Annotated in this window: 86 protein-coding genes and 1 pseudogene (2 of these 87 running past the window's edge); 25 read left to right on the plus strand and 62 right to left on the minus strand. The window is 46.4% G+C overall.

The features are described 5' to 3' along the window. A protein-coding gene (locus AC6H3C_RS15870; protein WP_497516386.1) for a hypothetical protein crosses the window boundary here: on the minus strand, nt 1-205 show its 5' portion. Its footprint begins 23 nt before the window's first position; the window shows 205 of its 228 coding nt (coding positions 1-205); its start codon is at nt 203-205; the stop codon falls past the left edge of the window. Between the two features lie 61 nt (nt 206-266). Between AC6H3C_RS15870 and AC6H3C_RS15875 the strand changes: the two genes are divergently transcribed. Together AC6H3C_RS15875 and AC6H3C_RS15880 are read left to right on the plus strand one after the other, a co-directional pair. Further along, complete coding sequence (locus AC6H3C_RS15875) at nt 267-656, plus strand: ISAon1 family transposase N-terminal region protein (RefSeq protein WP_497516387.1); 390 nt, start codon at nt 267-269, stop codon at nt 654-656. Next, nucleotides 622-1,605 (plus strand): ISAon1 family transposase, encoded by a 984-nt coding sequence (locus AC6H3C_RS15880; protein WP_497516388.1) that lies wholly within the window; start codon nt 622-624, stop codon nt 1,603-1,605. Before AC6H3C_RS15875 ends, AC6H3C_RS15880 begins: the two co-directional genes overlap by 35 nt. Here the strand turns inward: AC6H3C_RS15880 and AC6H3C_RS15885 are convergent. Beyond that, the gene (locus tag AC6H3C_RS15885) at nt 1,596-2,555 is read right to left on the minus strand and encodes a hypothetical protein (protein ID WP_497516389.1); all 960 of its coding nucleotides are present in this window, start codon (nt 2,553-2,555) and stop codon (nt 1,596-1,598) included. The genes AC6H3C_RS15880 and AC6H3C_RS15885 overlap by 10 nt on opposite strands. Nucleotides 2,556-2,709: 154 nt before the next feature. On the opposite strand from AC6H3C_RS15885, the gene AC6H3C_RS15890 reads away from it, so the two are divergent. Then, nucleotides 2,710-4,191 (plus strand): DUF1080 domain-containing protein, encoded by a 1,482-nt coding sequence (locus AC6H3C_RS15890; protein ID WP_497516390.1) that lies wholly within the window; start codon nt 2,710-2,712, stop codon nt 4,189-4,191. Here the strand turns inward: AC6H3C_RS15890 and AC6H3C_RS15895 are convergent, their stop codons facing one another. After that, on the minus strand, nt 4,192-4,914 hold the full coding sequence (locus AC6H3C_RS15895) for a cytidylate kinase-like family protein (RefSeq protein ID WP_497516391.1): 723 nt from the start codon (nt 4,912-4,914) through the stop codon (nt 4,192-4,194). It abuts the gene before it with no gap. Between the two features lie 185 nt (nt 4,915-5,099). Between AC6H3C_RS15895 and AC6H3C_RS15900 the strand changes: the two genes are divergently transcribed. After that, nucleotides 5,100-6,488, plus strand: coding sequence for an aminopeptidase P family protein (locus tag AC6H3C_RS15900; RefSeq protein ID WP_497516392.1), 1,389 nt, complete (start codon nt 5,100-5,102; stop codon nt 6,486-6,488). A 17-nt stretch (nt 6,489-6,505) separates the two neighbouring features. Here AC6H3C_RS15900 and AC6H3C_RS15905 read toward each other — a convergent pair whose 3' ends face one another. Both AC6H3C_RS15905 and AC6H3C_RS15910 read right to left on the minus strand, forming a co-directional pair. Beyond that, a complete protein-coding gene (locus AC6H3C_RS15905) occupies nt 6,506-6,940 on the minus strand; it encodes an arsenate reductase/protein-tyrosine-phosphatase family protein (RefSeq protein ID WP_497516393.1) in 435 nt (144 codons plus the stop codon). A gap of 108 nt (nt 6,941-7,048) precedes the next feature. Then, nucleotides 7,049-8,341 (minus strand): NAD(P)/FAD-dependent oxidoreductase, encoded by a 1,293-nt coding sequence (locus AC6H3C_RS15910; protein ID WP_497516394.1) that lies wholly within the window; start codon nt 8,339-8,341, stop codon nt 7,049-7,051. Between the two features lie 159 nt (nt 8,342-8,500). Between AC6H3C_RS15910 and AC6H3C_RS15915 the strand changes: the two genes are divergently transcribed. Together AC6H3C_RS15915 and AC6H3C_RS15920 are read left to right on the plus strand one after the other, a co-directional pair. Beyond that, nucleotides 8,501-9,514, plus strand: coding sequence for a GntR family transcriptional regulator (locus AC6H3C_RS15915; protein WP_497516395.1), 1,014 nt, complete (start codon nt 8,501-8,503; stop codon nt 9,512-9,514). Between the two features lie 156 nt (nt 9,515-9,670). Beyond that, nucleotides 9,671-10,111 carry a response regulator gene (locus AC6H3C_RS15920; RefSeq protein ID WP_497516396.1) on the plus strand — a complete coding sequence of 147 codons (441 nt, stop codon included), beginning with the start codon at nt 9,671-9,673 and terminating at the stop codon, nt 10,109-10,111. A 1-nt stretch (nt 10,112) separates the two neighbouring features. Here AC6H3C_RS15920 and AC6H3C_RS15925 read toward each other — a convergent pair whose 3' ends face one another. The 5 genes from AC6H3C_RS15925 to AC6H3C_RS15945 all read right to left on the minus strand — a co-directional run bounded on the left by AC6H3C_RS15925 (nt 10,113) and on the right by AC6H3C_RS15945 (nt 16,185). Next, nucleotides 10,113-10,859 (minus strand): SDR family oxidoreductase, encoded by a 747-nt coding sequence (locus AC6H3C_RS15925; RefSeq protein ID WP_497516397.1) that lies wholly within the window; start codon nt 10,857-10,859, stop codon nt 10,113-10,115. A gap of 32 nt (nt 10,860-10,891) precedes the next feature. Next, entirely contained in the window at nt 10,892-12,895 is a 2,004-nt protein-coding gene (locus AC6H3C_RS15930; RefSeq protein WP_497516398.1) for a protein-disulfide reductase DsbD family protein, read from the minus strand. 103 nt (nt 12,896-12,998) lie between these two features. Continuing rightward, the gene (locus AC6H3C_RS15935; RefSeq protein ID WP_497516399.1) at nt 12,999-14,066 is read right to left on the minus strand and encodes a helix-turn-helix transcriptional regulator; all 1,068 of its coding nucleotides are present in this window, start codon (nt 14,064-14,066) and stop codon (nt 12,999-13,001) included. A 61-nt stretch (nt 14,067-14,127) separates the two neighbouring features. Continuing rightward, a complete protein-coding gene (locus AC6H3C_RS15940) occupies nt 14,128-15,678 on the minus strand; it encodes an Rne/Rng family ribonuclease (RefSeq protein ID WP_497516400.1) in 1,551 nt (516 codons plus the stop codon). 219 nt (nt 15,679-15,897) lie between these two features. Continuing rightward, a complete protein-coding gene (locus AC6H3C_RS15945; protein ID WP_423128319.1) occupies nt 15,898-16,185 on the minus strand; it encodes an HU family DNA-binding protein in 288 nt (95 codons plus the stop codon). Between the two features lie 130 nt (nt 16,186-16,315). On the opposite strand from AC6H3C_RS15945, the gene mutY reads away from it, so the two are divergent. The 10 genes from mutY (at nt 16,316) to AC6H3C_RS15995 (ending at nt 26,902) form a co-directional block, all read left to right on the plus strand. Continuing rightward, complete coding sequence (mutY, locus tag AC6H3C_RS15950) at nt 16,316-17,371, plus strand: A/G-specific adenine glycosylase (protein ID WP_497516401.1); 1,056 nt, start codon at nt 16,316-16,318, stop codon at nt 17,369-17,371. 137 nt (nt 17,372-17,508) lie between these two features. After that, nucleotides 17,509-17,946: a single-stranded DNA-binding protein gene (locus AC6H3C_RS15955; protein WP_497516402.1), complete on the plus strand. Its 438-nt coding sequence runs from the start codon at nt 17,509-17,511 to the stop codon at nt 17,944-17,946. A gap of 19 nt (nt 17,947-17,965) precedes the next feature. Further along, nucleotides 17,966-19,285, plus strand: a complete 1,320-nt coding sequence (gene gldE, locus AC6H3C_RS15960) for a gliding motility-associated protein GldE (protein WP_497516403.1) — start codon at nt 17,966-17,968, stop codon at nt 19,283-19,285. Nucleotides 19,286-19,304: 19 nt separating this feature from the next. Then, entirely contained in the window at nt 19,305-19,904 is a 600-nt protein-coding gene (gene gldD, locus AC6H3C_RS15965) for a gliding motility lipoprotein GldD (RefSeq protein ID WP_497516404.1), read from the plus strand. A 15-nt stretch (nt 19,905-19,919) separates the two neighbouring features. Then, nucleotides 19,920-20,537, plus strand: a complete 618-nt coding sequence (locus tag AC6H3C_RS15970; protein WP_497516405.1) for a 4'-phosphopantetheinyl transferase superfamily protein — start codon at nt 19,920-19,922, stop codon at nt 20,535-20,537. A gap of 69 nt (nt 20,538-20,606) precedes the next feature. Beyond that, nucleotides 20,607-22,115, plus strand: coding sequence for a glucose-6-phosphate dehydrogenase (zwf, locus tag AC6H3C_RS15975; RefSeq protein WP_497516406.1), 1,509 nt, complete (start codon nt 20,607-20,609; stop codon nt 22,113-22,115). Between the two features lie 41 nt (nt 22,116-22,156). Then, the gene (pgl, locus tag AC6H3C_RS15980; RefSeq protein WP_497516407.1) at nt 22,157-22,894 is read left to right on the plus strand and encodes a 6-phosphogluconolactonase; all 738 of its coding nucleotides are present in this window, start codon (nt 22,157-22,159) and stop codon (nt 22,892-22,894) included. A 149-nt stretch (nt 22,895-23,043) separates the two neighbouring features. After that, entirely contained in the window at nt 23,044-24,642 is a 1,599-nt protein-coding gene (locus AC6H3C_RS15985; protein WP_497516408.1) for an Eco57I restriction-modification methylase domain-containing protein, read from the plus strand. Then, nucleotides 24,590-25,525, plus strand: coding sequence for a BsuBI/PstI family type II restriction endonuclease (locus AC6H3C_RS15990; protein WP_497516410.1), 936 nt, complete (start codon nt 24,590-24,592; stop codon nt 25,523-25,525). Before AC6H3C_RS15985 ends, AC6H3C_RS15990 begins: the two co-directional genes overlap by 53 nt. A 120-nt stretch (nt 25,526-25,645) precedes the next feature. Continuing rightward, nucleotides 25,646-26,902 (plus strand): DUF6051 family protein, encoded by a 1,257-nt coding sequence (locus AC6H3C_RS15995; protein WP_497516411.1) that lies wholly within the window; start codon nt 25,646-25,648, stop codon nt 26,900-26,902. Between the two features lie 115 nt (nt 26,903-27,017). On the opposite strand, the gene AC6H3C_RS16000 is transcribed toward AC6H3C_RS15995, so the two are convergent. The 6 genes from AC6H3C_RS16000 to AC6H3C_RS16025 form a co-directional block, all read right to left on the minus strand. After that, nucleotides 27,018-28,496, minus strand: coding sequence for a nucleotide sugar dehydrogenase (locus tag AC6H3C_RS16000; RefSeq protein WP_497516413.1), 1,479 nt, complete (start codon nt 28,494-28,496; stop codon nt 27,018-27,020). Nucleotides 28,497-29,037: 541 nt separating this feature from the next. Then, nucleotides 29,038-31,386 carry a GumC family protein gene (locus AC6H3C_RS16005; protein WP_497516414.1) on the minus strand — a complete coding sequence of 783 codons (2,349 nt, stop codon included), beginning with the start codon at nt 31,384-31,386 and terminating at the stop codon, nt 29,038-29,040. 22 nt (nt 31,387-31,408) lie between these two features. Continuing rightward, the gene (locus AC6H3C_RS16010; protein ID WP_497516415.1) at nt 31,409-32,221 is read right to left on the minus strand and encodes a polysaccharide biosynthesis/export family protein; all 813 of its coding nucleotides are present in this window, start codon (nt 32,219-32,221) and stop codon (nt 31,409-31,411) included. A gap of 90 nt (nt 32,222-32,311) precedes the next feature. Further along, nucleotides 32,312-32,731: a BT0820 family HAD-type phosphatase gene (locus AC6H3C_RS16015; RefSeq protein ID WP_497516416.1), complete on the minus strand. Its 420-nt coding sequence runs from the start codon at nt 32,729-32,731 to the stop codon at nt 32,312-32,314. A 253-nt stretch (nt 32,732-32,984) separates the two neighbouring features. Further along, nucleotides 32,985-33,986, minus strand: a complete 1,002-nt coding sequence (argF, locus tag AC6H3C_RS16020; RefSeq protein ID WP_497516417.1) for an ornithine carbamoyltransferase — start codon at nt 33,984-33,986, stop codon at nt 32,985-32,987. Nucleotides 33,987-34,056: 70 nt separating this feature from the next. Continuing rightward, on the minus strand, nt 34,057-35,010 hold the full coding sequence (locus AC6H3C_RS16025) for a carbamate kinase (protein ID WP_497516418.1): 954 nt from the start codon (nt 35,008-35,010) through the stop codon (nt 34,057-34,059). Between the two features lie 255 nt (nt 35,011-35,265). Here AC6H3C_RS16025 and AC6H3C_RS16030 point away from each other — a divergent pair, with 255 nt between their 5' ends. The 4 genes from AC6H3C_RS16030 to AC6H3C_RS16045 all read left to right on the plus strand — a co-directional run bounded on the left by AC6H3C_RS16030 (nt 35,266) and on the right by AC6H3C_RS16045 (nt 38,334). Further along, entirely contained in the window at nt 35,266-36,195 is a 930-nt protein-coding gene (locus tag AC6H3C_RS16030) for a PAS domain-containing protein (protein ID WP_497516419.1), read from the plus strand. Next, a complete protein-coding gene (locus AC6H3C_RS16035; RefSeq protein WP_497516420.1) occupies nt 36,195-37,376 on the plus strand; it encodes a SpoIIE family protein phosphatase in 1,182 nt (393 codons plus the stop codon). The genes AC6H3C_RS16030 and AC6H3C_RS16035 overlap by 1 nt, the downstream gene beginning before the upstream one ends. A gap of 109 nt (nt 37,377-37,485) precedes the next feature. Then, a complete protein-coding gene (locus AC6H3C_RS16040) occupies nt 37,486-38,076 on the plus strand; it encodes an RNA polymerase sigma factor (protein WP_497516421.1) in 591 nt (196 codons plus the stop codon). A gap of 135 nt (nt 38,077-38,211) precedes the next feature. Then, on the plus strand, nt 38,212-38,334 hold the full coding sequence (locus tag AC6H3C_RS16045; protein WP_497516422.1) for a hypothetical protein: 123 nt from the start codon (nt 38,212-38,214) through the stop codon (nt 38,332-38,334). Nucleotides 38,335-38,386: 52 nt separating this feature from the next. Here the strand turns inward: AC6H3C_RS16045 and tnpA are convergent, their stop codons facing one another. Next, the gene (gene tnpA / locus AC6H3C_RS16050) at nt 38,387-38,809 is read right to left on the minus strand and encodes an IS200/IS605 family transposase (protein ID WP_497516157.1); all 423 of its coding nucleotides are present in this window, start codon (nt 38,807-38,809) and stop codon (nt 38,387-38,389) included. A gap of 245 nt (nt 38,810-39,054) precedes the next feature. Here tnpA and AC6H3C_RS16055 point away from each other — a divergent pair, with 245 nt between their 5' ends. The 5 genes from AC6H3C_RS16055 (at nt 39,055) to AC6H3C_RS16075 (ending at nt 49,313) form a co-directional block, all read left to right on the plus strand. After that, nucleotides 39,055-39,930 (plus strand): FecR family protein, encoded by an 876-nt coding sequence (locus tag AC6H3C_RS16055; protein ID WP_497516423.1) that lies wholly within the window; start codon nt 39,055-39,057, stop codon nt 39,928-39,930. Between the two features lie 172 nt (nt 39,931-40,102). Further along, on the plus strand, nt 40,103-43,384 hold the full coding sequence (locus AC6H3C_RS16060; protein ID WP_497516424.1) for a TonB-dependent receptor: 3,282 nt from the start codon (nt 40,103-40,105) through the stop codon (nt 43,382-43,384). A 19-nt stretch (nt 43,385-43,403) separates the two neighbouring features. Next, the gene (locus AC6H3C_RS16065) at nt 43,404-45,020 is read left to right on the plus strand and encodes a RagB/SusD family nutrient uptake outer membrane protein (protein WP_497516425.1); all 1,617 of its coding nucleotides are present in this window, start codon (nt 43,404-43,406) and stop codon (nt 45,018-45,020) included. A 207-nt stretch (nt 45,021-45,227) separates the two neighbouring features. Continuing rightward, nucleotides 45,228-47,558 carry a GH92 family glycosyl hydrolase gene (locus AC6H3C_RS16070; protein ID WP_497516426.1) on the plus strand — a complete coding sequence of 777 codons (2,331 nt, stop codon included), beginning with the start codon at nt 45,228-45,230 and terminating at the stop codon, nt 47,556-47,558. A gap of 111 nt (nt 47,559-47,669) precedes the next feature. Continuing rightward, on the plus strand, nt 47,670-49,313 hold the full coding sequence (locus AC6H3C_RS16075) for an ABC-F family ATP-binding cassette domain-containing protein (RefSeq protein WP_497516427.1): 1,644 nt from the start codon (nt 47,670-47,672) through the stop codon (nt 49,311-49,313). A gap of 112 nt (nt 49,314-49,425) precedes the next feature. Here AC6H3C_RS16075 and AC6H3C_RS16080 read toward each other — a convergent pair whose 3' ends face one another. From AC6H3C_RS16080 to AC6H3C_RS16300, 45 genes and pseudogenes are all read right to left on the minus strand, one after another. Next, complete coding sequence (locus AC6H3C_RS16080) at nt 49,426-50,232, minus strand: DUF3658 domain-containing protein (RefSeq protein ID WP_497516428.1); 807 nt, start codon at nt 50,230-50,232, stop codon at nt 49,426-49,428. Nucleotides 50,233-50,959: 727 nt separating this feature from the next. Then, a complete protein-coding gene (locus tag AC6H3C_RS16085; protein ID WP_497516429.1) occupies nt 50,960-51,622 on the minus strand; it encodes a lysoplasmalogenase in 663 nt (220 codons plus the stop codon). 95 nt (nt 51,623-51,717) lie between these two features. Then, nucleotides 51,718-54,000 (minus strand): alpha-amylase family protein, encoded by a 2,283-nt coding sequence (locus AC6H3C_RS16090; RefSeq protein ID WP_497516430.1) that lies wholly within the window; start codon nt 53,998-54,000, stop codon nt 51,718-51,720. Between the two features lie 36 nt (nt 54,001-54,036). Next, nucleotides 54,037-55,167, minus strand: a complete 1,131-nt coding sequence (locus tag AC6H3C_RS16095) for an acyltransferase family protein (RefSeq protein WP_497516431.1) — start codon at nt 55,165-55,167, stop codon at nt 54,037-54,039. 11 nt (nt 55,168-55,178) lie between these two features. Continuing rightward, nucleotides 55,179-56,258 (minus strand): amidohydrolase family protein, encoded by a 1,080-nt coding sequence (locus AC6H3C_RS16100; RefSeq protein WP_497516432.1) that lies wholly within the window; start codon nt 56,256-56,258, stop codon nt 55,179-55,181. A 1-nt stretch (nt 56,259) separates the two neighbouring features. Beyond that, complete coding sequence (locus AC6H3C_RS16105; protein WP_497516433.1) at nt 56,260-56,955, minus strand: hypothetical protein; 696 nt, start codon at nt 56,953-56,955, stop codon at nt 56,260-56,262. Beyond that, on the minus strand, nt 56,955-58,292 hold the full coding sequence (locus tag AC6H3C_RS16110; protein ID WP_497516434.1) for a right-handed parallel beta-helix repeat-containing protein: 1,338 nt from the start codon (nt 58,290-58,292) through the stop codon (nt 56,955-56,957). The genes AC6H3C_RS16105 and AC6H3C_RS16110 overlap by 1 nt, the downstream gene beginning before the upstream one ends. Before the next feature lie 46 nt (nt 58,293-58,338). Next, the gene (locus tag AC6H3C_RS16115; RefSeq protein ID WP_497516435.1) at nt 58,339-59,418 is read right to left on the minus strand and encodes a PHP domain-containing protein; all 1,080 of its coding nucleotides are present in this window, start codon (nt 59,416-59,418) and stop codon (nt 58,339-58,341) included. Nucleotides 59,419-59,432: 14 nt separating this feature from the next. Beyond that, nucleotides 59,433-61,898: an alpha-L-rhamnosidase-related protein gene (locus AC6H3C_RS16120; RefSeq protein ID WP_497516436.1), complete on the minus strand. Its 2,466-nt coding sequence runs from the start codon at nt 61,896-61,898 to the stop codon at nt 59,433-59,435. A gap of 73 nt (nt 61,899-61,971) precedes the next feature. Beyond that, nucleotides 61,972-63,588, minus strand: coding sequence for a hypothetical protein (locus AC6H3C_RS16125; protein ID WP_497516437.1), 1,617 nt, complete (start codon nt 63,586-63,588; stop codon nt 61,972-61,974). A 76-nt stretch (nt 63,589-63,664) separates the two neighbouring features. Next, nucleotides 63,665-64,828 (minus strand): alpha/beta hydrolase family protein, encoded by a 1,164-nt coding sequence (locus AC6H3C_RS16130; RefSeq protein WP_497516438.1) that lies wholly within the window; start codon nt 64,826-64,828, stop codon nt 63,665-63,667. 65 nt (nt 64,829-64,893) lie between these two features. Further along, a complete protein-coding gene (locus AC6H3C_RS16135) occupies nt 64,894-66,135 on the minus strand; it encodes a sialidase family protein (protein ID WP_497516439.1) in 1,242 nt (413 codons plus the stop codon). Nucleotides 66,136-66,138: 3 nt separating this feature from the next. Then, nucleotides 66,139-67,845: a hypothetical protein gene (locus AC6H3C_RS16140; protein ID WP_497516440.1), complete on the minus strand. Its 1,707-nt coding sequence runs from the start codon at nt 67,843-67,845 to the stop codon at nt 66,139-66,141. Between the two features lie 10 nt (nt 67,846-67,855). Continuing rightward, nucleotides 67,856-70,075, minus strand: coding sequence for a GH92 family glycosyl hydrolase (locus AC6H3C_RS16145; RefSeq protein ID WP_497516441.1), 2,220 nt, complete (start codon nt 70,073-70,075; stop codon nt 67,856-67,858). Between the two features lie 137 nt (nt 70,076-70,212). After that, nucleotides 70,213-71,058 carry a ComEC/Rec2 family competence protein gene (locus AC6H3C_RS16150; protein ID WP_497516442.1) on the minus strand — a complete coding sequence of 282 codons (846 nt, stop codon included), beginning with the start codon at nt 71,056-71,058 and terminating at the stop codon, nt 70,213-70,215. Between the two features lie 102 nt (nt 71,059-71,160). After that, nucleotides 71,161-72,018 carry a glycerophosphodiester phosphodiesterase gene (locus AC6H3C_RS16155; RefSeq protein ID WP_497516443.1) on the minus strand — a complete coding sequence of 286 codons (858 nt, stop codon included), beginning with the start codon at nt 72,016-72,018 and terminating at the stop codon, nt 71,161-71,163. Then, nucleotides 72,015-73,886, minus strand: coding sequence for a hypothetical protein (locus AC6H3C_RS16160; protein WP_497516444.1), 1,872 nt, complete (start codon nt 73,884-73,886; stop codon nt 72,015-72,017). Before AC6H3C_RS16160 ends, AC6H3C_RS16155 begins: the two co-directional genes overlap by 4 nt. A 19-nt stretch (nt 73,887-73,905) precedes the next feature. After that, nucleotides 73,906-76,167 (minus strand): GH92 family glycosyl hydrolase, encoded by a 2,262-nt coding sequence (locus AC6H3C_RS16165; RefSeq protein WP_497516446.1) that lies wholly within the window; start codon nt 76,165-76,167, stop codon nt 73,906-73,908. Nucleotides 76,168-76,183: 16 nt separating this feature from the next. Then, nucleotides 76,184-78,460, minus strand: a complete 2,277-nt coding sequence (locus AC6H3C_RS16170) for a DUF4091 domain-containing protein (protein WP_497516447.1) — start codon at nt 78,458-78,460, stop codon at nt 76,184-76,186. Nucleotides 78,461-78,470: 10 nt separating this feature from the next. Continuing rightward, complete coding sequence (locus AC6H3C_RS16175; RefSeq protein WP_497516449.1) at nt 78,471-79,391, minus strand: alkaline phosphatase family protein; 921 nt, start codon at nt 79,389-79,391, stop codon at nt 78,471-78,473. 26 nt (nt 79,392-79,417) lie between these two features. Beyond that, a complete protein-coding gene (locus AC6H3C_RS16180; protein ID WP_497516450.1) occupies nt 79,418-81,469 on the minus strand; it encodes a hypothetical protein in 2,052 nt (683 codons plus the stop codon). A 21-nt stretch (nt 81,470-81,490) separates the two neighbouring features. Next, nucleotides 81,491-84,514 (minus strand): glycoside hydrolase family 2 TIM barrel-domain containing protein, encoded by a 3,024-nt coding sequence (locus tag AC6H3C_RS16185; RefSeq protein ID WP_497516451.1) that lies wholly within the window; start codon nt 84,512-84,514, stop codon nt 81,491-81,493. Nucleotides 84,515-84,551: 37 nt separating this feature from the next. Continuing rightward, entirely contained in the window at nt 84,552-86,807 is a 2,256-nt protein-coding gene (locus AC6H3C_RS16190; RefSeq protein WP_497516452.1) for a glycoside hydrolase family 3 N-terminal domain-containing protein, read from the minus strand. An 18-nt stretch (nt 86,808-86,825) separates the two neighbouring features. Next, nucleotides 86,826-88,940 (minus strand): right-handed parallel beta-helix repeat-containing protein, encoded by a 2,115-nt coding sequence (locus tag AC6H3C_RS16195; RefSeq protein ID WP_497516453.1) that lies wholly within the window; start codon nt 88,938-88,940, stop codon nt 86,826-86,828. Between the two features lie 6 nt (nt 88,941-88,946). Beyond that, entirely contained in the window at nt 88,947-90,068 is a 1,122-nt protein-coding gene (locus AC6H3C_RS16200) for a hypothetical protein (protein WP_497516454.1), read from the minus strand. Nucleotides 90,069-90,103: 35 nt separating this feature from the next. Further along, nucleotides 90,104-91,180, minus strand: coding sequence for a glycoside hydrolase family protein (locus AC6H3C_RS16205; protein ID WP_497516455.1), 1,077 nt, complete (start codon nt 91,178-91,180; stop codon nt 90,104-90,106). A 5-nt stretch (nt 91,181-91,185) separates the two neighbouring features. Next, nucleotides 91,186-93,849 carry a family 78 glycoside hydrolase catalytic domain gene (locus AC6H3C_RS16210; RefSeq protein ID WP_497516456.1) on the minus strand — a complete coding sequence of 888 codons (2,664 nt, stop codon included), beginning with the start codon at nt 93,847-93,849 and terminating at the stop codon, nt 91,186-91,188. A gap of 10 nt (nt 93,850-93,859) precedes the next feature. Then, nucleotides 93,860-95,719, minus strand: coding sequence for a metallophosphoesterase (locus AC6H3C_RS16215; protein WP_497516457.1), 1,860 nt, complete (start codon nt 95,717-95,719; stop codon nt 93,860-93,862). A 136-nt stretch (nt 95,720-95,855) separates the two neighbouring features. Continuing rightward, nucleotides 95,856-97,418, minus strand: coding sequence for a SusD/RagB family nutrient-binding outer membrane lipoprotein (locus AC6H3C_RS16220; RefSeq protein ID WP_497516458.1), 1,563 nt, complete (start codon nt 97,416-97,418; stop codon nt 95,856-95,858). 76 nt (nt 97,419-97,494) lie between these two features. Next, nucleotides 97,495-100,833 (minus strand): SusC/RagA family TonB-linked outer membrane protein, encoded by a 3,339-nt coding sequence (locus tag AC6H3C_RS16225; protein WP_497516459.1) that lies wholly within the window; start codon nt 100,831-100,833, stop codon nt 97,495-97,497. A gap of 202 nt (nt 100,834-101,035) precedes the next feature. Then, complete coding sequence (locus AC6H3C_RS16230; RefSeq protein WP_497516460.1) at nt 101,036-102,148, minus strand: FecR family protein; 1,113 nt, start codon at nt 102,146-102,148, stop codon at nt 101,036-101,038. A gap of 94 nt (nt 102,149-102,242) precedes the next feature. Then, nucleotides 102,243-102,800 (minus strand): RNA polymerase sigma-70 factor, encoded by a 558-nt coding sequence (locus tag AC6H3C_RS16235; protein WP_497516461.1) that lies wholly within the window; start codon nt 102,798-102,800, stop codon nt 102,243-102,245. 185 nt (nt 102,801-102,985) lie between these two features. After that, complete coding sequence (locus tag AC6H3C_RS16240; RefSeq protein ID WP_497516462.1) at nt 102,986-104,104, minus strand: ABC transporter permease; 1,119 nt, start codon at nt 104,102-104,104, stop codon at nt 102,986-102,988. A 91-nt stretch (nt 104,105-104,195) separates the two neighbouring features. Further along, on the minus strand, nt 104,196-104,573 hold the full coding sequence (locus AC6H3C_RS16245; RefSeq protein WP_497516463.1) for a four helix bundle protein: 378 nt from the start codon (nt 104,571-104,573) through the stop codon (nt 104,196-104,198). A 41-nt stretch (nt 104,574-104,614) separates the two neighbouring features. Next, nucleotides 104,615-105,721, minus strand: a complete 1,107-nt coding sequence (locus tag AC6H3C_RS16250; protein ID WP_497516464.1) for an ABC transporter permease — start codon at nt 105,719-105,721, stop codon at nt 104,615-104,617. A 48-nt stretch (nt 105,722-105,769) separates the two neighbouring features. Then, nucleotides 105,770-106,126: pseudogene (locus tag AC6H3C_RS16255) on the minus strand (four helix bundle protein). A 57-nt stretch (nt 106,127-106,183) separates the two neighbouring features. Beyond that, a complete protein-coding gene (locus AC6H3C_RS16260) occupies nt 106,184-106,978 on the minus strand; it encodes an ABC transporter ATP-binding protein (protein WP_497516465.1) in 795 nt (264 codons plus the stop codon). A 90-nt stretch (nt 106,979-107,068) separates the two neighbouring features. Next, entirely contained in the window at nt 107,069-107,992 is a 924-nt protein-coding gene (locus AC6H3C_RS16265; protein ID WP_497516466.1) for an ABC transporter ATP-binding protein, read from the minus strand. A gap of 88 nt (nt 107,993-108,080) precedes the next feature. Further along, on the minus strand, nt 108,081-108,980 hold the full coding sequence (locus AC6H3C_RS16270; RefSeq protein ID WP_497516467.1) for an HlyD family secretion protein: 900 nt from the start codon (nt 108,978-108,980) through the stop codon (nt 108,081-108,083). Nucleotides 108,981-108,997: 17 nt separating this feature from the next. Continuing rightward, the gene (locus AC6H3C_RS16275; protein WP_497516468.1) at nt 108,998-110,254 is read right to left on the minus strand and encodes a TolC family protein; all 1,257 of its coding nucleotides are present in this window, start codon (nt 110,252-110,254) and stop codon (nt 108,998-109,000) included. Nucleotides 110,255-110,266: 12 nt separating this feature from the next. Continuing rightward, entirely contained in the window at nt 110,267-110,878 is a 612-nt protein-coding gene (locus AC6H3C_RS16280; RefSeq protein ID WP_497516469.1) for a TetR/AcrR family transcriptional regulator, read from the minus strand. A gap of 163 nt (nt 110,879-111,041) precedes the next feature. Beyond that, nucleotides 111,042-112,457 carry a flotillin family protein gene (locus AC6H3C_RS16285; protein WP_497516470.1) on the minus strand — a complete coding sequence of 472 codons (1,416 nt, stop codon included), beginning with the start codon at nt 112,455-112,457 and terminating at the stop codon, nt 111,042-111,044. Between the two features lie 20 nt (nt 112,458-112,477). After that, on the minus strand, nt 112,478-113,071 hold the full coding sequence (locus tag AC6H3C_RS16290) for a hypothetical protein (protein ID WP_497516471.1): 594 nt from the start codon (nt 113,069-113,071) through the stop codon (nt 112,478-112,480). A 192-nt stretch (nt 113,072-113,263) separates the two neighbouring features. Next, a complete protein-coding gene (locus AC6H3C_RS16295) occupies nt 113,264-114,220 on the minus strand; it encodes a DMT family transporter (RefSeq protein WP_497516472.1) in 957 nt (318 codons plus the stop codon). 188 nt (nt 114,221-114,408) lie between these two features. Further along, on the minus strand, nt 114,409-115,343 hold the 3' end of the coding sequence (locus tag AC6H3C_RS16300; RefSeq protein ID WP_497516473.1) for a glycosyl hydrolase. The gene runs 2,320 nt beyond the window's last position; the window shows 935 of its 3,255 coding nt (coding positions 2,321-3,255); its start codon lies beyond the right edge, outside the window — the gene reads right to left on this strand; the stop codon is at nt 114,409-114,411.

Here is a 115,343-nt window from a genome sequence, read left to right on the forward strand (position 1 = left end):
TCCTGACCAACTTATTCAACTTCTCATTGCTTATGTCCTGCTGTTCCAGGTACTCATAAGCTCTTCGGGCAATAAACCGGTTTTTGTGTTCCAAAAGATCGGCCACCTGAAAAGCAATTTCTTCGGAGGAAACCCCCTGGATGACAAAAAGTCTCAGGACGCGTTCAACAATGCTCACACTCAGATCCGGCAGATGGCGGATCAAATGAACTTTGTAGGGGGAATGTAAAAAATTATAATCTTTGTTCTGCACCAAATATTAACCAATGGCAGAACAAGAATCACGATATCGGGAGTTAATCCGGTTACTATTACCAGAAGAGTTATTCGATTACTTTACTGTGATCAGCATCAAAGTTGAAGATAAAGCAGTGCATGTATACTTGGATGAGATTGATAATAAACCTGAGGCTTACCTCAATGAGAAGCTCACATCAAAAGGATTTCATGCCGAGGTTGTTATCCAAGACTTTCCTATCCGCAAGAAGGCTGTATTTCTGCACGTACGCAGGCGAAAGTGGTTGGTGGAGGCCACTGGAGAACTGGTCAGTAAGTCATGGAACCTGACAGCAGAGGGGACGCGTTACACCAAAAGTTTCGCGGATTTTTTAAAAGGATTATTTGGACAATTACCCAATAAGCAGCAACAGCCTTGAGAAACATTATTATATTGATGGAGACCGGTTTGGCCAGCAGTACAAGGAACATTTGAGCGGGTACAGGGACTGGGATCAAAAGGATCATGCCCGCGAATGGATACTTTACCCCGGAAACCTGGGACCCCACCTGAGCATTGACGAGACTGCCCTTTCAAACGGTGACCTTTACACCGTGGTGACCAATAAAGACGGGAAAGGACGCAAAGGCGCACTTGTGGCAATGATCGAAGGCACAGCATCAGAAAAGGTCATAAGGGTGCTCAACAGTATCCCTAAAAAAGAACGGGAAGTGGTCAGGGAAGTTACACTTGATATGGCCGCATCGATGAACAAGATCGCCAGAAGGTGTTTTCCATGTGCCATAAGGGTAATTGACCGTTTTCATGTACAGAAGCTGGCCAATGATGCGATTCAGGAGATTCGTATAGCACATCGTTGGGATGCAATAAACCAAGAGACCAATGCCAAAGAAAACGCTAAACTTGACGGTAAAAAATATGTCCCTGAGGAGTTGCAGAACGGTGATACAAAAAAACAACTGCTGGCCCGTAGCCGCTACCTGTTGTTCAAATCGGCTGAAAAATGGACGCCAAAACAAAAGGAACGCGCAAAGTTATTATTCGGGCTATATCCCGATATCAAGCAGGCATACTGGTTGGTACATGGATTAAGGATGATCTTTACAAACACTAAAAACAAAGGCGTGGCGTATACCAAAATGGCAAAGTGGTTCAACGATGTAACAGACTCCGGTTTCAAATCTTTCAATACTATATCGGCAACCTTCTACTCTCATTACCCCGAGATATTGAACTATTTTGATAATCGGAGCACAAATGCTTCGGCTGAATCGTTCAATGCAAAAATCAAAGCATTTAGGGCTACCCAAAGAGGTGTCAGAGATATCCCATTTTTCTTGTTCCGATTAGCTAAAATTTATGTGTGAAAATGATTCGCTCCACCAGAAAGTTGAATTGATCCCAGATGGCGGGCAAGTTCGGTCGAAACCTGCGGCGACAACATGGAAACATGGTCCAGTCTTTCCAGAAGGTTTCGCTGGTTCATGTAGCTCAAACCCTTAAAATGACTGGCCAACCCGATCTGAACCGCTTGCTCTTCAAGAATAGAATCAGGCAAAGCCGATAGCGCCAAACCAGCCAGTATATCAGGCATATCGTTGATTTTCAGAACGATAAATGCTTTAAATTCATCCGACCAGCTTAAGTGGGGTCCCATATTTTCCAACACCCAAAGCTTGTCATGATAATCGGTACTATTTAAAATTTGGACAGCCAGCTCATCGGTCAGCCTGTCCGCTGTATAATTCCGGATTTCCTTTTGGGTAGAGCCGTAAACCAGGTTCCAAATCGTATGTGTGGTATACACGGCATCTTCCACCGAGGCCTCTTTGACCGATCGGATGGTTGCTGCCGAAACCGCGTCAACTTCAGGATTTGGTTCGGTGGTTAACTGGTCAATCCGATACGATCCAAGTACAGAATAGGGATTTGCTAAAATGGTCTCCAACTGACGATAGTCTTCCTCCTTAAACGGGATGTGATCCGTTTTACTCAAGAACTCTCCCTCGGGCAATACAAATCCCCAGTAACGCCCGGTAGCAGTCCAATATAAGATCACATTCAATAACCTGCATTCACCGTTAACACAAACGCCGGTATGTATTTTCCGAAAATAGGAATGAATGCGTCCCTGACTATTCTCACAAATAAAAAGGGTGTCGTTGGGGATGGTATCCCTAAAATCAACAATCTCCCACCGGATCCTCAAACTATCTGCTTCGTATGCCGGAGCATCAAAAAAACCAATGACTGCAGTTTTTTCAAGATCGAAAAACAAGCCCACCCACAAAAAAATAATTGTATAAATAATTTTCATCCCTCTTTAAAAACGATTTTAAGACCTGTTTGTTTTAAACATGCCGGTTTTGATCCCTGAATATTCACCGATCTTCATGAAAAACCCGGGCCCGGATAACAAAACTTTCCCCAGGAATTTTATCTTTGTCTTTGTTAACCAACCTGACATCCCGATGAAAAGAATGATCCTGCTGATTCCTATTTTAAGCCTGGTGCTTACTATTTCTTCCTGTATAAATAACAACACGGGGAAATGGGTCGACCTGTTCAACGGCAAGGACCTCTCCGGTTGGATAGCCATGGAACATCCAGCCTCATTTACAGTTGAAAACGGCGCCATTGTATGCAGCGGTCCACGGGCACACCTGTATTATACCGGGAAACTGCAAAACGGCATTTTCAGAAACTTTGAGTTGAAAACCCTTGTCAAAACGACTCCCGGAGCCAATTCAGGCATTTTTTTTCATACGAAAGAACAGGAACACGGGTGGCCACTGAAAGGATATGAAGTTCAGGTAAACAACTCGCACGAAGGTACGGGAGACTACAAAGAATTAAAGAAAACCGGCAGCCTGTACGGAATCCGGAACATTTATTACCAAACGGCATCCGATAACGAATGGTTTGAAATGCACATCAAAGTCGTTGAAAACCAAGTTGAAATACGGGTAAACGGAGCAAAAGTGGTGGATTACATCCAGCCGGATGAACCTTATCGCCCGGATAACGATAAATACAAAATTTTTGACCGGGGAAGAATCGCCTTACAGGCCCACGACGAACACAGCACAACCTATTTTAAAGACATCAAAATCAAACTCCTCCCGGATGGTGAAAAACGGGAGCCGTACGCCGGCAAAGAATGGGATACCAGGATAACCCGGTTACACATGGCCAATTTTCCGGTCATCGATTTTCATGTTCACCTGAAAGGCGGCCTGACGATTGAAGAAGCCTGCGAAAATTCAACAAAACTGGGCATCAATTACGGGATTGCACCAAACTGCGGGCTTAAATTTCCGGTAACCGACGATGAATCGCTCTATGCCTATATGGACACGGTGAAAAAACAGCCCATTTTCAGGGGCATGCAAGCCGAAGGACGCGAATGGATTACCTTATTCTCTCCCGAAGCCGTTGCAGAATTTGATTATGTATTTACCGATGGCATGACCTGGACCGACCAAAAAGGCCGTCGTATGCGCTTATGGATCCCGGAAGAGGTTTTTGTGGATGATGAACAGGCATTTATGGATGAACTGGTTTCAAAAATTGAAGCGATCGTATCGCAGGAACCCATCGATATTCATGTCAACCCAACTTTCCTGCCCGATGCCATTGCCGATAAATACGACGAATTATGGACGGATGAACGGATTGACCGGTTCGTAAAAGTATTGTCGGATAACCAGGTTGCCCTTGAAATTAATTCGAGGTATAAATTACCTTCGGAAAAAATCTTACGAAAAGCCAAAGAAGCAGGCGTGAAATTCTCCTTTGGAACCAATAACACCGCCAATGATTTAGGCCGGTTAGACTACTCGCTGGAAATGGCCGAAAAACTTGGCCTGACCTATAAAGACATGTTCATGCCCCGACCAAAAGGCCGGAAACCTGTTGAACTAAAAGGGTTGCCTGCGCAAATCACCGGTTAATCAGAAAAAAGGAACTTTTTTCTTCATTTTTTCCGTGATCCCTTTTAGGTCAAAAGCCGTTTTAATCAGATTGACAACCTGGCCTGTTGTAAACCTTGACACGTTGATCACCAGGTCGAAGTTATCTTCCTGGCCTTTGCTTTTAACAAAGTAGTTTCTGAAAAGGTCGCGTTCTTTCCCCGTTTCCTGGATGTACTTCAAGGCATCGGCCTTGGAGAGGTTTCTGCTTGCCGAAATGCTTTCGACCCGCCAGGCCAGGGGGGCCGTCAAACGAACATGCATGGCATTTTCAACATCAGCGGCAATGATATGGCCGGCACGACCAAGAATGATGCAGCATCCATCCAATGCAAAGTTTCGGATGACCTCTTTCACGGTTTTAAGTATCACCTTGTTGCTTTTGTAATATTTGTCGGTAAAGGCAGACAAAATCTCCTCGAAAGTAAAATGTTCGTTCGAGGTTAACAAACGCGATACTTTCTCAGGAGCAATTTTCAACTCCTTTGCGCTTTCGCTAAGCACCTCTTTGCTGATGACCTGCCATTGCTTGCAGAACACGCATTTATTCAGTTCTTCAGCAAGGGCTTTACTGATTTTCAGGCCGCCGCACCCCACATCCCTCGAAATGGTAATCACCGGGCCGGCCTCTTTTTCGCCGCGAACCTGCTTCTTCTCAAGTTCGTTAAAGCGTTTGTTCATATAATTCAATAAGGTATTATCCATAACGCCGATTTTTTGGTTTCGATAAAGTTTACGTTATTCTGTCATTTCAGTTATATGTTTGACAGTAATCATTCCCTGCTTCCGTTTTTTATAAACTACAGGCAGGTATTCGTGAAAAATCATAAAAATTTGCCTGATTAATCCATATCTTACAACCGCAATTACGTCAAATTAAAATACCGCTTATGTTTGAGAAAGAAATTTATACCAACCGAAGAAACAAGCTGAAAGAAAAACTTTCAGGAGGAGTTGCCCTTATTTTAGGAAATGTTGATTCGCCGATGAACTACACGGACAACACGTACCATTTCAGGCAGGATAGTTCTTTTCTCTATTTTTTCGGACTTGATTTTCAGCAGCTGGCAGGTATCATCGATGTCGATTCAGGTGAAGAGATCATCTTCGGCAATGATGTGGATATCGCCGACATCATCTGGATGGGCCCCCAGGCAGGTATCCGGGAAAAAGCTGAAAAAGCAGGAGTAAAGCATACCGCCCCTTTCAACCAGTTGTCCGAAACCATAAATACGGCTATTAAACAAGGACGAAAAATTCACTTTCTTCCGCCATACCGTGCCGAAAACAAATTGTTGCTGCACGAGCTACTGGGAATTCACCCTTCAAAACTGGCTCAATATGCCTCGCTCGAACTGATCAAAGCAGTTATTGCATTGCGGTCGGTTAAAGAGGCCTGCGAGATTGAAGAAATCAAAAAGGCCTGTGCAACAGGATATCAGATGCACGTTACTGCCATGAAAATGGCGCAGGCCGGTGTCTGGGAACAAAGTATTGCCGGAACGATTGAAGGCATTTCACTGGCTCATGGCGACATGCCGTCGTTCCCGATCATCCTTTCGCAACACGGCGAAACCCTGCACAATCACGATCATTCAAACTACCTGACAGCCGGTAAGCTGATGCTGGTGGATGCGGGAGCGGAAACAGCGATGCACTATGCCTCCGATTTTACACGTACCAGCCCCGTCGGTGGAAAGTTTACCGCGCAGCAACGTGAAATCTACGAAATTGTACTGGCAGCCAACAACCGGGCCAAAGAGTTAACCCAACCGGGCGTAACCTACCTGTCGGTTCACCTGGAAGCAGCCAGGACAATTGCAAGCGGACTAAAAGAACTGGGGCTTATGAAAGGCGACGTTGACGAAGCGGTTAAAAACGGCGCGCATGCCCTGTTCCTGCCTCACGGACTTGGTCACATGATGGGGCTCGACGTGCACGATATGGAGGACCTCGGACAAATTTACGTTGGTTACGACGAGGAAACCCGCCCGGTTAACCAGTTTGGCACAGCCTACCTGCGCCTCGGAAAAAGGCTTGAACCCGGATTTGTCGTTACCAATGAACCCGGAATTTATTTCATCCCTGCCCTGATGGACAAATGGAAGCAAGAAAAAATTAATGCCGGTTTTATCAATTTCGATCAGCTTGCCCTTTACCAGGACTTCGGCGGAATCCGTTTGGAAGACGACATCCTGGTAACCAGCTCGGGAAGCGAATTACTTGGAAAACGCATCCCGATTACACCCGAAGAAGTTGAAGCAACTGTCAACAGTTGAGCATGAGGAAAGGCCGCTTATGAAGCGGCCTTTCCTTTTAGTATGCGTTGATAAAAATAATCAAGCTCAGTTTTTACCTCTTCAATGAAATGCAGGTAGGCTTCCGTTTCTTTTTGGCTGTCGCCTGTCACTTTTCCGGGATCGGTAAAGCCCAGGTGTAATTTTTTCCTGTAATTGAATGAAAAACTGCCAAACTCTTCCTTTGTTCCTTCACAAACTGTGATGACATAGTCAAACGACATGTCCCCTAACTGTGAGACAGTCCTGATTTGCTGTTTATCCATCGTGAAACCAACTGATTTCATCACCTCAAAAGCCAAGGGATTCAGGTTCGAAACCGGTTCGGTTCCGGCGGCAAAGACCTCCAGATTCTCATCAAACGACTCCAGCACGGTTTTCGCAATGAGGCTCCGGCAGGAACTTGCACCCGAGCAAAGAAACAGGATTTTCATAGGCGGCCTTAATTATTCACATAAATTACTGAATATTCATCACTTAAGAAATAACCTATCTCTGGTTTTTATACTTTTCACCATACAGAACTACTGTTTTTCAACACCTTACAACGGACGTTCTTTGGCTTTTTGCGATGGACGCAGGATCAGGCGCAGCGATTGATCGAAGGTCACATATTTCCACAGCCAGTTAATAAAGATCAGCAAACGGTTTTTCACCCCCACGATCGACATCAGGTGTACAAACATCCAAACCATCCAGGCCAGGGTCCCGCTGAACCGGATAAAAGGCAAATCGACCACGGCCCGGTTGCGGCCAACGGTTGCCATAGAACCTTTATCGCGGTATTCAAACTCGACCATTGGCCTTCCTTCTATCAGGTTGACCAGGTTTCGTGCCAGACAGGAAGCCTGTTGTAAGGCCACCTGGGCCACCTGGGGATGACCGCCTGGATATTTCTCCGTGGTCATCAGGGCGACATCGCCAATGGCAAACAAATCATCGAAACCGGCTACCTGGTTGTAACGGTTTACCATTAACCGGTTTCCCCGGGTAATCGCATTCCGGTCAATCCCCTCGGGCATCTGTCCCTTCACTCCTGCAGCCCATATTAAGGTTTCGGTCAGCAATTTTTTCCCGTTTTCCAGGCTAACTTCCAGCCCGTCGTAGTCGGTCACCTTATGGTCGAGCAAAACGTTTACCCCCATCTTTTCGAGGTATATTCTCGATTTTTCGGCTGAACCGGAGCTCATCCCATGCAGCAGGTGCGGATTGGCCTCAATGAGCGTGATCTGCATCATATCAAAATTGAGATCAGGATAATCTTTGGGCAGCACAAACTTTTTCATCTCGGCCAGCGCGCCACAAACTTCAACCCCGGTCGGACCGCCACCCACCACGACCACATTGAGCAAACGTCTCAGTTTTTCCTCATCGCGCAAAGTTACCGCCTCTTCAAAATTAAGCAAGAGGGTATTTCTCAGGTAAACAGCTTCGGCGACCGATTTCATCGGGATGCTGTGCTTTTCGAACTGCTGCATCCCAAAAAAGTTGGTGGTTGCGCCGGTCGCCAACACCAGATAATCGAACCAAACATGTCCCATTGGCGTTTCAATTTGCTTTTTTTGCGGATCAATGTTCGTGACCCGGGTCACACGCACAAACACGTTTTTTTCTTTTTGAAAAACTTTACGCAGCGGAAATGAAATGGCGCTTGGTTCCAGCCCCGAGGTCGCCACCTGATAAAACAGCGGCTGAAACTGATGATAGTTATTCCGATCAATCAACACCAACTGAAAACCTTTCTTTTTGAGCTTCCGCGCCAGGCGCAATCCGGCAAATCCGGCCCCAACAATCACTACTCTCTTCGCTCCTGTTTCCGGTATATTTATTGGCATAATCTTTTTTTTTCAAAAACAGCCAGGATGAATTAATGTTGAAAGAATTTTCGTTTTTAGGCGTCTGAAAATTTACAGGAGAATAACCAAAATACCTGTTCAGGTTCTTCTTCCTGTTTCTTACTTTTTTTTATAATTTCACCACACAAATCAAAAAGCATGATTGAAAATTCCAGGATCGATTCCGAGTCAGAGATTCCACTCTACAAGCAGGTTGAAGATTTGATTATTGCCGACATTGAATCGGGAATATTTAAGCAGGGGCAACGTATCCCATCCATCAATGAGACCAGCGAAGAATTGTTGCTCTCGCGCGATACGGTTGAGAAGGCTTACGTCAGACTCCGGAAAAAGGGAATTCTGTCATCCGTCAGAGGAAAGGGTTATTACGTCAACCAGACCAATGTAGGTAAAAAACTCAAAATCAGCCTTATTTTCAACAAGCTGAGCAATTACAAACGAAGCCTGTACAACTCGTTTGTACAAACCCTGGGAACGAAGGCCAGTGTCGACGTTTTTATTTACAATTACGACATTAGCGAATTTGAAAGCATTATTGACAATAACCTGACCAACTACGATTACTTTGTCATTCTGCCCCATTTTCGCAATGAAAATGCAGAAGTAGGGCAGGTCATAAAAAAAATACCGGTCGAAAAAGTATTGATCGTTGACCGCTACCTGGAAGAGTTAAAAAATTATCCGGTCGTTTACCAGGAATACGATAAAGATATTCAGGATGCGCTTGAGCAGGCCCTGGATTTACTCAAAAAATACACCCGGTTAAACCTGGTCTTTCCTCAAAACGAGTATTATTCTCCCTATATCCGAAAAGGGTTTATCATTTTTTGTCAATCTCATCAGTTTGAATACCGGGTTATTGACTCCCTGGATGCAACCAACATCTGCAAACAGGAAGCCTATATTGTCATTTCAGACAACGACTTGTACTACCTGATCAAAACCATTAAAGCCAGGGGCTGGGTTCCGGGTAAAAACAGCGGTATTATTTCGTACAACGAGAATCCGGTAAAAGAACTTCTTTGCGACGGCATATCAACCATATCAACAGATCATAACGAAATTGGCAAACGGGCGGCAGAAATGATCCTTCAACAGGATTTTAGAAGGATAAAAAGTCCTTTCGAGTTTATCCGCCGGAATTCGCTTTAAAAAACGAAAACCGCCAATTGCTGATTTTCTGCGGCAACAGAATACAAAATATCAATCCGTTCTTTTTGCAAAAAGAAGTTATCTATTTCAAATTGATGCTTATCTTGCAAACCAGAATTAACCCGGAGCTCATATCAAACTAACTAACACGCCGGTATGCAACAAGAAATGGACACAACAAAAAACCAGGAAAGCTGTTTACATATTCTAATTGTTGAAGACGAAGAGTACAACTATTTGTTCCTTGCCTCTGTATTAAGGGATTACCAGGTAAAAATAACCCGGGCATACAACGGGAAGATGGCCGTTGAACAGTGCCAGGCCGACGGATCGATACATCTCGTCCTGATGGATATCCGCATGCCGGTTATGGATGGCTACGAAGCCACCGGACGGATCAAAAAAATAAGACCGGATCTTCCCGTCATTGCACAAACAGCGTACGCCATGGAAACCGACCGAAAAAAATCCTATGATGCCGGTTGTGACGACTATCTGCCCAAACCCATCCGAAAAGCGGAACTGATCCATGCAATAGCCCGGCATACGCCTCATGATTTTCCCCTGAAAAAAAAGGAAGCGCCAAATCTCCTTTAGCTTATACGTAAATCATCTTTTTTGTCATCCCCCCGTCAATAACAAAGTTTTGGGCGGTAATAAAATCATTTTCAGGACGAAGTAAAAACAACACCATATTGGCAATGTCGCGTGGTTTTCCTACTCTTCCCGCCGGATGCTGCAGGTGGTCCTGTTCCGAAAGTGAAATTTGTTGTGCTGCCGATCGCTTTTTAACCGCCGAAACATCGATCCAGCCCGGGCTGATGGCATTCACCCGGACATCGGGCGCCAGGCTCATTGCCAAAGCATGGGTTAAAGCCAGCAATCCACCTTTCGATGCCGAGTAAGCCTCGGTATCCGGCTCCGACTGCAGCGCCCTTGTAGAACAAATATTAATGACGGCGCCTCTGTTTTTGCGCAATTCGGCTCCGGCGTGTTTGGTACATAAAAACGGCCCGGTGAGGTTAACCTCCAGCACCCGGTTCCATTCGTCAAGCGATAAGTCGGCCAGAGGTTTCCCGGCCTGTACCATCGCGTTGTTGATCAAGCCATCAATCCGTCCAAATTGGCCAACCGCCAGGTTCATGGCTGCCACCACCTGCTTTTCGTCCGCAACATCGGCTAAGCACGCGATTAAATCCGGCGTGTTACATTCCGTTTTAAGTTCATGAAGCGCCTCGGCGTCCACATCCAGGACAGTAAGCCGGTAATCGTTTGCCAGCAATTCGCGGACGATAATCTGACCAATACCCTGGGCGCCGCCGGTCACTACAATATTTCGTTTCATCCTAAGTTTCATTTAATGCTTAAAGATCACGATCATTTATCGTGGAATTTTTTGATAGCTTCATCCAGAAACCGCACAAAGTTATCCGGGTTTAAATCGTAAGCTTTCGGAGCAGCCAGCAATTCTTCATTTGTATCCAATAAAACGTAATATGGCTGGGCATTCACCCCAAAACGGCTGATCTGGAAATCGGCATATTTTTTCCCCAGTGTCTTTTTTACTTTCCCGTCGTATGTTGATGTCACCCATTCTTCTTCGGGCAGTTTTGTTTTGTCGTCGACATACAGGGCAATGATGATAAACTCGTTTTTCAGCCTTTCCAGCACCCGTGGATCTGACCAGACATTGGCCTCCATTTCCCGGCAGTTTACACAACCATGCCCGGTAAAATCAATAAACACCGGCTTATTTGAAGCTTTGGCACAAGCCATGCCCTGTTCGTAATCAAAATAGCCTTCCAGCCCATGCGGTAAGTGCAAAAAATCACTGTATTTTGGAGTCTCGCATAATTCGGACGTTCCGTTGAAGGTGGCAGCGCCGGCAGTGGCATTAACCAGTTTCATTTCGTCGCGGATTATTTTATGCAGATCAAAATCATGGGTGGTTTGCGGTGGAAGATATCCTGAAATTGCTTTCAGCGGCGCGCCAAACATACCCGGCGTCAGGTAAACCACAAAAGCGAATGATGCAATGGCCATCATTAACCGGGGTACCGAAATAAACTTCAGGTCGCTGTCGTGGGCAAACTTCAGCTTTCCCAACAGGTAAAATCCAAGTAAAATGAAAATAACAATCCACAAAGCCAGGTAAACTTCACGGTCGAGAATTCCCCAGTGATAGGTTTGGTCTGCTACACTCAGGAATTTCAAACCTAAAGCCAACTCGAGAAAGCCCAATACCACCTTCACCGAATTTAACCAACCGCCCGATTTGGGCAAATTGCTCAACCAGCCCGGGAACAAGGCAAACAAGGTAAACGGAAGCGCAAAAGCCAGGGCAAAGCCAAACATCCCTATAATTGGTTTTAGCACCGCCCCTCCGGCCGATTCGACCAGGATTGCTCCAACAATGGGACCGGTACACGAAAATGACACCAAAACCAAGGTTAAAGCCATAAAAAATGAACCTACCAGCCCGCCTTTGTCCACCTGCTGATCTGATTTATTGACCAGCCAGCCCGGCAACACAATTTCGAACATGCCGAAAAACGAAAATGCAAACAATACAAAAATGATAAAGAAAAGCACATTCGGCAGCCAATGCGTACTGATAAAGTTTGCGGCATCGGGTCCGAACAGCACAGCCACCAGGGTGCCAACAATCGTATAAATAGCAATAATAGAAAAACCGTATACCACTGCGTGGAATATGGATTTGGCTTTCGATTCCCCGCTCTTCATAAAAAAGGACACGGTCATCGGGATCATGGGAAACACACAGGGAGTCAGGATTGCGGCTAAACCTGCCAGAAAGGAAAAAAAGAAAAACAACCACAGCGTTTCGGTCGAGCCTTCTTTTCCCCTGTCGGTGAGAACCTTTACCGACTCCTTTTGCGCACCCGATCCGATATCGCCTGTTTTTTCTCCTGCATTAAATTCAAATTCAAAATCGGCTTCAGTAGGCGGCAAACAGGTTTCATCGTCGCAACACATAAACTCGACAAATCCGCTAATAACTACCGGATCGTCCGATTTCAGCCGGATGGTTTGAACCAATTCCGCCTCCGTACTGAAATAGCGTAAATCCATCATGAACGTTTCGTCGTACTTTTCAATCGGTTGCGGTATTTTTTTTAGCTCGCCTACAAATTCAAATAAGCTGCTGTCGTTAAAATTAACCGATGTAGGGACCGGACCTCCGTCCGGCAGGTTCGTATCGTACAAATGCCAGGTTTCCTCGATGGTCGCTTTGAAAATCAATTCAACTTCGCGCCCGTTTTGCCGGGAGTCGAATGACCATTTAACCGGTTCCAGAATCTGTGAAAATAATTGAATAGAAAAAAGTAAGAATCCGATAAGTAAACTAAATTGCTTCATTACGTTCTGATTTGTTTTTACAATGAAACAAAATTAATCAGACAAACCGGATATTTTCATAACCGGATGGTGGATTCCCGGACAAAAAAGGTTGAAAAAGGGTCTAGTCCCCCTTTGGGCTTACCTGTTTCAGACTACTATAAAGGCTTATAGCCTCTTTTCTGTTGGCAACACCCAGTCGTTTATACAAATTATTGATGTGTGTTTTTACCGTGCTGATTTCGATATACAGATCGGCTGCAATTTCTTTATTTGCTTTTCCGGCTGCCAGGCTTTGCCAGATCATTCGTTCTTTTTCGGTCAACAAATTTACAAAATCGGTTTCTTCCCGCTTTTGAGGGATATTCCGTTTTCTTTTGAAAAGGAGGAAAACCAATAACACGATCAGTGCAGCTTCTCCCCCAATAACCCAATCGCGCCACGGCTTTGTAATGGAGGGTATGGCGCAAACCAGGTCGCGGTAGCCAACCAGACTATTTAACAGATCGTCGTAAATATGAGCATAATACCGGTAGCTACGCTCGGCCTGTAAGCGATCCTGAAAATTAAAATAAAAGTCGCTGTTCTGCAGAAAATCGGTCTCCCGGTCATCCAGGTGATACAGCGCAAACAAGGCGACCAGCGGGTCAGGGCAATTCTCCGTGAATTCGCGGATATATTTATTCAGGCTCTGACTTTGGAAGTTCCGTTTGGCTGAGGTATTCACACCACTCAATTGTTTGCGCTTTTGAAAGTAGGTTTTCTCAAAATCTGTCAACAAGTTGTTTTTCTGCGAACCGTTAATCTGTACCGACTCAAAAACACGCCCTTCGTCGGCATTTTCAATAAAAATGGTTGTTTGGTTATCCAGGATCAGGTGCATAAAGTTCCGAACCGAATCCGTCATAAATTCAACGCCGAACAAATTATTCCGGACCAGGTAAAGGCGGTAAAACCGGGGATCTTCCGGCAAATCAAATCCTGAAAGCGTAAAATAACCATTCCCGTCGATCAAAGCCTCATCGATTACAAATTCAGGTGAAGCCACAAAGAGGTTATCCGGCGAGTTTACCGAAGCCAGGTAAATTCGGGCTTGCCAGTCTCCGGAAATTTTCAACCGGCCTGTTATCTCGTAGGCAAACACATTCCCGGCAAACAGGAAACAGCATAAAAACAGGACAAATCTGATCATTTCTAAAAATAAAAAACACCCTAAAATAACAAATCCCGGATAAATTCCGGGATTTGTGTTATTAAAGAATAATTTCTTCCATATTCTCGTCGAAAAAATGATATTCGAGAAAACTCATGGCATTCACTTCTTCGACGCTGATATGCCTCATGTATTTTAAAGCCCATTTTCGTCTTCGGGACATAAACCCTTTTGTTAAAAATGCGGCAACGTAAGGATGAACTTTTAAGGTCAGGTTCTTTTTATTCAGATCTTTAAAAATATAATTGACCTTATTGTCCAGTTCATCCGTAAAGAGAATTGTAGGCATCACTTTTCCGGTTCCTTTACACGAAGGACAGACTTCAGCTGTCTCCACGTGTTCCTCCGGACGTACCCGTTGACGTGTAATCTGCATCAAACAAAACTTACTCAGCGGTAAGATATTGTGTTTGGTACGATCAACGGACATGGCCTCTCTCATACAATCATAAACCTTCTGTCGGTTTTCGGCAACATGCATATCGATAAAATCGATAACGATGATGCCCCCCATGTCTCTCAGCCTCAGCTGTCGTGCAATTTCCTCAGCAGCCGCCAGATTAACTTCCAGCGCGTTGGTTTCCTGATCGACACCTACTTTTGAGCGGTTACCGCTGTTCACATCAATGACATGAAACGCTTCGGTGTGTTCAACAATCAGGTAAGCCCCGTTTTTAAACGAAACTGTTTTTCCAAATGACGACTTAATTTGCTTATCGACTCCGTAATGTTCAAATATAGGCTGACCGCCTTTATAACATTTGACCATTTTTTTCTTTTCCGGATCGATGGTTCCAAGATATTCTGCAATATCATCTGCAATTTCAGCATCGTTGACGATGACGCTGTTAAAGGTTGGGCTGTAAATATCTCTCAACAAGGCGGTTGTCCGGTCAATTTCTCCAACAACCAAGGCTGGAGCAGTCGCTTTCTTTAGCTTCTGAAAGATCGTTTCGAACTTGGCAACCAGTTTCTTCAATTCCTGATCCAGTTCAGCAACTCGTTTGCCTTCGGCAACGGTTCGGACAATAACACCATATTTCTTCGGCCTGATACTTTGAATCAATTTCTTCAGCCGGCTTTTTTCTTCGGTGGAGCTGATTTTCTGAGAAACACTCACTTTCTCACTAAACGGCATCAACACCAAGTTTCTTCCCGCAATTGACAGTTCGGAGGTCAATCGTGGCCCTTTCGTCGAAATTGGTTCTTTTGCAATTTGAACCAAAATATTCTGGCCTGCTTTTAAGACCTCCGTAATTTTGCCCTCTTTGTTAATGTCGGGCTCGGAGTGGATTTTAGACAGCGAGGAAATACGGTTTTTTTTAGAACTGGCAATTTTCATAAACTTATTCAAAGTTGAAAATTGCGGACCCATGTCAAGATAATGCAAAAATGCATCTTTTTCATACCCAACGTCGATGAATGCAGCGTTCAAGCTCGGCATTATTTTTTTCACCCTGGCTAAATAAATATCGCCAACAGCAAATTTTGCTCCGCTTTTTTCCCTTGTTAGCTCAACTAAGCGCTTGTTTTCCAATAAGGCAATAACGACTTCCGAGGGAGTGACATCAATAATCAGATCGCTACTCACAACGTTATTTAATTAGAATTAAGTTTTGCGTATTTGTCGACTTATAAAACAGATTAAACCTAAAACACCGGTGTGCTTTAGGTTTAACCAACATAACGCTATAGCTCTACCTTAATTGTAAAACTATTTTTTCTTCTTATGTCTGTTTTTACGTAGTCTCTTTTTACGCTTGTGCGTCGACATCTTGTGCCGTTTTCTTTTCTTTCCGCTTGGCATAATTTACTTTTTAATTTGGTCTTTAACTTGTGAAACAAATGTTTTCGCCGGTTTAAATGACGGAATAAAATGTTCCGGAATAATGATCGTTGTATTTTTTGAGATATTACGTGCTGTTTTCTCTGCTCTTTTCTTCACTATAAAACTTCCAAACCCACGCAAGTAAACATTTCTGCCTTCAGTTAATGAATCTTTTACAGTTTCCATGAAAGCTTCAACTGCTTTTTGTACGGTTACTTTCTCGATTCCGGTGTTCTTGCTGATTTCGTTAACAATATCTGCTTTAGTCATCTCTTAAAATATTTAGTTTTCAATAAATTATAAATACAACTTTATCGGTGTGCAAAAATAAAAATTATTTAAGAACTAAAAACACATGTGTTGAATTATTTTTGCAATTCTTGTAGATTCTAAAGCAGTTATGAAAAATTCGCTCGATTTTGGACCCGATTTATTGCGTTGGTACAAGCAAAACAAAAGGCTTCTCCCCTGGAGGGAAACCCGTGATCCATATCGGGTTTGGCTGTCTGAGATCATGATGCAGCAGACCCGGATCGACCAGGGGCTGGCTTATTACCGGAAGTTTATCGAAAATCTCCCCACCTTAAATGATTTTGTAAAAGCCGACGAAGATACGATCCTGAAACTGTGGCAGGGATTGGGATATTACTCCCGGGCCAGAAATATGCACCATACGGCAAAAACAATCGCCGCAAACCACGGCGGGGCGTTTCCCGACAATTACGCGGCCTTGCTAAAACTAAAAGGCATCGGCGAATATACCGCTGCCGCAATTGCCTCCATCGCCTTTAAACTGCCGCATGCCGCCGTCGACGGAAATGTATACCGGGTGCTGTCGCGCCTGTTCGGAATTGATACTCCGGTTGATTCATCCCGTGGAAAAAAAGAATTCCAGGAACTGGCAACTCACCTGCTCGATAGGCAAAACCCCGGCGACCACAACCAGGCGCTCATGGAATTCGGCGCACTACATTGCACTCCCCGAAATCCTGATTGCCCGGCTTGCCCCTTTAAAAACCGTTGTGTAGCACATCAGTCGGGGCAAACAGCTAAATTTCCGGTAAAAGCCGGAAAACAAAAAATCAGGCAGCGCTATTTTAATTACCTGCTCATCGCCTCGGGCGATAATATCTACCTGAATAAACGAACCGGTAAGGATATCTGGAAAAACCTGTACGAATTTCCGCTGATTGAACACGAACGGAAAACCGAAATCTCCGAACTTCAGCCTCAACTGAATAGTTTATTCGGGTTGCAACAAATCATCATCACAAAAATAACCGGCTGGAAGAAGCAGGTACTAAGCCACCAACATATCCATTACCGCTTTCTGTATATTACTGCCGGAGATAAAAAAATCAAGCTTTCCTCTTTCGTAAAAGTGAATAAAAAAGATATTTTTAACTTTGCTGTTCCAAAACCCGTGGAAAGGGAAATTGAAAATATGAACTTATAGAATAGTTTCGTTCATAGGTATAAATGATACGGTTCGTCAAAAAAACAGAGGTATTCATAAAATAACTGATTATGAATAAGCTGCAAGAATGAAGAATGTCGTAAATTTATTATTGTTAATTTTAAATTTATCAAACTATGTCAGTAAACAAAGTAATTCTAATTGGCAATGTAGGCCAGGAGCCCGAAGTCAGACATCTTGACAAAGACGTAACCGTAGCCAACTTTTCATTGGCAACTTCCGAAAGTTATACCTCCAAGACCGGAGAAAAAGTAACAACAACCGAATGGCACAACATCGTTGTGTGGCGGGGTTTGGCCAAGGTTGTTGAACAATACGTAAAAAAAGGAGATAAATTGTATATTGAAGGCCGGATCAGGACCCGTTCGTGGGACGATAAAGACGGAAACAAACGGTATACAACTGAAATATACGCAGACAACATGGAAATGCTTGGAAGTCCGCGGGGAGGAGATGCTACGGGCAATAACCATGCGGCCCCGGCCAATCAACCGGCAAACAACGTCAACGAACCTGATTTTGAAACATCGGAAGAAGACGATTTGCCATTTTAGTAACTAAAACAACATTTCATTGGAAACGGACCCTTTACCTGATTTTATTACTCTGAGTTGGGATGTTTATTTTCATCCTGTTACAACAACCGCTGTTATCAGCTTAATTTTTATCGTGATTTTACTCATCACGTCTGCGCTTATATCCGGATCCGAAGTGGCTTATTTTTCATTAAGCCCGAAAGACCGGCAAAAGCTGAACAGCAAAAAAGAAAAATACGCTTATTTTATTTTACACAACCTGGAAAACCCGGAAAAGTTGTTGGCTACCATCTTGGTGACCAACAACTTTGTTAATGTGGGAATTGTCATTCTTTCGTCGTACACCACCAACATGTTAATCGACTTCTCGCAGGCCGAAACAGTTGGATACATTTTCAAAGTGGTGGTCATCACCTTCTTTCTGCTGTTGTTTGGCGAAATTATCCCCAAAGTATATGCATCAAGGCACTCGCTGCGGGTAGCCCGGCTGATGGCCTTGCCCTTAAATGTGCTCGAGCAGATCTTCAGCCCGATAAATGCAGTGCTTATTTTCTCAACCTCCTTTGTAAACCGGCGGATGCAAAAGCATTCACAGAATATTTCGGTTGATGAATTATCGAAGGCCCTGGAATTAACCGCCGACAATGAGATATCGGAAGACAAGGACATTCTGGAAGGGATTGTAAAATTCGGCAATAAAAGCGCAGTTGAAATTATGCGCTCCCGGGTGGATGTGGTTGCTGTTGACATCAAAGACTCGTACAACCAGGTCATTAACCTGATCAATGAGTCTGGCTATTCCCGGATTCCCGTTTATTCCGGATCGTTTGACAACATCCGCGGGATTCTTTACATCAAAGACCTTCTGCCCCATCTTCACAAACAGGAAAATTTCCGCTGGCAATCGATCATCAGGCCACCCTTTTATGTGCCCGAAACAAAAAAAATTGACGACCTACTCGAAGAATTTCAGAAGAACAAAGTACACATGGCTGTTGTCGTCGACGAATACGGGGGAAGCTCCGGTATTGTCACCCTGGAAGACATCCTGGAAGAAATTGTCGGAGATATTTCCGATGAATTTGACGATGATGAAATTTATTTCACAAAAATCGCCGAGAATAAGTATCTTTTTGACGGGAAAATCCTGCTGAATGATTTTTACAAAATCACAGGCGCCAGCGACCATATCTTTGACGAATATAAAGGCGACGCAGACACGCTTGCCGGATTAATTTTGGAACTGAAGGGAGAGATTCCGACATTGCATGAAAAGATTATTTGTAAAAATTTCGTTTTTTCAATCGAAGCGGTCGACAATCGCCGGATTAAAAAAATTAAGGTTGAAATTAATTAACTCACAGGAAAGGTACGTCATGAAGAAAGCTTTGTTTGTGATGATTGCACTGCTGATTGCAGTATCGTGTAAAAAGCAGTATACTCCGAAACCACGAGGATATTTCAGAATTGCTTTCCCGGAGAAATCGTACCGACAACTGGATCTGCAGCTTCCTTATACCTTTCAGATCGCGAATTACTCACAAGCCGTGCCCGATGACGAATCCGCCCCTCAATCCGGCTGGATTAATGTGACAACGCAAAAAAACAAAGCCGATATCCACGTCACCTATGTGAAACTCCGCGACGATTTATATCAGCACATCGAAGAATCACGGAAGTTGGCTTACGACCATTCCATAAAAGCCGACGCTATTGAAGAACAGCTTTTTATCAACCCGAAAGAACAGGTTTACGGCACCATTTATTTCATTGAAGGAAATGCTGCTTCTCCGCTTCAATTTTACCTGACTGACAGTTCGAACCATTTTATACGGGGAGCCCTTTACATCCGCGAAATTCCGAACATCGACTCCATCAGTCCGGTGATTGAATTTCTGAAACCGGACGTCATTCATCTGATCGAAACCACCCGGTGGACCCAACCCGAAAGCGGGAATCAGGCGCAACGCCGGTAAATTTGATGAAAGCCCATGCCCTTACTGAAAAAAATACCGGTTAACAACGGCCTGCTGATCCTTTGGAGCATCCGCGAACCACTCGAAGCGCTTGAACAAATGCTCCCCGAAGCCCTGGATATTCCGCAATACCGGGCAATCAGCCATACCAGACGCAAACGGGAATGGCTGGCCGTCAGGTTGTTGATGCGCGAAGTAAACTGCCCGGCCGGGCAGCTCTTTTATGCCGAAAACGGACAGCCGCGACTAAACAATCCAACCTACAAACACATCAGCATCAGTCATTCTGACAGCCTGGCTGGAATTTTTCTTCATCCCTCACAAGCCGTAGGTCTGGATATTGAACAGGCAGATCGTGATTTTTTACGAATCGAACAAAAATACCTCTCGCCGGAAGAAAGGCAACTGGCACATACAATTTCAGGCGGACACGGGTTATTTTGGTGTATCAAAGAAGCTGTTTACAAACTGGCCGACACACCGGGATTACATTTTGCCGGGCAAATCAGGATCTATCTTCAGGAAGATTCAGAACTTGCAGTCGCGCTGATTAACGAGACCACAAAAACGTTCCGGATCCATCATTTTGAAACTGAGGGGCAACTGATTGTTTGTCTGGTTGATGAAAAATAATGAATTTTGATAAACAAGGAGCCCAAACATAAGGGCGGTTAACTTGTTTATTTCTGAAAACTGAAAACAATGAATAGCACAAAACCACAAATACTGGTCATTTTTGGCGCATCGGGCGACCTCACCAAACGAAAACTGGTTCCGGCATTGTTTGAACTGTTCCGGCAACAATTGCTCCCCGGACAGTTTGCCGTTCTGGGTGTCAGCCGCACAGAATATTCTGACGAAGAATTCCGGATTAAAATGACTGAATTTCTGCCCAAAGATGAAAAACAGCAGCCAATTATCGGCAAATTCCTGTCGACCCTTTATTACCAGTCGCTGGCCACAGAAGATAATTACGAATACCCGATTTTAAGAGACCGGCTGACCACCCTATCCAAGCAGAATGACATTCCCGAGAATTATATTTTCTACCTGTCAACCCCTCCGCGTTTGTACGATATTATCCCGGCCAACCTGGCAAGCGTGGGGCTGAACAAGTCGGCCGACGGTTTTAGGCGGTTGATTGTGGAGAAACCCTTCGGCGCCAACCTGGAGCTTGCCAAAGAATTAAACCGCAAATTGCTTGAACACTTTGATGAAGACCAGATTTACCGGATCGATCATTACCTCGGTAAAGAGTCGGTACAAAATATGCTGGTAACCCGTTTTGCCAACGGGATTTTCGAGCCGATCTGGAACCACAATTTCATTCATCATATCGAAATTACCTCGGCCGAAAGCCTGGGAGTGGAAGATCGCGGAGGCTATTACGACCATTCGGGCGCCATGCGCGATATGGTGCAAAACCACCTGATGCAACTGGTCGGGCTGGTTGCGATGGAACCGCCGGTAGTGATTGAAGCCGATGCAATCCGGAACGAGATTCTGAAAGTTTTTCAATCCCTCCGGCCCATGAAAGAGGAAGAAGTTGCAAACCAGGTCATTCGTGGCCAATACATCGAATCACACATCAAAAAAGAACTGGTGAAAGGCTACCGTCAGGAAAAAGGAGTAGACCCGAACAGCCGGACAGAAACCTTCTTTGCCATGAAGTTTTTCATCGATAACTGGCGTTGGAGCGGGGTTCCGTTTTATATCCGTACCGGGAAAAAATTACCTACACGGGTCACCGAAGTGGTCATTCATTTCAAAAAGACGCCACATCACCTGTTTGGAGCCTACACTGATTATCAGCAAAACAACCAGCTGGTCATCCGGATTCAGCCCGACGAAGGTATTCTGCTGAAATTCGGCATGAAAGTGCCGGGGGCCGGTTTTAATGTCCAAACCGTGAACATGGATTTTCATTACGATGATCTGGCCAACGTACATCTGCCATCGGCCTACGAACGGCTGTTGCTTGATTGTATGCAAGGCGATGCCACGCTGTACTCGCGCGGTGACTCGGTGATAAAAGCCTGGGAATATGTCCAGCCAATCCTTGATGCATGGAAAAACAATCCCGACATTCCGGTTTACGGTTATCCCGCCGGCACCTGGGGGCCCGACGGGGCCGATCAACTGGTAGAAGATGGCACCTGGCGTTATCCGTGCAAAAATTTATCGGACGACGGCACTTATTGTGAATTGTAACGCCTTTCGGGCATAATCAAACCCTTAATATCCAAATAGAAATGACCACGATACGGGAGATTAAACGATACGCGAATCCGGCTGCGGTAGCCGAAGCCTTTGCGGCCGAACTGTACCAATGGATAAAGCAGGCTGAGAGGCCGGTCCATATCGCCTTGTCGGGCGGTACAACCCCTGCCCTGTTGTTTGATGTGCTGGCCCGGGATTATGCCACGAAAATGCCCTGGCAAACCATTCATTTCTGGTGGGGGGATGAACGTTGTGTCGCTCCGACTGATGCCGAAAGCAACTACAAGATGACCAATGATCGTTTATTCAGCCGGATACCGGTAAACCCGGAACAAATTCACCGTGTAAAAGGAGAATTGTCACCCGACGCCGCCAACAGCGACTACCGGGATGAAATTGAACAGTTCGTGCCTCAAAAAAATGGTTGGCCGGCTTTCGGACTGATCATCCTGGGCCTGGGCAACGACGGGCACACGGCTTCTATTTTCCCGCACCAGATGGAATTGCTGGAATCGGACGAAATATGTGCAGTGGCTACCCACCCTAACTCGGGACAAAAACGCGTGACCCTGACCGGCAAAGTGATCAACCATGGCGAACGTGTCTTTTTCCTGGTCACCGGAAAGTCAAAAGCAACGCGCATCGCTGAATTGATCAATCAAACAGAGGAGGCCAAACAGCTTCCCGCATATTATATTTTGCCGAAAACTACAAACCCGGTCTTTTACCTGGACCACGACGCGGCCTCGGAACTTGAACCGGAAGATTGATTATCAGCGTTCATCGGTACTTTACAGGAAAAAAGAGAAGCGTCGGCTCAAATTGGCACATTTGTATTCCCTACCCCACAAACTGATACTTTGATTTACAAAAGAGTCATTTTTTTGCCTGCGCACCCAAGATTGTTTACTTTTGCATCATGACGGAGTTAAAAGAAAAATACAAATTACCTTCTGAGTTCGCAGAGTACATCGGACTTGAATATGCTCACTCAACGTCAGATAAGCATAAAAAAGACAATGGACAATTTTTTACTTCTAAACCGATTTCTGATTTCATGGGCAATTTAGCCCGGCCCAAATCTGATAAGATATCCATTCTCGACCCAGGCTGTGGTACTGCAATTTTATCTTGCTCGTTAATTGAAAAACTAATTCAAAAATCACATCTCAGGGTAATTGAGCTAACATTATTTGAAATTGACAAAAACGTATTGGCTGAGACTTTAAAAGTGATTGACTTTTTAACGGTATGGCTGAATGAAAGAAATATTCAACTAAAATTTTCAGTAAACCAGACTGATTTTGTTGTTGAAAATTCCAAGGTATTTCAAGTTAATTCACTCTTTGGACTTGAAAAAATGAAAAAATACGATTATGTAATTTCCAATCCGCCATACTTCAAAATATCCAAAACCGACATAAGAGCGATTGCCGCAAAAGAATTGGTTTACGGACAGCCAAATATTTATTGCTTATTTATGGGAGTTTCGGCCAAGTTATTAAAGCCTGACGGTGAGTTGATTTTCATAACGCCCAGGAGCTTTGCCGCGGGGAATTACTTTAAAGCATTCAGACAGTACTTTTTTAATGATGTAAGTATCTCAAACATACATATATTTGAATCGCGCAACAAGATGTTTAAAAATGATCATGTTCTTCAGGAAAACATCATTATACGGGCAACGAAACAATCAAATCCTGAAATCAAAATAACCGTTTCAGAATGCGATAAAGGCTTGAACAATCCATCGGCACAAATATTCAGAACGGATGATTTGATTGATTTAAAATCAAAAGACAAAGTACTGTTTATTCCCTCAAACGAAAACGAAACAAGCACGATTGAGATCTTCAGAAAGTGGAAAAACACCTTGAATGATTATAATATTCAGATTTCCACAGGCCCGGTTGTGGCTTTTCGATGCACAGAGTATCTGAAACCGGAAGGCATAATTAACGGAGCACTTTCCCCGCTTATCTGGTTGCATAACATTAAAGAAATGGAGTTTATATATCCGCTTCAAAAGGGGAATAAACCAAGATTCATCATTAATTCCGATGAATCAAGAAAAGTGTTGCTTAAAAATAAAAACTACGTCTTTCTGAGACGGTTCAGCGCCAAAGACGACAAGAGCAGATTAGTTTGTTGTCCGTTTTTTTATTCAAATTTCAAGACAGAAATGATTGGCGTCGAAAATCATATTAACTATATTCATCGCCCCAACGGAGATTTGTCTGAAAATGAGATCTGGGGTATTTCAGCGCTCTACAGCAGTAGTTTGTTTGATACTTACTTTAGAACTTTTAACGGCAATACTCAAGTTGGAGCCTCTGAATTAAAACAAATCAAAATGCCTCCGTTAAATGAGATCATCTTAATTGGAAGTAAAATCAAAGAATATAAAAAACCTGAAAAACAGGAAGTAGATAAGGTTGTTTATGAAGTTCTTTTAGAAAAACCATATGTCAAAAATACAGGAAGCACAGGTAATTTTGAGAACATTGGGGTTGCCTGATGCACAACAAAATGAAATCTCGGCTTATACGTTACTTGCTCTGTGCAACGTTAAGGAACAAGATAAATGGTCGAAAGCTTTCAGACAAAGCTACGGTGTTTCAAAAGGGATAATGAATTTTATCTCAGAAAATTATCAAAAGGAATATGCTCCAAATACCCGGGAAACTTTCAGGAGACAAGTCCTTCACCAGTTTGTTCAGGCAGGCATTGCAGATTATAACCCCGATATTCCCGATTTACCGGTAAATAGTCCTCGTGCCCATTATGCCATTTCTGAAATTGCACTTGAAACGGTAAAAACGTACAAAACGAAAAATTGGAAAAAAGCAGTGGAGAATTTCACTTTAAAAGTTGGGGTATTAAAAGAAATGTACAGCAAAAACCGTAAAATGGCGAGGGTACCTTTGAAGCTTTCTGATGGACGGATTTTATTATTATCTCCCGGAAAACACAATGAAGTTCAGGCCGCAGTTGTTGAAGAATTTGCATCACGCTTTGCTCAGGATTCGACCTTGCTTTATGTTGGTGACACCGAAAAAAAGAACTTACATATTGACAAAGAGACTCTTGAAAGAATGGGAATTCCGATGACAGAACACAGTAAATTACCTGATGTTGTCATTTACGACGGATCAAAAAACTGGTTGTATCTCATTGAAGCTGTTACCTCTCACGGGCCAATGTCGCCCAAAAGAATAGTTGAGTTGGAAAACTTATTAAAAGACTGTAACGCTGGAAAAATTTATGTTTCGGCCTTTCCTGATTTCAACGAATTTAAAAAACATACGTGTGAGATTGCCTGGGATACCGAAGTTTGGATAATGGAATTCCCTGAACACATGATTCATTTTAATGGCGATCGGTTTTTAGGATCAAGATAAGTGTAAGCACACACACGAACTTGCTTGAATCCGACATTTTCCATTGTTTTTGCAGCTTTTGTTGCAGCCTCAGATCTCAAAAATTTGCAACTTCCCTGATTATTAAAGGAGAACGGTCTCATGTTATATTTCGATTCCTATCAGCAGTTGAGAGAGGCATTGCAGTCTGACGATGCCGTCATTCCATTTGACGATTTGCACATCCACCGACAGGAATTCCGGTCGACCTCCTATAAACTGTTGCCGGGCGAAGAAGATTATTGTTGTGAACAACACCAGGAGCATTTCAACCTGCAACACAGTTTTTACACCAACATCGGGCACATCAGCAATCAAATTCAAATCCGCGACAATGACATCCGGGAGAACCAGGTATTTTCCTATCACATTTTTATGCCTGCTTCGGTAAAAAAAGCCGAAAGCGCCATTTTCCTTCTTCACGGATTTAACGAGAAGAACTGGGACAAATACCTCCCCTGGGCCCAGTACCTGGCCAGGCACACCGGCAGCGCTGTCATTTTATTCCCCATTGCTTTCCATATGAACCGGACATTGTCGATCTGGAGCGACAAACGAAATATGTTCCGGCTAAGCGAAGAACGAAAAAAAATGTTCCCCGACGTGGTCGATTCGTCGCTCACCAACGTGGCCATCAGCATGCGTTTGCACAGCCGGCCGCAACGATTTATCTGGTCGGGTTTGCAAACCTATTACGATATCATCCGGTTTGTTGAAAGCTGCAAAGACGGGCTAAACAGCCTCATCTCCCCCACTGCCCGTTTTCACTTTATGTCGTACTCCATTGGTTGTTTACTGGCCGAAATCCTGAAACTGACCAATCACAACAATTATTTTAGCGAATCCAGACTGTGTTTGTTCTGTGGCGGGGCTGTTTTTAACCGCCTTTCTCCCGTGTCTAAATATATTTTGGACAGTGAAGCGAACATTGCCCTCTACGCCTACATGATTGAACACATGAAGAAACACATGGACCACGACAGACAACTGAAACATTATATTAACGGCCCCCACCCGGAAGGGTTGGTGTTCTATTCGATGCTCGATTACAAGGAAAAACTCGCGTACCGCGAAAGTTTATTCAACCAGGTTAGCCGTAAACTCATGGCGATCACGCTAAAACAGGACACCATTATTCCTCCCTACGAAATAATCAATACCCTGCAAGGCGCTACCCGGGATATCCCGATACCGGTGACGGTTTACGATTTCCCGTTTCGCTACAACCACGTCAATCCTTTCCCGGCAACCGATAAAAACAAGGAACTGATTGACGAAAAATTCAAGCTCGTATTCGGCCAATTTGCCGCCTTTATAAACGGTGAAAAAACACAGCTGATTCGAGATAAAACGACCTGAGGTTTTGGATGAAACTACGCGTGATTCGGGGTGAAACCACCGGTGTTTTTTGTTGAAATAACAGGTGGTTTCCCTGATGCCAGGTTTTCGTCGGTTTTAAACGGGTTTTGGTTCTCTAACCTTTCCCGATCGATTTTACTTCAAACCCGATTTTCGTCAAGGCACCGCGGTTGAGTAGGTTTCTGCCGTCGAAAACAAAGGCCGGTTTATACATCTGGTCGTAAAGCTTTTGCCAGTCGTAGGTTTTAAATTCATCCCACTCGGTCAGAATGGCTACCGCGTGGGCCTTTTCGCAGGCGGCAAAGGGCGAAGCATGCACCGTTACCAACTGTTTAATCTCTTCGGGCGTCAATTGTGCAAATTTTGGCGAATGACACAGGTTTTCGTCGCGCCGGTGTTTCTGCAGGTATTCCAGGTCGGCGTAAATTTGCCTGGCCGAAACTTTAGGATCATACACATGAATTTCAGCCCGGTCCTGCAACAACTCATCCGCCACATAAATGGCAGCAGATTCGCGGGTATCGTTCGTGTCTTTTTTAAAGGCCCAGCCCAGAAACGCAATTTTTTTACCCGACACGGTATTAAACAAGGTATCGATGATTTGCTTGGCAAAGCGGTGTTTTTGATAATCGTTCAGCAAAACAACCTGTTCCCAGTACCCGGCCACCTCGGGCAGGTTAAAATGATGACAAAGGTAGACCAGGTTTAAAATATCTTTTTGAAAGCAACTCCCGCCAAACCCCACCGATGCCTTCAGGAATTTGGGGCCAATGCGTGAATCCATCCCGATAGCGCGGCCCACTTCATCAACATCGGCGCCTGTCCGTTCGCATAAGGCCGAAATGGCATTGATCGATGAAATACGTTGTGCCAGAAAGGCGTTGGCTGTTAATTTCGACAATTCAGAAGACCAGATACGCGTGGTAATAATCCGTTCGCGCGGAATCCAGTTGGCGTAAATGTCGGCAAGCGCCTGTTCGGCAATTTTACCGGCTTCATTGTCTTCGCTCCCGATCAGCACCCGGTCAGCATGAATCAGATCTGTCACGGCTGTTCCTTCGGCCAGAAACTCGGGATTGGAAAGCACGGCAAATTTTGGGGCCGAAGTAGCGGCAAGGCTGCGGGCGCCATTGGCTGACGACGCGTCAAGTATCGTACGGATCGCCTGCGCCGTGCGAACCGGCAGCGTTGATTTTTCGACAATGATCTTATCGTCAGTCGAAATTTCAGCAATCTGGCGGGCGCAAAGTTCCACGTATTTTAAGTCGGCAGCCATCCCCTTGCCTACGCCATAGGTTTTGGTTGGGGTATTCACCGAGATAAAGATCATTTGAGCCTCGCGGATAGCGCCTTCCACATCGGTCGAAAAGAAAAGGTTCCGTCCGCGGGCTTCAGCGACCACCTCAGGCAGTCCGGGTTCGTATACGGGCAGGCGGGAAAGATCGGCCTCGTTCCAGTCGGCAATTCGCTGCGCGTTAATATCTACTACGGTTACCCGGATATGCGGACACTGCCTGGCAATAACAGCCATCGTCGGTCCACCTACGTACCCTGCACCAATACAGGCAATATTTGTGATTTTTGATGGGATCATGTTTTCCTATTTGTCGTTTTCAGAACTGTTTCATGCTCATCGGGCAGCATGATCATGATTGTGCTTCAAATTTAGTTAATTTAGCTTATTTAACTAAGGAATATTGCGCATTTTAACTACAAAGAAAAGGCATGGAAGAATTTTAAACACGAAGGCGGGGGTTCTACGTGGAGCAGAGGACCGAGAGCGAAAGGCAATTGACGATTAACAAGGACGAAGAAGGGAGACAGGAGACCGGAAATGACCTTGGCACTCAGGCACTCTTCATAACGCAGAGGAAACGCGAGAAGCGTGAAGCTCCGCAGAGATCAAATCCAAAGCCCTTAGCTCCCTGTTCCATGCCCAGGTTCTAACACTCCACCGAACTGACCCTCGTCGGCCAAAAATGTGGTAAGCTTGACAAGGGTGTGTTGTCAACTTGACAAAGGCGTATAGAAGCCTTTACCACGAAACCTTGTCAATGCTACCACGGAACCTTGTCCGGTTCACCATAAACCAACAGATCTGTCAGTTTTCAAACGATGAAGGAACTGGTCTGGATTCAAACTTTGCCGTCCTCGCCATAGTAGGTGTAAGCATGTCTGTATCCAACCTGGTTGAACTTGATGTCGTTGATCACCAATGAAGGATTGTTCATCACCGATTGCAAGGCGATATCATTGATATGCTTTAACTGATCTTTCCGGCTTAGTCCGTAACGGAGAATAAATATATTCAGGTCAGCCAGCCGGCCGGTAATAATCCCGTCGGTCACCATCGATACCGGGGCATTGTCGATAACAATGAAGTCGAATTCGTCCTTTGCCCATTCAAGGAGTTTAGCAAAATGTTCACGTTCGAGTAACTCGGCCGGGTTGGGCGGGATTGGGCCGGAGGGAATCAGCCACAAGTTGTCAGCGTAGGTTTCCTGAACAACTTCCTGTGCGCGGTGATGTCCGATCAGGTATGTACTCAGCCCTTTCAGCTTGTCAAACCCGAAGATCCGGTCGATCCGGGGTTTTCGCAGATCGGCTCCTATCAGCAGGGTCTTTTTGTCGTTCATGGCCAGGATACAGGCCAGGTTCGTCGCGCAGAAGGTTTTTCCTTCGCCGGGAATCATCGAGTGAATCCCGATCACTTTTTGCCCTGCCTGCGTAAACTTGTACTGCAGGTTTGTTCTGATCGCCCGGAAGGATTCGGTAATTGGCGCAGTCGGATTTTCAAAAACAACCAGTTCCGATTTTGACTTGCTATGGAAAACATTGCCAATGATGGTGAGCGGACTAAACCGTTCTACATCCTCTTGTTGATGAATTTTATTGTCAGTCATTTCAACCAGTAAAATAAAAAAGGCCGGAATAATCAAACCAAGCAGAATACCCAGCATGATCAACATTTTAGATGAAATTCCTGTTTGCCGGATCCGTTCCACCCGCGCCGGGTCGATAATTTGAATATCGACCACAGTAGAAGCAAGGCTTATCTCTATTTCGGCACGTTTCTGTAACAGGTAAGTATAAATCTCACTGGTCAGATCGTATTGTCGCCGGATATTGATCAACTCCTGTTCCTGCCCGGGAAGATTATTCAACTGGGCATTCATGGTATGGTAGCGGTCATCCAGGTTCTGAATGGTCAGGCGGGCATTATCAATCAGGTTAACCAAATTTTCGCGAAGCTGTTCGTTTACCTGGCTGATCTCCTTGTTTAACAGCACCAGCGTGGGGTTATTTTCGTAAGCGCTGAATGAAAGCACCTCTCGGCGGCTGTACAGTTCGCTTAATTTCAGCACCAGGGCATTCAGCGACGGATCCTGTATGCCAACAACCGACGGGGTAACAACTTGTTTGATTCCATCCGACTTACCCAAATAAGCCAGCAAGTTGATAAAATATTCCAACTGCATTTGTTGCTGCGACTTATTTTTTTCGATATCGCCCAACTGCGTCATAACCAGTTCGCCCTGCGCACTAAGGTCGATGATCTGATTCCGTGAACGATATTCTGTAAAGGTAGTGCCGGCAACAATAAGCGAATCGGAAATGCCGCTCAGCTGATTGTCGATAAATTGCAACGATCGTTTTTGGGTGGTGGTTTGCTGTTCCAGCTTGAGGTCGAGATGAACCCGGACTAACTCATTCAGGTAACGAATCTCACGCAGCGCTTCCGTTCCCTGAACCGACAAACGGATGACATCGCTCAGCTTATCGGCAGACGCGATGTTTAACCGTTCCTGGTATTCAAGCGTAAGCCGGCTCCTGTTGGTAAAGCGGAACCGGAATCGTTCGCCGGCAACGCGGCTGATGTCGTCTTTCAGATATAAAGTAAAGTTGAAAGATTCATCATGAAATTCCTCTCCGAACTTCCCGTTAGAGCTGCAATTGACATCAAGCTGAGCATTGTTCAGCATACCTGTACCGGAAGCCGAAACCGAATACGTACTGTCGGCTTCAGGCCTGATTTCAACCCAAATATCTTCGATGTTTATCTTGTTATCATGTTCGCGTATCACAAAAGGTTCGTTGGCATACAAACCCTGCCACCCGAATAATTCGCGTTGAAACCAGATGGTACGCCAGTTCAGATTTTCTACCACTCTGTAATTCAGCGTATAGGAACGAAGGAGTTCCACTTCGTTTGAGATTGACATATCGGCCATTCCGGGAAACTGGTTTCCAAACATGGTTTCGAGATTAAACGCCTTATTCTTTTGCGGAATGATGATGCTGGTATCCACCAAAAATGTTTGACTACGATATTTCCCAAAAAGAAAAGCGCCGGAAACAGCCAAAACCAGACAAACCGGAAACCAGTACCATTTGCGTAAGAGGATAAAAAATAAGCGTTTCAGATCGATTTCATCATCGGGTTGATTTGAGCCCCGCTGAGAGATATGGTTTGATTGCATCATTTCGAAAAATTTGAACAATTAACTATTTCAAAACAAAGCCTAAAACGGCCAGTAATACACTCAACGATGAGAAGAAAAGTGAATAGGCCTGGCTGTTTAGCTGAAAGTTTTTGTTTTTGTCGGGCTCCACAAAAATATAATCGTTGGGATGCAGGTAAAATGCACCGGACATCCAAACATCCTTGTCGGATAGGTCGAGGATGGTGGTCTGATTCCCATCGGCCTGCGGACGAACCACCATTACCCGTTTAATATTGGCATAGTCGGTATTCCCGTTAGCCATCGCCAATGCTTCAAACAAAGTAAAATTATTGTTGTAATTGTAATAAACCCCGGGATTTTTCACCTCACCCAGCACCGTAACTTTATAATTCAGCAATTTAACTCTAACGATGGCTTCTTTCAGGTACTGATTGGCCCGTTCCTGCACAACAAGCTCAACCTGAGACTGCGGACGTCCGGCCACGGGAATGTCGCCCAGTACAGGAAGCGTGAGCATGCCTTTGTCATTTACCTCAAAACCGTACAGGTATGCACCCTGCGGACTGATATATTTTTGATAGGAATTATAACTCTGCTGTTCCATATTCGATTCCGGGTTAAACAGGGCATTCACTTCCGCATTCATCGACTTAATACTGACATAGAGGATATCGCCCGGCTTGACGATATATTCAATAGCGCTATCATTCAGCGCTTTGACCAGTTCCTGATTGGACGCATTTTTCAAATACATCAACTCCTCGCTGTTTCGGCACGAAACCAGAGAAATGATTAAAACCACCAGCAACAGGCTTGTGAAGCCAGCTGATGTTACCGTATTCGTTGTTTTCATGTTAAAAGAAAGAATGGAAAAGATGAGAATGGAAAAATTGAAGAGGTAAATATTTTTGCATAAAATCTGATTCTGTTTGATTAAAACTACTTACAAGGCAGCCGATCTCTTAAAAATCCACCACTTGCGGACCGGCTCGTTCATCGCCTCCGTATCATTTATTTCCGGATGAAGCGACCTGAATATTTCAGTCCATGACGGCAACCCGCCCGGAGTCCGGTCGTCCAGATACAGGTCTGCAACAATTTTCCTGCTGGATTCAGGTTTCCATGTTTCTTCCGGATAATTTTTATTGATTGCATAAAATTCCAGCCCCCGTTCCCTGCAAAACAACACGGCCTCTTCTAATTCCCGACCTGCCCTGCAAGTCCAAAGAATAAGCCGATGTCCATTCCGTTGCAACATCTTCAGTGTTTGAATAGCAAAAGGCAATTCTTTTCCAATTTGCGGATATTTGTGTTCAACAATGGTTCCGTCAAAATCTACAGCAATAATCAATCGTTTATACATGCCCCTGTTTTAAAATGAAAATCAGCACAATGCTTCAGATTACCAAGTCGGATCAATGGACGAAAGTAATCTTTTTGAATGTTTTTATCAACGTTTTTTTTTATGAAGGGGACATTTATTATACGTTCCGGATGAAAATGGACAGTTTACACGCAAAGGAAAAGCAGTCAAACGCCATCCTCCCGTGAACGGTTTTCAGGCGCTGCTCATCCCGTATTTTTTACAAATTCGGGCTAATCGATTAAACCTCCGTTTACGAGGCCAGGGTTGCCACCATCACGGCTTTAATGGTGTGCATCCGGTTTTCTGCTTCATCGAATACAATGGAAGCCGGGCTTTCAAAAACCTCGTCGGTCACTTCCAGCGCGTCCATCCCAAATTTCCGGAAGGTCTCTTCGCCAACTTTTGTTTCGCGATTGTGAAATGCCGGTAAGCAGTGCATAAACTTTACACCGGGGTTTCCGGTTAACTTCATCACCCGGCTGTTTACCTGGTATGGTTTCAGCAGTTCGATGCGTTCGGCCCACACCGATTCCGGTTCTCCCATCGATACCCAAACGTCGGTATACAAAAAATCGCAGCCTTTTACTGCATCATTCACCTGATCGGTGATGGTAATTTTTGCGCCGGTTTGTTTTGCAATCTCTTTGCAAACCGCAACCAGACCGGCTGCCGGTTGGCATGCTACAGGAGCAGCAATCCGAAAATCCATGCCCATTTTGGCCGCTCCCACCATCAGCGAATTTCCCATGTTAAAGCGGGCATCGCCGAGGTAACAAAATTTCACCTCCGACAAATCCGTATTCGCATGTTCCTGCATGGTCAGGAAGTCAGCGAGGATTTGGGTCGGGTGAAACTCGTTGGTCAGCCCGTTCCATACCGGGACGCCGGCAAAGAGGGCCAATTCTTCCACGATAGCCTGTCCGTAGCCGCGGTATTCAATCCCGTCGTACATGCGTCCGAGCACGCGGGCGGTGTCTTTCATCGACTCTTTATGACCGATTTGCGAACCCGAAGGGCCAAGATACGTGATGTGTGCTCCCTGGTCGAAAGCCGCTACTTCAAATGCACAACGGGTGCGGGTCGAGGTTTTCTCAAAAATCAGGACTATATTTTTTCCTTTCAAATGCTGTTGTTCGGTACCGTTATATTTTGCTTGCTTCAATTCTGCCGAGCGTTTCAGCAGGTAAGCGATTTCTTCCGAACTAAAATCCAACAGTTTCAAAAAATGCCTGCCTTTTAAGTTGATTTGCATGATATTGATTTTAAGGATTGGTTACTTGCTTAGAGCACGGAGCACGGAGCACGGAACGTGGAGCTTTAACTCATTCATAATGCATCGTTATTTTTGAACCGTACGATTTATCTTCCAGCTTTTTTGCTTCGGTGATGACGCTTTTCTCACCTCCTTTTTCAATAAAGCGCAGGCAAGCTTTTATTTTTGGAGCCATAGTTCCTTCTCCAAAAGTACCGTTTTCAAGATACATTTTCGTATCGGCATAATCTAAAAATTCGAGCTTCTCCTGGCTCGGGAGTCCATAATCTTTATAAATAAAGGACACATCGGTTAAAATGTAAAACTCATTCGCCCCGATTTCCGAGGCCAGTAACGACGAAGTCATATCTTTGTCGATAACCGCATCCAGCGTACGCAAATCGTTCTGAGCATCATAATAAACCGGAATGCCGCCCCCACCGGCGGTAATAACAATATTTCCGGCCCGCGCCATGTCTTCAATCACATCTTTATTCAGGATATCGATCGGTTCGGGCGACGATACGACCCTCCGCCAGCCGTCCCGGTTTTTAACCGACGGTTTAAACAGCCAGCCTTTCGCGTGTTTCAGTTCTTCGGCTTCGGCTTCTGTATAAATTTTCCCAATCCGCTTGGAAGGGTTTTCAAATGCGGGATCAACCGGATCGACGGTAACCATACTGATCACGGAGATAATATGCTTTTTAATACCATGTTTGTTCAGCACATTCCGGAGCATCCGTTCAATCATGTAACCAATGCCTCCCTGCGAATCGGCCACACAGATGTCGAGAGGCATGGGAACAATGCCGTACAATTGCTCGCCTGCATCATTCCGCATCAGGATATTGCCAACCTGAGGCCCGTTTCCATGAGTGATCACGAGATGATAACCTGCTTTAATCAGGTGTACCAGGTTTTCAAGGGTTTCCGTGGTATTGGCCTCCTGCTGTTCGATCGATCCGGTTTCGTCGCCACGCAATAAAGCATTGCCCCCTAACGCAATAACGGCTAATTTTTTCATTGAAAAATGAATTACATCAGATACAAACATAAAAAATCAATACCATTATAAATCTGAATTTTGTTAGATTTTTTCGTCACATTGAATGCTATAAAACACTGATTATTTGAGCCTTTTACGAATTAAAACAAAAAGATTATCCTGAATGACAATTTGAAAACAGGAAGAATAGTTTTCGTATTGGATTAACGATATTGAAGTTTTTTTCGTAATTTTTGTCATCAAATAATCAGGCACACCAAAAATAACCGACCCATGATCTACGACGAAAAATCTTTCCGCCCCGATATGCCGGATAATCCGGAGCTGTATCAGAAAATTATCGACGCCCTGCCCATCCCGATCTTTTTCCGCGATATCAATGGCATTTACCGGTCGACCAACAAGGCTCACGAAATTTTCAGCGGGCGAAGCCGGGAGCAGATCACCGGGAAGACGGTGTTTGACGTACAACCGCCCGAAATTGCCGAGATCTACGCTTTGCGCGATCAGGAATTGTTCGACAGCCCGGGTAACCAGGTCTATGAAACCAAGTTTCGCCAGCCCGACGGATCGTTACATGATGTGGTGTTTAACAAAGCGGTTATTCGCGATGATGCCGGAAATGTGATGGGCATCGTCGGTTCAATTTTCGACATTACCGACCGGAAAAAAGCAGAACGGAAACTGGAAAAAGCAAAAGAAAGCACCGTCATCGCGTCGGCCATGCTCCATAAAATCAAGGCCGGGATTATAATCGTGGATAATGAGCTGAAGGTACTCGATTCGAACCAGGGATTTGCCCGTTTATTTGGCGAAGAAACCGAAGAACTTTATGAAACCATTCCCGGTTTGACCGGCGCCGACCTGAAAGAACTGGTTCCCGAAGTGGTGTATAAAATGTTTTCTTCCATCATGGCTTCGGGCGAAAACATGCTCGAACGCGACCTCAAAATCCAGAATAAGCTGCTGCACGTGTCGGTGGTTACCATCTACAAAAACAGGGTGGTTGGGGCGCTCATCCGCGATATGTCGGCCCCCTCGCTTGTTCGCGAAGAAATCATCAGCCGGGCACAGCGGGTGAACAAGCAAAATCTCGAAACCGTGCAAAAAATCGCCTTTCTTCTTGGCGAAAATGCCTCACTGACAGAAGAATTGCTGAACTCAATTATCGAATCATACAAATACGGGGAGGACGAAAAATAATGCCTGATTTCCATGTTGAAGTTGATGTTCAGCAAAAACAAGCCAAAGGCGAAGTGGTTTGCGGCGACGTATTCCACACCCGGCGTATCAGCGAGGAAGGACGCACCATCCTGGTTTTATCCGATGGCATCGGGCACGGCGTAAAAGCCAACGTATTGGCTACGTTGACGGCTTCCATGGCGTTAAACTACACCTCTTTTCATACCAAACCCGAAATTGCCGCCAATATTTTCATGCGGGTGTTGCCACGCAGCAGCGACGGCAAGGAGAGCTATGCCACCTTCACCATCATTGAAATTGACAATGACGAGCTGGTGCGCATCATCAATTACGATAACCCGCCCACCATCATCCTGCGCAACGGACATCCTTTTGCCCCGCGCGAAATTGAAATGAACATCCGCGGCGAAGAAAACGTGGGCAAAATCCTGCGCATTCGCGAATTTAAACCGCAGAAGGGCGACCGCGTGATTTTTATCACCGATGGTGTAGCCCAGAGCGGGCTGGGCAGCAAAAGGTATCCCGAGGGTTGGGGACAACCGGAAGTATCGTTATTCGCCCAAAAACAAATCGCCCGCGAACCCGAAATATCGGCGACCCGCTTAGCCCGGAAAATACTGAACCAGGCCTCCATGAATGATGACTTTGAGCTAAAAGACGACACCAGCTGCGGCGTAGTTTATTTCAGACAGCCGCGTGAGTTTATGCTGATTACCGGGCCCCCGTTTTACAAGATCAAAGATTACGATTTTGTGAAGCGGGTGCAGGACTTTCCCGGGAAGAAAATTATCTGCGGCGGAACAACGGCCGAGATCATCGCGCGCGAACTCAACCTCGAAGTCAATATTCAGCATCGTTATGCCGATATTGCAATTCCGCCAACCGCCCAAATGGAGGGTTTTGAAATGGTCACCGAGGGCATTCTGACCATGGGAAAAGTGGAAGAAATCCTGGAAACGTATACCAGCGACACCCGGTTAGGAAATTCGCCGCCCGAAGAGGTGGTCAAACTGTTGATGGACCACGACACCATTCTCATTGTTGTCGGAACCCGGATCAACTGGGCCCATCAGGATCCTGACCAACCGGTTGAACTTGAAATCAGAAAGTTTGTTGTAAAACGCATTGTCAAGCTGCTGGAAGAACGTTTTTTCAAACAAGTGAAGGTGGAATTTGTATAAGCAAACAGCTGTAAATAACCGGAGCAGAATCATTTCATCCGGCTTAAACGGGAAAATCGTTCATGTTAAAATTATTTGATAGTTTTATCCGGCAATTTCAAGTCGTGGAATGAAAGAGACGTCAAGCGTGAAAGAAATGAACCTGTTGACCAAAAGAATCAGGCAAGGCGATATCAAAGCCTTTGATCTTTTGTATGCACAATTCAGCGAACGATTGTTTGGCTTTGCCTTTTCCATTCTGAAAAACCACGAAGATTCGAAAGAAGTTGTGCAGGAAACCTTTCTTAAAATCTGGAAAAAACGCGATCAGCTTGATTCGGAACAATCGGTTAAAGCCTTGCTTTTCTCTGTTTCATACCACATCACGATTGATTTACTACGCAAAAGGTTAAAAGAAAACCAATACTTGCAGGATCTGCAAAACTATTTTTCGGATAACGAACCCGCCGCTGATCATTTAGCCAGCTACAACGAACTGGCCAACGAACTGCAAAAAGCCGTATCAACCTTACCCGAACAACGAAAAAAAATTTATCAGTTGAGCCGCGATGAAGGATTAAGCCACAAAGAAATCGCCGGGATCCTGAATATTTCGGTCAAAACAGTTGAAAACCAGATCAATCTCGCGCTGAAAACGATACGAAAAAAACTGGATTCGGGTAATTTACTGAATCTGCTTTTTATCGTCCTGTTCCTCTGAAAAAAAATCCAAATAAAAAAGACGGTTTTGTTTGGGGGGTATCCGTCGCTTTTACGTATTACTTGTAAATATTCAGGAAAAAATATGCTAACCTAAGCATCATCCGGAATATGATTGATCTTAATGTACAATAAAATGACAACGGAAAAAGATACTGCATCCCTGATTCAGAAATACCTGGAGAACAAATGTCATCCGGATGAAGTAAAAATCCACACCCAAAGGATGTGGCTTTGGGATAACCCCTGGAAGGGGTAATTTGCTTTTACCCTCAAAGAAGGTAAAAGTTGTTGTCCCCACAGGTTAATGACTACTTTTCTTCTTCTCGTTTATCTTTCTTTTCCTGATACTTGACGTACCTCTTGATCATCTCCGCATCCAGTCCTACTGTATCCACACAGTAGCCTTTTGACCAGAAATGATTGCCCCAATAGGGGCGGCTCTTCAAGCTCTTATATTTGTTGAACAGCCGAATTGCTGTTCGTCCTTTAAAAATCCCAACCATGTCAGAAATAGAGACTTTCGGCGGAACCATCAAAACCAGATGTACGTGATCTTCCTGTACGTTCAACTCCTCAATAATACAGCCTTTCTGCTCCGAGAAAGCCTTGATGCAGTGTTCCACTTCAATTTTGATTTCTCCCTTCAATATTCTATACCTATATTTAGGGGTCCATACGATATGGTACATGCAATGCCAGATCGCATGCGACAACTTCTTAAAACGACTCATTGTTTTTTCCTTTCTTTGGTTGTGGGGACAACCTTCTAAAGGTAAATATGAGTCGTTTTACAGGCAAACCCGTGGAACGTCTCTGACCACGTTCAGAGAACGTGGGTTTTTAACTTGAACTAAATACGATTATTCATCTGTTCCGGCAAAAAGAACACGAAAAACAAATTCAGGATTTCCTTTTTGAATACTGGAAGAATACGCCGTCGTTCCAACACAAAATTGCACGCGAAGAGCTTAATCAAATGCTTGACTCGATCCACCACCGAATTAACCTGGACGAAACATCAGAAAAAACCCGGGGTCAGAAAATTATTTACTTCGGTATGCGTGCAGCAGCCATCTTATTTATTCCCCTGCTAATCGCCAGCCTCTGGCTGCTTTCGAACAACGGCGCCTATCGTCAGAATCAAGCCTGGATCACCCTTGAAACGCCACCCGGATCGAGGTTGAAAACTACGCTGCCCGACGGAACCGAAGTGTGGCAAAATGCCGGAACCAGCCTGCAATACCCCGCCGAATTTACCAAACGGAACCGGGAGGTGATCCTGACAGGAGAAGCTTATTTCCATGTTTCTTCCGACACGCAAAACCCGTTTTATGTAAAAACAGCTGACGGGACCATCAGAGTCACCGGAACCAGGTTTAACGTTTCGGCATTCCCCGACGACAACTTTTCGTCGGTTGTACTCGAAGAAGGAAAAGTGTCGTACATCCCCGCCGGTACCGAAAAAGAACCGATGGCGCTTTTGCCCGAAGAACAAATAATCTATCTGAAAAATACCGGATCGCTGATCAAACAAAAAACCGATGTGGAAAAATATATTTCATGGACCGAAGGAAAGCTGATTTTCCGTAACGACCCGCTGTCTGAAATCGTCGCCCGCTTGCAGCGCTGGTACAACGCAGAGGTCATCTTGTCCGACCCCAACCGGAAACTGGGAGAGCTCACCTTTACCCTGACCGTCAAAAATGAAACCTTGCCCCAGGTTCTCGAGTACCTCGCTCAGGCTGCCAATCTTTCGTTTGAAACACAACATATCACCAACGAGGCAACCAACGGACCGGAAAAAAAGAAATACATCTTATCGAAAAACGAGAAAAACAAAATGCCTATGTAAAATAATCATACAAAAGGGGAAGATGCGCTAACATCCTCCCCCGGGTTTCTTAAAATAACAATCTTCTCTGTAAAAATTGTCAAACTCAAACCATTTCAAAATTATGGAAAAAATTCGTAAAAGGCTTGACCCGGGAAATTTTTATCCGCAGGTCAGAAAATTTGGAAGAATTATGAAACTAACAATCCTCCTATTCATTTTCGTTATCGGTCAGGCGCTGGCCATCGATTCCTATTCACAAGGCACACGCCTGTCGCTGAATATGAATAATACCACCGTAAAAGAGGTTTTGCTGCATATCGAAAAAAGCAGCGAGTTCTTCTTCATGTACAGCAATAAATATATCGATGTTGACCGGAAGGTGAGCGTGCAACTCACCGACAAAAGAATCGATGAGATCCTGGATGAGATTTTCCGGGGAACAGCTGTTAAGTACGATATTAAAGACCGCCAGATTATCCTCAGCCTGGCACAACAAGGAAGCGCCGCTGTTGGTCAACTGAGTCAGCAACCCGCCCTGGTTCGCGGGACGGTGTTGGATGACAACGGCAGCCCCATACCCGGCGCAACCGTGGTGCAAAAAGGCACTTCAAGGGGAACGATCACCGACTTTGACGGGAAATTCAGCCTCGAAGTCTCGGGAAGCAGTCCCATTTTAGTTTTCTCATTTGTCGGCATGAAAAGTGAAGAAGTTAGCTACACCGGGCAACAAACCATCAACGTAACCCTTAAAGCTGACGTGGTTGGCTTGGAGGAGGTCGTTGCCATCGGTTATGGCCGGAACTCGCGCAAAAACCTGTCGAGCGCTGTTACCTCTGTCAAATCAGACGATCTGAACCGCGGGGCAATCGCCAATGTTGGCCAGTTGTTGCAAGGGAAGGTACCGGGACTGAATATTTCGGCCAGTGGCGACCCGACACGCGGAGCAACCATCATCATGCGTGGTGCTTCGACGATTAACAGTTCTCAAAGCCCGTTTTATGTAATCGACGGCGTGCCCGGAGCGGATATTTCATTAGTGGCTCCGGACGACATTGTATCGGTTGACGTACTGAAGGATGCGGCGGCAACATCAATCTATGGTAACCGAGCCGCCAACGGGGTAATCATGATCACGACAAAAAGAGGCAAAAAAGACCTGGAGCAAATATCCTATAACGGTTACGTAGGTATCGAGACCGTTTCGAACCAACTTGATATGATGGATGCCAATCAATTGCGTTCGTTCCTTTCGAAAAACAACATGTCGTTTGCCCCTGAGGATGATATGGGCGCCAACACCAACTGGCAGGAAGTCATTCAGCGGTCAGCTGCCATCTCAACCAGCCACAATCTGTCGTACAGCGGAGGGAATGAGCGCAGCAATTACATCGCCAGCATTACGTATATCGACAAACAGGGTATTTTGCTCAGCAGCAATCAAAACCGTATTGTTGCGCGCATGGCCATCGAACAGCTGGCATTCAACGACAAGGTGAAGTTTGGACTGAGCGTGACCAATTCCAACATCAAAAACACGAAAGTACCTCAACGAAACTCGGCCTTGTTGCAAGCGGCCAAGTACCTTCCGGTAACCAGCCCGAAAAAAGAAGATGGCACCTACTTCGAAAACTTTAACCACTCTGGTTACTTTAACCCGCTGGCCATTATTGAACAGGCTGATGACGATTCAAAAATCAACACCCTGCTGGGCAATTTCACCACTGAAGTCACCTTGCCTTTTGGGTTCAAGTATAACCTGAATGTAGCCTACCAGAAAAATACTTCGCTGAACGGCGAATATTACAACAGCTACTATGCCACCAACTACAACAGTGCGCAATTTTACAACAATCCCGATCCGCCTGCCGTGCACTCGATCATTAACTTTGGTGACAACGGACTTGCTATCAGAAGTTCCTACCAAAATACCAATGTCATTTTTGAGAATTACCTGACCTGGGCCAAAGAGCTTGGAAAGCACAACATCAATGCAGTTGTGGGGTACTCCTGGCAAGATAATGTTTATGGCGATGGTTTTACTGCAACAAACACGAACTTCCCGGTTGACAATGTAAGTTACAACAACTTGGCGTTGGGTAATTATGCCGCCGTAAACGGTTTCATTGTTAACTTTGGAGATGCCTACGCATATCAGAAAACCCGCCTGATCTCGGATTTTGCCCGTTTAAACTATGGTTTCGACAACAAATATATGTTGCAGGCATCGATTCGTCGCGATGGCAGTTCGGTATTTGGCGATAACAAAGAATGGGGGTATTTCCCATCCATTGGCTTGGCATGGCGGATTGACCAGGAAGGCTTTATGCAGTCGCAAAGCCTGTTCACCGACTTAAAACTGCGCGGTAGCTACGGGGTAACCGGTAACTCATCCGGCTTTAATGCCTACACCGCCCAGTTTATTGTTGGACCACTCGGAACCTATTACGATCAGGGCAACCAGATTTTTGCTTACGGCCCTAACCAGGCAGCCAACCCTGATTTGGGCTGGGAAAAAACCACGACCACCAATCTTGGACTGGACTTCACCGTATTAAATGGAAAATTAAGTGGTTATGTTGAAGTTTACAACAAGAAGACCACGGATATGATCTATACATACGCTGTTAATACCGTATTGGTCCCTGCCGGAGTCATCACCGCCAATGGAGGTGAAATGTCGAACAAAGGGATCGAAATCAGCTTAAATGCAACTCCGGTAAAATCGCGCGATTTTAGCTGGACCAGCAACCTGAACCTGGCACATAATAAAAACGTGATTGAGAAACTGGAAAATGCATTATTCTCAGGCGGCGACTCGATCCGTATCACACAGCCCGATGGAGGTGGCCAAACCGGAAGTACCCTTCAAATTCTGAAGGAAGGAAAACCTATCGGTCAGTTCTTTACGCTCCAGTATGCCGGCAAAAATTCAGAAGGAGTTTCGCAATATATTGCCGCCGACGGAAGCCTGACAACCAATCCGGCAATCGGTGTGGACTATCATTACCTGGGCAGTCCGCAACCCAAATTATTGATGGGCTGGACCAACGACTTCCGGTACAAAAACTTTGACTTAAATATTTTTGTACGCGGGGTGTTCGGGAATAAGGTGTTTAATGCCACCCGGGCCGATTTATTCCGACCCAGTACTGCCCATTCGACAAACATTCTGGTTGATGTGGCCAACGAATCTCCCACGGATCTGAATTCTTACAAGTATTCATCCCGCTTCATCGAAAACGGAAGTTATATCCGACTGGATAATGCAACACTGGGCTATAATTTCAAAAATCTTGGTAAAATGATGCAGAACCTGCGTATCTACACTTCGGTGAATAACCTGTTCACAATCACCAAATACAAAGGCATTGATCCGGAGGTGGAACAAGGAGGTATCGCCCCTGGCGTTGATTCGAATAACTTTTATCCCAAAACCCGGACTGTACTATTTGGCGTAAAAGCGACTTTTTAACAACTAAACATACGTAACTATGAAAAATATAATCAAATACTTTATTCTTCCGGCGCTTGCAGGTTTATTTGTTTCCTGCCATGATATTGATGTGCCGATTACAACGCAGATGACCCCCGATGTGTTTCCGCAAAATGAAGAACAATACGCCCAAACTGCCGGTGCTGTTTATTCAGTGTTTCGCGGCGAATATGCGCACTCTTTTTTCTTCATGAGCACCATCAGCACCGACGAAGGCATTCTTCCTGCCCGAGGTGGCAACTGGTACGATAATCAAGGCTATCTGAAGATGCATTATCATACCTGGGATAAAGACCATGGCGCCACCAATTACCTCTGGTACATGATTGAAAAAACCATTGGGGTGACAAACCAAGCCCATTATATTTTGAATGATGTGATGCCGGAAGGCGCCAATAAGAACAGAACATTGGCCGAGCTTCGGACCATGCGTGCCATTTCGTACTTTATCATGATGGATTTTTACGGCAATGTCCCTTTAGACACCTTGTACGGCGATTTCGCACCACGCACCAATACAGCCCGCACCCAGGTTTTTGAATACATCGAAAGCGAGTTGAAAAAGGCCATTAACCACCTGAGCGAAGAAACCGGTGAGGCCACCTATGGTCGTCCAACCAAATGGACAGCTTATGCCTTATTAGCCAAAATGTACCTCAACGCGGAGTATTATACCGGCACGGCCCGTTGGAACGACTGCATTGCAGCTTGCGATGCCGTGATTAACTCCGGTAAATTCGCTGTCGAGCCCCGGTCGTCGTATCTTCAAATGTTTTACCCGGACAACGGTCCGCAAATGAAAGAATTCATTTTTGCCGTTCCCTTTGATCCGTCAGCAACTGCCTACCCGGGAACAAACGGACAAATGTACCGTGCCCGTTACGACGTGCCGCGTTCGCTTCAGGCTAAATTCGAGTTGCCTTTCCGTCCAAGCGCCCCGATGAGTACTTTACCTGAATTTTACGCTATTTTCAATGATGCGGGCGACATCCGCAACGACCAATGGCTAACCGGACCTCAGTATCTGAAAGATGGCGTAACTCCGGTGATGGTAACCACCACCAAAAAAGGATACGATCAGTTTTACACCGGTGACGATGGTAACGCTCCTTATACTTATCATGTTACGTTGTCTCCCAACGTCGTTTTACGTCAAAACGAAGCCTTATTTGATTGCGGAAACGACGAGATTGCCTGGAACATGGGATACCGGAACATCAAATTCTATCCCGATAAAACATCAACAAACCGAAACCAGAATAACGACGTTCCTTACCTGCGTTATTCCGATGTGATCCTGATGAAGGCAGAGGCGATCCTTCGTGGCGGAGCGCCAACTCTGGGGCATACGGCTTTATCTTTGGTCAATATGGTTCGCTCCAACCGTTCCACCTCACCGGCCTGGACAAGCGTTACCCTCGAGGACCTTTACAACGAACGGGGCCGCGAATTCGTGTACGAATGCTGGCGCCGCAACGACATGATCCGCTTTGGTAAGGTTGAAGGTTCATGGGGTTTCAAAACCAATAATGAAACGTACAGGCGCATTTTACCCATTCCAACAGATGCGATGAAATTAAATTCGCTGCTGGTGCAAAACCCCGGCTATAATTAAAAAAACGTTTTATAGGCTGCCTGAGAAGTCCCGGAACAGGTCATCCCGAACTTGTTTCGGGATCTCGATACACTGATCGTCAGACCCTGAAATAAATTCAGGGTGACGAATGCAGAGGTCCGGGACTTTTCAGGCGGCTTTTTTTTCTTTCCAAAAACCTATATCTTTCAGGTAAATCCTATTTTCCCCGATTTAAACCAACTGCTTGTGAAACTAAAACGATCCATCCCGGCCACGCTTTCTCTTTGCGTATTGTTGCTTGTATACGCATGCCGGCAAGAAAGTCTCAAACCTGAAAATGAATTGGTTGATTTGGTGGTCCCGACCGTGGACACTGCCAATTCGCGCTGGTTTTTCTTCAGTTCGGCCTGCCGCCCTTTTGGTATGGTTAACCTCAGTCCCGATACCCAAACCGGTGGAGAATGGGGAAGCGGCTACCGTTACAACACCGACACGGTGAAGGGATTTAGCCACGTTCATGCCTGGCAACTGGCAGGTGTTCCTGTAATGCCTGTCGTTATTTCCGAAGAAAATTTCACTTCTGTTTATTCTGATTATGAGTCAAAATTTAGTCATGAAACAGAAAAAATCAGCCCCGGTTATCACTCGCTCCAACTTGACCGCTATCAAATAAAAGCGGAATTGACGTCGACCAAACGGGTTGGTTTTCACCGGTATTCGTTCCCCGAAGGCGGAAAGGCAGCCGTGTTGTTTAATCTGAATGGCATGCTTGGGCCCAGCCTGATGAAAGACGGCGAACTGAGACAAACGGGGCCAATGGTTCTGGAAGGAAAAACAGTCAATGCACCGACTATCCGCCGTCCAAAAGATTGCACCGTATTTTTCAGGGCCGAATTTAACGCTCCGGTAGCCGAAATCGGCAAAGACCCGGTGAGCGGAAACTATCTTGTTTTTTTTAATGAGATGAACGACCACGAATTGCTGATGAAAGTAGCCATTTCGTATACTTCTGAAGAAAACGCGGGAATAAATATGACAGCAGAACTACCCGGCTGGAATTTTAAGCAGATCGTACAGGACTCGAAAAACGAATGGAACAGCATGCTCTCCCGCATTCAGATTGAAGGAGGAACGACCGAACAGCAACGGCGTTTTTACACCGATCTGTGGCATGCCCTGCAGGGACGACGGACCATCAGCGATGTAAACGGCGCATACCCCGACAACACCGGCGAACAATTTCGCATCGGCCAGCTACCTCTTGACAAAAACGGGAAGCCCTGGTTCAACCACTACAATTCCGACGCGTTTTGGGGAGCTCAATGGACCATCAACACACTGTGGGGATTGGTATATCCGGAGATCATGGACGAATTTACCCATTCTTTGATGCAGTATTACCAGGATGGCGGCTTGGTTCCCCGCGGCCCGTCGGGCGGGAATTACACCTACGTGATGACGGGAGCTTCATCAACCCCCTTTATCGTGAGCGCTGTTCAAAAAGGCATTGTAAAAGACGGTTTGGAAGAAATTTACCAGGCGCTCAGGAAAAATCACCTGCCCGGCGGCATCATGGAAAAAGCCGGTTATGAACACCAAACGTCCATTGGCGGCGGTTTAAACTATTACCTCGAAAAAGGCTACGTGCCCTACCCCATTCCCGAAGGCGAGTTTGGCTATCATCAGGACGGCGCCAGCCTGACGATGGAATATGCCTACCAGGACTGGACATTGGCTCAACTCGCTAAAAAACTCGGACACAACGACGACTTCAACTATTTTCTGGGCCGGTCAGAAAATTACAAGAATGTTTTTGATACAGAAAGCGGCTGGATGCGGCCCAAAGATGTGAACGGCAAATGGAAAACGGATTATGACCCTTATCAGTTGGAGCATGGATTTAACGAATCAAACGGGGCACAATCCACCTGGTTTGTACCGCATGACTTGCCGGGCCTGGCTGAATTGATGGGAGGAAAAGAAGCAGCAGCCCAAAAGCTGAATCAATCCTTTGAAACGGCCAAAACAATGGGATTCACCGCCGGCACCTCGCACGACCGGGAGCTGCACCCGGAATACAGCCGGATTCCGGTTAACTACGGAAATCAACCTTCCATTCAAACAGCTTTCATTTTTAATTACCTTAACCAAGCCTGGCAAACCCAACGCTGGTCGCGCGAAGTAGTCGAATCGGTTTACGAAGGACTGGGCCCGCAACGAGGGTACAACGGCGACGAAGACCAGGGATTAATGGGAGCACTGGCCGTATTAATGAAAATGGGGCTTTTCTCCATGAACGGCGGATGTTCAACCGAGCCGTTCTACGAAATCGGAAGCCCTGTATTCGACCGGGTGACCATTCACCTGAACCCGGATTATTATCCCGGAAATACTTTTACCATCATCACGAAAAAAAATTCGGATGAAAACAAGTACATTCAATCGGCAACACTTAACGGCAATCCGCTGAACAGTTGGGCCATTCTGCACGAAAAACTGACCGCGGGAGGAAGCCTTGTTCTGCAAATGGGAAATCAACCCAACAAAAAGTGGGGATCGGGCGGAAGTAATGACTAAGCATCCAAATTAAGCGGGCTGGGTGAACGTGTCGGCTTATACGAATTCATCCCCTTTCAGCATTCAGTCATTTGATTATCTTTGCCGGCTGATTTTTAAAACAAAAGAACGATGATTTCAGTTGACGGTCTGGCGGTGGAGTTTAGCGGGAGTACGCTTTTCAGGGATATCAATTTTGTGGTGAACGAGAAAGACCGCATTGCGCTGATGGGCAAAAACGGTGCCGGGAAATCAACCTTGCTGAAGATATTGGCCGGCGTACAAACGCCAAGCAGCGGAAAAATATCGGCCCCGAAAGATGCCGTGATCGCTTACCTGCCTCAGCACCTGATGGCCGACAGCAAGCGCAGCTTATTCGAAGAAGCGTCGCAGGCTTTTGCCGGGGTGTTGAACATGCAGAGCAAACTGGATGAACTGAATCACGAATTAACGGTACGCACCGATTACGAATCGGCCGAATACAGCGCCATCATTGAGCAGGTGTCGGAACTTAGCGAAAAGCTGTACAGCCAGGGTGAAATTAATTTTGACGCCGAAGTGGAAAAAATCCTGCTGGGGCTTGGCTTCGAACGCCGCGATTTTAACCGCCCGAGCAACGATTTCAGCGGGGGCTGGCGCATGCGTATCGAGCTGGCAAAAATCCTGCTCAAAAATCCCGACCTCATCCTGCTCGACGAACCCACTAACCACCTCGACATTGAGTCGGTACAATGGCTCGAAGATTTTCTGGTGAACAATGCCAAAGCGGTGATCGTCATTTCGCACGACCGCCGTTTTGTCGACAACATCACCACCCGTACCATTGAGGTGACGATGGGTCGCATATACGATTATAAAGTCAACTACACCAAATACCTGGAACTACGCCGCGAACGCCGCGAACAACAGCAAAAAGCGTACGACGAGCAGCAAAAAATGATTGCCGAAACGAAAGAATTTATCGAACGTTTTAAAGGAACCTACTCAAAAACCCTGCAAGTACAGTCGCGCGTGAAAATGCTGGATAAACTTCAGGTTCTGGAAGTGGACGAAGTAGATACTTCGCACCTGCGGCTGCGGTTTCCGCCGTCGCCCCGCTCGGGCAATTTCCCGGTGATTGCCGAAAATGTATCGAAGAGTTATAACAATCGCCTGGTTTTTGAAGGCGCGTCGTTCAGCATTCAGCGAGGCGAAAAAGTGGCTTTTGTTGGTAAAAACGGCGAAGGAAAATCGACGCTCGTTAAGGCCATTATGAAACAAATTGAACACGACGGCAAACTATCGCTCGGGCACAATACCCTGATCGGTTATTTTGCACAAAACGAAGCGTCGCTGCTCGACGAAAGCCTCACCGTTTTCCAAACCATCGACGATGTGGCCAAAGGAGATATCCGCACAAAAATAAAGGATATTCTGGGCGCTTTTATGTTTGGAGGCGAAGACTGGGACAAAAAAGTGAGCGTACTTTCCGGGGGCGAGCGCACCCGCCTGGCCATGATCAAACTGCTGCTTGAACCGGTCAACCTGCTTATCCTCGACGAGCCCACCAATCACCTCGACATGCGCACCAAAGATATCCTGAAACAAGCCTTGCTTGAATTCGACGGCACGCTGATCCTCGTGTCGCACGATCGTGATTTTCTCGACGGGATGGTAACCAAAATCTATGAGTTTGGCAACCAACGGGTAAAAGAACACCCCGAAGGCATCACCGAATTCCTTCAGCGCAAAAAAATGGAGCACCTGAACGAATTGGAAATAAAGGTCCGGAAATAGAATCAACGAACTGACAACTAAACCCATAAGCACCAACTTGCTTGTACCAATGATCCCGGCGGGTGTAGTTCAACCGGGACTCATCGCCGGGGCGTGCAGATCGCTCAAAGTCCTATTTATTGGCGGTAGTAATTTTTTTTACTCCGTAGTCTCGTATTTCAATCAACCTCCCCTGTATTTCTATCTTTTCATTCAAAGCCAATTGTTTTAATCTCCAATTCAAATAACCATCACCAACATTAAAATCGATATCTGCAAGTGTTTCTCCAATCACTCTTGCTGCTTCTTGAAAATTCTCATCACAATTAGCCAATAAAAAGGAATCAAAATAATCTATTTTTTCTACTGCGATTTGTCCTTTATTATCACGAATCCATAACTGTCCGTTTTCCGATTTCACTTTTTCCCAAAGATTTCTCCAGTCTTGCAATCTGCTTTTATCGATTAGTTCAAATTGCTCAAAAATATCTTTCACCTGAAAGATTGCAGTTTGATTTAATGTTTGGGGATAAATAATATCTCCGTGTATTGACCTAACGGGAGTATTGAAATTGGCAATGAAAACAGGTTTGTCGAACTTTGATAAATGATATATTAATCTTGCAGTACCAATCATTTCAGAAGCACAATACCCAGTCCAGATAAATAATTTATCAATATTATCTGCATTTTCAACGATTGTTTCTATGCTTTTTAAATCTTGTTCTACGGGGGGATTTGGATTATCCCCAAAAACTATCTGCAACCAATCTATCCTTTTTTGAATATCGTCGCTTGCATTTATATCACAAGCAGGTCCAATGTTTAAAATATCATCAAAGCTTATTATCTGACTTTTGTTCAGGTCAATTACATTGCTGTCAATTAAAGTCCTCCGTCCTATCCTTCCAAAGACAATATGAGTGTTTTCTTTTTGCATACTGGTTTAGTTTTTCATTATTATCGCCAACGGTTAGTGGCCGAGCAGGTAAGGGCATCAACCCAGGTATCTCACCGAACCGTCCTTGACAGTCTCCCTTCTCCCCGATGAACCTAAAAATCTGCCATAGGTCAACGAACGTCAGGCCGCGTCAGCCTGCCCTATTTCCCAAAAATCAATAAAAAGCTTCGATAAAGATATGCTTTGTCTTGGCATAGTTTTTTTAATTTTTGATGTAAAAAAACACCAAATTTGAATCACTTGCAACTTTCTCAGCATTGCTGGCAACGTACTAAGCATAATCGACTGTCGCTCCCCAAATTACAAAACTTGACCTAATAAATTTTACCAACCAGCTAATTTGGAATCGATTTAAAAAAACAAGCGATTAACGAGTCTCTTCTCTCAATCGGGTGCAGCGGTTTCCGAACCGCCGGAGCCACAAATGGCAACAGATGCTGAAACAAGTTCAGCAAAACGGCGCTTCTGTGATCATTGATTTTCTACTCGTATCAGAAAACCATCTGCGCGAAAAAACCACAGGTGGTTTTGTATAAAACCTAGGTCCCGAAGAAAACCACACGTGGTTTTGAGTAAAGCCTGGCGTGGTTTTCAGCAACTTCACACCCGGCAGGTAAAATCCTTTGTTTCCGGGGCATTCAAACCAGGTGGGCCTTGGTTTTTTGCGTTACAACAACAAAGTTAGTCCTGGATTTTCGGAGTGGGCTCAGGTTTTTTTCCTGTACATCAACGAAAAAGTGATGACCAGGTGCGCAAGGTAATAAGTGGGTAAAATCAAAAAATTCAGTTCCCGGTAGCCGGCAAACTCTTTGAAGGCTATGATGGTATCGGAAAAAAGGATCAGAAAGATCCCGAAAACATAGGCCCGCTTTTCCCACCGGTCTCCCTTTAGGCCAAATGCTGCTCCAAACGAAAAACAGGAGATCAGCAAGTAGGCCAAAGCAGCAAGCATCAAGGTTTGATCGTTGATCCCCGGAAATATTTTCAGGAAAAAGAAAAGCAAATAACCAACCAGCAAAATAAGAGTGAATGTCCATCGAATCCGCCCGTTGAGCAAAGCATAGGCCAAATAACCCAGGTGAGCCACAAAAAACAAGGCAATGCCTGCTACAAACCGTTCTGTTTCGCCATGCCTGTGCGACAAAAACCAGTCGCCGCCAATCGAAAACAGAAAGGCCGCCATAATTGCCCAAACGTCTTTCGAACGCTTCAATTGGTTGAAATAGAGAATCAACAAAATCAGGATCCCTCCGCCGGCGCTTCCCGATTTAAAGAAAAATCCGAAATGGTTTAAGGCTAAAACAGCCGAAATGGCAGGAAACAGCAACAGTGCATAAAGCCAGTTCTGCCTTGAAGTTTCTGTATTCATTTGTATATCGTTAGGTTTTCGGTTTTAATACCAGTACTATATTTTTCCGTTAACACCGGACACCTTATAAAACAGCACACGCCAATCCCATCCGGTTATTGGTTTGCTATCTCAATAATTTCCTGCCCCCAGCGCGACAAACAGAGCTTCAGTTCACCGTTTTGCAGTTGTTCTCCCGTAAACCTGCCCGGTTTTTCTCCCGAAAATAAAGGTGTAACAATGTAATTTCTGTTTTTTTTCACCCACGGAATATTGACTTTTTGTGAATCTGCTCCGCCATGTCCGCGCAATACCACCACTGCCCCGCAACCTTCTTCATTCAGTTTTCCCCACCAGTGCCAGCCTTCATCGGTTGGAGCGGGCACGCCGCTGAATTGAAAACGCGCATAAACGCCGTATTTCTGCTGAAGGTTTTCGAGTAGGGCAAAGCGGCACCGGTATCGTTCCATGTTTTCGTTAGAGAGCGAGGTTAAATCACCTGAAAAAGAAAGAGGGGCGCCCATCAGCCAACTGCAAATCTGCCGGTCTTGTATTTCGGGGCTCAGGCTCCCGTTGAAATTCGTGGTCACTGCGCCGAAAACCTCAATCCGGTCGAGCGGCAAAGCCCGGTGCCGGTACATCAAGTCACGGGTGCGAAAAGCTCCTTGTTTCAGCTTTTGCTGCAAACTATCGACATTGTATTTCCACGATCCATCCACCATTTGTTTTCGATTGCCGGCGCCCCAGTATTCGTTGGGCGCCGAGTGGTACGAATCGGCATGTTTCAAAACGGCGATATCAGCTTCCGGACCTGGTGTTTCCCAGTAAATTTCGTGCGACAACTGGAGCCACACATCCGGCGCCCGGCGGTGAATTTCGTCCTGTGTGGCCAGTAAGCCCCTCAAGCCCCGCAGATACGATTCTTTCAGGCTGCGGCTTTCGTGCCCGCGGGCGATATCACCGTAACATACATTGCTCAAATCCTGTTTGAAATAACCCGACTGATACGTTTTGTGCAGATAAACAATTTCATCGGCATATTTCGTCCGGGATTTTTCATAACACATACTGAGCCCCAGTCCGCCGGCCCGCCGGATAAGCGGCAAGCTAAACAGAGGCGGTTCATCCCCGCTTTTGCCGGCTTGCTGTTCGTTAATAAAAACCGAATACCAAAGGCCGGTTTTCATGCTTTTCGATTGGATGTAACTGCTCAGGTCATTCAGATCGGAAAATTTTTCAGGAACGGGACTGATTGTTGAAACGGCCCACCCTCCGCCGGGGCCCGCGTCGGACCAGCCCGCATCCAGTTGAAAACATTTAAAGCCAATTTGTGCGGCAATATCGGCAGCAATACGCATGTTGCTGTCGTTAATCTCAGCGGCATAGTTGGTCCAGGTGCAAAAAACCGGCGCAATGCTTTTATCCCCTATCGGACGTATTATTTTTTTGTCCAGAAACGCTTTAAATTCCCTTTCCACACAGCGGTCGAGTGCAGTAGAGATAGAAGAGACAGTGGAATAACTTTCACCTGAAAAGGCATAAACGAATACCGGTTCCGACACAAACGATTCGCCTGGGCCAATCACCCATTCAAAAACTTCAGGATTGTACCCCAAAGCCCCTTTGCCTGAAAATGAACGCAGTTTGGAAGGCGCCTCGCTGGCCAGGATGAGGCCGGAAGCGGCAGCAGAATCGCTGAATGCAACAATTGCGGGGTCAATGCCTCCTGACCCGGGACTAAGCGGCGTTAGGAAGGAATGGGTTTCGTTTATTTCCACATCGTCAATGGTTAATTGATCAATTTTTATCCAGTGCAGCCCGTAATTGGCAAATTTCACCCATTTGCGGATGGCCGGAAACCCTTCATAAATTTCATAATTGATCTGTGCTGAAATCCCTTCCCATGTGTTTTTTCCTGTTGAAGCAAGGGAAACGATCAGCCTTTTCGTCCCTTTTTCGGGAAAGAGAATAGAATAACTGACCGAGTCGAAAATGGCTCCGGCTTGTTTTCCTGTAACCAAAGCCGGATCAATCCATTCCATTGTTTGGCCGCTTACATTGTCTTTTTTAGCTACATTCAGGGCATCCGTCTGGTTCTTCACGGCATCTTCCTGCTCAACGCCACCCTTATCGGAATAGCCAATACCCTGCGGTTCAGCATCGGGCGACGCTTTCCAAAAAGTAACCGAGAATTCGTTCGCGTTTTCAGCAATGACATTAATCCCGCCCACCGAAAGAACATCTGTAACGGTCTCCCTGTCAGTTATCCGGAGACTGCGTTCGAGCATCCCGGCCCGTATGACGACGTTATTTCCGTCAGCCGAGATCGTCCATTCTCCTGCCGGGTTACCTGAAGTGCAACCGAAAAGAAAAGCACAACCGATAATTTCCGGAATCAAGGTCTTTCTTTTGAAAACAGCTTGTATCACTTTTTATTACACTTTCAAAAATTTCCCTTTTCGGTACATCAGCAAAAGGATGAAAAAAATGATCGATACATTGGCCAGTTTGATCAGGGTTCCGTAATAGTTACCCAAAAACTGTTCGGTTCCGTGAAGCAGCGAGTTACTGATACTGCCAAAACTTATTATTTCGTACAGCATATAAGCCAGAATGGAGTTCATTCCATATATTTTCAGCCAATTCAGATATTTGCCGTAATTTTTGTAATCGACCAGATAATAAAAAAGCGCCATCAGCAAAAAACAAATCCCGCTGCTGTATAGGGTCATCGAACTGGTCCATATTTTTTTAATGATTGGTATTTGCAATCCCCATAACTGACCGGCCACAATCATCAACACTCCGCCGATGGCCAACCACTGTACTTTTTTGATTTTCGGAAGGCTGCCTTTCATGATTTGCCCGGCAAAAACACCGGTCATTACGGTGACCCCGAAGTTCAGGCTGCTAAGTAACCAGGTGTAGCGGTAGTTGCCGAAATCAATCCCCGTTTCGGTCAGGCTTGAACCGTCGCGAAAACGGCCCAAAACCATCCGGTCGATGGATTCAGCCAGGTTGTTGTCGGGACCAAAATTACCGCCGCCCCACTCCCCGATTTTTACAAACGAAAGCAAAGCCCAATATATAAGCAACAAACCGGCGGTGACAGCAATTTGTCCTTTCCGGTTGAAGTGCATGAGCAGAATGGCAGAAATCAGGTAACCAATGGCTATAGCCTGAAGGGTATTCGAGAAAAAGAAAATCCGCCCGGGATCAAGAGCCAGCAGGTTTCCCTGGCACATCATGCCAAAAATCCAAAGCAACAAAACCCTTTTCAAAATGCGTTTATACAACTGCGTTTTACCTCCGTTTTTCAGGTATTTGCCAAAGGCAAAGGGCATCGATGCCCCTGCCATAAACATAAACAAAGGCATGATGATATCCCAGAACGCGAAACCTTCCCAGGCAACGTGTTCAAATGGGTTCATCATCACATCCATCCAGGGCGTGTTGACAGCCCGCCCCAGCGAGCGGAATACCGGTTGAAAAAATACCAGGCAAAACAGGTCGAAGCCGCGCAATACGTCGAGCGACCCCAGACGTTCCGTTTTTTGAAGTTCCATACAGGTTTAGTTTAGTAGGTAAAATATTTTTTCGCGTTTTTGTAATACAACTTATCAATCACCTCCTTCGGCAATTGCAGCCCTTTCACTTCTTGCCCGCCAAGGTCGTTGACCGGGAGGACAGTGTCGGTTGCCAGGAAAAGCCACTGTTCGAACCAACGGTTTCGGAGCCCTTGTAATACAATACTGAAATTAGCTTGGTTTCCGTGAACGTTGTCATCGGTTCCGTAAAGAATCCGGTCCTGGTAGTTGACCATAAAATTGCGAACCTTTTCATAGTCACCAGTCGCCTGGTACTGCAAATGGCCAATCCGTGCTGACAGATCGACATCGAAATTCGGGAAGCGGTCCAGCCGGGCCGCCAGTTCGTCCACGCTCCACTCTATACTTCCCAAATGAGCGCCGATCATTTTCAGCGACGGATACTTTTTCAGCAAATTGTCGCGCGCTGCCAACTGGGCTTCGTACGAAGGCGCTTCCGGATGAAGATACATGTGATATTCGGGATGCCTTTGATAATAGCGCCGGTCATCGCCGAGTGTCATCTCTTCCTCCGGGAGCCAGCAATTCCGCGGTTCACCCAAATGGGCCATCAGGGGAATCTTTTTTTCTTCCATGTAACGAAAAACAGGCTCAAAAGCAGGATGGTCTGCCATCACAAAACCGCCCGTTTCGTCTTTCAAATCCATCCCGATATTTTTCCAGATTTTTATTCCCGAAGCGCCGGCTTTCATACATCGTTCAATTTGGGCAATCGTTTGTTCAGCAAAACCAGGGCTACCAAAACCATCCACCCCGAATGTGCCAAAAAAAGCCAGTTTCTCCGGATAAGATTTTTTAAGCGCTGACGTGATTTCGAGTTGTTCTTCAAACGGTTCCCCGGCATCGACGTTGGGCGAAAGAATTCTGAAGTTCAGCGAATCCGCAAATTTCAGGTAACAATCATCAGGAGAATCGTAATGAAAGTGAAAGTCAATCTTTTTGACTTTTTCAAAATCAGCGCCGGTATAATACATCGGCTTCCGTGTGCATGAATTTCCTGAAAAAAGGAATCCCAGGAAAACGAAAACTGAAAAATATGACCTGATCATGTTATTCTTTCTTTAGCCCGATTTGTTCGAACGGAATTGGCTGCAAACCGGGAATTTTTGTAAATATTTCCGAATTTTCACTGAGTCTGAAATCCTGTTCTTTCCGATTAAAAAAGCCCGGATCATTACTGGTCACGTAATTATGGTCGCCATATTCAAGAAACTTTTTGTCGCCCAGGATCACCGTTTCAACCCCGACAAAGATGTTTTTATCCACCACATTTCGTTTCGGGAAGGCCGGATTGTCGTCCCAATAGATGGCCAGTTCAGGATATTTGTCGCTGTACGGAGCCTGGTCATGTTTTATTTCGCGGAGCGCTTTATCGTAAACATTTCCGGGAGCAATCATGGGTATCGCCCAATCGTATGCCTGCAGCCGGTTGTCGACCTTAATACCCACCGGGCAATCGATAAAAATATTGTTGATATACGCGTTGTCGCTTCCTCCACCGATCAGCGACGGAAAGGCTCCTGCCCTGTAAAAAACATTTCCGAAGACTTTCATGCCGCAGGCGCCATCATCGTGATAAACAGCGGTGGTCCGGTGCTCCTGCCCCAGATCGTGAAAGTAGTTGAACTGAACCAGGTGACCTCGTTCCGAAGGGTTCCTCCCGTAATAAAGTGCGCCTACATCATCGGTTGCCAGGCACACATCGTGAATATCGTTAAACTCGATCAGGTGCTCGTTCCCCGACATCAGAACGGCGCAATGAGGACCCTGATAAATTTCGCAATGGGCAATGCGGTTTCCAACGCCCTTGATCTGAACTCCGGCGCAATAAGTTTTTGCAATCCGGTTAAAATCGTGGATCCGGCAATTTTCGACGTAGTTCCGGCAGGGTCGAGCGTCTGCCGGTTTCCTCCGAAGAGGCGAACTCCGCCCGAAGCGGTTTGTTCAATCGTACAACCGCTAAGGCCGTTGTTTTTCCCGGTCGTCCCGTCGTCGCCATCGCCGATATGAACGGCAAATGAACCCAGGTTGCGGAACGTACAGTTGATCAGTTTGCAATTGTTGGCGCTTATCAGGTCAACACTGTGTGTTCGCGAGCACTCGAATGTTATCTCACGGATGGAGATGTTTGAGGAACCGTTCAACACCACAAAAGGTACTTCGAGCATCGACACTTCGACTGTCTCCGTTTTTTCAGGCCGGTAAAAATAGAGAACGCCGTTTTCGCGGTCGATATAATATTCGCCCGGAGCGTCAATCTCTTCGGGAATATTGTAAGCATACCAGGTATTGTAAGGTTTTCCGGAGAGAAAGCCATAACGGTGCGGCTGTACCGTCTCGATGGTTTGTTCCAGGGTGTCAATTGCGGCAACCTTCACGGCATCGTCGGCCCAGCCGTACCTGAAATAGCCGGACAGCCACAGATCGCCGGAAGGTTTCCAGGCAGCCGGACGGTTGCCCTGATAACGAAAAATCCCTCCAAACTTCGTAGTATCGCCTTCGGAGGGAACTGATCCTTTCTCAATCACTTCACCCATACCGACCACCGAATCGTTTGGCCAGCGGGACAAGTGGCCGGGGTCGCCGTTAATAAACAGTTCCATCCAGGAGCATTGGAACGGATGGCTGAAACCAACCTGCTTTAACTCACCGTAATTGGTAATCGCCAGTTTTTTGAGATCAATCATGACGATGTGCTCCCGGTTTTTTCCCGGGAACATGTTCCCTTTTTCCGTTCCTGACACAGACTCTGCCAAAGCCGGATCGATCGAAATTCCGCCGGTAAAACGAACTTTCTCCTGATTGAGGGCAGCTAGGGTCAAATCCCTGTCCCGGCTGTCAAATTCAAGGCTGCGGGTGAAATAGTAATCGCCCTCTTTCAGAAGAATTGAAAAAGCGGCCCCGTTTCCTTCCTGACGTTTTTCGCGAACGACATCGCGCGCCTTTTCGATCGTCCGGAACGGTTTTCCCGCCGAACCGTCGCCCTGATCATCTCCCAACGTCGAAACATAAAGCTGGTTGGGATTATTGCACGAAATGGCAAACACCAAAGCTGTTAAAAAATACAGGTTTATTCTTTTCATTATGCAAAATTGTACCGTTAAAATTTGCATGTTGTGTTTCTTATCGCTACCAAAGTTTAGTAACCAGATGTTTATCCTGACCGGTCAAACAGTTTGTGAAGCTTACTTCAGTTCCTGAAGAAATATTTGCCCGAAGGACCTGGTTGGGATAAACAGACACCGAATACATCAGCGTTCCATAACTGATCTGAAATAGAAGATCGGATTGGTTGTGAATTTCAATGATGTTTTTTTCCTTGTTGACGACTTTTACCGAAAGGGATTTTTGAACGATTTCGTTCAGCAATGCTTCTTTGCCCGCGAGCTTGTTATTAAAACAGGCCACTGAACGTCCGGCAAATAAGGCTTCCTTAACTCCGTCTTCCGAACGTTCTTTGACAAAAACCAGGGTCATTGGTCGCTGATTTTTTTCCCGGTACATGTTCGCGCTGGTATAATGAATGTCGGAATTGGCGAAATGGGCCAGTCCAAATTCGTTACACCAATCCAATACTTTCGGGTAATATTCCCACGAGTTAAACACCTCAACGCCATGTAATTTTTTTTCGGCAATCAATTTTTCGTGAATCGGGTACAGGGTGCTGGTATCGTTTGGCCATCCGGGATGGTTCCACAGAATATAAGCGCCTTGTTTGACTGCTTCGTCAATGGCATCCAACTCATTGGGCAAATCAATTTTATTCACATCCTGCACAAACAGCGCATTGAGGTGACCAAGCGGTTTTTTCCGGGTAATTTCCGTTCCCTTTATAACGATCATTCCAATTTCGCTGCCCCGCTTTTGTGCAATTTCGTTGGATTTGTTTAAATCGCCGATGACGGTTTCTTTGTTGGGCCGGTATTCAATATGGTCTGTAATGGCAATGGCATCCAAACCTTCGTTCCAGGCTTCGTTTACCCGCATGTCGGGCCATACTTTTCCGTCGGAAAATACGGTATGAACGTGGAAATCACATTTCAGCGTTTGATAACCATCCAGGTCGGGGATGTTGAGGTGATAGCGGTAATTTTGCATCGCCATTTCCGGGAATTCGTACACATCTGCATTTTGAATTTGTGCGGTGCCTTGCCCAAACAGGGCGGCAACACCAAGTGTGGTGGCAAAAACGATTTTATTTAGTTTCATCGTCAGGTTATTTATTATTTGATTTGTTTCAACTCATACGAACTCAAATTTTCAACATTTACCCGATACCCATCCGGGACTTTCAGTGAATAGCTGATTTCGTTTCCCGAACGTTTCCAGTTCAGTTCAACAACTTGGTCGTCAAGCGGAATGGCCCCGCTGCATTCATTTAAGTCAAGATCGGAAAAACGGATCGTCACTTCTTTGTTGGCATAATCGAGCTGACTGATTCCCAGGATATCGCGATAAAGAATATGTCCCAGGTACGATGCAAAACCGTGGTTGCAACTGGCATGTGCATCTACATTTTCCCATAAGGTACCGGTGCGCTCGGCCATGTAGTAGAAGTAATCCTGTATTTCGCCAAGCAGCTGGTTTTGTAAGCCGTAGCGCGACAGGATATCCATCCGAAGGTAATTCCCGATGAACGCATTGGCGCGGAAAACATTCGGCCAGGCGACGGCATCGTTGCGGTTCGGGCCGAATTCGGTCGTCAGTTTTTGCCACAGTTCCGGGTGGGTTTCAGGTGTAGCAATTTGAAAGAAGAAAGCATAGTACTGGCAAACTTCGGTGGTGTTTTGAGTCACTTCAAGCCGGCCGTTTGCATTTCTGACGGCATTGTCCACAAAAAAGGTTCCGTTGTACGATTGTTTCAGCACCTGCCGGCTGACCCGCTCAGCCTTTTGCTTCCAACTGTCGTTTTGATACAAATTGGCGGCGCTGGTCAATGCCGCGCTATACAGCATATTGGTCGGGTAATTGACGTCGCGGACAAAACTGTTGGCTTTCGACCATTCCACAAAAATCCAGCTATCAAGCTTTTCCAGCAAACCGTCTTCGTTTTCGAAACGGGCAAAATACTCCAGCAGTTTCGTAATCCGGGGCTTAAGTTGTTCAACAAGGGCCTGGTCGCCGCCGCGCCGGGCATAATCGTCAATTTGAATGATGAACCACAAGGCCCAGTTGGGAATAAACACGCCATCATTATGATCGGCCGGGTAACACATGGGCAACATGCCTTCGGGCAGAAAAGCGAAACTTTCGGGCAAAGCGTAGTTCTCGTAAAAGTTATGCCCCACGTCCAACCGTCCGGTGAAATCTTTCTCCATGATCGCCGAAAAATAGCTGTCGCAGAGCCAGCCCGCACGCTCGCGCGAAGGACAATCCATGAACAAATCCACCGCATTTTGCCGGTAGGTTTGCCGCGCCGCCTTATATATTTCGTTCAGCTTGTCGTTTCCCGACGAAAACGAAGCCAGCCGGTTTTCGGGATAAGCGTATTCGCGTAAATAAATCGTCTGAAGCTGACAGCTTCCCTTCAGTAGCATCGCTTTCAGGTACTTGAAGGTGTACGATTCGAACGATTCCAGCGTGTAATCACCCGGTTCCAGTTCGTAAACCACCTGGTTGTTGACATCGGCCATCCTTCTTTTAGGATTGACATCGCCGTCAGTCAGCATTTCATCAAAATAAAAAACCAGCTTCGACGGCTCGGAACAGCTTATTTTGCTGCCAACAAAACCCGAAAGGTTAACGCCAAAATCGAAGGTGATAAACTCGTTTTCTTCCAGTGTAACCGGGTTTCCTGAAAATGGTTCAGAGCGGGTATCCTGTGTTTTGGTCACAATTTCCTGCATCAGCTGCGACGGCAGCACATCCAATTCGAGCTCGTCTTCGGTGTAACCCTTCAGTTTTTCGCTGATCCGGATCAGAGAACGGTCTTTCTTATAGGTTTCAGGCTTTTCAAATCCGATAGTTCCGGTAGCATATACCGCGACGGGCTTTACTTTTGCAAATTCAGGAAGAAGCAGGTTACGGGCGAGCAAACTGACGGCCGGTTGGCGAACCAACGTCAAGCTCTCAACCGCTGAACCGACGTTTGTTTTCCACTGGTCAAAATCGTTTGCCATCCGGTAATACTCTGTAAAGGGTCGCTGAAAACTGTAACGTTCCGCTTTTTGAAGACGTTCCTTGAGTTGGAATGCTTTAAACCCGGGAGCGGTTCCGGTTGCCAGCAATACTTTTTTCCTGGACACGACTTCCGCCTGCAAAAAAGAAGGCTGATCGAGGGTGTAATAACTGTTTACGTTGTAGCCGGCGACCTCAATGGCCAGGATGTTTTCACCCTTTTTCACCAGGGGCCCCAGCGGGTAATCATCCACCCTGAAATAACCGTGTGCCGCCCGGGCAGGCCCGTAACCAACAAACTCTCCGTTCAGAAATACGCGGTAGAGTGTCGACGCGGTTATCTTCAGCCGGATATCCTGCTTTTCTTTTGCCGTAAAAGCTCCCTGAAATCCCAAGGTGAGGTTCATTTCATTTTCGCGGCCTTCGGCCCAAACGGGCAGCGCTTCTTTTATTAAATCAATTTCGGGACTTTGGGAAGAAGAAGATTCTGTGCATGAAGACCATCCCAGAAATAGCGGAATCAGAAATGCAACAGAAAGTGATATACGTATCACCGTACTGATTTTGTTCATGTTTAGCAGATTAGAATTAGGCTGCCAAAAGATAATATTAATCTTTGGTTTAAATGCGCTCCGGTACCGGCTTTTATTTTGTTTTCCGGCAGCAATTTTTCAATCCGTCTCTTTTTCGTATGATGAAATCAGGAATCCGGTTGAAGAAATGTTCTGTTTTCGTATCTCTTCCTCCCCATATCGGGATGCGTTCGCCGATGTTCGATGCCAGGTCGTAGGTAAGGAATTCGGCCAATTCTTTTTTCCGGGTCGTGGTCGAATAGATCATTTGAATGGGGTACGCGGCGTTTCCAACAGTCGGGATTAAGCCGAGAATCAGTGCAATCATCCGGGGATGCCTTTCCGATTCGGGAAACCGGACTTGTTCATAAAGCATTTTACCTAAGGTATAGATTGTCCGGTAGATTGATCCACCCAGGGCTGCGCCAATGGCCAGGACACCAACGCTGATTAAACCGGTGGCATATAACGAGGGAAGCACCACCAACTCGATTACCTGTGTAACCGGTTTTAGTCCCAATACGATGATAAAATCGGCCAGATACGGGCTGCTTGACTCGTGTTTGGCCTGATCCCGCAAAAATTCCGACTGATCGAAATTCAGCTGGCCCCGCTTTACCCATTCATCGATCCGCTTATTCAGGTACTTCTCAATTGTGTATTTTCGGTATTCCCTGACAAAGAGAAATTTGTAAATGTTTTTCGTTATCTCCCATAGATTGATTGACAGCAACTTTCGTATAATCCAAAGCGGCATTTTCACGGCCATGTTTATCAGTCCGCTTTTCGCCAAACCTGCCAATTCTTTTGCATACCACAATATTACGTGACGATTGTACCAGCTTGCCTGGCTTTCGGTGATTTTCCCCTTCTTCAGTTTGTAGGTTATGCTTTTCCTTGCCCTTCCGATTGACCACCATTCATCTTGCTGTTTTTTCAACTGGTTGATGGCTTCATTCAACCGGCTCAGCTCTTCTTCTTCAAACCGATCCCGGATTTCTTCCACATAACGATGCAGTTTTTCCGTATCAACGTCATCAAACAATAAATGCTTGTATTTAAACGCTTTTGCAAGATAAAAAAACAGCAACGAAAGCGGGTTCAAGGGAAATATAGCCGGAACACCCGATTCGGCATCAATCCAGACCCAGTTTCCGTCCTGGTCGAGTAAAAAATTATTGAGCGCCACCGGATTGCCTTTTCCCGCCTGCCAAACCAGGCCATCAAAACCGGAAGCGATCAGTTTCTTTTGTAAAGGTTCCATCACCTGCCTGCACAAGTCATCGTATTCCCCTTCCGTTTCGTTCGAGAAAGGATGATGAAGACTAACCTGTCGCCCGGTAATAAATTCGGTTACGATTTCGTAAGCCCGAAATTCACTGTTCCAGGCCGTTCCGTACGAACGTGCAATTTTCAGATGAGAGCCAAACCACTTCGGAATCAGGATGGTCAATATTTCCCTTCTCAGGTGAGCACACTCAACGGCATGTTCGTTCCAGATATACGGATTTGGAGCGCCTGTCAGAACATAATTGACAAATTTTGTGAGGGAATCAGCCCCCGAAAAAACTTTGATGGCAAGAATATTTCCGCGATTATCAGAACTTCGGTAAACAGTTCCCGATCTTCCTTTACCGATTGCTTCCCTTCCGGCTGTATGATCCATTTTTACGGCTGCTAATTTGGGCACAAAGATCATTTTTTTATGGGAAACATCCACAAAACAGCCTCAAATTGTGGCAGTTTTTCATATTGACCGGCCACGGCTATTTCGCAACATGCTTTTTGACAAAAGGCCATACACCATCTTTATAATAGCGGTGCCCTTCAGGGCCTTCGTACAATTCACAATTTCCGGGGACATCGGCAGCCGCATAAATTTGCTGTAAGTGTGCGAAAGCTTTGCGCGATTCTTCAATCGGGAAGATTTTATCCAGTTTACCCTGAACGGCACAAAACGGGCGCGGGGCAATCAAACCGGCTACATCGGCCATCTCGCCGAGTTGCATGATGCCGGAGACATAATTACACTCGCAATGATGAAGCGACCCGATACTGCCGGTAAAGGTGCAGAAATACGACGCAGGCACAGCAACGGTGATCCGGGTATCGCAGGCGGCGGCAAACAAGCTGACAGTTCCGCCGCCGGAATTGCCGGTTACGACTACTTTTTCATGATCGACCGGCAAGTTGGCAAATGCCCAGTCAATCAGTTTCGATACATCCCAAACCCGGTCGCCAATGGGCGTACGGCCAACCAAAATATCGTGCAGCAGCAAGGTCCGGCACGATGAGCGGGCATCACCTTCTTTGTCTTCGGGGCTTCGTGTTTCGCCAAACCCTCGGGTGGTGGGCGCTATGGCGAAATAGCCCTCCCGAACAGCCTGAATGGCCACATTTCGTTCGCCTACCTCGCCGCTTACCCGTTCTTCTTCCGAATTATATACTCCGGCATATAGTTCCGTATTTTTCGAATGTCCGTGAGGGGCAATCACCAATCCCCTTGTTCCTTCCATATTTTTCGGGCGAAGTAAAATAAACGGCAGCGGAACCGTGGGCTCGGTCCAGATCTGCCAGCGTTCGCGGGTGGCAAAACCCAGATCTTCAGACGATAGCATTTCTGCTTTAGGCTGATAATCGTCCAGTTGTGCTTCCAGCACGTTCAGGCCAAGTATTTTTTTCAGTTCCGGGCGGAACGTTTTCTGCCATCTTTCAAAATCGGCAACCGACGTACCCTTGAATTCATACATCATCCCGGCATGATCGTACATGGTTGAAAAATGAGCAGGCGCTTCGTACCTTTCAACTTCTTCAAAGTGAAATATTTTTGCAACTGACGCATTTTCAACACGACACTGTAACAGAAACAAGCTTAATGCTAAGACCAAGCCAATTTTGAGAAAGCTTTGATGAGGTAAAGATTGATTCATACGTGTATGTATATTATTGAAAACCTGAATATCAGTATTTTATTCATTAATCTGAACTGTTTTTTTTATTGAATCTCAAGAATCGTTCCTGCTATATGCCGGTTCCCGTTGCCGGTATTGAAATAATACACCACCAAAACCCGCTTTTTGTCCAGTTGAACAGCCCAGGAATACCCCAGATCGGTTGTTCCTCCGTCATCACGGATAACAAATTCAGTAGCCGTTTCAAAATCTGAACATTCGGCATTCAGTATTTTTGCCCTGATACCGTAGGGTTTGTTGCGATAACCATAAGTGAGCAAGACCCGATCGTCGGGCAATTTTAAGGCATGCAACGGATAACCGTAAAAATTCATACTTTGCCACCGAAAGGATTTTCCTCCGTCGGATGAACGGGCGATGCAGGAAAGATGACCGGGCATATCAGCTGTTCGAAGAAAAGCCACCAGGTCGCCCCCGGGAGTTTCATAAAGCGATGTTTCGTTGAATGAAATTTCGTTGTCGACCGCAACCGGGCAGGCATAATTCCAGCTAAGCCCCTTGTCTTCAGAAATCAACAGATAAACCGAAGTTTTTGCCGGCGATACCGCATCGCGGGCTGCGACCGCCCAATAAATTTTGCCGTCTTTCCCCTCGCACAAAGCACCCCGGTTATAGGCCGGAAGCGGTTTCCCCCAAACATCGACCTGTGTTTCTGCCGGCACATTTGGCGGATAAAACGGACCCGACCATGATTTCCCGCCGTCGGTTGAACGCATCAGGTAACCACCTAAAAAAGTAAAGGCCGGCGATTGTTCCGATTTACCTTTGACCAGGCTGATTGGCCTGTTCAGCGCCTGACCGGCATCCGGGCGGATTAAGCCCCAGGTATAGCTGGCACAGAGTAATGTACCGTCGGTTAACTGGAGCAAGCAGGGATCCTGCGAACCGCCGAAGGGATGTGCGTAAATCAGTTCCGGCTCGGTTGTCCAGTTTTCACCATCGCGCGAACGGACCATCACCAGGTAACTGTTCGGGTCGGTGTGCGAGATACCTTCCTGCCCAAACAAGCGTCGCTCCGGAGCCCTGCGGAAAGCAAGCAGGATTTCCCCGTCAGGGCGTGTTACAACCGATGGAAATGCAGAATAAAACATGGTGTCCCGGTAAATAATCAGGTCTTTCACTTTTCGAATGCCTGGCAGGTTGGTTGAACTTACGTTTTTTTGCAAATCGATTGTATTGTCGCCGCATGGTCTGTTTTCCCCTTTCGCATGAAAGAATCCGGTCAAAATGATAGCAAGAACAAGTAAAAATGTTGTTTTTTTCATTTCTCAGAAGTTTGTTTTGATGATTTCCAGTTCATCCCCGTCAGGCGATATTTTCATGGTCACCTTCCGGTTTCCGCTAAAGTTATACACAATTTCGTCATTTTTCCCAATAAAAGGCTTTACCCGTTTTTTCAGGTCATCGCCTGCCATGTCGTCAGTGATGATCCACTTCCCTTTTCCGTCGCTAAATTCTTTGGTTCCTCCGGTATAAGCGGCAAGCAGCTTTTTGGGGGCAAAACGCGCCGAGGTAACTACCACCAGGCCATTTTTCTTTACACGTTCATTGATATCGTCAAGCGTTTTGTTACTCATAAACAATCCGCACAGAAAAGCCAGTTTCACGGTTTTGAGATGTTCTATGGTTACCGAATCGTCGAACACAATGGGCGAGTTGGCCGGTGCAAAAGAGCGGTGCGGCATTTCCATGTAGTGGTTACCTGCATTCCACGAAAGGCTTTCCTTTTTCACCATTCCGTGGGTGATGGTGTGCCAGGCTTTTATCCACTCTTCCGATTCGGGGCTTGTATTGAGGTTGTAAGCGCCGAACAACCAGTCTTTCCAGTACAGGTCAATTGTTTGGCCGCCTTCTTCAACAGTGCAAAAAACATCTTTTCCCTGTCCCCAGGCCGTATCATCGAAACGGATGATGGCGATTTGCGGCTCAAAATCGCGGAACGAGTATGGGCGAGGATTCGATGGAATATATTCTTTCACAAAAGTCCTGAACACTTCTCCCCTTTCTCCCAGCTTCACGTTCTGATTTTCGTCTAACGAATAAAGACTGCCCACATTTTCAACATACGCCTTGTCGACCCCCGCCCAGTATGCAAACAGCAGGTTTCCCTGCAATTCTTCGGCACTGTGTCCGGGATAGGTGTTGTGGTTCCAAAAATCCAGACAGGCCCATAACTCCTGATTGTATTGAAGGCAGGCTCCCATGGCACAGGCCGCCCACACATTCGACCAGTTTTCCTTCATTTGCTTGTAAGCGGGAGCCATTCCTGCCCGTGCAAAATTGTGAAAAAGTACCGGCCATACATGCTCGGTCAGCATTTTTCCGTTGCCAAAACCACGGTGATAATCGACCAGCGATTGGGCACCTTTAAACACGGCTTCATCTGCCGATTTGAAATCCATTCCGGTAGTTTCGGCCAAACTGACCCGTTCGACACCCGGATTGCTTAACGCAATGGTCAGGTTGCGGGTGATTTGCGAATGTTCCAGTTCATCGTACATCGTTCCCCAAAAAGCAGGCGATTGCTGAATATTTTTCAGCACCTGCGGCGGAAACCTGAACTGATGCAGGCCCCCGGGCTGTTTCACCCAGTTGTGCCCGTCGGTACTGAACATGTCGAGCCTCCAGTTTCCCGATTCCACGTTGAAAAGTATTTTCAGATTTTTTTCTTCCGCACGGTGGAGCAGTTTTTTCAAGGTCGCGGCTTCTTCTTCAATGGTGCCTTTGGGACCGCGGTATTTGTAACTGATGAAATCGACGCCCAACGCCTCCATCGCCGGATAATTGAAAAACTCACCGGGTTGAAATTTATCGCCGGAATTATCAACCCCAACAAAAAATTGTTTGTCTGTATCCTGCGTGCGCTTCGGTTGTGCCGAAACCGGACGGACAGTTGCACCGACTGCAAAAACCAACGCCAAAACCCATGCTATAAATTGCCCCGGGTTGAATAATCTATCATATCTGTTCTTCATCTTTTTGAAATTAATCGTTACTTACCGAAGGCGGCCTGCTGGACGGGTTACTCCCCCATTCTTTATTGGGCTGGTCGCCCATTTCAAATTCGAGCGTTCCGCCCGCCGTCAGTGTTTGGTAGTCAATCCACGGCTCATCAAATGGGTTCCCGTTCAGTTTGGCCGACTGAATGTAAAAATTATCTTCGCTCACCTTGTTGGCAACGATGGTGAAACTTTTACCGTTGTCGAAATGAAGGGTCAGTTCTGGGAAAATGGGCGAACCAATCAGGTAGACGGGTTGCACGGGGTCGTACGGGAACAGGCCCATCGCGCTCATCACAAACCACGAAGCCATCGCCCCGGCGTCGTCGTCCATCGACTCGATGTAACCTCTCGGGTCGGCGCGGTAAACACGGTCAACAACCGGTTCGTCAAACGGCCCGTGGTTGTGGTACAACTGAACAACCTCTTTCGTGGTGAATGTGCGCGCCCATTTTTGCGTCAGGTAGGGTTTCCCCAGAAAATTAAACAGAAATGGCGCCTGAATATCCGGCTCGTTCAAAGCCATGTAAAAGTCGTTTTCAAAAAAATACCCCAGATCGTCGGCCACTTTTTCTTTTCCCCCGGCCAGTTCGATAAAGCCATCCGCATCGTGCAGCACAAACCAGCGGTAATGCCAGAGGTTGCCTTCGTAAGTGTATTTGTCAATCACTTCCACATCGTCAACCGGTTTTCCTTCGGGGGTAAAAAAGCCGCGCACATGGCCCTGGTTGTCCTTTTGTCCGGCACACCACAGTTTTTTATACTGAAGGGCGGCTTCTTTCAGGCTTTTCGCCTCGTTGTCTTTTCCCAGGGCTTTGGCCATTTCCAGTGCAAAATAGGCATGGTAGTCACTTTCCAGTTGGTCGCTCAGGTTTTTGACGCCGCCTTTTTCAAAATCTTCTTTCATCCCGCGAAAGGCAACTTCGGCATCAAAATCAGCCAGGCCTTTGTTCCAGGCATCTATGATGACCGCACCGGCAAATTCCATGCGGATATTGGGCGTTGGCCAGTACTGACGGTCGCCGCCTGCCCGGTGTTTGTAATGATCGACCAAAGAGCGGGCGATGTTCTTCGCAATCTGCGGCTCCATGAGCGACACCAGCGAATATTTACGGAAGTCGTCCCACAGGCTCCAGGTGCAGTAGTAGGTAAAATCGGGGGCCGTTTGTTTCGTGTCGTACAATGAAGCAGGCTGATTGGCCGCACGGTAAAGTCCGGTTATTGAGGTAGCGTTATTAGGAACCAGATACGAGTGGTACAAATGGGTGTAAAAAATGGTTTTAAATTCGTCGGAACCGCCTTTTACTTCTATTTTCGACAGTTTTTCGCGCCACACCGAAGCCGTGTGTTCCCTGGTTTTATCGAAATCCCAGTGGTTTATTTCGGTGGAGGCATGCAACATGGCCAGTTCTTCGCTTACAGGCGACAAGCCTACTTTCAGTTGTACCGTATTTTTTTCGTTTCCTGAAAAATTCAGCCAGACGCCAATATCGTTTCCTTCACGAACAGGCAAGTCGCCATTTTCATCGCCTTGCCAACTGGTAAACGATTCGAATGGAACATCTGCAACAATAGCAAAATACAGTTGGTGATAGCCGCCTCCCCGGTTGTGGAGCGACTTGATCATCCCGGTGATTTCGCGATTGCTTTTTATGTTCAGTCTGGCGTCGAGCATCCCCACGTAGCTGTGAGACAATTCCACCACCAGGTAGCGGTCGTTTTTCCTTTCTTCGGGAAACGTATAACGATGAAAACCCACCCGTTCGGAAACTGTGAGTTCGGCTTTCACACCCGACTCCAACACCAGTTTATAATATCCTGCGGAAGCCTCTTCCTCCGATTTGATGTACTTCTCACGAAATTCATTGATTTTAGACGTGAATTTTCCGATCCCGGGTTTAATAAGCAGGCCGCCGCCTTTGCCCTGCGAGCCGCCGCCTGGAATGCGAAGGTGCGAAAACCCTTCAATGTATTCATCCTCGTAATAATATCCGACATGCGAATCGCCTTCGGTTTCGGGCGAAAGCTGCACCAGTCCGAACGGGTAGCTCGCGCCGGGATACAACTGCCCGTTGTCGCCTTCGGTACAAATAAACGGATCGACGTATTTCAGCGGGTCAAAACTTGCTGTTTGTGTGTTTTTTGAGCACGAAACGGTCCCGGCCAGAAAAGCCAGAAAGCCTATTTGTAAGATCTTTTTTGTCATAGTTGGTTGGTTTAATATGAAGTCAACATGATCTGATACTGAACACGTCACCCTGAACTTGTTTCAGGGTCTCATTTATCATGAGATGCCGAAACAAGTTCGGCATGACAGTTCAATTAACACAAGTTGTAAATCTCTCATTCGCAGCTGTATGGGCCATGAATGGCCGTTACCTTAAAATTTTCTGCCGAGTCATCCAGAATATAAATCATATATTCTTCTCCTCCCGGACTGACCCGTACCACGATATGCCCTTGCTGGCTTTTCAGGTCATCCATCCGGCCAGATACCACGCGGGTTTCTTCCATCGTATTGGTGGCAAAAATATCGCGGGGGCCGGGATAGGTCCAGGTTGACATCATACGCGCCAACACGGAAGGCGACGGATGGCTGGGCGCCCACACCTGAATGATGTGCACACGCGGACGGACAGCTTGCAAAAACGGAACACCCATCGCATCGTAATAAGCATGGTGGTTCGCAATGCAAACCTCAACCGGGCCGGTAACCAGTCCCACAGGCGTTTCAATATCCTGCCACGAACCCGGCGCCCCGGTTGTCAGATCGCCGCCATTGAAATAATCAAATTTCCCGTAAGACAGGCGAAAGGCGCTGCTGCAAGCGTTTTCTCCGGGATATTGGTTTTCGGGAAGCGATTCCAGCGGGGGAAAATGGTTTCGCACATTATTCCCCACTCCGGTCCAAACCTGCCGGTTGGACGCCAGGTTGCGGATTTCAAAATTGTTGAATTTCTCCGGGTCTTTCAACAAAACAAACTGGTCGTTTGCACCCACCCGGAATTGTTCGGCCTGAGTCCCTTTGTGTTCGACATTCCACTTTACAAAACGGATGTAATTGTCGATATAATCAGCCTTTAACGGTTTGGGATAATCGTAAGCAGGCCAGTTGCGGTCCACAATTTTATCAAAGGGAATATTTGTTCCGACTTCGGTAATCCCGGTTAAAAGGAAGTTGATCATCAACTTGAAGCTGGCTTAAACCCGGCAGAGAAAACCCGCAAAGCATCACAAGAAACAGGGCCCGGATTGTCATTTTTTTTCTCATGTCTGATTTGTTTAGAAATATTATTTCGGTAAAAAAATCGGTTTTAACGGCTCAATACCCAGTTCGCGTGCCGCATTAATCGTTTGTACCATGTTGTTCACCAATGGAAAATCGACCCCTGAGTCAAATAACATTTTTAGTTCTTCGGGCGAATCGGTTCCATAATAATTGATCTTGATTCCATTCTCTTTCAGAGACTTAATACTTCCGGCAAAATCGTCATAGGGTGATTTCCTGAGAAGTTGAATAAAATCGGAACGGACGCTGATGGTGGTAGCAACATATTCTTCGGCCGACTCCTGCCGATCCATGTTGCAAATCTTTATTCCGGGAACGGCTTCTTTTGCCAGGCGGGCAGCTTCGGCGCTGCAAGCCAGAAAAGCCTGGTGCAGCCGGCCCTGCGATTCAACCAGCGTGGCAATCATTACCGGTAGTTCGCCCGCTCCTTTGATGTGGATATTGATCCAGACATTGTGCGGCATCTCGTTCAACACTTCTTCCGGCGTCGGGATTTGCAAGCCTGTAAATTCCGCGCTTTTCCAGCTTCCGGCATCCAGTTTCCTGACTTCATCAAAAGTGAGTTCCGACACTTTCCCTTTTCCGTTGGTGGTGCGGTTAACATTTGAATCGTGAATCACCACCATTTGTTTGTCTTTGGTCAGGTGTACATCAAATTCAATCATATGAGCGCCGGCCTCCACGGCAGCACGAAATGCCGGAATGGTATTTTCGGGATGGGTTTCCATCGCCCCGCGATGAGCACACAAACCACGTTCCGGGAGTTCAACAACCAGCTCTGCTTTTTTAGCTGTCTGGCATCCGCAAAAGATGAAAAGGACGAATAGGAATGCCATTTGTGTTTTTATCTTCATTTTCATTCCGACTGATTTTTATTGTTTTTTATTCCGGAAAATTGCGTTAATAATTCGACGGCTTCCGGGCTTCCTTCCACCTCGCCTTCGTCATTGATCCGGGTGATGTTGGCCGTTTCGTAAAAAACATAGCCGTCCAGACCGCGATGATTGGTTACCATATCGGTTTCCGCTTTGATGCTGTCAAATGGCCCTTCAAAGGCCATCCCGTGAAAATCGCCCTGTAAATACAGTGGTTTGCCGACAGCCCTGGTTGCTGCGCTGAACGTATCAATTGCTTTTTGCAGGTTCCACGGGCGAACCTGAAATACCCCGCGGATTTCAAGCTCATCGCCAATTTCTTTCACCCATTTTTCCCACTGCCAGTCAAAATTATAGGGATACGAACTTATTTTGCCACGGTCGTCGGGGCTCAGCAAATTCGTTTCCAAATGGATTGCCAGCGATTTTTTTCGGTCTTTTACCATTTTGCGGACTTCTTCCAAAAACCCAGAATACGCATTGCCATTTACCCGGCTCACCGAATGAAAATCGGTTTTGCCCCCGGTTGCTTCCAACACAGATTCATTGAAGCCATATTCCCACGATTCGGTAGAAAAAGTATGGTTTGAAATTCGCAGGTTGATCCCGTCCACGCCCCGGTCGAGGCAAAAACGCACCAGATCGAGCCAATGCGCCCGAACTTCAGGATAAACGGGGCTCAGAATTCCCATCAAATAGTCCGGTTTTCCGCAAGCCACCGCAACAGCCCCTTCCTTATCCAGACTGATCCAGTCGCCGGGATTGTACTCGCCAAAACTGTAAAAATCGCGATAATGTTCCTGCATTTTTTGCGGGTCGTTCATTTCAGCCTGAACTTCGGGTCGCTTCAGATAACGGACAAGCTGCATTTGTAGTTTCGACTGATAAAAATCGGCGTGTTTGTCCAAGCTGACAGGGCCGGTACTGAAGGTGTTCGGCATAATTTCCCCGTCGATCCCAATCAGTTCAATGATGGTTCCTTTTTCGTTACTGAAGTCAGCATTTTCGTCGGCCAACGAACAGCGAATTAAAATGTATTTATGGCCGCGGGGAATCTCCAGGTTTTCGAGATGAAGAACGCGGCATTTTCGCCAGTACGGAAAACGGTAACGCGGTTCAATGGTCTCGCGGAATTCAACCGGCCCGTTGTACGGAATAAACTGGTTGTTCGTGGGGCTTGTCAGGATGGAAAGATGTTCGGCTTTTACCCGCGTCGGGCGGTCGTCGCTTTTTACCAGACGAATAGCCGCAACCGGCCCGGAGTATTCATACGTCCCTGCCTTGCGTTTCAGGCACATGGTCGGGTTGTTGGCCAAAAAAGGACGGGGCATCGGGAAAATACCGCGCAAATCGCGAAGGGCAACTCCCTCAGGACAAGGCATCGTGTGAGGCAAAATAGGACCAAAAACGCCGCCTTCAAAAGGTTTGATTACGGCATAGAATTCGATACCATGCCGATGGGCCGAAGCCGCCGCTTCCTTTAGTAAATCAAAGCCGTGCGGATAATCTTCATAAAGAGTCCAGATGATGTCGAAAATCCATTGGTGGCGCGTTACCCCCACCGAAGCCAGAAGTTTATGGAGCTCATCCAACTGTTGCCGGTTCATAAAACACCGGTTGTTTTTATAATAATCGTCATCGCGCGTAACAGGCGCATCATAGCGGCTCCCCCGGTGATTGATGAGAACATTGTCGAAATAATCGGTCGTTGCAAACAACTGCTTTTTCCCCGTACTTCCGGAAGATGTTCGTTCTATTTTCGTACACTGAAAAAGCGGATTGCTCACGGCAAGCACCCCCATCCCTGTAAGGGTGGTAGTTACAAATGATCTCCGGGTAAATGGCTTTGTCATAATCCGATTCTTTTATCCGTTATTCGTCGGCAATACCCCATGCTTTATTCGCCTGGCTTCCCATTTCAAAGACCAGATTGCCGCCGTTGACTATCTCATCGTGTTTTATCCACGCACGGTTCAATGTTTTTCCGTTCAATGTTGCCGACTGAATGTAAATATTTTCTTTGCTCAGCTTATGCGCGTTGATGACAAAAAATTTTCCGGGGTAAATTTTGTCGTCGAGGCGAATTTTTACCTCATCAAAAATGGGAGCAGTAAGCTGATAAACAGGGTTGCCCGGACAAACCTGGTAAAGCCCCATGGCGCTCAGGTTGTACCATGCCGCCATACAGCCATAGTCGCAATCCATTTCTTCGAGGTAGCCGTCGGGCGTGGCTTTGTACACCCGGTCGAAAATAGGTTCCGGGAAAAAATTGTGTGTGCCGTATTTTTGAACGATGGGTTCGGTCAGGATTTTTCGCACCCACTTTTGCGTTAACCACGGGGCGCCGGCCATGTTGAAAAGATAGGGAGCATGTAAGTCGATCTGGTTGCCTGCCGTGTACAAATCGTTATCGAAAAAATATTGCAGTTCGTTCAGAAAAGCTTCTTTGCCGCCAAAATAGCCTATTAGTGAAGGAATATCGTGTACAATGTTCCAGCGCCAGTGCCATTTACTCCCTTCGTAGGTATATTTTTCGCGGTTTTCGGTCGGGTCGTCCGGAAAGTCCAACCAGGTTCCGTCGGCAGCCCGCGCCCGGAAATAACGGATGGACGGGTCCCAGGTATTTCGCCAATATTCCGAACGTTTCATAAAATACGCATAATCATCTTCTTTTCCCAATTCTTTGCCCATTTGCGCCATGCACCAGTTATCCCACGAATATTCGCCGGTTTGGTCGGGCCGGGCCGGAATAAAACCAATGGTATCGTATTTTTCGGGCATCTGGATCATGGCCTCGTGTTTCATGTGCGGGTACACCGATTCCAGCGAAAAGTCGAACAATCCTTTCACATAAGCATCAGCCATCACCATCAGCATGTGCTCGTGGCGGCAGGTCGAAAAAGGCTGATAACCATCTTTGCCCCTCACTGTGTAACAAAAACCGTGAGGCGGATGGTCGTTGTCGGGGAACGGGTCCCAACTCCCGGCCTGTTCGTAAATATCGCGCAGTGATTTGGCGATGTCGCGGTAAACACCGGGAATCCACAAGCTGTAAAGCGGGTATTTGGTGCGGAACGAATCCCAGAAAGCATAGTTGTTGTAAAAATTGTAACCTTCTGCCTGGTGAATCTGCTGGTCGAGTCCGGGATAAAGCCCGTCCACGTCGCCGACAATCTGGGGCAAAAAGCAGGTATGGTACAGGGCTGTGTAAAAAATGGTTTTGTCTTCCTCATTTTTCCCCGAAACCTGAATACCGGAAAGGATATCGTTCCAGGCTGTTTCAGCTTTTTGGCGTGTTTCTTCAAAATCCCAACCGGAACATTCGGCTTCCAGGTTTTTGACAGCCGCTTCAATGGAGGTGAGCGAAAGCCCCACTTTTACCTGAAGGGTTTTGTTTTTCAGTTCGCCAAACTCGCACACCAATCCACCCCCGGCCTGCGTTCCGGTTGTTTTTCCATCTTCGAGCTGCGAACCGGTCCATACGGATGTTTTCAATACCGGAGCATCGAATTCGGCCACAAAATACCGGTTGCCAACTGATCCTTCAATGCGCGACGGCGACACCAGTATACACGAAATGGCCTGCCCTCTTTTACCGCTGTTCAGGAATATCTTGGCGGGTTCCTGTTTCTGAAAAGTATAACGGTGTACCCCTACCCTTCCGGTGGCTGTCAATTCGGCCAGAATATCGTCCTGTGTGAGATGAACGCGATAATAGCCGGCCGAGGCTGTTTCCTTTTTTTTATCGATGTCGAGCACCGGGTTCACGAAAAAGGTATCGGCCGGAGCGTGGGAAAACGGGACCAGCGAAATCAATCCGGCGCGGTCGTGAATGCTTCCGCCGCCCGAACTTCCACGGTGCATATGGCTGAACCCGCGCACCTGACTATCGGAATAGTCGTAGCCCGAGTGGGCGAAGTCGCCGTCGGCAGTGAGGCTTCCCGGGTATGTGTCGGGGCAAAGCTCCACCAGGCCGAAAGGAACCAGCGCCGCCGGCAGCCAATGGCCGTGATCGCCCTGCGTGCAGATAAACGGATCGACGTAATCGACCGGGCGCTTTTCGGATTCATTACAGGAAAAGCACGCAACACAGAGTATAAAAAGTAATTTCCGGTTCTTTCGCAGGTTTTTCATATCAGGTAGTTTAAGTTTAGGTTCTGTTATTTTTATTGAATTCGCTGAGCAGGTTGCCCATTTGTTGCCGGTATTTTACCAATATCTCCGGGTTTTTAGTGTATTCCTTTTCGGTTACAAATACTTCGGAGCCGAAGTTCAACACCTGCTTTGCTTTCTTGACCAGATTTTGCTGATCGGGCCGGGCATTTCTGATGCAATCTTCCAGTAACATCATGTAATCGTAGTCATCGATTCCCTCGCGCATAATTTCCAGCCTGAGCGAGGGGACCGGTCCGGTCAGGTATTTTGTTTTGTCGTTGTTCGGGTCGCGGTTGGGCGGATAAAAGAACATGCCGTCGCCGTTGCCGTATTCCGCTGCAGCTCCCGGTGTTGTGAGGCTGCCGCTCATGTAGGTCATCGGATCGTCCCAGATATTTTGCAAAACTCCCGGTGGCGAGCAGCTTTTAGTATTCCAAACATTCGAACTCCAAACCAAAATGCCGGTCAGTTGATAACGGTACGACATCCACAACCACATCCGCAGGTTAATGGCATCCGAGTCGATAAACAGGTTGACATGCGGCGCTTTGGGCCAGGTCATCAGGTACGACCACATTTGCCTTCCTTTGGCAATCCATGCTTCCGACTTTTCAGGATCAAACTTGGCTAATACCGGACAGCCAATTTCAGTCACATCCATAATTTCAGGCCCGGGGTTGTTTTCGGTGATCAGGCGGGTCAGTTTGGACGCGGCTTTGTGAATCGTTTCCATCCCTTCGCGCACAAAATCGTAGTCTTCGTGTTTGGGTTCGTCAACCCAATACAGGTATTCTTTCCCCAGCCAGCCATTGGCTTCCAAATGATCCTGAAAGCCTTTCAGGTAAAGCGTGATCAATTTTTCATATTCGGCGGTGCCATTGACAAAACCGCTAAACCAACCGGTTTTCCGGTTGATAAACGGCCCCGGCCTCAGTTCAGGAATTTTAACCCGAAAGCCGGTAAACCCAAATTCATCCAGGTATTTCCGGGCGGCGACGTCGAATTCAGAAAAATCAATTTCCAGCCGCAAATCATCGATATTTTGTTCAAAATCGCCTTTGGGCAAAAGGTTCTTTCCGGTTGCAACATCAACAAACTGCACATTGTCGAACCAGGCGATTCCGCTTTTGCTGCCGTTGTCATCCGGTTTTACAGAAAAAATCTGGACACTGACATAGCGGGTGTTTTTAGGCATCGGGCGCGACAAAACCATATCTTCGTAAACGAGCGGGTTTACCGGATCAAGGAAGAGGCTATCTTTTTTCCACCGGGTGCTGCCGGTGTAAAACATCCCCTGAAGCTGCCAGGGAATGACTTTTTTATCAGCGGTGTAACTTTTAACGGTTACCAGATATTCCTGGTTTTTGTCGAGTGTTTTGGCTTGCCATTTCACCCAATAGGGTTTTTCAGGATTTACTTCGATAAGTTCGGCAGGGGCGCCGGGTTTATTGCCGGTTACCTGGTACGAATAGTTGCCCGCAAAAACCGTATCGGGATCGAATGTGCCCCCCGTCCACCAAACGCCTGTCACCGTTTTTTCGATAGGATACTGATCGAAAAACTGTTGTGGTGAGATCCGGTAATCCCGGAACGATTGATAATATAAATCCAGCACCTGTTTCAGTTCTTCATTATTGCTGAGGTTGTGGTACGCGCTGATATGGTCGGAATATAACCCGAAAGCGGAACGCATGTTCGGCACATCGGGCAGTGCAAAATCCCAAACCTTCAGCTCGACCGGAACAGCTGTTTCCCAGACAGCCGATTTCAGGCTGATTTGGGCGTAATAAATCCCGGGAGCCGCGTTTTTCGGCACCTTAACCGAGATCAGTATTGGCGCGTGAACCCCCGCTTTTGCACGGAACGGTTTTTCGAGCAAAGGCAGCGGGTCGGGGTACCATCCGGCTTGGTGACGGATACCCGACGGTTTGGTAATGTGAACATATTCCACTTTTCGGATGCTGATGTTCGCGGCAGGAATTACCTGCCCGTTTTTATTTGAAAAAGCAGTTGCCGAAACCGAAATGTCCCCGATATCAGTATTAGGAGACAAAACCAGTTGGAAACTTTCGAATTCATTTCTGGCCGCCTGAAGAATGATTTTTCCTTTTTTAGCCGGAACCGGATCATCGCGTATGACCTTGCAGGTACTTCCGGCCCACCAAATATGATACGGCCCGTCCGAACGTAATAAAAGGCCTTCGGCCTGCACTCCTGAGCACATGAACCCGATTGCCAGAAACAATGCCGGTTTGATTAGTTTTTTGATCATCAGGCAGGTTTTATGGTTTTTTCAAAAAGGCATTGCTTAGCGGTTTTCCGGTCACCCATTCGTTGAGACGGAAACCAAACAACCAGGCCACCGTTGGCGCCAGGTCGTAAGTAAAAACGGGAATATTGATCTCATATCCTTTTTTCACTCCTTTCCCTGAAATAAAGAAAGGGACAATCATTTCGTCGGGGGTGCAGCCGCCGTGGCCTTTTTCAAAACCGCCATGATCGGCCAGAATAAAAATCACCGTTTCGTCCAGCATATGGGCTTTTCGGAGCGCATCCAGAAAAACGCCGACCAAGCTGTCAGCTTTTTCAACCGATTGTACGTATTCTTCGGAACGATAGCCCCCATGATGCCCGCCGTGATCGACGTTATCGAGATGAACAAAGAGGAAATCAGGACGTTTTTCAGTCAGAAAATCGCATGCTTTTTGGGTAACTTCATCTTCCGACTCGCACGGAATGCTCACATCACAAACATCCCTTTCGATAAAATTTCCGAAATCTTTCCAGTGGTAAACCGCCCCGATGACGGCTCCGGGATCATTTTTCCGGATTTCGCCAAAAATAGTGGGAAACATGTTGTGTTCGCCTTTGTAAACCGGCTCCAGAATTTTATTGTCAACCCGCCACCCGTTTTTCCAGATTCCGTGCCTTTCAACGGTTGTGCCGGTAATCATCGAACTCCAGGCCGGTCCGCTCACACTGGGCATCACCGTCCGGGCTTCAAGCGACCACGCGCCGTTTTTTATCAGTTCATCGAGATGCGGCGTATTTGCCATCTCAACTCCATGAGCGCCCAGCCCGTCGATGCCAATCACCAGAACATGCGGATTTCTCTTTGTTTTGCCGGCTGCCTCACTATCGTTTGCTGTTGCCATCACGATCAGCAACATGCCCAGGATAAACAGGTAAAAATATTTTTTCATGATCTTCTATGTTTTCAGTTTCAGGTTTATTTCAGAACAATGACGGAATGGATGCCAAGCCGGTCAACGGTGGTTTTTACCAGACCGCTGGAAAATGAAAAATCCAGGGCGACATTCTCAGGCTGAAGCATCACTTTTCCGGGCGCTTTTCCGCTCCTGATTGTGACCGACAAGGGCCCCACAGCCGGAATTTCATCGTAACGGGCCACTTTTTCGTTGGAATGTTCGCCTGAACTGTTGATCAGGTGAACGGTTAGCTGATCACCCAACTTATTTACGGCAACCACCACCCTGGCTGAACCTTCTACCCCGGCAACCGGCTCCGGGAAAAGGTCGCCAACAATGGAGTTGACAAAATTGAGGTAAACGGGATTGGCGGTTTCGTTGTATTTCCTTGAAATATCGAGATAAACACCGGCTATTTTACCTTTCCCGTAAGAAGTTACGGAAGCCGCAGGCGATGATGGAAAACGGAAATCGGAGACAGGATACCGGAATCCACAAGCCGTAGCGCCCTCCTTCAACTCAACCGGCTGAAACAGGGTGTTGATGCCTGCCATTTCGGTCCCGTATGCCAAAAACTGCGTCAAAATCGCGGCTGTGCCCGAAAATTCAACATGCAGGGCATCAGTAAACAAAGCTGTTGCGTCTGCGCCAACCACCAGCAAATTGCCGCCATTCTCAACATAGCTCAGCAATTCGGCTTTAAAATCTTCCGCCAGATAACGGCATTCGGGAATAACAATCAGCGGATATTCCTGCATCCTTCCTTTCAGGTGATGTTCCATCAGAATTTCCACGGCATTCTGTCCGTCGAGGAGCATGTTCAGCATTCCCCGCAGCGGTTCGTTAACCGAAGAATTCGGGTAAATCCCGCGCGTAAATTTTTTATAGTTTTCAGACGAATAAAGCAGGGCAACCTGTGGAACCGGTCGGGCATTCTGGCAGAACGGCTGGCGTTCGCGGCAAAATCCGGCCACTTCCTTCATTAGCCCAAATTGCCAGGGCTGCGGCGAAGCATCGCGGTTTTGTTGGAAATAAACCTGGTAACCGCCGCCCATCGACATCACCGTGGCTGCCAATTGCTGCAACTGCGCCGCCGATTTTGTAACCGGTACGCCGGTGTTAAAATTGTATGCAAAGCTCCAGGCCATCAAATCCCAGGGTTTTCCCTGCGGAGCTATGCAACGCGACTCAAAAAGACCGCTGTACACGCTGTTTACATGGCTGAAATCGCCTGAAATAAAATCAATATTAATATCCACCGGCTCGGGCATGTGCGACGAAAACGCCCAGTTGCTGGTCACCTGAAATTCGGGTTTGTAGCGGTGCAACTCATCCGTGTAATGCGCCACATACTGCCGGAATGCCTTCCGGTTAATCTCATTAAACTCGTAGCCGCCGGGGTCGGCGAATGACTTTGGAATTTGCCGGATGCCGGTTTCGGCACGAAAAGCTTTGATCATTTCGGGGCTGTAATCGGCCTGAAGCGCCCAGCATTCGCCATCGACCCAGCACCCGTCAATGTCGTATTCGTCAATCAGTTCCTTAAACTGCGGAATCAGCAGGCTGTCTGCATACGGGCCTTTCACCGACATTCTGCCACCGATCTTTTTCCCTTCGGCATTCAGGGCCATCCAGTCGGGGTGTTTTTCCGCCGAAGCCTCGTCCCACACGCCCGAATAGTGGACAAACAGGGCCACCTGGTGTTTCCGGGTCACTTCGCGCCAGATTTTCAGCGGGTCTTTCACGAATCCCGGGGCCGCGTTTCCCACCCTGGTCGGGTAACTCGAAATGCCGGGATGCCCCTTGCAATCGACCTGGATATAGTCGGGTTGAACCATCGTCAGCAGGCTGTCGATCATTTCGGCGGTGAAAGTTTTACCAATAGCGCTGTCGTTTTTGTTCGCATGAAAATCGAAATGCAGCCCGAAAAAGCTATCGCTTCGCCGCAACGTTTGTTTTTCCGTTTCATTTCCGGGACTTGTTGTCTGCTGAGAGCAGGAAAACAAAAAAAAGGCGGCAACCACCCGCCAAATGGTTTGTCTGAATGAAACCGTTTTTTCTATCGTATTCATATTCCCTTGGTTTAATTTCGTTTAGTAACTGGTGTCGTAACTGTAGTAAAATGGGTTGAAAGGAACAGCGGGCTTCACTTCCGGCCCGAAAATCTCTTTCAGCTTTTCCGGCCAACGGCCTTCAACCAACGGAATAATTTCGAGTTTCCCGCTGATGGAAGAAATATCGTTCGCCACCGAAACAACCGCGGGCATGTTCTTTTTATTTCCTGCCCCTGAAACGATTGAATTATGACTTACCACAATCCGGTTGTCCCGCAGCTCGACTGAAACATTTTTCTGATCTCCCAGCAGGACCACGCCGTTTCCCTTAGAATCGGTAAAAACAGCAATTTCAACCTTGGCCCTGTTGCCTTTGAAATTCAGGTCATCTTTATGAATCTGGTGGATGCCAAAATCGTTCAGTTCGTTTTTGTCGGGATACGAGACATACGGCCCGTCGCCCAACCATAAGAACTGATCGGTTGCCGCAGGCAGGATCAGTGAAACTCCGGATTCAAGAAAAAATCCGGTACAGTTTTCGGGTGACAAGTCATAATTAATGGTCAGTATCCCATTATTTTTCAGGGCATATAGAAAACCGGCTTCTATCTTTTGTCGCGGATATTGTTCACCCCTCTGGAATGTTTTATTTGCCAATACCTGATATTCACCTTTGGTGTTTTTAGTTTCGGAACGGGTGATCTGCGATGGTTTGAGCAGATGCGGGTTCCAGTAATAATCGCCGGTTTCGGGATAAAACCGGTCCCTGACCGTAACATCGGCCATTTGAGGAATCCGCCCTGTGCGGACATAAATTTCGCTGTTCAGTAATTCTGCTTTTCGTTTCCGCGAAACAAGCGCCACCGGCATGGTCCCGTTGTGAATGGTGCAGATAAGATCTTTTGTTTTGAAAGTTGTTCCGTCAGTTTTACTTCTGATTTTCAAGTTTTTTGCAGGCAACCCTTCCCTGATTGCGTTTCGAATAGCTTTCATCTGATTCTCGGTCGATAACCGGATGGTATGTTCAAGCATCTGTATTCCATCGAAGTCGTTAAAGCGGAGCCGAAGCAGCCAGACCGCATTTTCAGGATTTTCAGCAATTGTACAGGGAATAGAAACACGGACGGTATCGTGGGGCGCACAATTTATTTTTAACTCGCCCTGCTGAATCATTTCACGGTTACGAAACAATTCCCAGGTTACGGCCAGCTTATTCAGGTCGGTAAAATCGTATTGGTTGTAAACCGTAAAATTCAGCTCCTGTTTCCCCTGAATGATGTTCATCTCCTTTTCAACCACCTGCACCGGAGAATACACTTTTCGCACCTGCCAATAGTCGGTTTGTGGAGTGCGGTCGGCATACACAATGCCATCGGCGCCATCGAGGGTGGTGTTATAATAATTCAGCGAATCAATCCACACATCGTAAGCCAGTTGGCTGGTATCGACCGGCTTTTCAGCTTTTCGCAAAATTCCCTGATCGTGAAAATGCCACACTGCGCCGCCGGCAAACGCTTCGTTGCGGTACATTTCCTTCCAGATGTCGGCCATGTTGCCAAAAGCAAGCCCCAGCGCATGGGCATATTCGGTCATTATTACCGGGCGGTTGGTCTCTTTTGCAAAATTGCTTACCCATAGGGAATCACGGTAGTGGGGAGCATAAATATCAACAAAATCAGGTATATTGGAATAATTTTCAATAAAATAAGCCCCGATTTGCGGATAACATATTGGCCGGGTCGGGTCGGTTTGTTTTACAAATTTCCCGGTCACTTCGGTGATGGGTGTCATCGGGTTTTCGTTGCCGATACTCCAGACAATGACGGAAGGATGATTTTTATCGCGTAACAGGGTTGCTTTGGCCCGTTTCAGCAAAATATCCTGAAATGTTGAGTCATTCAGGTTACCCGACCCAAAGCCGAAAGGAACTTCGCAAACTACATAAAAACCCAGACTGTCGCACAAATCGAACATCCGGCGGTCGGACGGGTAATGCGAGCAACGGATAAAATTGATGTTCGCCCTTTTCATCAGCAACAGGTCGTCGAGTATTTGTTTTCGGGTAAGTGTCCGCCCGGTTTCCGGCACCAGGTCGTGGTGGTTGACACCGCGTAACTTGATGGCTTTTCCGTTCAGCTTAAAAACCGTGCCGTCAATTTCAATTTCCCGGATGCCCACTTTTTGATTGACTCGCTGTATTTCGTTTCCATCCTTCAGCAGTGAAAGCGCAAGAGAATACAGCGATGGCGTTTCTGCCGTCCACAATTCAGGATAATTGACGATCAATTCGGCACTGTTTTCGATTTGAGCCGCCCATGATTTTTCCTGAACGACTTTTCCATCCGGAGAATTCAATATCGCCTTCAATAAATAACTTCCTGAAATTTCTTTTTTCTCATCCTGAAGTTTGACGTTGATTTTTATGTTGGCCGACCGGTCGTTGTTCAAAAAAGTCCGGACTGTAACATCATCGATATACAAATCCGGCGTGCTAAACAGAATCACATCCCGGAAAATACCCGACAATGCCCAGCAGTCGTTGAGATCGAACTCATACCCTTTGGAACGGGTTGTAACCCTTACCGCCAGCGTATTTTCTTTTCCTGGCTGCACCAAATCCGTAATGTTGAAACCGGCGGCATTGTACGAACTGCTCCACCCTCCGGCTTTTTTGCCGTTTACATACAGGTCGTACGCATACTGAACGCCTTCGAAACGAATAAAAACCTGTCTTTCGCGGAACGATTCCGGCACGATAAAAGTGGTGCGGTAAAGGCCGGAACCTTCGTCCACCGATTTGTAGCGGGGTTCGGCAAATCCCTGAAGTTCCCAATGCCCGGGGACTTTTATAGTGTCCCATTTTGAAATATCAAAGTTCTCCGAATAAAACAGCGAATCGGGGCCAATCGCGGTTGATGGAATGTATCTGAATTTCCACACTCCGTTTAGCAAAACCGCGTTTTCAACCTGATAAAGCGGGGCAATACGGCCCATAGCAGCCCCTGCCGAAAAGCAAGAGCAGAGGAAACAGAAGATTACGCAAGCCCAAAGTATACTTTTCATAATGCGATTGGATTTTTCTTTTGGTTGTCCATATTTTTCACAACACGTTAAGCGTACCTTCCAACTGTGTATCAGCCGCATTCTTCCCGATAAACACTTTGAATTCACCGGGCTCCACGCCAAATTTCAGTTCACGGTTCCAGAAGCCAAAACTCCGGTAGGGAAGCGAAAGCACAATTTCGCGGCTTTCGCCGGCTTCAAGTGTTACCCGCTTAAAGGCTTTCAATTCCTTCATGGGGCGGACTACCGAAGCCATTTCATCGTGCAAATAGAGCTGCACCACCTCATCGCCCCTCATTTCCCCGGTGTTTTTCAGCGTGAGCTTAACTTGAACCGTTTCACCATTTTTGACTTCCGAAGGCAATACAAGCTTTGAATATTCAAACGATGTGTAACTCAGCCCGAACCCGAAGGGAAACATGGGCTTTCCGTCATCGTCATTATATACATAATCGCGCCCCGATGGTTTTATGTCATAATAAATCGGCAATTGCCCTGCATGGCGTGCCCACGAAAAGGGCAGGCGGCCTCCGGGGTTGTGATCACCAAACAGTGTTTCAGCAATGGCCATGGCGCCCTGTTCGCCGGGATACCAGGCTTCGAGCAGGGCATCCACCTGGTCAATCCATGCCCGCACATCCACTGTGGAACCGTTTTGGAGGACCACCACCGTTTTTGTCCCGCTGGCAGCTAACTCACTGATCATTTTTTCCTGTTCGAGGTTGATGACCGGGGCTTCGGTATCTTCCACAATCATAGCATTATCGAGGCTTTTGGCAGCCCTCACCGGTCTCGACGGCAAAGCCAGCAAACTACGGTCGTGCCCTTCGCCCTCGCGGATGGAGCCAAAAAAGATGGCCACATCGCAGGTTTTCGCCAGCAACTCCGCGTCAGTTCCGGCCTGGTGCAAAACAACTTCGGCTTTTCCCTTTAAGCGCGCCGTTAAAGCCTGAAAGGGCGTGGGGGCATCGTTGCCTTTCCACCCGCCGTAAGGGCCTGAGTAGTCGCCTAAACTGAGTGTGTTGACAGCGGGCCCGAACAGGCCGATCCGTTTTATGTGTTTATCTGAAAGTGGCAGCAAGCCATCTTTGTTTTTCAGCAAAGTCATTACCTTACGGGCAGCTTCCAGCGCCAACTTTTTATGTTCGGCGCAACGCACAATTTCATCCGCTTTCGCTGCATCCACGTAAGGTTGATCAAACAAGCCCAAATCGAATTTGCAGATCAGCACCCGGCGAAGCGACTGGTCGATTTGTTTCTCCGAAATACGCCCGTTTTTGACCAAACCGACCAAATCGGGATAGCCGTTTGGCAAATCGACATCCAGTCCTGCCCCGAAACATTGTGCCTGCGCATCTGAATAATTTTTGGCCAACTGGTGAACTTTGTAAACACCGTTCACCCCGCTATAGTCCGAAACCACAAAGCCTTTAAAGCCCCACTCTCCACGCAGAATATCGTTCAGTAAAACGTTGTTGCCGTGGCAGGGGACTCCATCCACTGAGTTGTAGGCCGCCATAACGGAACGCGCGCCACCTTCGACAAAGCAAGCCCGAAATGGCTCGAGAAAAGTTTCGCGGAGCACCCTACACGAATTGTTCGACGCATAGGAATCGTGTCCCCCATCGCTGTAATTATCCACAAAATGTTTGGGTGTGGCAATCACCCCACCCTGTTCAAGCGCTTTGGTATAAGCCACTCCCATTCTGGAATTCAGGAATACATCTTCGCCGTAACTTTCTTCGGTGCGTCCCCAACGCGGGTCGCGGGAAATATTGACCACAGGCGCCAACACCTGGCGGACACCCACAGCCCGCAACTCTTTGGTGACCGCCCGCCCTACCTGAAAGTAAAAATCATCATCAAAAGCAGCAGCCATCCCGATACTTTGCGGGAAACAGGTGGCATTCCCCCACTGGGCGCCGTGGAGCGCCTCACCATGTTGAAGCACAGGAATCGCCCAACGGCTGGCCTCAATCGATTTTCGGGTGTCGGCATTGATCGCCCCGGCACAAGCGCTGGCCGAAACGGGCGATTTGGCGTCTTTGTGCATAAAATGCCCGATATTGCGCACGTTTCCCACCCTAAAATCTCGGTCTTTGTACTCGTTCATAAATTTCATCTGGCTCTGCAACTGGAAAACCTTTTCTTCCAGTGTCATACGGCTTATCAGGTCATCGGCCCGTTTCTCTGCCGGAAGCGCCGGGTTTTGGTAGGGATACTTTTGCTGAGCTGAAAGCTTTAAAAATCCGAGTGACACGATTATTATCCAGAGAAAATAATTCTTGTTCATCTTGGCTTATTATTGAATTTATTTTTGGTCACAAAGGCATGTCTTTTCCGGGAATGCTTTCCGGTAATTGGTGATGTACAAGCCGATGCTGTCGAAAGGAATTTTCTGAAATCCCAATTCGTTTAGTATCAACTCGTTTTCCGGATATAGTTTCCCGTTTTTCACATCTATAAAAGATGGGACTTCCTGTTCGACGTAATTATTTTCGATGACCAGCTGTTCAACATCCCGGTCAATATCCTTCCATTTTCCGCCGTAACTGAGGTTTGTTCTGAAAACATTCCCCTTGGGGCTGCACGGGTCGCCCCAATCCAGCAGTTTGGCCAGCGATGGGTATTTTGCATTGTAAGGAGGCTTATTAAACTCAACCGCTTCGAGCTTTTCGTACATTTGCCATACTTCCCCTTTTTGCATCGAATTCCTGGCCCAGTTCATCCCCCTGGCGTCGAGATGAATGGAAGGCTGACATTCGATAAAAACATTATTTTCCACCCTGTTGTCGTGCCCTCCGCCTACAAAAGCAGCGCTGCCGGCCTTGTAAAAAACATTTCCATAAATGGAGGTACCGCTGGCCGCATCGTCGAGGTAAACGGCATTTACCCCCAGATGCCCGGGACCGTACAAATGATGAAAGTAATTGTAACGTACCCTATTTCCGCGCTGGGTCCAGTCGCGGCCAGTGTAAAACGCCCCCACATCGCCGGTTTCCTGTGCAATGCTGTGCACCTCGTTGTATTCCAAAATGTTTTCATTCCCGCCAAATAAAACGCCGGTATGCGGGGCATCGTGAATGTAATTGTGCGACAGCAGGTTTCCCACTCCCTGCAAATTAATGGCAGGACGATACGTTTTGTTGATGCGGCTGTAATGATGGATGTGGTTATTAGTGGCAAAATTATGTCCGGGCTGGAGGGTTTTCCGATCGCCGCCGTGAATTATTATACCCCCATCACCGATATTGTAAATATCGCAATCCTGTACGCCGTTAAAAATGCCGTTTTCAATCGTGATGGCATTCGAGCCTGTGTTCCGGATTATGCAACCCCTGACCTGGTTGTGGCTGCCTCCTGAAATTTTGATGGCTTCGCCTCTGGAGCATTCAAAAATGATACCTTCCAGGCTCACATATTCCGAGCTATCCATTTTTACCATCAGGTTTTCAAGCACCGAAACCATCGCAACATTCTGTTCGCCCGCTGAAGGTGGCCAGAAGTATAACATCCCTGTTTCCCGGTCGAGATACCATTCCCCGGGGCTGTCGAGCTCTTCCAGGATATTCAGCGCATAATAGCGCTGCTCGCGCACATATCCGTAAACGTGGTGTGGTTCGGCAATGATAAACTCTTTCTTTTGGGTGTCAATTTTATCGATTTTGATGTATGAATCGGCCCAGTCCCAGGTCCAGTAACCATGCAGCCAGACATCATTTTCCTTCAACCACGAAGAGGGGCGGTCGCCGCTATATTCAAACCGTCCGTAATGTTTACCTGAAGAAATTCCAAAACGGGAAACCCTCTCTTCCCCGGGATTGACCAACACTCCGGATTGTGGCACCGAAACTATTTTCATCCACTCGCCGGCATTGGGATAACGCGCCAGGGTCATCGGTTCGCCATTAAAAAAGAGCTCGAGGCTAGCAGCTTGGTAATCGTGCCCGAACCCGGTTGGCTTAATGGAGCCAAAATCTGAAATTCCCAAAGCCTTCAGGTCGGCCTGCCGGATTTTATCGTGATAATTTTTGTTGATTCGTGATTTGGCGGTTTCGTTGCTGAGCGATTGAAAATTACTGACCACCTCGCCTCCTATAAAACGGACTTCCTCGTCCGGATGCGCCCTATAAATAACCGGACAGTTTTTTGTGCCGCTGTCGTCGCCGGTTAACCGGATCGTTTGATGAATCGGGTAAATGCCTTTTCGCAAAACGACGGTGATTGTGCCAGTGTGCAATTTTGCCTTGCCTTGCTTATAGTTTCGCACGGCTTCCTGAGCTTTTTCTATACTTTTAAAAGGTTGCCCCACCGTGCCCGGATTCGTGTCATTTCCTTCCGGCGAAACATAAAAGGCGATTTCTTTTTCGCCCAAAGAACAGGAAAGCAGAAAAAGAAACAGAAAAAATAGAATTCCTTTTATCATTCCTTTTTATTTCAGCGTGAATGAAAGTTGCCCGTATTGTTCTACTCCGGTCAGTACATTCTGGAGCTGAAATGAATAGGTCGTCAGTTTCCCGGCTTCCTGTTTCACCCGCGCAATTACTTTACTCTGACGCGGCAGGATCGTTGTTTCGGGTAAGCCTGAATCGTCTTTACCGGTTTTCAGGAGCGTAAATTCGATGTCGGAAGTATTTTTCACTTCAAAATAAATGAAGCCATCCTGGTACAAAAAAGGCTCCGAAACCTGGATCGCCTGCTTGACAAGGGGTTCAACCAGTTCTTTGGGCCCTACCAGTTTGTTGAAGAAAAGCGTGGCGGTGCGCCGGGCAAACATGGCTTCTTTCAGCGATTCTTCGGTGCGTTCTTTGGCAAAAACCAGTGTAACCGGGCGGATTGGAAAACGTTCGGTATGATAGCGCTTTTTTAAGGTGTCGTGGATATCTGAATTTCCGATAACAGCCAGGTTTTTATCCAGCGCCCATTGCAAAGCTTCGGGGTACCATTCCATTTCGTTGAACACTTCGATGCCGTGCATCCAGCCTTTTTGCCAGATGGCTTCGTGTTCGGCCATCCATCGGGTCACTTCGGGTTGCTGTTTGCGCCATCCGGGGTGGTTCCACATCACAAAACCTCCCTGACGAACCGCTTCGCCAATAGCTTCCATCCAGTCGGGAAGATTCAGCGCATTGACATCGGTCACGAAAATGGCATTTAAATGGCCGGGAGGCATGCCGCGTGAGATTTCGCCGCCTTTTACCAGGATGATGTTTTTGGCTTTGGCCACAGGCAAAGCAATTTCGTACGACTGGTGGTTCTGCCCGGGCAATTTTTTCGGGTGCCCTTCAATGTGGTCGGTGATCGCAATCGCATCGAGCCCGTCTTCCCAGGCCTCATCGATCCGCAAAGTCGGCCACACCACGCCATCCGAAAATACGGTGTGAATGTGGAAATCGCACTTCAGGGTTTTGTAGCCGGGAATATCGGGCAAGGCGATTTCGCGCCGGGCCGGAACCCGTACCACTTCGTCCATGACGATCGTTCCTGATGTCTGGCCAAAAGCATTGATGCCTGCAAAGACTGCAAAAATGAGAACTGTCAAAAAATTTTTCATGTTATTTTGGTTTAGTTGGTTCATTTAAATCTGATTCACTTCAGAAACCGAAGTTTACTTTTCCCCAGATCTGTTGAGGTAGCAAGGGCAATCCCCCGGTTTCCTTTTTCATCTACCGCACAGTAAAAATGATAAACGACGCCCTGATAGTTGATCACAAAAGGTTTGTGTGCATACCGGCTGTCGTAATCTTCTGAAGGGCTGATCAAATCGGGGCCTTCCCAGCGGGTCCAGTTGACCAGATCATACGAGCAGGCAAAACGGTCGAACGCGCCGGGTTTCCAAAACGCGCCGAAATAAAACATCACCCACAGATCGCCGATCCTGGCGATAAACGCATCGCCCGAAATGCCGGTCTGGTGATCGATCACCGGCGCCTCGCCAAAACGTTTCCAGTTAAACATATCATCCGAAACAGCCATAACAATCCGTTCGGCTTCTGCTTTTCCGTTGGTTATGTCGCTGCCTTTGGCATTGTAAAACATCACAAAAGAATGGCCCAGTGATTTTTGTTTATCCTGAATGACGGTGCTTTTATAGATCGTTTGATTGTCGTACCAGCGCACATCATCGTCGTTGGCCGAAATCACCGGCTGCTCCAACCGTTGCCACTCGCCTGGCCGGCTTAGCTTTTTCGAAAAAGCCATGCCGATGCCCAACACGCCGGCTTCGTATCCGCTGCTTGCCCCACCAAGGTATGACATCCAGTATTTTCTGTTGTATTTCCGAATTTTGTACGAACCGCCCCATTCAACATCCTGCAAGGCGATGTACCCGGCTTTCTGACTGGCATCCCAACCGTCTTCGGTAAACGACATGATTTTCCCGAGCGTTTCCCAACGCAGCAAATCTCTGCTTTTGGCCAGCCAGGTTTCGTAGCCTTTTCCGTCGAACACAATGTAAGTCATGTACCACGCTTGTTTAAAGCGAAAAACACTCGGACTGTCCACCATTTTGCCTGCGTCAGGAATTAATACCAGCCCGTATTTGAGAGGCGTTTTTACTTCTTCATAAATTTGCTGCATCACTTCCTCAGGCACAACGTCCTGCGCTGCCGGGAAAAAACGGAAACCAACTGCAAAAAGAAAAACCAAAATAAAAGTCCGAACCATCTCCGCTAAATTTTATAACTGATTTTATACTTCCCGCTTTTCAGTACCACACCGGTCACTTCTTTTTGTTGAAGCTCTTTTTCGACGCCATCGAGAGTATATTTCGTCTCTCCTTCGGGAAGAACGACCTCCGCCTCAGTTCCCACCGGGATTTCAAGCTCCGTCTCCAGCCTGTTTTCAATCAGGTTCCAGTTCACCGAAAGCGTTCCAAAAGGTGTTTCCTGAAAAGTTTTTGCCCAGCTTATCCCTTCGGGGATCTGCGGCAGAATGCGGACCTTTCGCCAGCCCGGGACATCCTCAACCGGACGGATTCCGCCCACCGCCTGATAAAACCAGGAACCGATGCCGTTGTAACAATTGTGAATGCGGCTGCGGTCGCCATTCCAGTGTTCCCAGGTGGTGGTGGCGCCGTTGTCAATCATGTAGAGATAACCAGGATACCCGCGCTTTTTCAGCATCGAATACATCAATCCGGCAGCCTGGTTTTTAACCGCCCATTCGGTGATCACAGGCAATCCTACCAATCCGCAGGCAAAATGCCCGTTCCGGTTGACTTCCGTTTCATGGAAAAGAGATTTCTTCACATTTTCCAGTTGTTCTTCGGGAACCACTCCGGCGATCATCGGAAAAGCGAGGTCGATCTGAGTCCCGGTTCCGTAAGTGAAATTCGACCAGTCAAAATAGGTTTCGTGAATTTTCCGTTGAAGTTGTTCCTTTTGGGCGGCATACTTTTTTTGCTCTTCCGGTTTCCCGAGAACCCCGGCTATTTTCTGCATATCATCCAAACAAACGGCCAGAAACGAATTGTTAACCAGGTTTACCGAAGCTTCCGCAGTCTGGTCGATTCCGGTGGGCATCGCCCAGTCGCCAAGGTACCAGCCGCGGTAATCGGTATCAGGCCAGCGTTTCAGCAAACCGTCAATGGTGTGTTGACCGACATAGCCCAGCCATTTTTGCATCACCGGGTAATGTTTTTCCAGGAGAAGGGTGTCGCCATAATTCAGGAAGGTTTGCCACGAAGCCGTGATGATAAAGCCGCACCAGTACGGGCCGCCGCCGGCAGCGTACGGATTGGGCGCGGTGTGCGGCATTCCGCCGTCGTCGCGGACGCAATCGGCCCAGGCCTGCAGCCAGTTGGTGTAAAGCGGGCCAAGGTTGAACATGGTTTGCGCCGTTACCGTGGACGCATTTCCATCGCCGCCGTAGCCCAGCCGCTCAATGTGCGGACAATCGACCAAATCGCCGCCAAGGCTCAGGCAGCGGAGTGTATAAAACAGCATGTCGTGAATCCGGTTCAAATCGGAGTCGGAGCAGCTAAAGCCGGAAGCCTGCCTGTAACCCGTATGGATCAGGTAAGCCGTGATGGATTCGGGCGAAGGCGCCTCCGTTAAATTCGAAATACGCAGGTAGCGGTAAGCGTGGTAGTTGAATTTATTTTTGAAAATTTCCGGTTCGTCGCCCGAGGCGATATAGCGGTCGGTTTGCCGCTGGTTGGCCAGGTTCCCGTTTTTATCCAGGTGATCGGCATATTCCAGCACGATTTCCTGCGACTTTTGCAGTTTCGGGAAATGAATCTCCGTCCAGCCGGTCAGGCATTTACCCATATCAATCAAAAACGTGTCTTTGCCAGCCTGCCTGATTTCAACCGGCTTCAGCATTTCGGTGATCTTATTCAGCTCGACCATTTGCGGGCTAACCTCACGTGCGGAAACCGCTACGACCGTAACAGGCGACCAGCTTCTTTCCGGCTGATCGTCAAGGCTTAAGTCGCTTTTTGCCAACGCCCCGTCCAGAATTTCGCCGCCAAACTGATGCGGCCGCCAGTTGCCCTGCCGCGTGTAAGCGCTTTTCCGGCCAAGCCAGTTTGATCCGGTGAAGAGAACAATCTCGCGAATCCCTTTGGAGAAACGCTCCAACTGGGCTTTTACCAAGGGGCCGTTGTGGGCCACACCCGGCAAACCTTCGGTGTACCAACCGCTTCCCAGCCACAACAACAGCTCGTTTTGGCCCTTCGTCACCAAGGGCGAAACATCGTAGGTAATTGTGTGCGAACGTTTGTCAAACTGCGAAACGGCCGGGCTGAGCACACCTTCCCCCACCTTTTTTCCGTTCAGATAAACTTCGTGATAACCCAGCGAATTGACATGAAGCAAAAGTTTTTCACCGTTTTCTGCCGCCTGAAAGGACTGCCGGAACTGAGGACATTCGCGGTAACCCGCTTCTGTCGGGAAACCAATATAGTCGGCCTGCCAGTCTTCGTCATTCAATAAGCCAATGCTAAACTGAGCAAGCGGGCTCCAGTCCGACGCGTTCCCGTCAGCGTCCCACACACGCACTTTCCACCAGGCAAGCCTTCCCGAAGCAAGGGCTTTCCCGGCAAAGGGAACCCAAATACTTGTTGAGGACACCGTCTTCCCCGAATCCCAAAGATCGGCCTTGCCTTTGCGCAATAAGGCGGGATCGCTGGCTACCATCACCTGATAAGCGGCTTGCTCCGTTCCGTTTATTCCGCTCCGGATTTTCCAGCCAAAACGCGGCGTGCCGGTAGCAATCCCCAACGGGTTTTCAAGATTTTCACAGGTCAGGTCGTAAACGGCCACCTTTTTCGGCAGAGTGCAACCAGCCAGTAAAAGAAACAAAACAATGCAAAATACAAGTGATGGTTTCATAGCATTTGATTTAGTTAGAAACGATGAATTTATTAAAATTCAGCATCTTTTCCTTGCTTTGCCCAATCCAGATGTTCAAAGTTTCGCGCCTTACAAAATCGAAATACTGAATTTCGAAGGTATGCAGGCCTTTCTCTAAACCGATGAAATTTTCTTTGCTGATTTCGTAATGAATGCCATCGTTGCTAATGACTTCACTCCCGTCGATAAACAATTTGCTGCCATCGAACGATTGCAACAGAAAGCGATACACGGCTGTTTCGGGAACAGAAAAACTTCCGGTAAACCGGACGGCAAAATGGTCTTGTGCGCGGGGATGAATGTTTTGCAGGCTTACCGAATCAAGTTGGAATGTTTTTAAAGGTTTCAGTTTGGCGAAATCGGGCAGGGCAATCCAACCGCCTTCAAAATAAGTGGCTGTAACTCCCCGGGACGCCTTTTTAACCGAAGGAAAAACCGGTAGTTTGACAAAAGCCTTTTCCGCCACGCGGCTCTGTTGGCCTGCATCGCGCACAAAGGCCGAAAGCGTCAGACTTTCGTTTAGATGAAGGCTGACGGTCTTCTTCGCGCCGGCATTCAATTCGCCTTCCGGCAGTTGATACACCAATTCGCCGCTTTGATTCAGGTTATGAAGACTGACCGTTGTTGAATCGATGAAATATTGTTTTGTTTCGGTCACCAAGGGGGCATTCAACCGTTTGTACCCGGTTTTTTTTTCAATGCTCCACGAGTCGAAAACAACGCCCGACGTATCGATGGCTTCGGCAAAAAAACGATTACCAGCAATTTTTACACTCAGAAAATGATGTGAATTACGGGCTTTGGCCATGTACCAGTTCCGGTTTGCGCCGGCCGGGTCGAGGCTGCCGCCACCCCCGCCCAGGCTGATATACAACACGCCGTTTTCAAAATCGACGCGATCGTTGGCAATGGGCCAGGTTCGTTCGTACAGGTGAACGTGCCCGTTCAGAACCACATCCACGCCATAGGTTTCGTATAGTTTTTTCAGGTGCATATGGTTAGGGTCGCCATGATGTTGCCGCTGAAACCAGGTATTTCCATATGCTTTTTCATCGGATGTATAAACGGGGTGATGGTGGACCATTATTTTCCAGGTTTCGGACGAAGCGGCCAGAATCTGCTGCAGGCGATCGTACTGCTCAGAACCGGGAAGAATGTCGTTGTTGGTATTGACGAAGATAAAAAGCGCCCCGCCCTTTTTCACCGTGTAGAACCATTCCGGGTCAGGCAGGTCGAGATACCGGTAAAACCAGTCGTGGTTCATTTCGTGGTTGCCGATGGTTGGGTAAAGCGGGCAAAAGCGGAACAATTCAGCCGCAGGCTTGAAAAATTCATCCGTCCAGTCGTCTTTGTGCGGACCATACTGGACCAGGTCGCCGGCATGAACCACAAACGAAGGCCGCTCGCGTTGCATCAAGCCGGCAATTCGTCCCCACACGTTGGGGTTTCCCTGCGTATCGCCCACCACGGTAAACGATACCGGCATTTGCCCGTAATCCGGTATATGAAGCGGTGTTAACGGTCCCCGCAGGGTATCTCCTTTTTCGCCGATTGTGATGGCCTGATAAAAATAATGCCCGCCGGCTTTTAAGCCGCTTACCACCACCCGGTGAAAGGTGTCAGATTTTTGCCCCTGAAAAAGTTGATTGAGCTTGGGTTGGAGGACATTAAATTCGGCTTCGCCAAATTTTACCACGCCTCGCCCGGGCAGCGAAGTTTCCCACAGCAGCCGGAATGAACTGTCGGTTAGTTGCTGCAGGTAAGGTTTTACCACAAAATCGATAGGCTGTGCACCCAGCAACAAGGCAAAAAACAGAAACAGCCCGGACAGGCATATTTTTGGTTTCATAGTTATTCAATTTTCTGAAAAACAGTTTGCCAACAACGTCGTTTCTGACGCCGGCAGCGTTTAAATAAACCTGACAGGTTTTTGACGCCTGCCAGGTTTTTTATCATGGTTAATAGTCAGCGGGTTATTCAGCCAGCTAATTTCCGTTTGTATTTACATCCCACCAGAGAGGCGTAGTTTCCAGATCGGGCCCGCCAAGGAGCAGAACAGCCTTTTCATATTCTTCCGGCTGCCCGGTTCTTTCATTATCAGGATAAGGCAATCTGGTTACAATCATTCCCTTGGTAACATCAATATTCGGATTCATTGAATTTTTCTTCGGGTATAATTTGGGTAGACGGGTCCTGCGGTATTCGTTCCAGGCTTCCCAGCTATCCGGATAAAGAGCAAGCCATTTTTGCGTGATAATTTGTTCATACTGCTTTTCTGCATTGGAAGCAAATTTCACAGGGATGTCAGTCATAGGCGGATCATAATAAGGAAAATTATCAGGCGCTACAGGAGTAGCCATACTGTTAATATAGGCAGTAATCTGTGCTGCAGGAAATGAACTTCCTCTCCATTGTTTGATGGATATTTCAATTCCTTTTTCATAAAATGACTGGGCTGTTCCTCCCATATTCCATCCCCTCCATGCGCCTTCGGCTTTCAGAAACCAGGTTTCTGCTGCATTACCGACATTAATCGGGACTGCAGTTGAAACAATTGTGGGGCCCACCCATCTGGGTCCAAAATTGGAATAAAGTTTAAATGCGACAATATCGGTAGACGTAAATCCGGGGGCTAACCCATGATAACCACCAATATTAGCCATGATTTCAGGATGTTCACTGGTGGTTTCCTGTGAGACAACTGAAAAATATTCCTGCATGCGGGGATCATTATACCCTTTCAAAATACTTTCCATACAGGTGCTCATGGAATTCTGGTGCCATCCTCCGATCCGGCACATGCCATTCTGTAACCCATTGAAAGAAGGAACATCAACAATAAAAGCATCATCATCATTCGTGTCCATCATTGCTCCTTTTATAGCGGCTTCTGCTTCTGTTTTTGCTTTGGCAGCGTCAATATTCGATATCCGGCAGGCCATACGCAGGCGCAGGGTATTGGCAAATTTCACCCATTTATTTACATTCCCCTGATAGATGATGTCCCCTACTCCAAATACATTCAAATTAGGGTTTTTGGCTAGTTCTGCGGTCAGATAATCTACGGCCGCCGTAACGTCCCGAAAGATATTGTAATATACATCCTTCACACTTTCGTAAGGCACAATATTGCTGCCGTTCCCTGCTTCCGTATAGGGAAGTGGTCCCCAGGAATCGACCAGCCGTTGCATTATATATCCCTTCCAGATCATTGCCACATGATATGCTGCCGGATTTTTCTCGATGGAGTTGGTCTGGATAGCAACAATTGCCGGAATAGCTTTGCTATAGAAGTTGCTAAAAACCGACTGTTGATGTCCCAACTGAAAAACATTCTGTTCGCGATCTACACCACCGATGACACAATAACCTGAAAAATGATCGGTAACGTTACTTTTCCACCTGCTGTACTGATTACTTGTAAGTTGACAATTCCCTTCAATAAGCGCCCGTGTAAACAATCCGGCCAATTCTTTGTCTGTCACCTTCATTAACTGGGTTTTATTGGTGTTATAATCCTCAAAGTCATCTGTACAGGCACCAATCATTAGCAACAAGATTAAGAGGAGCGTTATGTTTTTATTGGATATAAATGAATATTTCATAGTTGATATATTATAATTATTACAAGGATAATTTAACATTAAACCCTAAAGTGCGGGCTCCCGGATGGAAGGAGTTCTCTGCCCCTTGACCGTTCACACCTGTATTGTAGGTAACATCCGGATCAAACCAGTCACAACCATTGTAAAAATAGAACAGGTTCCGTCCAACCGCTGATATCACGATCGTTTTAACGGCACTGCTCCTGACAGGAATCTTATATCCCAGAGAAAGTTCCCGAAGTCTTGAATTGGTGGCTTCGTGGCTGAACAACTCAACGGGTCCATTATTGGAGCTCCGACCTCCAACCACCGTCCAGTAAGCTTCGGCTTTTATCTGGATGTCGTTAACCGAACCATCTTCTTTGACGCCATCAAACACAAATCCTTCACGACCATATAGGGTCGCTTTTCCACCACCGGTTGCCGCCAGCATAGATTCGGTTGCCGATTGTCTGACACCGCCGTAATTCAGGTCAACCAAGAAATTCAAGTGCCAGTTTTTATATCTGAAAGTATTGGTTAACCCGCTTTGCCAATCGTAGTTAAAGTTACCCAAGTAAGTATCAGCGAGCGCTGTAATCATTGGAAGTCCTGTTGAGGCAACAATGATACGTCCCTGATCGTCGCGCCGAAAACCTCTGGAATAGATTTCTCCGTACGGACGTCCGACTTCAACCCGGGCTTCACCCAAGGCCAGGTTTGCACCGCTCAAAATATACTTATTGATCCCTTGATACAATTCTTTGACCTCATTGTTATTTTTTGAAAAAGTGAGGTAGGTATCCCAGGAGAATTTTGAATTATCGAAAGGAGTTGCAGAAATCATGATCTCAACCCCTGTGTTTTGAATATCGCCACAATTGATTTGGGTACTCGTGTATCCTGAAGTCGGAGGAGCTGAAACATTTATTAACTGATTGATTGTATTGGACTTATACCACGTAAAATCCAATCCTAACCGATTATTAAAAAATTTAATTTCTGCCCCTGCTTCCCACGATTTTGACCTTTCCGGGATCAGTTTTTCCGACACTTTGCTTCCACTGGTCGTAATTTGACCAATCGGGCCATCGGTATTTCTTCCGTAGGTTTGAAAGATGGATGCAAAACCAGCTCCGGCGCCAACTTCGGCATACGAAGACCGAACCTTGGCAAAAGAAATAACATCCGGAAGTTTAACTAAATCAGAAACAATACCGATAAAACCTACAGAAGGATAGAAGTAATCATAGGGAGTCGGAAGGGTTGAGTTCCAGTCATTCCGTGCTGAAAAATCCAAGTACAGCTTGGATTTATAAGAAACTTGTGCTGTCCCAAAAAGACTTTGAATTTGTGTTCTGAATTCTCCATCAGATGTTGTATTTGACTTTCCGTAGTTCAGCGCAAATTTATTTTCTACTGTCAGCCCGTTTGTTGTTGCTGTCTGAGACCTTCCCCGGCTGTCTTTTAATTCAGCTCCTGCCATAGCGCTAAAGCCAAATCCATTGGATAAGTCTTTATGGAAGTTCAGCATGAAGTCGGCAGTAACATTCTTACCTTTATTGAAAGCCGTAAAATAGTTTCCGGTGCCATCGTTTATATAACTGGCATCCCAGTATATTTTCTCTTCACCATCATCATGAATAGCATCCAAAGACACCCTTCCCTGTGCCCACAGGCAGTCGGTTATGTCGTATCGCAAAGAAGCAAAGGTGGTAATACGGTCGCGGTTGGTTGGAGCAACACGGCGATACATCGCCCAATATGGGTTAAGTACAGATTCTGATCCGCCGGGAACCCACATATTTTGTTTCAGTGAACCTTCGTCGGTATAATATTCAAAGTTTTTAATATCTTCGGTCCGCATACTTCTCGGCATCCTCAACAAAGCTTGCATCGGGCTAAAATAATCGTCTCCGCTGCCAGGACGGTTATCCATTTCCTGATTAAAATAGGTCATCTTAAAATCGAGTTTCAGCTTTGTTAACAGTTCGGCAGTCATACGCAAATTAAAGTTGTGTCTTTCCAGTTTATCGGTTTTTAACATGCCCCTCGCTGTCGTATTGCTATAGGAAAAATAGGTTGATGATTTTTCGGTGCCTGCACTGTATGATAGGGTATTTGTAAAATTGTAACCGTTTTCATAGAAATCCTTGACGTTGTTGGGTTGAGGAGTCAGCTTGGTTTCTTCACCTGTCCAATTTGTTACCGTCTGTCCGGTCATCTTTGGCCCCCAACTTTTAACATCAATATTCTGGTTATAAATACCTCCTGCCCCTTGTGCATATTCATTCTGCAATTCCGGATACAAATACGGAAGATCAACCGTTGTAATCGAGTTAAATTCGACCTGAGGTTTGCCCATTTTCCCTTTTTTAGTGGTCACGATAATAACACCGTTGTTGGCTGCAGATCCATATAAAACCGCTGCCGCCGGGCCTTTAAGAATATTGATACTCTGTATGTCATCTCCGTTAATATTGGAAATGCCGTCAAACGAATCTACTTCGCGGGTCCCGGAGGCTGAAGAAATGACTCCTTTGGAATTGCTGTAAGGTATACCGTCGACAACAATCAACGGTTGGTTTCCGCCGCTGATTGAACGGTTCCCGCGAATGATGATCCTCGAACTACCGCCTACGCCGGAAGCACCTGATGAATTGGAAACAGCAACACCTGCTACTTTCCCTGAAATGGAAGTTGCCAAGCTGGGATCACGGACTGTTGTTAGAGATTCAACCTGAACCTGTTCCGTCGTGTAACTCAAACTTCTTTTACTTTTTTCGATCCCCAACGCGGTAACAACCACTTCTTCAATCGCCAGTTTTTCTTCAACCATTACCACATTAATGATTGTTTGGCTTCCTACCTGAATATCCTGCGGGGTATAACCGATAAATGAAAAGTGAAGAACAGCCCGATCGTTCGGAACCACCAAACTATAGTTACCCTCTCCGTCGGAAATGGTTCCGGTAGTGGTTCCTTGTATCGAAATGCCTACTCCGGGCAAGGGCAGCCCGGATCCGACGGTCACCTTACCTGTTACTCTTCTGCTTTGCATCAAAGCGGATGGTTCGGAACCGGCTACTGAGGAAATGACAATCAGGTTATGCCCCATTTTACTAAAATCGAGACCTTTGCCCTGAAGAGCCGTTTCAAGAAGTTCATCAACGGTTGCATTTTCCATGTTAACGCTGACCAGTTTCCCTTCAATATTCTCGTAGCGGTAAAGAAATTTCACGGAGGTTTGCCGTTCAATTTCCGTAAAAAACCGGTCCATCTCGATATTTTTTACATTTATCGTTGCGACCGTGTTCTGGGAAATGACCGCGGTAGCCTGAAACACGAAAAATAAGATCATTCCAATAGTTAGTTTCATGACTAATAAAATTTTTCCGGAGAGAGAAATTAATGCATCTCTCCCTTGTACGTAATGATTTTTTTTCATAGAATTGATACGTGTTAATAATTTTTATCTGGAATTAATTTACACACGGGGACCAGTGAATGGTGGTGCATTCGTTGGTCCCTACTTTTTAGTTAGGCTTAGTTTTTACATAGGCGCAATTTTTTAAGTTCGTTTATTTGTTTTTTCTAATGATCACATGTTTCTTATTTAATTCATAGTCAAAAGAGGCGGCATGTTTCAAGGCGCCAATGGCCTGTTCAAAGGTTTCCTGGTCAAAGGTTCCGGTGAACCGGTAATTTAAGATTGAGGAATCCTGAATATCAATCGTCACTCCATACCAGCGTTCCAGCTTGGTTTTCACTTCATCAAAACGCTGCCTTTCAAAAACCAGCTTATCCGCGCGCCAGGCAATTTCGTTTTCGGCGCTAAGCAAGTTGGTCAGTTCTGCACGTTCTATTTTAACCGGGTCCAAACCAACGAAACTGTCGCCCTGATGATCCGAAATAGCGTCATCTTTGTTAATCTCCTTGAACAAAACCAGCTTCTGCCCCGGCTTAAGAAACAAATTATCGTTTTTGCCCTGCTCCGATTTCACCCCGATGACTTCGATTGAACCTTCCAGCAGGGCCGTTTCGAGCCGGCTATCTCCGGCATAGGCTCTTACATTGAATTTGGTTCCGTGCACCTTGATATTCATGCCGTTCATGTTGACCAGGAAAGGACGATGTTCATCCTTTTTAACTTCGAAATAAGCTTCGCCTTCGAGAAAAATTTCCCGGCCTTTTCGTTCAAAATTGGTTGGATAACGAAACGTAGCGCCGGCGTTCAGCCATACTTTGGTACTGTCGCCCAGCACGATCATCGATTTTGAACCGTGCGGCACAGTGATCTCGTTGTAAGAGGTTTGTGATCCGGTACTGCTTTCAGACAGTTGTGTCAGCCAATACCATTGAGCGCCCCAGGCCAGCAGGCATACCGCGGCGTAACGTAAAGCCACGTTTACAATTCGTCTCAGACGTGCATTTCCTTTTTTCTGCACGAAAAATCCCGACTGTTTTTGCTCATCAATCTTCTGATGAATCCGTTCAAGTAAGCCTGCCGACGAAAATTCAAGCTTCAATTCGTCCTCATCGGTTTCGTTCCATTTCTCGCCGATCCAGTCCTTAACAAGGAGTTTGTTCCCGGGATCATTAAAGAAATCGAATACAATTTTCCGCTCAGCTTTACTGATTTCCCCAAAAGAAAACCGTTCCAGGAGCTCTTTTATTTCCTTCTTCTTTTGCATAGTATTCGTGATTCTACTATGAAGAATACCTGAAAAGGATTTATTTCCGTGAAAGGGAAAGTGATATTTTTTTCGAGACTAAAAAAGAAAGAAATCAGGCGAGAATGATCAGGATGATTATCCTGAGTTTGTGCATTTCTTTTCTTAAGAAATCGAGGCTGTGGCGAATTTGGGTATCCACCGTATTTTCTGAGATATGCAAAATTTCGGCAATCTGTTTATAGGTTAATCCTTCTTCTTTACTCATCCTGAAAATTTGGGCGCGCCGCTCAGGCAAATGATCAACCAACTGAAAAACATGCTCAATCATTTTCTTTTTTTCCAGCTCATCCAAATCCGCCTCCTGACTGTTAACCACATAATCGCTATAATGTCCGCGTATCGCCCGAAGTTTTAAAATATCATAAATCTCGTTCCGCACAATCCGAAACAGGTATCCTTCAACCGACTTATTTTCATCCAGATGCAACCGGCGTTCCCACAAAATGGTAAATACTTTCTGGATCAGATCTTCCACCTCTTCCCGCTCTTTCAGAAATTTCAATGAAAAAGCAAAAAGCTTTTTGTGACATCTGTAATAGATTGCATCAAACGCTTTTTTGTCACTTTGCTTCAATGCTTTTATCCATGTTTGATCTTCAAGTACGCTCATAGGAAATAACTGTCAGACAGAAATAAAAATAAGAAATTCCCACGCAACTTTATGACATTCATCCCGGCTAAAATTAGAAAAAATGATGAGCATATGCCAAAAAAAAGCGAAATTGAGAAAAACGTCCAAACCAGTCAACCTGCGATCTTCTCCAGAAGTATATTGAAATGTGCTTTTCCTTTCGGTCAACTCGTTTTCCGGTAACGCCAGATGGCCAAACTTAAAAACGAAATGCCAATCACCGTCAGCGAGATAAATTCATCCAACAAATCGGGAAAGCCGGAGCCTTTCAGCACAACCATGCGCATAATCCGCATAAAATAATAGATCGGGTTGACCCGATTGAGCCATTGCGCCCAATGAGGCATACTTTCGACCGGGGTAAATATGCCGCCCATCAGGATGAAAATCATCATAAAAAAGAAGGTTACAAACATCACTTGTTGCTGCGTTTCGGTGACCGTTGAGATAAACAAGCCCAGGCCAAGCACGCCAACCAGGTAGAGGGCGGCAAAACCAAACAGCAAAGGCAAGCTTCCTACGATGGGCAGGTCGAAGACTACCCGTGCAATCACCAGCCCAAAAGCCAGATCGAACAAAGCAATGACCAGGAACGGCGCCAGCTTGCCCAAAATAAACTGGTACTTTTTGATGGGAGTGACGTTGAGTTGCTCAATGGTACCTATTTCCTTTTCGCGTACCAGGTTCATGCCCGACAAAAACATGCCGATAATGGTTACCAGGATCGCCAGGATACCCGGCGCCATATACCATTTGTAATCCAGTTCGGGATTATACCAATAGCTGTCTTTCACCTCAATTCTCCTGGGCGGATTAAACTCGGGCAAGCCTTTCCATTCGGCAATCACCGACTTGTTGTAGCCCGAAAGGATCCCCAACGTGTAGGAATAAATCAGTGAGGCTTTGCTGCCATCAATCGCGTTGATCAGCAATTGCACCTTAGCCTCCTCTTCCCTGATCAATGACCGTTCAAAACCTTGCGGGATGACCATCACAAAGTCGGCCTCTTCTTTTTTGAAACTGTTTTCGGTATCCTGCAGATCGAACGAAGCATCGTGCAGACGAAAAAACGGTGAACCTTCAAATTTACCTGCCAGTTCACGCGAAGTCGCCGATAAATCCTGGTCGACCACGTAAATATCCACGTTTTTTAAATCGTAGGTTGCTGCAAAAACCAGGATCAGCATTTGCACCAGGGGCAGCACAAAAATCATGGGCAACATGGTTTTGTTACGGAAAACCTGGATGAATTCTTTTTGAAGGATATAGCGAATTGTTTTCATGGTGCTTTAATTTATTAGTGTTCAGTCACAGTGTTCAGTACCAGTATCCAGTGACCAGTGCTACTGATTAATGCTACTAAGATTCCGGCTTTCATGCGTCATTATCTTTACAGCCAAATTTTTTGGGGTGCAGGATCATGAAATTGATCAGTTTCCCGATTTCTTCAGTTTCGAAGTACATTTTTTGATGTTCTTCTGCGCTGATGTATTCGCAGGCATAGGCAAAATCCAGCCAGACTGACGTTTCACTATTTTCGCCATCAGAATCCGTTAGCTTGCTGATAAAGTTTTTCACATACAACCGTTTTCGATACGCTTCAACCATGTTTGCACAAACTGATCTGGATGATCTTCGGATTTGATCGGTCAAAGAGTACGTTTCTTCTTTTGGATACCTTTTGGAGATTTTATAAATATCCATTGCCAACTGAAATGCTTTTTGATAAGCCAATAAATCTTTAAAATTCATACAATTTCGTTTTAGCGAACAATCTACCATTACTGAACACTTTATTCCAGCCTTACCTTGAACTTCCGCACGGCAATGGCAGTAAACACAGCAGCCATGCCCAGCAGGATCAGGGTTTCTTTCCACACGTACAGAAAACCGGTACCTTTCAGCATAATATTTTTCAGGATGACAATAAACCAGCGCGGCGGCATCAGGTTCGACAAAAGTTGCAATGGATAAGGCATGTTTTCGATCGGGAAAATAAAACCCGACAGCAGGATCGTTGGTAACATCAGCGCGATCATCGAAATAAACATGGCCACCATTTGGTTTTTGGCAACCGAGGAGATCAGAATGCCCAAACACAAGGCCATCAGGATAAACAGGATACTTTCCGCCATCAACAAAAACCAACTCCCGTGAATGGGGACGCCGAATACAAAGTGGCCAATCAACAAAATTATCAGGGCATTGATGACCGACAAACTCAAATACGGCGCTACTTTCCCAAGGATGATCTGTACCGGTCGCAGCGGCGAAACCAACAGAATCTCCATGGTTCCCAGCTCTTTTTCCCGGGTGATGGATATGGAGGTCATCATGGCGGAGATCAGCATCAGGATCATGGACATGATTCCGGGCACAAACATATAAACCGACTTCAACTCTTCGTTGTAATACATACGTACTTCGGGTTCAATTTGCATGGGCAACTGAAATTCGCCCATTTCTTTCAGCATATAATCATTGATGATGCCTGTGGTATAAGCGGCCAGCATTTTGCCCAGGTTCGGATCAGACGCATCGGCAACCACCTGCACGGCTGCCTTGCCTTCACGTTCCAGGTTCCGGGCAAAGTCCGGCTCAAAAACCAGCACTTCTTTTACTTTGCCTTTTTTAAAGATCGCTTCAATATCAGCTGTACTTTCGAGGTACTGATCCATGAAAAAATAACCAGACGACAAAATTTTGTTGGTGATTTCGCGGGTTACTTCATCTTTCGACTGGTCGTGTATGGCAATGTGCACATCTTTGATCTCGTTGGTGATCACCGTTCCGAACAGCAACAACTGAACAATTGGTATCCCAAACAGGATAATCATGGTCCGCACATCGCGGAAGATGTGATAAAATTCTTTTTTTACAAATCCGAAGAACCGTTTCATCGTTTTGAGTTTTGAGTCGTAAGTAGCGAGTCGTGAGTATTGGTACCGCTACTTTATATTTAATGAATTTTGTAACCCGGTTAACATCCGTTGTATTTCATCCAAATCTGAAGTCAATGCATCAAAATCTGTTTTTATGAGATAATCCAGGTTGAGAGCGATCGTAAGTTGAGTTTCAAGCTCAAATGAGGATCCCCTGGCCATATTCAAATAATGCTTAAAATCACCTGGAGATATTCACCCAGCCCCCTCCGCTATATTGGACGGTATTGAAATGGCCGCGCGTCGAATTTGAGAGGTCAATCCATAAATTTCCTCCTTAGTGAAAGATTGTGTGTTTTTGTAAACACCAATGACAAGACTAATTGCTTTTTGCCAAACCTTTAATTCTTTGAAATGATTCATGATTTTCTATCTTGGTTAATATATATGGTCAGTTTGAACACCACTACTCGCTACTCACTACTCTCCTCTCGCCAGCTTCAGGAATACCCCGTTCATGTCGTCCGACCCAAACTGTTTTTTCAGGTTTTCGGGGGTATCGAGGGCGGCGATGCGCCCATCCACCATGATCGACACGCGATCACAATACTCGGCTTCGTCCATGTAGTGAGTTGTCACAAAAATGGTTTTTCCTTCGGCAGCCGCTTCGTAGATAAAATCCCAGAACTGCCGGCGGGTGATCGGGTCAACGCCTCCTGTGGGCTCGTCGAGGAATACGATTTGAGGATCGTGAAAAATGGCAACAGAAAAAGCCAGTTTTTGTTTCCAGCCCAAAGGCAGCGAAGCGATCAGTTTATCGCGTTCTTTCTTCAACTGCAATTTTTCAAGCAACACCTGTTCTTTTGCCTTTCGTTGTTTTGGAGGGATGCCGTAAATACCGGCATAAAAGCGAATATTTTCGGCAATGGTCATGTCCTCGTACAACGAAAATTTCTGGCTCATGTAGCCAATGTTGCGCTTAATTTGCTCCGTTTGGGTGTACACATCAAAACCTCCAACCATAATTTCTCCTGACGTTGGGCTTGACAGCCCGCAAAGAATTCGCATGGCCGTTGTTTTTCCGGCGCCGTTTGCCCCCAGGAAACCAAAAATCTCGCCCCTGTAAACTTCGAAATTCAGGTGATCGTTTGCTACAAACGAGCCGAACTTTTTAACGAGATCGCGGACTGTTATGACTCTTTCGCCTTTTTCCGGAAAGTTCTCGGTCGCAATTTCAGCTTTCAGTTCGCTTTTATGTCTGTTTTTGTCATTCATTCCTCGTTGTTTTACAGCTACTTGTATCGATTTTTTTTTTGATCATCGCATTGCACTAATTTTTGAGCCATTATCTGAAACTTTACCTAATCACTGAGACGAAGACTGATCCCCCTCTCCCATCAGCGCTATAAATACATCCTCGATACCCGGCGTAATCTCAAAAACCTGTAAGTTTTTGTGATTTTTGTTCATCAGGTATTGTTCCAGTTCTACAGCCTCCATTTCATCGTCAACCGGTGTAACATGTACAAATTGTCCGAAGGCATAAGCCGTTTCCACTTTTTCCCAGTCGCGCAGATCGCTGATCAGCCGGTACATATCTTCGGAACGGGCGGCAAGTAGGGTTCGGGTATAATTCTCCACAACGCGGGCCGGGCTATCGATTCTCAGGATTTGTCCTTTCTGCATCAGCGCCACCCGGTCGCACAGACCGGCTTCATCCATATATGGCGTTGAAACCAGGATGGTAATTCCCTGGTTACGGAGCTTCTTCAGCATCTCCCAGAATTCCTTGCGCGAAACGGCATCCACGCCGGTAGTCGGTTCGTCGAGTATCAGAATTTCGGGTTTATGGATGAGGGCGCACGAAAGAGCCAGCTTCTGTTTCATTCCGCCGGAAAGTTTACCGGCCAAACGTGTTTTAAACGGCTCTATCTGAACGTAGATATCCCTGATCAGATCGTAATTTTCGGCAATGGTGGTTCCAAACACCGTTGCAAAAAACGCCAGGTTTTCCTCCACTGTCAAATCCTGGTAGAGCGAAAAACGACCGGGCATGTACCCCACAATCCCCCTGATTTTTTTATAATCTTTTACCACATCCAGATCCGCCATATTTGCCTGGCCGGAATCCGGAACAAGCAAGGTCATCAGGATACGCATCAGCGTGGTCTTTCCGGCGCCATCCGGCCCGATCAGTCCGAACAACTCGCCTTTCTTCACTTCAAACGAAATATCTTTCAAAGCAGCGGTTTTGTCGTAGGACTTTGATATGTTTTTGACTTCGATCATTAAGTTTCAAGTTCCAAGTTTCAAGATTAAAGGACTGCTGGCAACCAGCGGCTAACGTTCAGCATCGGCAAGTGGTCACAGAAATTGCTCACTGCGACTGACCACTGTTCACTAACCTGACTTCGCCCGGCATGCCTATTTTCAATCGCCCGTCATTTTTCACCTTCACTTTCACCGCATAGACCAACTTCACCCGTTCTTCTTTGGTTTGAATGATCTTCGGCGTAAACTCAGCTTCGGGTGAAATCCAGCTCACAATTCCCGTCATCGCTTGATTTTCATCTTTATCTTTGTCAATCAACACGTTCACCTCTTGTCCAAGTTTGATGCCGGGCAGCTGAGCCCCGCTAACATAAACGCGTAAGTCCAATTCAGTCAGGTCTCCAAGTTTGACAATCGCTTTCCCTGGTGAAACCAACTCGCCCGGTTCCACATATTTTTCGAGCACAACACCGGTCATCGGGCTGATAATCCGGCATTTTTCCAATTGGTTTTTTACAACATCCAACTGGGCCGACAACACTGCCATCTCGCTGTCGATGGATATAAATTGTGTATTCAGACTTTCCAACTGTTTTTCCAACACGCGCATCTGGCCGTCCACATCGTCAACCTGCTGCTGGGTTGCCGCCTGATCTGCAAATAGTTTATGAACACGTTCCTGATTGATTTTCAGATTTTTGATTTGTTCACGTAACACTTCCGACTGCGCCCTAACGCTGATTTTTTTAGTCGCCACGGCCCGCTGCTGTGCCATCACTTGCTGCATTTGAAGACTCAACTGGCTGGTATCTACCACCGCAATCAGTTCCTCTTTGGTTACCTGGCTGCCCAACTCAAGTCCAAAACGGATCAATTTTCCCGTCTGTTCAGCCGACACAATTGTCTCTTCGGTTTCAAAATTGCCATAGGCGTCCGATTTTTCATCTTTTTCTTTACACGACGCCAGCATGACCAATGCCAACACAACTAGATATTGAGGTTTCATGTTTCTGTTTTTCAATGTTAGTTACCCTGTATGTTTTGATAATTGATTTTAGCAGCTTCCAACTGTACCTTGCGTGTTTCGAAAGTGATCCGGGCAGTCATTTCTGCATTGAGGTCCTGAAGATAATCCGACATGGTTATGGTTCCGTTTTCAAGCTTTGAGGCAGAGCTTTTCGTAATCCGCGCCTGTAGTTCAATCAGCTCCCGGTCGCTTTCGAGTATTTCTTTTAATTGCCTGATCTTGCGCGATTCGCTGTCGAGCGCAATGTTCACCTGACGTTCAAATTGTTGTCGATGCGTTTGGACCATCTGCTGCTGCAAGCTAATCATCTCCTTATCGCGTTTGGTATTTTTCCAGTCGAAAATAGTCCAGTTCAATCCCATACCAACCAGGTAATAGGTATCAAATTCATCATTCAGCATGTTTAAGCCGGGGCGTCCGTAGCCTGCCTGTCCAAAACCAAATAAACGGGGATTCCGTTTCTTCTGAAGTAAATCCGACGTTGCCGCAAGCAAGTCTGTCTGCTTTTCAAACAAATTTAACTCAGGGCGGTTTACCTGGCTGTCAGCCGGATCGGTTGTTTCAATCACGAGATTCTGAAGATCTTTTGACTGTTTTCCCGTAAGAATGGCCAGGGCTGAAAGAACGGTTTCCCGGTTCGACTGCAATTCAATTTGTTGTTGCTTCACTTTGATCAGTTCGGCAAGCAGCAAGTCCAGGTCGGAAGCCAGCGCCACACCATGTTTTACACCCGATTCGGCCTGTCGCTTCCCCGCTTCCAGGGTTTCCTTTTTTTTCGCCAGAATCTCCAGGTTTTGCTGAAAAACGAAACTGGTAAAAAACAAATGATTTACCTGCTCGTTCACCTGATACAATTCTACCTCAACAGCCTGACGATTGGTAGCCTCCTGTGCGGTTTCAAGGCGGTCATTGGCCCTGGTCAGTCCGCCATCCCAAATATCCTGTCGCACATCGAGGTACATTTTATATTGATCTTTTGATACTTCAGGAATACTAACACCAGGAAGCGAAATTCCGACGCGGGTTACATCAGACTGGTAAGTGGCCTGGGCATTCAGACTGATTTGCGGCAGATAATTGGTTTCGCTGTTTGCCAGTTTCAACTCAGCCATCTGCCGGTAAAGCTCCTGCTGTTTTAAAAACGGGTGTTGCTCCCGGGCCCATTCCCGGCAATCGTTCAAACTCACCGGCTCCTGCGCCATCATCAATTGGACCGGCAACAGGAGCCACAGGAATAATTGTTTTCTGATCATTGCTTTCATTGTTTATTTGGGTTCAATGGCCCTGAGGACAAATCGTTTTACTTCTTCTTTTCGTTCTTCAAGAAAAGCCTGAGTGGCTTCTTTATCTTCGTCGAACGCAACAAAACTGATGACCGGTTTGCCAGCAAAAGGAAACACGCACAAGCTAATCACGTTGACCACCAGGTGTTCCGGTTTCATGCGGATAATTTCTCCCCGGTCCATTGCTTCCGAGATGATTTTAAAGATGGGTTTCGGACTAAAACCATGTTTAATCACCAATTTGAAGAAAACGGAAGGATCGCGGTTCACCTCTTTCAGAATAAACCCGGGCAAATACGGATACTTCAGCAACAAGTCGAGGTAAGTGTCAATGGCTTGTTCCACCTTCGATTTAAAATCGATATCCGATTGCAAGATCTGGCCAATTTTAGGGAAAGCAAAACTGATGATTTTGCTAAAGATGGCGTCAAACAGCTTGTCTTTACTCCTGAAATAGTAATGTAATAAGGCTTTATTGATTTTTGCCTCATCGGCTATTTCCTGCATGCGTGCTCCATCCATGCCTTTACGCACGAACACGGTTGTGGCGGCATCCAGAATTTTTTCCTCGGTGTTATCTTTCTTTGAGTCCATATTTGTTTTAACTAATTGGTTAAATCGTGTGGTCAAATATAGGACATCTGTTTATAGCAGCCAAATAAATTAACCAAAAAATTTAACCAAACGGTTAAATTTCTTTCAAAATAGAAGGGCAACCCAAGGGCTGCCCTTCTAAAGTCAAATCCTGTAAGACAGATTATTCATCCGTTTTCTTTATCTGTTTTTCTTCAGATTTAGCGGTTTTTTCAACTGGGGCAGTCTTTCCTTTTAAATAATCAGGCAACTCCAGACCAGCTGTTTTAAATATATCATCCAATGGAGGAATGGCTCCCAACATGCCTTGCATAAAATTGGCCGTCGAAGTTTTGCCGTCTTTGCCGTTTCCGGTTTCCCAAACGGTTACTTTATCAATTTTGATGTTTTTGATCGCTTCCACCTGGGTTTTTACCAGTTCAGGCAACTTATCGGCAATCATCATCATTACCGCGTCTTTCGAATTGTTACCGGCAGCTTTTACCAGCATATCGAAACCGTTAGCCTGTTTACTCAGAATTTCGTAAATCCCTTTTGCCTGAGCCTCCATTTTCATATAAATCGCATCGGCCTCTCCCTTCGCATGGCGCCGGATTTGTTCGGCTAAGGCTTCTGCATCAATTTCAACTTTTTGCTTATCAATTTCTGCCGGCACCACAATATTCGCGGTTTGAGTAGCCTTATCACGATCAGCGCGCACCAGCTCGGCGGCCCGTTCGGCAGCATAAGCTTCTTCGAGCGCCTGTGCCTGTTTAACTTTTTCGGCAGCAATCGCTTTACGCGTGGCTTCAGCTTCTTTTTCGCGTCGCTCTGCATCTGAGTTGGCGATGGTTACTTTGGCTATATTTTCACCTTCAACAGCCGTAGCATCGGCCCGGGCAACCTGAACACGTTGCTCCTGGTGGGCATCCGCTTGTCCGATTTCGCCGTCACGGTTCTTTTCAGCAACACTTTTCTTGGCATCGTTAATGGCCTTTGCCGCTGCTTCTTTACCCAATGCCTCAATATAACCCGATTCATCATTGATGTCGGTCACGTTCACGTTGATCAGTTTCAAGCCGATTTTTTTGAGTTCCGCTTCTACATTTGACGACACGGCAGCCAGAAACTTATCGCGGTTACTGTTAATCTCCTCAATCTCCATGGTGGCAACAACCAAACGTAATTGGCCAAAAATTATGTCTTTAGCCAGATTACTGATCGTTTCCTGCGAAAGTCCCAGCAAACGTTCTGCTGCATTAGTCATAACGCTTGGTTCGGTGGAAATACCAACCGTGAACCGGGAAGGAACATCAACGCGAATGTTTTGCTTACTCAAAGCGCTCCTCAAATTAATCTCGATCGAAATCGGTGTCAGATCAAGAAACTCGTACGCGTGAATAATCGGCCAAATGAAGGCAGCTCCTCCGTGAATACATTTTGCAGAACGGTATTCACTGTTAATCCCTTTGCCTACTTTACCGTAAACAACAAGAATGCGGTCGGACGGGCAACGCTTGTAACGTTTCGTCATGGCCACGATAATCATAAACAAGAACAGGGCAGCAAGGCTGACCATAATCACAAAATAATTGTCCATAGCTAGTTATTAATTGATTTTTAGTTGGAATGTCGCTTCACCAAAAGAATCTGGTCATCAATCACATCAACCACCTGGATGATGGCCGACGTAACGATGGGTTCCTCATCATTCGTCATGGCGTCAAGGGTATGGAGTGTCCCCTGGATGGTCATCTGAACTTTCCCCAATCCTCCTTGTTTTGCCGGGATGGTTAAATAAACTTCGCCAAGCTTTCCAATGGCATTTTTCATCCTCAAATTACCGGTTTCCGACAACTTCGCCATAAAATAAAACAAGGTGGCCATCGCGAGCATCATCAGGAAACCGCATAAAACAGACAATAAGATGATCAGCCAAACAGATAGTCCGGCATGGATAAACCCCAGGCCTGACCAACCAAACATGGCAAAAAATGCAACAATATTCTTCAACGACAAAAACTGAAACGGAATACTGTCGCCATCGGCCAGAGAGACATCGAAATCGGTTTCAACATCAGCATCCACATCTGCTCCGATAACCGTTGAAACAAGCATCACAAGGAAAATTAAGGTGGACGGAATCGTAACGATCCAATAAATTTGTTCGAGCAGGTTAAGTTCCTGCCAAACCGGAAAGAAGGATAGTATCATAACGGGTGATAAAAAATTGTTCTGTTAAAATTACGAATTAACTTTTTCTTTCCAATGGCAAAATACAAATTATATTAAAAAAATAAATCCGAATGTCAAACATGATTAGGGAAACCAAGAAAATACTGACTCGCCGATGGTTAGATACGGTTCCGGGCAAATTATTGTTTATGTGGGTCAGGTGTGGAAATACTATTTTTCCTTTTTTACAGAAACCAGGACAGGCTGAGGCAGTAAACCGGCAGCTCTCCGGTTGGAGTAATTCATCATGAACAAAGAGGAAGCAATTACCAGCATGCCTGAAACAGATACCCAATCCGGTTTTTCATCGGGAAGGATAAGCCAGCTCAACACAGCCCCGGATACAGGTATCAGGAACTTCCAGGTATTGAGTTCGGATACTTTTACATGAGGACGTTGGAGCAGGGTAAACCAAATGCCAAAAGCTGCCGCCGAAAGGAAACTCAACCAGCCCAATGCTATAAAATATTCAGCAGAAACAGTTTTCAACCCATAACCTTCGATGGGAACAGAAATCATCGTCAGCACAATACCGCCAATCAATAAAGAAGAAGAGCTAAGCACCACCGGCGAAATTCCGTCAGGTTTTTTTGCCACCAAAACATTGGCAAATCCCGATGTCAAATTATTCATTAAAAGTAAAACCACTCCCAACAAACTAATCTGCAACCCCGAGGACAACTCGCTTCCTCCGATACTAATAATAGCCACCCCGGCCACTCCGAATAAAATACTGAGCGTTTTCAGCCCGTCCATTTTATCGTTAGAAAAGCTGAAATGAGAAACCACCGAAATAAACAAGGGAGACGAACCAATGATCATCGCAGAAACCGATGCCGGCAACAAATTGATTCCCGCGTAAAAAAGCATGTACTGAATAACCGTCTGCAAACCCGATATCAATGCAATAAAACGCCAGTTCAGCCGAACTTCGTTCCAATAATTCCGCCTATTATTGAAATAAAAAATAAGCATCAAGCCCGAAATAATAAACCGTACCCCTGCAAACTGAAAAGGCGAATGGTATTTTAGCCCGATTTTTACGCCAACAAAGGCCGACGACCAGAGCAAACAGGCGATAATCGCCAGGAATACCGTATTTGAAAAACATCTTTTTAGGGCTGACATGCCACAAAGTTGATAATTTATCCTGAATTAAGTTGCAAACAGCGGTTCTTAAACAAGTGGCATAATAATTTGTTGACAAAAAAAAGGGCGTCTATTCCCGAGTTTGACAGTTGATTTTTACAACTTGCTGTATTCTAACGGCAAACAATGTGCAAAATGAGTTTGTGCCACTACATTTTTTACGGGATTCATTGCCTAATATCAATTTCTGTTTTGACCTGGGTAACCAAACGAACAGGTCCCAATAGCCCTGATGGTAAAAGCTCTTTGTTTTTCAGATGAGACCACTGCCATGTAACAAAAGTTTTGCGGTGTGGGGAAGGTCTGGGCGTATCGTTAACAACCCAGTCCGGTATTTTAGACAATCCCAATCCGGGGGCTGTAGAACCCGTATTGGCAGTCCACTCGCAATCATCGGGATATTGCTGGTCGCCAACCAAACGGTTGACCCAGAGATTGGTAACCAGGATCCCGATCCTGTTTATTCCCGGGTGAAGCGAATTTGTTATGTCTGTTAAATATGGCGGTTTCCAAAACACCCCCTGGGATTGACCGTTTACAAAAACTTCGGCAATGACCTGCACATCGCCCAAATCGAGAAGGTTTCTGTAACCGTCCGACAGGATTTCCGATGGAACTTCTATTTGAGTTTGATAGGTAGCCGTACCGGAAAAGTATTTCACCCCCGGATCAGTATGCTCTGTCCAGGAAATAAGGCCCGGCAATTTAATTTGTTCCGGTGCGCCCCACCCCGGGGGGAATGAAACCTGCCAGGGCCCGTTCAAACCGATTGGCGCGGGCAGGGTTGGAACATTTACTGTCCGGGAGTTTCCATGGTCAAATTTTACAACATATTTGCCGGCTTCCCCACTTTGCAGGAAGAACCGGTTCTTTTCCCTGCTTAGCCGTACATTAGCCGGTTTGTTATCCTGTTCAACCGATAGGATACCGGGTTCGTCCTGAAGTGGCTTTCTGAATACGACAAAAACCGAACCCGAATGTTCCAACCTTAAGGTTACAACCACTCGGTCATCAGGTGTAGCTCTAAACCCGGATGCAACTTCAATCCTTCCGGTTTCAGGATCCCACAGTTCCGGCATTTTATTTCCAATCCTAAAAGTTG

The organism is Gaoshiqia sp. US2, from assembly GCF_059705485.1.

Coding starts and splice junctions, on each gene's coding strand:
- AC6H3C_RS15875 (WP_497516387.1), top strand. CDS start 267: ATGGCAGAACAAGAATCACGATATCGGGAGTTAATCCGGTTACTATTA.
- AC6H3C_RS15885 (WP_497516389.1), bottom strand. CDS start 2,555: ATGAAAATTATTTATACAATTATTTTTTTGTGGGTGGGCTTGTTTTTC.
- AC6H3C_RS15890 (WP_497516390.1), top strand. CDS start 2,710: ATGAAAAGAATGATCCTGCTGATTCCTATTTTAAGCCTGGTGCTTACT.
- AC6H3C_RS15895 (WP_497516391.1), bottom strand. CDS start 4,914: ATGGATAATACCTTATTGAATTATATGAACAAACGCTTTAACGAACTT.
- AC6H3C_RS15900 (WP_497516392.1), top strand. CDS start 5,100: ATGTTTGAGAAAGAAATTTATACCAACCGAAGAAACAAGCTGAAAGAA.
- AC6H3C_RS15905 (WP_497516393.1), bottom strand. CDS start 6,940: ATGAAAATCCTGTTTCTTTGCTCGGGTGCAAGTTCCTGCCGGAGCCTC.
- AC6H3C_RS15910 (WP_497516394.1), bottom strand. CDS start 8,341: ATGCCAATAAATATACCGGAAACAGGAGCGAAGAGAGTAGTGATTGTT.
- AC6H3C_RS15915 (WP_497516395.1), top strand. CDS start 8,501: ATGATTGAAAATTCCAGGATCGATTCCGAGTCAGAGATTCCACTCTAC.
- AC6H3C_RS15920 (WP_497516396.1), top strand. CDS start 9,671: ATGCAACAAGAAATGGACACAACAAAAAACCAGGAAAGCTGTTTACAT.
- AC6H3C_RS15925 (WP_497516397.1), bottom strand. CDS start 10,859: ATGAAACGAAATATTGTAGTGACCGGCGGCGCCCAGGGTATTGGTCAG.
- AC6H3C_RS15930 (WP_497516398.1), bottom strand. CDS start 12,895: ATGAAGCAATTTAGTTTACTTATCGGATTCTTACTTTTTTCTATTCAA.
- AC6H3C_RS15935 (WP_497516399.1), bottom strand. CDS start 14,066: ATGATCAGATTTGTCCTGTTTTTATGCTGTTTCCTGTTTGCCGGGAAT.
- AC6H3C_RS15945 (WP_423128319.1), bottom strand. CDS start 16,185: ATGACTAAAGCAGATATTGTTAACGAAATCAGCAAGAACACCGGAATC.
- mutY (WP_497516401.1), top strand. CDS start 16,316: ATGAAAAATTCGCTCGATTTTGGACCCGATTTATTGCGTTGGTACAAG.
- AC6H3C_RS15955 (WP_497516402.1), top strand. CDS start 17,509: ATGTCAGTAAACAAAGTAATTCTAATTGGCAATGTAGGCCAGGAGCCC.
- gldD (WP_497516404.1), top strand. CDS start 19,305: ATGAAGAAAGCTTTGTTTGTGATGATTGCACTGCTGATTGCAGTATCG.
- AC6H3C_RS15970 (WP_497516405.1), top strand. CDS start 19,920: ATGCCCTTACTGAAAAAAATACCGGTTAACAACGGCCTGCTGATCCTT.
- zwf (WP_497516406.1), top strand. CDS start 20,607: ATGAATAGCACAAAACCACAAATACTGGTCATTTTTGGCGCATCGGGC.
- pgl (WP_497516407.1), top strand. CDS start 22,157: ATGACCACGATACGGGAGATTAAACGATACGCGAATCCGGCTGCGGTA.
- AC6H3C_RS15985 (WP_497516408.1), top strand. CDS start 23,044: ATGACGGAGTTAAAAGAAAAATACAAATTACCTTCTGAGTTCGCAGAG.
- AC6H3C_RS15990 (WP_497516410.1), top strand. CDS start 24,590: ATGTCAAAAATACAGGAAGCACAGGTAATTTTGAGAACATTGGGGTTG.
- AC6H3C_RS15995 (WP_497516411.1), top strand. CDS start 25,646: ATGTTATATTTCGATTCCTATCAGCAGTTGAGAGAGGCATTGCAGTCT.
- AC6H3C_RS16000 (WP_497516413.1), bottom strand. CDS start 28,496: ATGATCCCATCAAAAATCACAAATATTGCCTGTATTGGTGCAGGGTAC.
- AC6H3C_RS16005 (WP_497516414.1), bottom strand. CDS start 31,386: ATGATGCAATCAAACCATATCTCTCAGCGGGGCTCAAATCAACCCGAT.
- AC6H3C_RS16010 (WP_497516415.1), bottom strand. CDS start 32,221: ATGAAAACAACGAATACGGTAACATCAGCTGGCTTCACAAGCCTGTTG.
- AC6H3C_RS16015 (WP_497516416.1), bottom strand. CDS start 32,731: ATGTATAAACGATTGATTATTGCTGTAGATTTTGACGGAACCATTGTT.
- argF (WP_497516417.1), bottom strand. CDS start 33,986: ATGCAAATCAACTTAAAAGGCAGGCATTTTTTGAAACTGTTGGATTTT.
- AC6H3C_RS16025 (WP_497516418.1), bottom strand. CDS start 35,010: ATGAAAAAATTAGCCGTTATTGCGTTAGGGGGCAATGCTTTATTGCGT.
- AC6H3C_RS16030 (WP_497516419.1), top strand. CDS start 35,266: ATGATCTACGACGAAAAATCTTTCCGCCCCGATATGCCGGATAATCCG.
- AC6H3C_RS16035 (WP_497516420.1), top strand. CDS start 36,195: ATGCCTGATTTCCATGTTGAAGTTGATGTTCAGCAAAAACAAGCCAAA.
- AC6H3C_RS16040 (WP_497516421.1), top strand. CDS start 37,486: ATGAAAGAGACGTCAAGCGTGAAAGAAATGAACCTGTTGACCAAAAGA.
- AC6H3C_RS16045 (WP_497516422.1), top strand. CDS start 38,212: ATGACAACGGAAAAAGATACTGCATCCCTGATTCAGAAATACCTGGAG.
- tnpA (WP_497516157.1), bottom strand. CDS start 38,809: ATGAGTCGTTTTAAGAAGTTGTCGCATGCGATCTGGCATTGCATGTAC.
- AC6H3C_RS16055 (WP_497516423.1), top strand. CDS start 39,055: ATGCTTGACTCGATCCACCACCGAATTAACCTGGACGAAACATCAGAA.
- AC6H3C_RS16060 (WP_497516424.1), top strand. CDS start 40,103: ATGAAACTAACAATCCTCCTATTCATTTTCGTTATCGGTCAGGCGCTG.
- AC6H3C_RS16065 (WP_497516425.1), top strand. CDS start 43,404: ATGAAAAATATAATCAAATACTTTATTCTTCCGGCGCTTGCAGGTTTA.
- AC6H3C_RS16075 (WP_497516427.1), top strand. CDS start 47,670: ATGATTTCAGTTGACGGTCTGGCGGTGGAGTTTAGCGGGAGTACGCTT.
- AC6H3C_RS16080 (WP_497516428.1), bottom strand. CDS start 50,232: ATGCAAAAAGAAAACACTCATATTGTCTTTGGAAGGATAGGACGGAGG.
- AC6H3C_RS16085 (WP_497516429.1), bottom strand. CDS start 51,622: ATGAATACAGAAACTTCAAGGCAGAACTGGCTTTATGCACTGTTGCTG.
- AC6H3C_RS16095 (WP_497516431.1), bottom strand. CDS start 55,167: ATGGAACTTCAAAAAACGGAACGTCTGGGGTCGCTCGACGTATTGCGC.
- AC6H3C_RS16100 (WP_497516432.1), bottom strand. CDS start 56,258: ATGATCAGGTCATATTTTTCAGTTTTCGTTTTCCTGGGATTCCTTTTT.
- AC6H3C_RS16105 (WP_497516433.1), bottom strand. CDS start 56,955: ATGTCGGGGAACGAGCACCTGATCGAGTTTAACGATATTCACGATGTG.
- AC6H3C_RS16110 (WP_497516434.1), bottom strand. CDS start 58,292: ATGAAAAGAATAAACCTGTATTTTTTAACAGCTTTGGTGTTTGCCATT.
- AC6H3C_RS16115 (WP_497516435.1), bottom strand. CDS start 59,418: ATGAAACTAAATAAAATCGTTTTTGCCACCACACTTGGTGTTGCCGCC.
- AC6H3C_RS16120 (WP_497516436.1), bottom strand. CDS start 61,898: ATGAACAAAATCAGTACGGTGATACGTATATCACTTTCTGTTGCATTT.
- AC6H3C_RS16130 (WP_497516438.1), bottom strand. CDS start 64,828: ATGAATCAATCTTTACCTCATCAAAGCTTTCTCAAAATTGGCTTGGTC.
- AC6H3C_RS16135 (WP_497516439.1), bottom strand. CDS start 66,135: ATGAAAAAAACAACATTTTTACTTGTTCTTGCTATCATTTTGACCGGA.
- AC6H3C_RS16140 (WP_497516440.1), bottom strand. CDS start 67,845: ATGAAGAACAGATATGATAGATTATTCAACCCGGGGCAATTTATAGCA.
- AC6H3C_RS16145 (WP_497516441.1), bottom strand. CDS start 70,075: ATGACAAAAAAGATCTTACAAATAGGCTTTCTGGCTTTTCTGGCCGGG.
- AC6H3C_RS16155 (WP_497516443.1), bottom strand. CDS start 72,018: ATGAAAATGAAGATAAAAACACAAATGGCATTCCTATTCGTCCTTTTC.
- AC6H3C_RS16160 (WP_497516444.1), bottom strand. CDS start 73,886: ATGACAAAGCCATTTACCCGGAGATCATTTGTAACTACCACCCTTACA.
- AC6H3C_RS16165 (WP_497516446.1), bottom strand. CDS start 76,167: ATGAAAAACCTGCGAAAGAACCGGAAATTACTTTTTATACTCTGTGTT.
- AC6H3C_RS16170 (WP_497516447.1), bottom strand. CDS start 78,460: ATGATCAAAAAACTAATCAAACCGGCATTGTTTCTGGCAATCGGGTTC.
- AC6H3C_RS16175 (WP_497516449.1), bottom strand. CDS start 79,391: ATGAAAAAATATTTTTACCTGTTTATCCTGGGCATGTTGCTGATCGTG.
- AC6H3C_RS16180 (WP_497516450.1), bottom strand. CDS start 81,469: ATGAATACGATAGAAAAAACGGTTTCATTCAGACAAACCATTTGGCGG.
- AC6H3C_RS16185 (WP_497516451.1), bottom strand. CDS start 84,514: ATGAAAAGTATACTTTGGGCTTGCGTAATCTTCTGTTTCCTCTGCTCT.
- AC6H3C_RS16190 (WP_497516452.1), bottom strand. CDS start 86,807: ATGAACAAGAATTATTTTCTCTGGATAATAATCGTGTCACTCGGATTT.
- AC6H3C_RS16195 (WP_497516453.1), bottom strand. CDS start 88,940: ATGATAAAAGGAATTCTATTTTTTCTGTTTCTTTTTCTGCTTTCCTGT.
- AC6H3C_RS16200 (WP_497516454.1), bottom strand. CDS start 90,068: ATGAAAAATTTTTTGACAGTTCTCATTTTTGCAGTCTTTGCAGGCATC.
- AC6H3C_RS16205 (WP_497516455.1), bottom strand. CDS start 91,180: ATGGTTCGGACTTTTATTTTGGTTTTTCTTTTTGCAGTTGGTTTCCGT.
- AC6H3C_RS16210 (WP_497516456.1), bottom strand. CDS start 93,849: ATGAAACCATCACTTGTATTTTGCATTGTTTTGTTTCTTTTACTGGCT.
- AC6H3C_RS16215 (WP_497516457.1), bottom strand. CDS start 95,719: ATGAAACCAAAAATATGCCTGTCCGGGCTGTTTCTGTTTTTTGCCTTG.
- AC6H3C_RS16220 (WP_497516458.1), bottom strand. CDS start 97,418: ATGATTGGTGCCTGTACAGATGACTTTGAGGATTATAACACCAATAAA.
- AC6H3C_RS16225 (WP_497516459.1), bottom strand. CDS start 100,833: ATGAAACTAACTATTGGAATGATCTTATTTTTCGTGTTTCAGGCTACC.
- AC6H3C_RS16230 (WP_497516460.1), bottom strand. CDS start 102,148: ATGCAAAAGAAGAAGGAAATAAAAGAGCTCCTGGAACGGTTTTCTTTT.
- AC6H3C_RS16235 (WP_497516461.1), bottom strand. CDS start 102,800: ATGAGCGTACTTGAAGATCAAACATGGATAAAAGCATTGAAGCAAAGT.
- AC6H3C_RS16240 (WP_497516462.1), bottom strand. CDS start 104,104: ATGAAAACAATTCGCTATATCCTTCAAAAAGAATTCATCCAGGTTTTC.
- AC6H3C_RS16245 (WP_497516463.1), bottom strand. CDS start 104,573: ATGAATTTTAAAGATTTATTGGCTTATCAAAAAGCATTTCAGTTGGCA.
- AC6H3C_RS16250 (WP_497516464.1), bottom strand. CDS start 105,721: ATGAAACGGTTCTTCGGATTTGTAAAAAAAGAATTTTATCACATCTTC.
- AC6H3C_RS16260 (WP_497516465.1), bottom strand. CDS start 106,978: ATGAATGACAAAAACAGACATAAAAGCGAACTGAAAGCTGAAATTGCG.
- AC6H3C_RS16265 (WP_497516466.1), bottom strand. CDS start 107,992: ATGATCGAAGTCAAAAACATATCAAAGTCCTACGACAAAACCGCTGCT.
- AC6H3C_RS16270 (WP_497516467.1), bottom strand. CDS start 108,980: ATGAAACCTCAATATCTAGTTGTGTTGGCATTGGTCATGCTGGCGTCG.
- AC6H3C_RS16275 (WP_497516468.1), bottom strand. CDS start 110,254: ATGATCAGAAAACAATTATTCCTGTGGCTCCTGTTGCCGGTCCAATTG.
- AC6H3C_RS16280 (WP_497516469.1), bottom strand. CDS start 110,878: ATGGACTCAAAGAAAGATAACACCGAGGAAAAAATTCTGGATGCCGCC.
- AC6H3C_RS16285 (WP_497516470.1), bottom strand. CDS start 112,457: ATGGACAATTATTTTGTGATTATGGTCAGCCTTGCTGCCCTGTTCTTG.
- AC6H3C_RS16290 (WP_497516471.1), bottom strand. CDS start 113,071: ATGATACTATCCTTCTTTCCGGTTTGGCAGGAACTTAACCTGCTCGAA.
- AC6H3C_RS16295 (WP_497516472.1), bottom strand. CDS start 114,220: ATGTCAGCCCTAAAAAGATGTTTTTCAAATACGGTATTCCTGGCGATT.